This window comes from Aquamicrobium zhengzhouense, from assembly GCF_016124105.1.
In the GTDB taxonomy this organism is placed as follows: Bacteria; Pseudomonadota; Alphaproteobacteria; order Rhizobiales; family Rhizobiaceae; genus Aerobium; species Aerobium zhengzhouense.
Map to the genome: position 1 here is coordinate 1 of NZ_JADGMQ010000005.1, position 113,258 is coordinate 113,258.

Genomic DNA, 113,258 nt, shown 5'->3' on the forward strand with positions numbered 1-113,258 from the left:
GCTTCGCGTCTCCACCGGTTGCTCAACCCGCGCCCTACGGCGTAACAGAAAAGGCCGAGGCTCTAAACGCCGCTGGATGAAAACTCAGTGGCACGTCACATCGACAAGTTCACCTCGGCCGACGTCTACTCTGGGCGCGGCCAGACAATCCTGCTCAAACGTGAGAGTTTTAAACGAACAACATCAAGAAGCGCAGTTTCAACCACAAACCAGCGTGGCCGATCACCCTTAAAGCGGCCTAAAACTCCATTCTTCCAGAGCCAAAAGGTCCGAAATCATTCGGCGACGGAAATTCAGGGCTGTTGCTGCCTCTGACATTTCCAATCTTTCTACAGAAGGTTTTATCAAGTTTCGCATATTATGTTGCTGCCTGGGGGGGGGGGCGCGAGGTGTCCCATGCTAAACTTGTTTGAGACTATTATTCACGAGCACGACCAGCGTTTGGTAGCGCTGGCTCTGGGCATTTGTGCAATCTCAACGCTGACTGGCACCGCCATCGCACAGATGAGCATGAAGGCGGACCTGGTTCACAGACGAGGTTGGCTCATCCTAGCGGGCGTGGTTACGGGACTGGGCGTGTGGACGACCCACTTCACCGCGATGCTTGGCTACCGCAACAACCTCGATATTCATTTCGATCTATCAGTCAGTGCCTACTCCCTAGTACTCGCGATAGGCTTTACGGTCGCCGGAGGTCTGGTCGGCCTCCAAGGCAAGGAACGGGGCATACTCGCGGGCGCCTTCGTCGGTGTCGGCATTGCAGTTGCTCATTTTCTGGACATGCATGCCCTTCGCTTCGCTGGCTCTGTCGTACATGACCCTTTGATCACCTTATTCGCGGGGGCGGTCGGTTTGGTGCTCGCCGCTTGGGCCGGCCACCTGCTGCTGAGGTGGAGGGATCAGATTTTCGCGTGGCCTGCTGCCATTGCCTTGTCTGCTGCGATCCTATCGTTCCATTTCATCGCCATGTCGGGCGTGAGGATTGTTCCTGCGGAAGCAGCCGTAGAGATGAGCGGCTGGACCGCATCGGTTGATGAATTGGCCACGATAATTGTCGTAGCATTTTTGCTAATGCTTGGTGCCGCGGTCACCTACACTTGGCACTCTGAGCGTTTGGCAAGAGCAACTGCACGGCAGCAACGTCGCTTGATCCACACGCTGGAAACACTTCGCGAGACCCAGGACCATCACAGGGCATACATCGAACTGAATCCTCAGATCGCATGGGTCGCTGATCGTTACGGGATGATCACGGAAGTCGCTCCCCTCTGGGGAGAGTTGGTCGGGTTGCCGCGCGAAGCAAGCTACGGTGAGGGGTGGGCGAAGGTAGTCCATCCCGACGATTTGCCGTTGGTGACACGGCACTGGCGTGCGGCGATCGAGGCAGGAGATGGAGACAGCGCCGATGTCCGCTACCGACTCCGGATGAGCGATGGTGCTTTTCGGTGGTATCGCGCAAGAGCACGCCCTCGTCACGATGCCGAAGGCAACGTGGTCGCATGGTATGGCAGTCTGGAAGACATCCACGACCAAGTCCTAGGAGAAGAAGCGCTCCGGAGCAGCGAAGAACGCTATCGCTTGGCATCGCGCGCTACAAGTGATGTCATCTGGGATTGGTCTTTCCAGGATCAACGCGCCACCTGGGCTGGCGCATACAAGAAGGTTCTGGGCTACCCGGAGCTACAGAGTGAAACCGACTTTGACTGGTGGCTGGATCGCATTCACCCCGACGATCGATCTCGAGTACTCACAAGCCAGTCAGCCGCGCTGAAAGGCGGTGCAGAGTATTGGCATGAGGAATACCGGTTCCGCATTGCAACGGGCGAATGGATTGATGTCAAAACGCGGTGCGTCATCGTGCGCGACGGGGACGAAAGACCTATTCGACTCGTCGGATCGATGCTCGATGTTACCCAGCAAAAGACCGTCGAAGCCGAACTAAACTGGGCAGCCCTTCATGACCCACTGACAAAACTGCCCAACCGCACCCTCTACCGGAAGCGAAAGCGGGCCGCGATAGATGACGCGCGCCAAAGCGGTGGCTCTGTCGCCCTGATCGTGCTAGACTTGAACAATTTCAAGGAACTCAATGACACCTTAGGACATGCCGCTGGAGATCGGGTGCTGGAACAGACTGCCCAGCGCCTGTTGGAGAGCTTGCCGCATACTGCGAGCGTGGCCCGATTGGGGGGTGACGAGTTTGCCATTATCCTGCCCGAACTTTCTGAGCCGGATGCTTACGCAGGCCCCATGTCTTACGTTTCAACCGCGATGGAAGAACCGTTTTTGGTCGGGGACACGCGCGTTCCTGTCAACTTCTCAGCTGGCGTTGCGCTATGGCCTCGGGATGGCGAAGATCCCGCCGAGCTTCTGATAGCCGCAGACTTGGCGCTTTATTCGGCAAAGGAGGAGATGCCGGGAACTTTCATGGAGTTCACACCCACTCTGAGAGGCGCGTCCGAGAGGCGTTCACAGATGCTGTTCCTTGCCAGACAGGCGCTCGAACAAGACAGTATCGTACCATTTTATCAGCCCAAGATCGATCTGCGGACCGGACGTGTCATGGGATGGGAGGCTCTGCTACGCATCTGTAGCGCGGACGGCACCATACTTCCGCCATCGGAAATCCAAGCGGCATTCTCCGACAGCGAGGTTGCTGTTCGCTTGACCGAGCGAATGTTTGCCCGCGTGTTCGCCGACCTAGCGAATTGGCGCGCGGTCGGCATAGATCCAGGACGGATAGCGGTAAACCTTTCGGCTGCCGACTTTCGTGGCCCCGATCTAGCTAGTCGGTTGCAGGCCCATGCAGAAGCAACAGAGCAAGGTCTCTCGGCCATCGACATAGAGGTGACTGAGACCGTGCTGATAGGCCAACTCGGTCCGGAAGTCTCACGTATGTTGCAGGAACTGCGTAAGATGGGCGTTATGGTCGCGCTAGATGATTTCGGGACGGGTTATGCATCTCTGACTCACCTCCAGGAATTTCCGGTCGACGTCATCAAGATCGATAAGTCGTTCATCGAGCGTATCGATGAGAACAATCCGAAAGCGACTGCAGTGATTGATGCAGTGCTCGAGATGGCTATGCGGCTGGGCATGCAAACGGTTGCTGAAGGTATCGAGACGATGGAGCAGGCCCGCTACCTGCGCGCCCGCGGCTGTACTATGGGACAAGGCTATTTCTTTGACCGCCCGCTCCCCGCCTGCGAAGTGCCGCGCGCGCTTTCATCTGAAACTAAAGGGCAGTGGGAAGTCGTGCGCTTACGTTCTTTAAAAAGCCGAACAGCACCCTAGGGGACGCGTAGTGGGCGAAGTGCAGCAACCGACTGAACGTCCGCTTTGTTAGCTGCGCTGCAAGAGGCTAACGAGCACGAATTCATCCCACTATCGCCGAACCGGCGTAGCGGTCGGCCTGCTACGTTGATTGCATCCACACCAGGGGGGGTCCGGATAGACGTCTAACTCACATCTCGGTTCCTCTCGGCCAAACCCGCGCGTTCTCCACGTCGAGGCCAGGGCAGTGCAGCGCGTTCTCGATCTTGGACGGAGCAAGCAAGATGCCGGCGCAGTGTAGTGCCTTCAGCCCGACGCCACCCGGTTATCCCCGGACTGCCTGAAATGAGTACGCGGTTACATCGACCACGAGCTGGTCAGGCGGTTATCTTATATCTGCGCAATCTCATATAGTATTCCCGCCAGAAAATAGCAGTGCCAGTGATGCCAATGAGGGCGACGGGACCATCGTATCCGGGCTGCGCAGCGCGGGCCTGTCCGTTCCCATCCCCAAAAAAAACAGCCCCGCTTCGCCTTCGCGCCGAGACCGCCGAAATCTTTCGAGCCGCGCAGCGGCAGCGTGAACTCCGTGTTGACGTGGAGCGCGGAGATCGCGCGACAGAGGATGCTGGACGCCTCGGGGGCGGTATTCAACCAAGATGTCCGAGCGCAGAAGGATGTGGCGGTGCAGCTCCGTCTTGCCGGGGCAGGCACCGCCGATCGCATTGATGTGGTGCAGGTCGTGATGATCTGCGCACCCTGAATCGCCTCTTCCGCGGGGTCAGCCCAAAAGCTGCCCGCAGGCAGTCCTCCGCAATCCAAGGCCATAGAAATGGCACCGGCGCAACTCGCGCGTCACGCGTCTGGGATTAGTTTGTCAGACCCTAACCCTTGGACATGGGGTGTCCTTCAAAGACTCGCGTGCATTTTCATCTAGCGGATGTGTCTCGCACGCGTTTTTCCTGTCGGGGGCTGTAAGCAGACGATATGAGATCGATGTTCGTGTCCTTATTGAAGGTCTCTCTAGAGGAGATCGATAAACGAGAAGTTGTTCTCATGATTACGTTAGGAAGACATCATGCATAACACTGCTTCCTGTACGAGCGACGAGCTAACCGCGAAGGTGCTGACCAGCTTGGATCAGATCCATCGACCGAAGGATGCTAGCCAGAAACCGACTCACATCTTCTCCAGCCCAACCCCTGAAGTTGCCACCGGGACCCCGATGGATCGGATCCTTGGGAGGCAGGTGGGCTCCGAGAAGTTCGAGACGCAGCGACCGCCGGACGAGCGTCAGAAGATCGCAACCACTACTTCAAGCAACGCGATCCCAAGAGCCGCCAGACTGGGAACCATGACCGCGGCCCCAGACAACAGCGCCAATGCCGCGATCCAATCGAAAGGTTGGTCGGATCCTATATTCATGTTTTCCTCCTTAAGTTACTCGGGGCGGACCGCGCGGCCCTCGAGGACTCTTTCCCATCCCGCTTGGAACATTTCGTGCCAAGCTGTGCGTCCATGCTTCCCACGGAAGCGGTGCGTCCTTTGCATCGGGGATTAAGACCCGCTCTGCGGCCCCGTCGAGATCTTCGTACTGTCCGGCCCCCATCGACCAAAGGAACGCTGCGAGGCCGACCAGTCCCATCCCCAATGCTATCGGCACCAGCTATACCAAGTAGTTCATGTCACCTCGGCAAGGCGCGTCGGGGCTTGATCCGGAGAAGGTGCAGCGGCTTTTCCGTGACACGGCATGCGCAGCGAGTTGGCCACTACGATGATGGACGATGTCGACATAGCAATAGCGGCCATGAGCGGTGTCACTTGGCCAAGCATGGCGAGGGGGACGACCAGAATATCATAGACAATCGCCAGACCCAGGTTCTGCCGCACGAGGCGGGCCGCTGAGCGGGCGATCTCGATCGCCTGCGGCACAGCTATCAGGCTGCTTCGGAGAAAGACTAGGTCGGCCGCGTTCCGACCCACATCTGCTGCTGACGAGGGTGCCATGGATACATGTGCGGCAGCCAGCGCCGGCGCATCGTTGAGCCCATCGCCAACCATCAAGACCCGCTGTCCAGCCAAGGTTAGTTCAGTCAGGCGTTCGACCTTGGCCTCGGGGAGGACGCCGTGACGCGCTTCCGAAATCTTCAGGGCGGCCGCCACTTCGGCAACTGCCCCCGAGTGATCTCCCGACAATATCTCCGCCGTCATTCCGATCGCGGACAGCCTCGTCACTGCCTCTATCGCGCCGGACCGCAGCCGGTCATTGATCACAAACGATCCTGCAGGTTTACCATCATTGGAAAGCCAGGTGTATGCCTCGTTCGAGCTTGTCGGCGAGGCGGACGTGTTGATTTGCACTGAGAGCTGACCCGGCATTACGGGAAATTATCACTGAGATTTGACCCATGTTTCAATCATCCCTCGCGAGGTTTCAGCGGGGGCTCTGGAGTGATCGACATGGCGTTACTGAGCGTAATCCGGCGCTGGCATTTTCGAGAGCATCTATCAATCCGGGAGATTTGCCGCAGGACCGGCCTATCCCGGAATACCATCCGCAAATATCTGCGCCTTAACGACGTAGAGCCGAAGTTCAAGGTCCCGGAGCGGCCGAGCAGGCTTGATCCGTTCGCTGATCGGCTGTCGGCCTGGCTGAAGACGGAGTCCCAAAAGGGCCGCAAGCAAAAGCGCACCTTGAAGCAACTCCATGCCGATCTGGTAAGCCTCGGCTACGACGGTTCTTATTGCCGTGTTGCAGCCTTCGCGCGGGAATGGAAGGCAGACCGGCAGAGAGAGTTACAGACGACAGGACGCGGGACATTCGTGCCTCTGGCTTTCGAGCCCGGAGAAGCCTTCCAGTTCGACTGGTCGGAGGACTGGGCGATCATCGGCAATGAGCGCACCAAGCTGCAGGTGGCGCATACGAAGCTTAGCTACAGCCGGGCCTTTATCGTCCGTGCCTATCTCCTCCAGACCCATGAGATGCTGTTCGACGCCCACAATCATGCCTTCCGCGTGTTTGGCGGCATTCCTGGCCGTGGCATCTACGACAACATGCGCACGGCAATCGACAAGGTGGGCCGTGGCAAGGAGCGCGACGTCAACGTCCGCTTCATGGCGATGGCCAGCCACTACCTCTTCGAGCCCGAATTTTGCAATCCCGCGTCCGGCTGGGAGAAGGGCCAAGTCGAGAAGAACGTTCAGGATGCACGTCATCGGTTCTTTCAACCTGTTCCGCGCTTTCCATCCCTTGAGGCCCTGAACGACTGGCTTGAGCTTCGATGCAAGGCCTTCTGGGCAAAGACCCCACACGGCCAGATGCGCGGCACCATCGCCGACATATGGGCTGAGGAAGCGCCAACTCTGATGCCAGTTTCTCGGCCATTCGACGGCTTCGTCGAATATACGAAGCGGGTCACTCCGACCTGCCTCGTCCATCTGGAGCGCAATCGCTACAGCGTGCCGGCCTCTTTCGCCAATCGACCAGTGAGCCTGCGGGTCTATCCGGATCGTATCGTGGTCGCTGCGGAGGGCCAGATCGTCTGTGAGCATCGCCGCGTCATCGACCGCTCCCACGATCGGCCGGGCCAGACGATCTACGACTGGCGGCACTATCTGGCGGTCGTGCAGCGTAAGCCCGGCGCTCTACGCAATGGTGCTCCGTTCATTGAGCTGCCGGATGCATTCAAGAGCTTGCAGCAATATCTCCTGAAGAAGCCAGGCGGAGACCGCGAGATGGTCGATATCCTGGCCCTTGTTGTCCAGCACGATGAACAGGCCGTGCTGTCGGCCGTGGACATGGCGCTGAAGTCCGGCGTTCCGACCAAGACCCACGTGCTGAACCTGCTGCATCGCCTCGTCGACGGCAAATCCTTCACACCGCCCATCATCGACGCGCCACAGGCCCTGACGCTCACCAACGAGCCCAAGGCCAATGTCGAACGCTACGATGCCCTGAGAAAGACGGAGGTTCGCCATGCGTCATAATCCGGCAAGCGGTGCTATCGTCATCATGTTAAGGCAGTTGAAGATGCATGGCATGGCCCACGCCGTAGGTGATCTGACCGAACAGGGATCGCCGGCGTTCGAGGCTGCCATCCCGATCCTGTCGCAGCTCCTCAAGGCGGAGACCGCGGAACGTGAAGTGCGATCGACGGCCTACCAGCTCAAGACGGCACGCTTTCCAGCCTACCGCGATCTGAACGGCTTCGACTTCACCAGCAGCGAGATCAACGAGGCGCTGGTCCGTCAGCTTCATCGCTGCGACTTCCTCGACGAGGCCAACAACATCGTCCTGATCGGAGGTCCCGGCACGGGAAAGACCCATATCGCCACGGCCATCGGTGTCCAGGCCATCGAACATCATCACAAGCGGGTTCGGTTCTTCTCGACCGTGGAATTGGTCAATGCTCTCGAGCAGGAGAAGTCCCAAGGTCGTCCAGGCCAGATCGCTAATCGCCTCGTCCATTCCGATCTCGTGATCCTCGACGAGTTGGGATACCTGCCGTTCAGTGCATCAGGTGGCGCATTGCTCTTCCATCTGCTGAGCAAACTCTACGAGCGCACCAGCGTCATCATTACCACCAACCTGAGCTTCAGCGAATGGGCCAGCGTCTTCGGCGACCCTAAGATGACCACCGCGCTGCTGGACCGGCTCACGCATCATTGCCACATCCTCGAAACCGGAAACGACAGCTTCCGGTTCAAAAACAGCTCAGCGCATGAGCCCAAAACAACGAAGGAGAAACGCAGGAACTTGACCACCACAACCGACACGAACGATACATAAGGCGGGTCACTTCTCGGCGCAAATGCCGGGTCAGTTCTCAATGCAAATCAACAGCCCATACAAAGTCGTCCTCATCGTCGTCACTTCCAAGAACGGATGTCGTCCAGCGTCTGTCGCTGTCACGCTCAATCTCTCGGCGTTTCTCATCACGATCGACGTCGACAAGCAGTTCCTGCGTAATTGCGAATTCGATCGCGTCTGCACGAGCGGCGTGATGGAGCCTCTTCAGGAAGTGGATAGCCAGGCGTTCAGCCACAACGGCTCTTTGAAGCGTGCGGCTCACGGTTGCTTCTCCTTCCGTGAGATCAACCGCAGCGCAAAGCCTTGGCGTTTGGCATTTGGTGGCCGCGTCGACACGATGCTGCGCCGGGCAAGCCAATCCCACACGGTCATCGAGGCAAGATCCCCCGCTTCGACGTATCTGTTGAGGTGTTTTATGATGCTGAGTGGCATTGGCAGGCCGCGCTCGATCCGAATGCGGGCGTAGTGCATCGTCAGCTCGATGATCGCGGCTGGATCATCCGCAGGTCTGCGTGTCTGACAGTTACACCTTGTCAGGATCCCCTGACGAGCGCGCGCCCGACATGCATCATCGTGCCCAATCACCTTGAGCATGACATCGCGGCAGCCGCCCGCCTCGAAGGTCATACCCCTAGACGGCAGATCACTGTCAGGTCGGGCCACGGTCGGCGGTAGCGGCGTCATGCTCGTCTTCTCTCCAATAAAGACCTTGAGAGAAGGTACGTTTTTCTTGCGATCGCTCATTGCATCACCCTCCCGCGTGCAAAGCCCACTCGGGCGGCACCAGCCTGCGCCCTGCCCAGTGCGAGCACATCGTCAACCGAGTCAATCAGGCCCCCCCCCGAGTTGCTGCTGCCCAGAAGTGCCGAGGCACCGGGTTCCATGACAGCCTCCAAGCCAGACAGGCTGGCCGAGGCAGCATCTATGAAACTTTGCTGGACCTCCTTACGGCAGCGCTCTGCCAGCAACGCGCGTACACGCTTACCAAAAAGATCACGCAATACGCCCATAGCAGCGCCCGCGCCTTCGATCTCGAGCAGGACGTCGATCTCCGAAAGACCCCATATACCCCGCTCATGGTCGATCATCTCATCGGAGCCATCGACAATGGCGACGGAGACGTCGACGATCGGTGGCGTCCGGCATTCCAGCGTCAACCAATCGCTGGCAATCATCGCCACCGCCAGCATCTTGGAGCGCAACTCATTGAGGCGTGGCATCTCGTAAGACAGGAGCGAACGCTTGACGTCGAGGATCAGCGCAGCGTGGCGCTTGCGATCCACAATCACCAAATCGGGTGCATAGGTCTCCCGTGAGTGGACCTCTGGACTCAGGCGCAGGCCTCGCAGCACCCCCTCATTGCGCCGCAGCACCTCGCGTGCCGCAGGCACAACGGGCATCGGACGCTCCAGCGGTACGACGCTCAAGTCAGGATTACACGCAGCCAGGCGTGCGATCCCGCGCTCCAGAAGCTTGCCTTCGTGAAATGCGGTCGATCGGATCGCGGCAACGATCTCGGCCCAGACGCCAAAGGTCGCGTCCGGCTTTGCCGTGCATCCGGAAACGGCGTCGATTGCCTGTTCAACGAGGCGTTCAAGATCAGGCCGAAGCGCAGCGATATCCGCGGTGGCGGTCAAGCTCATCGCTTTGCTGGTTGAAGTGTCTGTGGTCATGGAAGTTTCCTCAAAATCGGGAGGCACGTCGCCGCTCCGCCGACGGGGCGCCGGAGGCAAGGTCAGACAAACGCGTGACTAAGGGGCTGGGCACTTGCGCGATGGCGTCAGTCGAGGCTTCGCGCCAGCTGCGGACTTGCTCTCAAGTCCGACAGATCACTCGAGGCAAAGGCTCTCAGCCTCGTTCTCAACGTGAACGCGTTAGACGCGTCAGATCACACCGATGCGATCGACAGCTCTCCCTGTAGACAAACAGATGAAGAAACTTCTAGGCAGTCAAAAAAAAGGGTATCGCTGTTCATAGCCCAATGCCTTCCATTAAAAGGTTGCGGGTCAGGCCCTCGTTCGGTGTTTGCGCACGGACGAGGGCCGTTCTGCTTCAGACCATCTGAAGCGAAAGCATCATCGCAGGATCTCGAACACTCGAGAGCCCGTCATGCGATCGTATGGTTAATTTAGGCAATTGGCAGGAAAGATGTCCGAAAAACGGGGCCAGTCTGCTAGACTACGCGCGTCCAGGCCGCGCCCACTTCCCACGCACTTCAATCCAAACATGCGATAAATGTTCTTCAGCGACTAAGAAACTTGGCGCCGGCTCCAGCTTAAATGATGCAAAGCTGGTCGTTGGAGTGGCGAGTGAGAGATATAAAGTGGAAGAACGACTTCGAGGGTCACCAAGCGGTGGGAAGCGAGACCAGCGAATCCTATCCGGAATTGAGGTTGTGTTTTTCGTCGGCGCCGTCTCAACTTGGGGAGTGTCCTTCATCGGAGACGTCATGGCAGTTTAGTACGCGATGGATGTCAGAAGGGCAACTTCAAGCCTTAGCGAGACGCTCAGCACGCGCCCCGCCTGCGCTCCGGAGCCAATAACTCATGAGAGTGATGCACCGGACCCCATTGCCTACACCTTCCTTAAAACACACTTCTTATTAGATATGACTACACAGCCGCTGCTTCTGTCTCAGAGATAGGATAGAGCGCGTTTCGACGTAGCGATCGGATCGCCATCTCACCGATGGCCAAGTCGCCGTGACTACCTTAAAACATCCAAAAGGTTGCAGGCAGAGATCGATAACACCTTTGAATCTGGTGCTTGACGTCGCACCGGGTAGCTCGCCGAGCAAAGGAGGACACCGAGATTTTGCTAAGGTGCCGTTCCCCTCGCATGGCAATCAGCGGCTCATGCCTGTCAGTTCCCGGCCCAGTGCGCTTGAGAGGTCTTCTGCGGAATCGTAGAGAAGCTGAAGTGCGTAGTGCGGATTGTGGACATGGATACCTCCATCCGCGCCGACGAATTTCCAGTTGTATGCGGCCTTCAGCAGCCGCGGGGTCCAGCTCGTATACGCGACCGGAGCGCCATCCTTCTCGTCGGCACGACCGTCTGAATTGTGGTCGGCGAAGAAGTACGGATAGCGTCCGCCGTCGTATATCATCGGCGTCCCGATGACCTCGCGGGCATAGTCCTGCACGAGACCGAATAAACGCTGCCGATTGGCGACAATGTCGGCGTGAATGCCCTTGCCGAGATCACCGCTGCCGTCGAAGCTTTGCCGCGAGATACGGATCGCCTTGGGATCGCCGGTTTCGTGGCAAGTGGTGCAGACCTCTTCCGCGACGGTGAGATTATGCGGCTCATGGCATGAGACGCAGGTTGCCACGGGCCGCGCATGAAAGAAGCGCGGCTCGTATTCCTTGCCGGCGTAATGGTAGCCGAGCGCTCCGTCACCGCCGAGCAGCGTGGCCCCAGCGATGGCATAGTGCGGATTGACGAAGCCGAGCTCCGGATTGACCTCATCCTCTTGTGAGGCGCCGACCGACTTTTCAATCGTAGCGGTCGAAGCGCGACCCTGATGACAGGTCATGCACGCGCCTTCGAAGCCGGTCACAGGGTGGGGCAAACCTGAAGGCAGCTGGATTTCAGTCAGACTCGGCAGCGCGGGATTATGGCAGGTATCGCAATCAACGACGCCTCCGACGGGAACAGGCGTTTGAGGCAATCCCGGCTCACTGCCGTCAAACCCATAAAGCGAGCGGAAACCGGCACCCGAGTGGCAGGTTGCGCAGACCGGCGGAATCTGGCCCGCGTCATTCCAATGAGCGAAGGATTCGGAATGCACGTTGGCATGTCCACTGCGCGCCCATTGCGTGATTTCTGCGATGTTCGGCATCCGCTCCGGGGTCTGGCTAATCGCCGAGGCAGCAGCGACAAACACCAGCGGCAGAGCTGTTAAAAATACAACATGTCGCATCGGCATCGCTGGTCCCCGCTTGGCTTGCCCGGTGTGATGGTCTTTAGTAGATAGCGCATTGTCAAGCCGATCGGCCAGCCTTTCGGCCGCTCTTTCGGGTTCAGGGGGAGTTTCAGTCTGAGACTGCTAGATAGAGGTCTGGAGGTACTTGTGCCCACGCCTCGGCCTTGGCCGCAGGCGGTGGAGACGGTGATCACCACCGAAGCGGGACTGAACCTCGACCCACTTATCGACATCCGCATGGAGGCGCTGGTCCAGCCGGGCGACACCGTTGCGCTTGGAAGGCCTGTCCTGAAAGACCGCAGACGGCCGGAATTGCTCGTCACCGCCCCAATGGGGGGGCGCGTGGTGCAACTTGAGCTTGGCGCAGGACGGCGGCAGGCCAGTCTGCTGATCCAGCATGACGAGAAGGTACGACCGCACCAGTTCGATGTCCGCGATGCTCGCCGGGAATGCGAGCGAGGAAGTGGTGGCCCCGCCCTTCGCGACCTGCTTCAAGCCTCCGGCATGTGGATGCGATTTCGCTCTCGCCCGTTCGGGCGGGTGCCAGCGGGGTACGCGGTTCCTGCCTTGATCATGGTGATGGCGATCGATACCAAGCCGCTTGCGCCGGACCCCTGTCTTGCGCTTAAGGGCGAGACGTTGGATCATCTCAAGCTTGGCCTGCAGGCGCTTGCGACCTTGTTCGACGGACCGATCCGGTTCTGCCAAGACGACGGTCCGGCCATTGTCGAGGAGAGTGATCGGATCAGGATCGCGCGCGCCGGCCCCCTGCATCCTGCCGGGCTCGCGGGCTCGTTCCTCCGCCGGGAGTTTCGATCCGGACAGAACCTGAATATCTGGGAGATTTCGGCAGAAGACGTAGTCGGCATTGGGCATCTGCTTTCCGAAGGTTTCTTGCCTGCGACACGCCTAGTCTCGGTTGCGGGACCGGGATTGCGTGAGACGCGGCTCGTTCGTTGCCAGCCCGGCGCCGACCTTCGCGAATTGTGTCACGCTCATATGAAGCCCGGTCCCCATACCATCCTGTCAGGGTCCGCACTGGACGGTCGGGAAGCGCGTTGGCTCGGCTGGCGTGCCCGGCAGGTGACCGTGCTCGAACGGCGGGACACCAAGCCGCAACCGCATTGGCTGGAGAGCGCCTTGCGACGGGCTTCGCGACCGGAGCCGGTGATAGCCACATCTGCGGTGGAGCATGCGCTCGGCGGTGCGATGCCAGGCATGGCGCTTTTGCGGGCGCTCGCAATCGGGGACGACGAAACCGCAGCAGAACTGGGCGCGCTGTCGCTGCTGGAGGAGGATCTGGCTCTTGTTGATTATGTCACCGCCGCTTCTCCGCGGTTCGCTGATCTTCTTCGTGCATGCCTCGACAGGATCGAGGCGATGACATGATCCGTGGCATCTGGAACCGCGAAACGGTGGCAATGGTCTGGGTCGCGGCGGCCTTGCCGCTTGCCGTCACCTGGCTGCTGGCCGAGGGAAGCGCAGGGGCAATCAGGCTCCTCTTCGTGCTCATCGTTGGCGGAGTCTGCCAGGCGATGTTCACGGTCATTCGCGCACAGCGGCCGAGCCTCGCAGGGCTGGTGTCCGCGCTCCTGATCGCGATGCTTGCCCCGCAGGTCGGGCCGCTGCAATTCGCGCTCGGTGTCGCGTTCGGTTTCGTGTTCGGAGAACTTGTCTTCGGCGGCTGGGGACGGAGCGTTCTCAGCCCGGCAGTCGTCGCCATCATGTTCCTTGGGTTTGCCTTTCCCGCCGCTGCATGGCCGCACCTTCCCGTTCAGATCGAATGGGCCGTTTTTCCTGCTGTGGTCCTGCTGCTCGCCTTCGGCGTTCTGCCATGGCGAGCTTTGGCCGGCGCGGTGTTGGTGCTCGTCATTGCCGGAGGATTCGCGCTGCCCCCGTTTGGAAGCGCGGTCGCGGTCGTTCTCGTCTTCATCGTCTGCGACCCTGCCATCTGTGCCACTTCACCTCTGGGACGCTGGCTTGCGGGTGCTCTTTTCGGGCTGCTCTTTGCCCTGTTTGGATCTGTCTGGCAGGCATCGGCTGTGCAGATGGCGGTGTGCGCAGCTTTGCTGGTTTCGCTGTCGATCCCCCTTCTCGATGAATTGGCGATCGCTGTTTGGCGTTTAAGCGGGAGGTTCCGCCATGGGTGACTGGAACCCGATCAGGCTGTGGCGCAGTATTCTGGCGCTGCCAAACGAGAGCCGCACAAAGACGATCGCCGTCGCCTTCCTGGTCTCGATCATCTGTGCCGCGATGGTGACCGGAGCGACGGTTATCCTCAGGCCGATTCAGGCGCAGAATCGCGCGATGGAGCAACAGGCAAGGCTTGAGACGCTGCTCGCGGAAATACCCGGACTTAGCGAAATTCTCGCAAACTCCGAGGGCTCAGCACTCTCGACCGTTGTGGTTGATCTGCGGCGCGCAGAAGCCTCGACGGAGGTGACGCCCGCGACGCTCGAAACAGCGATGGCGGATACCGCGAACTGGACAGAGCTTTCGCCGCAGGAGGACATCGCTGGCCTCGGCAGCCGGGCCGATCTCAAGCAGATCTACCTTCTGCGGGGGCCGGACGATGGCGTGAAACTCGCAATCCTGCCCATCAGCGGTACAGGTTACGGCGGCCCGATCGAAGCGATGATCGCCATAGGCGATAACATGACGACCGTGTCTGCACTGGCGATCATGTCCCATTCGGAAACGCCTGGCCTGGGCGCCCGCATCGATGAACCCGCATGGCGTCAGCAATTCGTCGGCAAACCGATTGCCGACGAAACGGGAACGCCACGCCTTTCCGTCGCGCGCGGGCGGGCCACGACAGAGTTCGAGGTGGACGCCATCACGGGTGCGACACGGACCAACAATGCGATCACCAGAATGCTCCAGTTCTGGCTGGGTCCGCGGGGCTACGGTCCTACCCTCGACGCGATAAGGCGGGGGGATTTCTGATGAAGCTCTGGACTACCCTCACCGAACCCATCCTGCGCCAGAACCCGGTGACGCTGCAGATCCTCGGCATCTGCTCGGCGCTGGCGGTTACCACCACCCTTGCGGCGGCGATCACCATGTCCCTTTGCCTCACGGCGGTGCTGGTCGCAGCCTCAGGCATCATCAGCACGATACGCAAGCATCTTCCGTCATCGATCCGGCTGATCGTGCAGATCATCATCGTGGCCTCGCTGGTGATCGTCGTGGACCAGATCCTGCAGGCCTTCTTCTTCGAGATGAGCCAGCGGCTATCGGTCTATGTCAGCCTCATCGCCACCAACTGCGTCGTGCTCGGTCGCACCGAATCTTTCGCCCTCCACAACAAGCCCCTGTCGTCGATGACCGACGCGCTCGGCAACGGGCTGGGCTATTCCCTCATCCTGATCATTATCGGCAGCGTACGGGAACTGTTCGGCCATGGGACCCTGCTGGGCTACAGCGTCCTTCCGACGGTTGAACAAGGCGGCTGGTTCGAGCCTCTGCCTCTCATGCTTCTGGCACCCAGCGCCTTCTTCCTGCTCGGCGGTCTCGTCTGGCTCATCCGCAGCCTGATGCCCAAGCAGGTCGAAACCCCTGAACATAAGCTTGTTCCTGCAGAGGAAGTGCCGGGATGAGCGACCTCGGTTCCCTCTTCATTCGCTCGGCCTTTGTCGAGAACCTGCCGCTGACGCAGTTTCTCGGCCTTTGCACATTCCTTGCGCTGTCGCGCCGACCCGGCACCGCAATCGGCCTTGGATTGGCAGTCATTGCGGTGATGGGCGTGACCGTGCCGCTCAACCACCTGATCTTCCAGTATGTGCTGGCGCCCGGTGCATGGGCCTGGGCGGGCCTGCCGGAAATCGACTTGAGCTATCTGCGGCTTCTCACCTTCATCGGCGTGATCGCCGCTGCCGTCCAGTTGGTCGAAATGATCCTCGACCGCAGCTTCCCCGCGCTGTTTGCCACCTTCGGAGTGTTCCTTTCGCTGCTGGCAGTCCACTGCGCCATTCTCGGTGGCAGCCTGTTCATGGCTGAGCGGAACTACAATCTGGTGGAAAGTACGGTTCTCGGCCTCGGCGGCGGAACGGGCTTCGCGATCGCGGTCGTCATGTTGTCAGCGATCCGGCGCCGTCTGGCCTATGCCGACCTTCCGGATGGGCTGCAGGGTCTCGGCATCGCGTTCATCCTCACAGGCATGCTGTCGCTTGGATTTTCCTCCTTCGCGCAGATGACGCTGCCATGATCGAGGTTCTGCTCGGAAGCGGCTTCATCGTCGCATTGATCCTGGGGCTTGCTCTGGCATTGCTGGCAGCACGAGCCCGCTTGATCCCGGACACAGCGCTGCGCGTACGCGTGAACGATGTCCAGACGATCGAGGCCAGGCGTGGCGCAAAACTTCTCGAGGTTCTGCACGGCGCCAATATTCCGATCCCCGCAGCTTGCGGAGGCAACGGCACCTGCGGGCAATGCCGCGTGGTGGCGACAGGCGAGGGAGCGGGCGAGTTGCGTTCCACCGAGCTCGGGCTTCTTTCCGCACGGGAGCGGCGAAACAATGTCAGGCTTGCCTGCCAGGTCGCGCTGCGCGGTTCCGTCGATGTCACGGTGCCCCCGGAAATCATGTCAGCAGAGACGTTCACGGCCACGGTCGTCAGCAACCGGATGCTCGCGCCGCTCATCCGTGAACTGGTCCTGAAGCTCCCCGAAGAAAAGGAACTGGCATTCAGGGCCGGCGGCTTCATGCTGCTGACGGCACCTCCCTACGACCTCGATTTCTCCAGCCTCGAGATAGACGACGCGCATGAGGAAACCTGGCGTATCTCCGGATGGTCGCAGCTTCGCTCGCAGGTGACGGAGCGCACCGCTCGCGCCTATTCGATCGCCACCCGTCCGGCTGACCGCAATTTGCTGGTGCACAATATCAGGCTGGCCGTCCCCCCGGCGGGCCGCGAAGAGGACATCCCTCCGGGCATCGTCTCATCCTATCTTTTCGGATTGAAGCCTGGCAGCGAGCTCGACGTATCCGGACCGTTCGGTGAATTTCACGTCCAGCCCACAGAAGAGGAGATGGTGTTCATCGGCGGCGGTGTCGGCATGGCACCGTTGCGCGCCATGATCCACGAGCAGCTGGCGCTCGGGACGAAGCGGCGCATCTCCTATTTCTATGGCGCACGCTCGCGCGCCGACCTCTTCTACGCCGAGGAATTTGAGGCGCTCGCATCCGAGCACGGGAATTTCAGCTGGACCGTCGCGCTCTCGGACCCTGCTCCGGGCGAGCGTTGGCAGGGTGAGACCGGGTTCATCCACGAAGTTCTCGCCAGGACGATGCGCAACCACCCGAGGCCGGAGGATTGCGAATACTATCTCTGCGGCCCTCCCGTGATGATTTCCGCGGTGCTGTCCACGCTGGACGATCTCGGCGTGGAGCCCCACTCCATCTTCAACGACGATTTCGGGATTTGAAGACATGAGCCATCACCGTCCCACTCGACGTCAGATCCTGGCCGGCGCAACAGCCGCATCGGCACTGCTTGCCGCGCCGACAATTGCAAGGTCGGCTCCGCCTGTGATCAGGATTGGCGGCCCCGCCTTCGGCACGCGCTGGAACCTCACCATCCAGCCGCACGCCGACACCGAACGCCTCGCTGCGGTCGTCTCCGACATCGTCGGCCACGTGGATCGACTGATGTCACCATGGCGCACCGACAGCGTGATCAGCGATTTCAACCGCCGCCAGGACACAAGCTGGGTCAAGGTCGGCAACGAGATCGCGAGCGTCATGGACAGTTGCCTAACCGTGCATCATCAAAGCGGCGGCGCGTTTGATGCAGCCGTCGGCCCTCTGGTTGCGCGCTACGGTTTCGGACCGATCAGCGCTTCTCCAGCCCCCGCCGAAGCAGTCTTCGACGTTTTAGGGGACGCGCTTGCAAAGTCACACCCTGCGCTTACTGCCGATCTGTGCGGTGTCGCCAAGGGCTATGCCTTGGACCAGATCATCAGCGCCATCTCCGAAGAAGGTGAGAGGAACTTTGTCCTAGATCTCGGAGGGGAGATATCGGCGCGAGGGCTCCATCCCGAGGGTCGCCACTGGCAGGTTGCCCTCGAGGACCCGCGTCCAGGTCGCGATGGAGCGGCGGAAATTGTCGGGCTCGCAGGCCTTTCCATCGCAACGTCAGGCGACAAGCAGAACTCCTACGCCGGCGGCCAACGACGTTTCAGCCACATCATCGATCCGCGAAAGGCTGCGCCTGTCGATGCTGCCACAGCATCGGTGTCCGTCATTGCGGAAAGCGGGATGCTGGCCGACGCCTGGGCGACCGCGCTCATGGCCGCCGGTGCCGCCGGTCCGGCGATCGCCGAACGCAACAACATCGACGCGTTGTTCCTGCTACGAGAGGGCGAAGGGTTGCGCCGGATCGCTGTCGGACGTTTCGACGATCATCTGGCTTGAGGCCGTGCAATGGAATTGATCCTCGCTTTGGCCCTCATGCTACTCGTCACCGTCGCCCTTGCTCTCGGCGTCATGCTACGCGGAGAGCCGCTCAGGAACTCCTGCAGTGGCTTGTCCTGCCTGCCAGATGACGCGCGCTGCGCCGGTTGCCCGAGACGCGTGTCTTCCGAAACTGCGCACCCGGATTCGGTGCCAAGACATGCTAATGGATAACGGCTTAAAGTTGCGAGCAAATCCGAAGGATCGAGAAATGCTTTCCATGGAGCAAGGAGGATAAGGCGCTATGAGCATGGTAATCAGCAGGGTCATGCGCACCGATTTCCTTGCCCTGGACGCGGCAATGACCATCCGCCATGCGGCTGGGCTGCTGCATGCGAAAGGGCAGGAAGCCGCCCCGGTCTTGAACGAGGCGGGACTGCTGATCGGTATCCTGACGCAAAAGGACTGTTTCCGGCCTGCCGTTCAGGCAAGCTACTATCAGCAGTGGCGGGGAACGGTAGGCGAGCAGATGAGCAATCCGGTCAAGACGATCGAAGCCGACGGCGACATCGCCAGCGCCGCCAGGATGTTCCTTGCGGAGCCGCACAGGGCGTTCCCCGTGCTGCAGAACGGGCAGTTGGTAGGCATGCTACAACGCCAAGATGTCCTGGGAAGGCTCCTCGAACTCGGATAATCGAGTTGCGTCTTCTCGCAGCCCTGGAGGAGGTGAAGGCCTTGGTCGCCACCCACTAGGGCGAGATTGTTCGCGTCGCCGAGAACTTGTCATGGTCGGCACTCTCGATCGGCACGGGTTACTCGATCCGGTCGAGGGACAGCCAAGGCTGCGGTTGATCTGAAACGGATTCTAAGAGAACTGAACCAGATTAGCGTAACATATTTTAGGTTGCCAGCAACTTACGAGGAGTTGCGGCAATTCCTTTAGGCGTCCTCATCCGCCTCTTCGACCGCCCGACGCCTCGCAGCCAGTCCTAGGGTTCCGGAAGACATCGGCTTTGGCTTGCCCGCGTGCCAATGCTCGATGGTCCTGTACCAGGGCTGCCATACCTTAAACTCCGGCTTCGCCGGATAGGTCTCTCCCGGAAGCCTTGGCAGGGGGCGCGCGATCCGACCGCCATTCTTCTTCCACTCCTCGTCGCAGGCTTTGAAAAGCAGGTCGCACCATTCCTTCATAGCAATGGCCTTGAGCGCGAGGCGCTGCGAGTGGTCGTAGACGAGGCGCGTGATCTCGGCTCGTGTCGGAGCAGCGGATACTCTAGGCGCATCAATAGAGCCGTCGGCGTGGTCGAGGACCGCCGAGATCGCGTCGCCGCGGACGGCGTTCTCTCCGCAGATCGTCGCGAATGTGCGACGGAGGTCATGCACGGAAAAATGCGGGATGCCGGCGAGAAGGTCCTTGAGGGGGCCGCGCACCTTCTTGTCCTTGTCGTCCTTCGTCTTCTCTTCCTGTCGGTCCCCGTCTTCCTCCTCCTTTACGGCGATCGACAAGTCCGCAGCTCGGCCGCGCAGACGCTCGATCAAAAGCCGCGGCGTCGAACGGGACAGCGGCGCGTCGCCCTGCCCTGCCTGGCGCTGTGCCGGGAAGAGGTATCGTGACTTAGGGTCAGCCGAGATGGCGATGCGCTCCAGCAGGAGAGAGGCCATGGGGGGGATCGGGATCGCGTGGAAGCGCCGACCCTTCATATCTTCCACCGGAAACGTTACTACGCTCCAGCCCGGCTCGGGCGCACCGTCCCATGGCAGGATCGAATCCTTGGTGACCCTGAGGCCTGCCGTCGCGCGCTGCGCCGTAAGGGCCAGCCACCACAGGGAGCAGACTACGACGTCGGACGTCTCTCTCTGTATCAGTCTACCCGGCGCCACGCGAAAAGAGTCCGCGACCCGAAGGACCCGCGCCAGATCGGCGAGTTCAGGGAACCGTGTCTTCGGGACGGGGATGGTTTCCTCGCGCTTCTTAGTATCAATCCACCAGCGGTCAACCTTCTCGAGGCCCGACCGTCCGGCGTGATAGCCACGCGCCCAAGACATGGCGGCTGAGCTATAGGCTACGAACTGGCGCGATGCCGTCTTGCGTCCGTAGTCGTCGTAAAGCTCATCCCGAACCGCCTCGAAATCCGACCGCTGTAGCTCCATCAGGAGGCGACCGCCAAGGTGCTTGATGACGACGGAATCACTGAGGTATCTCCTCGCCTCCTCCGCGCTCTTCAGTGACGGCGGGCGGACGCCGCGAGTAGTCGTCCGAGGCTTGGAAAGGTAGTCTTCGGGGTACTTCGTCGCGAGGTCTTCCCACTTCCATTTGCCGGACGCATGCGCGTCCTGTCTGGCAACGGCTGAGACCGCCTCGCCCGACGTCTTCCCGGCCCGCCTCTGCCTGACGAAGCGCGCAGCCTCGTCGCCGACGCCGCCCCGCATCAGGTCGCGGGTCTCGACCGCTAGCTGCCGCGCCGCCGTCGGAGACCGGATCTCACCTAGTGTTCCAAGCGAACGGGTCTTGCCACGGAATTTTAGGATCCAAGTTACCGTTGAAGCCTGCACCCTGATCGACAGACCTGGCTCCCTGTCGTCGGCAAAAATTAACGGGTCTCTGCTTGTGTACTTTCTAGAAACGGCAGCCTCCTCAGCCTCTTTGAGATGTTCCTTGGACAGGACGGCGCGGACGGTCGGCATGCATAGCTCCCTCTTTTATCGGAGAACCTATACCACGTTTATACCAACCTTGAATGTGGATTTTCAGGGGAGATGGCACGTGGCCAAAAATAACACAAAGGCCGCGTTCCTTGAAAACCTTGAGAATATGGCCCTCACCCATCTCTCAGCTTGGCGCGGCGATTCGAAATTCTTAGTCTCAGAGACTACGAATCTGGGGGTCAGAGGTTCGAATCCTTTCGGGCGCGCCATTCAACTTATTGAAACCTTCCTTTCCCATCAATCTACGCCCGTTAGCATCAAGGTTTGCTTCGCCATTAGTTGGCGCTGGTTTGTTTTTTGATAATCCCCGGTCCGCGACCGTCAATCGGCGGGAACGAGAGCGATTACTTTGATCTCGAAATCAAAGCCGGACAGCCAGTTCACGCCGATGGCCGTCCAGTTGGGAAACGGTGCGTTGACGAAGTTCCGGTTCCTTACCGCCTTGATCGTGTCGAACTGGGATACCGGGTCGGTGTGGAATGTTGTGACATCGATTATGTCATCGAAACCGCATCCCGCAGCTTTGAGCGTTGCCGCAAGATTGTCGAAGGCGAGTTGCACCTGACGCCGGAGGTCAGGTTCCGGCGTTCCATCGTCCAGGCTGCCCACCTGCCCTGACACAAAGACCAGATCGCCGGACCTTATCGCCGCCGAATAATTGTGCATCTCATAGAGGTTGTTCCGGTTGGCCGGAAAAATCGCTTCGCGCTTGGTCATCATCTTATCCTTGTCATGTTGAAGGAGATAGAAGGACGAAAGTGGCGCGCCTCTGCGGCCGCCACCTCGGTGAAATTTAGTGGGCTCCGTAGTAGCCGCCATAATGTTTGACGGGCGACCAGGCGGGGAGAATGTCGGGCAAGGGCGGCCTCAGGGCCTTATATTCTTCTGCCCCGAACACCACCCGGCCATCCATCACTGTCAAAACTGAGGAGATGGATCTGATCTGATCTTCCGGAACCGTGAAATAGTCCCTGTCCAGCAGGGCGAAATCAGCCAGATTACCGGGTGCAACTCTCCCCATCTCAGACTCCGCATTCATGAACCACGCCGCGCCAGCCGTGAACAGGTGCAGGGCCTCGGCGCGGGAAAGACGATTGTCCTCGGCAAGGATGTCGGAGCCGGACACCGATTTCCCTGACACGACCCAGGGGTTGAAGGTTGCGGCTCGATACGCAACGGTGGTCATGGCCAAGGGAACACCACTGTCGACGAGTTGGCGCAGCCGCGGCGTTCGCAACGCGACCTCGCGGCCGTGCGTTTCTATGAAGCCGTCGCCGTGCAGTGCCATTTTCGTGTCCAGAGCGATTCCGCCGCCAAGCTCTTTGACCCTGGAGATGTTTTTCGGGCTGATTGTTTCGGCGTGCTCGATGCTCCACCGCAGGCCATCAAGCGGGGCGGTTTGGTTCAGATCTTCCAATGCGTCGAGGAAAGGCGAGATGTTTTCGTCGTAACTGATGTGCATGCGGAACGGGATTCGCCGTTCAACCAACTTGCGCACATTTTGCTCAACGTGCTGTCGCATTAAACCGGGATCGATGGTGACGGGCGGACGATCAAAGTTCTCGTGATCGTGGACATCGATCTGCAGCACTTCTCCGGCACCACGATACACATGGCCATGCGCCAATGTCGGGTGCAGTTTATGCCCGGGGCTGATCGGTGCGATCTTCGTAATCGCTTCGATCTGGGCCTCCACCATGTTGATTGGACTGCCATCGCCAAACTGCATGTCGACGAACGGCATGCGAACGTTGAGGCGGTTATCCCGGGCCAGCGCCGCCACGTTGGCCTGAGCCGTAGGGTAGCCTCGGTTTCCGGCGTCAATAACTGAGGTAACGCCGAACCGGTTCAGGCCGTGAATGGCATGGACCAGCGCGCTTACCTGTTCCTCGGACGAAGGCTGCGGGACCATGGCCTCCATGGCGATGAAGGTGAATGTGTAGCCCTCGACGACGCCTGTAGGGTTTCCCTGCGCATCGCGCTCGAACTCCGTTCCCGGCAGGTCTGGAAACTGCACGGTCCCCACGCCGAGTGCTTCCATGGCCTGTTCGTTCAGGAAGGCGCGGTTGTAGGCGTACTGAACGATCAAAGGACGATCTGGGACGGCCTCTCGCAGCTCGTCCAGGGTTGGAAAGCGGTTCTCCTCAAACTGAAATGGCGACCAGCCGCCAATCGCCTTCACCCATTGTCCCTCAGGCGTCCGCTCTGCCTGCTCCCGCAGCATGTCTAGTGCCTGGCGCAGCGTCGGGACCCCGTCCCACCTCAAATTATAGGTGTAGCTGCTCTCATTGAGCACATGGGTGTGCGCGTCACTGATGCCGGGGATCAGCCTGCGACGGCCAGCATCGATCATCTGGGTGCCGGAATTTTTAAGACCAAGAACGTCGCCATCGGAACCAACGAAATAGATACGGCCGTCCTTCACCGCGAGAGCGGACGCTTCGGGCTGCGCAAGATTGCCGGTGAAAATCTGGGCATTGAAAACGATGAGATCGGCCCCGGGAGTTTCCAGCAGCGACCCTGCGTGGGCGGAGGAAACGCAAAGAGCGGCAAGGGAGGCAATCAGGAGCTTGCGGGGCATTTTCATCCTCCTTCGAGAAAACACGCGGCCAGATCATCCTTGTGACAAGGAGCCGCCGGTTGGGGTCCGCTTTCGCAGGGGGCCGCTGAAAGCCGGCGCATCTGCTTCGCGGATGAATGACAAATCTAGCGGGTGAGGAGGTGTGGCGCGGCGCGGAAGCTGCTGCTTGCGTGCCGATCTTGCTGATTCAAACTCGCATGTGAAATGGGCGTCGCAGAGGTCATTAGACCGTCTGCGGCTATTGCCTCGCAAGATCGGCACCGTGACAGCAGCATTCGCGCCGCGCCCTTTTTCTCAACAGCTAGATTAGCCGCTTAATAAGCAGGCAAGCCTGTCCAGCGAGCAATGAGTGTGAGCTCGCGATGTCTTGTTGAGGATACTCCGATGTCATTCAGCGAAAATATCCCTACATCCAAGCAACTGTTCCAAGACACTGGTTGTGATTGGACACGGCGCGATCTTTTTCGCGCCTCTGCTCTGATGGGACTGGGGCTTGCGCTGTCTCCCACTCTGGGCCAGGCCGCACCGAGCAGCACCGCGATCCCCGTCCGCCGACAGATGGTGCAAGCAATTGATGGCCCCTTCCATGTGCTGGAGCAGGGAGAAGGTCCGGCGGTGCTGTTCTGTCATGGTTTTCCGGACACGGCAGAAACGTGGCGGAGCCAGATGCAGGCGGTGGCCGAGGCAGGCTATCGCGCTGTGGCACTCGACATGCGAGGCTACGGCCGCAGCTTCGCTCCGGAGAACCCCGACCTTTATACGGCACTTCATATCACTGGCGACCTGATCGCTGTCCTCGACGCGCTTTCCATCGACAACGCGGTCATCGTCGGCCACGACTGGGGCGCCTACAATGCCCAGCATGCCGCGCTGATGCGGCCAGACCGTTTTCGCGCACTTGTGAGCATTAGTATTCCCTTCGCTCCACGCGGCGAAGTCGACCCCTGGCAGATCCTGCGCGATTACGGGTTGAACGAAGCCTACTATGCCTTCGAACTTGCTGAACCGGGCGCCGAAACCCTTTTCGCGGATGCCCAACAGTCCATTCCAAGTATCCTTTATTGGCTGTCAGCGAGCCCCGCACCTGCGCTCAGATGGAACCCGCTTGATCCACACCTTCACATGCTCAGGCCCGCCCCTGTCGCAGTGCCGGAATGGGCCGATCCCGACTATGTCAATCACACGATCAGTGCCTTCCAGCGCACCGGGTTTCGAGGCGGGTTGAATTACTACACTGCCTTCTCCAGGACGTTTGAATTGACGGCTGCCTTCAAAGGCGCGGTCATTCAGCAACCCGCACTTTATATTTGGGGGGCAGCTGACGGACTGAGCCAGATGCTACATCCTGAGACACCGAGCCTGGAAACGTTGCGCGAGGCACAACCCAATCTGGTGGATCAGATCAGGCTCGAGAATGTAGGGCATTGGGTCCAGAACGAAGCCGCTGACCGCGTGAATAACGCCCTGACTTCATTCCTCCTAGAGATCTGAAAGCAGCGGCCGCGCAAGGGCGGGCCGTATCCGAGCAACGCACAGAGAAAGCATGGACCATGAACAATCTCAAAGGCAGGCGCGCACTTGTAACGGGAGGTTCTCGAGGCATCGGCGCAGCCATCGCATTGGCGTTGGCCGAACACGGCGCGGACGTCGCTATCACCTACCAGAGTTCAGCACAGCGTGCGGCTGACGTGGTCTCTTCGATAGAGACGTTTGGCCAGCGTGGATTTGCCGTTCAGGCAGATAGTGCAGACACCGACGCCATCCGTCGTGCGGTGCAGGAGACCGTCGCAACGTTCGGTGGCCTCGATATCCTCGTCAACAGCGCTGCGGTCGGACTGAGTGGAGCGATCGCGGATATTGATCTCGCGGCATTCCAGGAAATGATGGATGTCAACGTGCGCGGACCGCTGGCCTTTGCCCAGGCAGCGATTCCGCATCTTCCCAAAGGCGGCCGCATCATCTCGATCGGATCGGCTTTGGCAGAACGTGTACCGTTCCCCGGCGTGACCCCCTATGCGATGTCGAAATCAGCGCTTCTGTCGTTCACGCGCGGCCTCTCACGCGAACTTGGCTCTCAAGGCATCACGGTAAATCTCGTCCTGCCAGGATCGACCAATACCGAAGCGAACCCGGCGGACGGCGACAGTGCTGATTTCCAGCGAAGCCTCTCCTCGATCGGCCGATACGCTGAGCCGTCAGAGATCGCCGACGCAGTGGTGTTTCTCGCCAGTCCTGCTGCCAACATGGTAACCGGCAGCACCCTGACCGTGGACGGTGGCGCGAACGCCTGACCTCGCGAGAAGACAGGAAACGAACTCACGCGCTGATGTCCGCGCTCGTCGTGCATGCTTGGACGTACATGGAGAGAAACGATGCCCACACTTTACTATGCGGTTGGAGCGTGTTCGCTCGCTCCGCACATCGCTTTGGAGTGGATCGGCGAGCCTTACGAGGCAGTTAAAGTCCACTTTGGCTCGGAAGAGCTTCGTGCGGTGAACCCCGCAGGCGCGGTGCCAACATTTCAAGAGGATGATGGCTGGATACTCACGCAGGCCGGGGCAATCCTTGACTACCTTGCGCAAAAGCATCCGGAAGCTGGGCTTGCCGGCGGCCTTGACCTACGCTCCAGAGCAGAGGCGCATCGCTGGTCCGCTTTCTTTACCTCGGACTTTCACGCAGCCTTCTGGCCGATTTTTCTGCCCTATCGCTATACGGCTGACAAAGGCGATGCGGCAAGAGCCGCCGTGGTCGAAGCTGGGCACAGCTTGGTCGCTAAGCAACTCGCCGTTCTCGACAGCCATCTGGAAGGACGTGAATACATGCTTGACGGTGGGCGATCATTTGTAGACGCGTATTCATTCCCAATGCTCCGATGGGCGATAAAGCTTCTGCCGGGTGCCCTCGAAGAATATCCGAATGTTCAGTCGCTGCTTGACAGATTGGCTGCCGATCCGGCAGTGCAAAAGGTCCTTGCGCGGGAGAACGGCGGTTGATCTTGCGGTCCCGGCTTCATCAGCGCCGGGCAGATCCTGCAGGTGGCGCTTGCTGGGTCGCCATCCGCTCTTGGCGTTGACATTCACGCGCCTCCGCGCTGGTCCACCCTACCCTTCTATGAGGTCTCATTCTCTTGAATGCCAAGGCGACGCTGTTTGCCACCGCGCGCGGCGGTGCCATCCGCGTTCACGGCGCTTTGACAGAACTTCCCGGATCACGAACTGCCCGCCGGTAGTCAGTCGGCGTCATGCGCTGGTTTTTTGTGAAAATCCGGGCGAGTACCTGGTTTGATGAGTAACCGACCTCCAGGGCGATCTCCGTGACTGAAAGGTCCGTTTGTTCGAGGAGTTCGCACGTTTTCTCCATTCTCAGTTGCGTCAGGTAGACTCGCGGCGGAACGCCGACGCTCTGTTTGAACATTCGCGCGAAATGAAACGGCGAGAGCCTTACCTCGGCTGCCAGTTCGTCGAGGCTGATGTCCTCCGACAGCCGAGCCTGCATCAACTCGAGAGATCGACGTTGCGCCCACGGGGCAAGGCCGCCCCTTGCAGGTGTGAAAAGCGCTCCCCCCAAGCGGTAAAGCTCGGCAAGAACCTCGCAACCAGCTGCTTGCGCCAAAAGCCGCGAGGGCGTCCCCTCTTCATCGCAAAGAGCCCAAAGTTTCCGGAGCGCGGACCGGACTGCTGGCGACGCGAAAGTACCGCCGTAAATCCCCAAGCGGTCTAACGAATATCGGCCGCCGGTGGCTTCATCGAGCACACTCTGCCACTGCGCCATCGGGAAGGACAAACTGCGAAGCTGGTGACTTTCATCGACCATGACCGTGTTGGCGAAATTCGGAGCGGCGAGAAAGAAGCCGTCCTTTTCGCTGGTCACACCGAAACGTCCCCCTCCGAGATCGCCGCTGACATGGCTGCCCCCGACCAGATCCTGGTAGAGGATGAGATCCGGCACGGCAGGGTCGGACATGTCGCCGGCCGGCTGCGCTGCCTCAAGGAGGTTGAGCGTGCCACCCGGGGATTTCATCACGCGCACATAGGACGCAAGGCGGCCCTCGCAGTACCACTGGGTGAAAGACGAATAGGCAGACACGTTCATTGCTAGGTCTCCGATGAGATGGCTACTTCCCTCCCGACCCGGTCTGAGCAGGACTGTTCCCCACCCAAGGAAGCCGGGAATTCACATCCCCAGCTCCCACTCTCCCGACGGCTCCAGTCCTTGCGACGATGCCTATGCGGCCGTTTTACTCGAACGGCGTTTGCTTTCGAGGAACGGAGCGATCAGCGCAGCGATTTCTTTCGCATGCGTTTCCAATGCAAAATGTCCTGTATCCAGCAGGTGAACCTCAGCGTCCGGCAGATCACGTCGATATGCGGCCGCACCTGCAGGCACAAAGGCTGGGTCATGACGTCCCCACACAGCCAGCAAGGGCGGACGATGTTTGCGGAAATACGCCTGGAAATCCGGATAGAGCGCAACATTGCTGCGATAGTCTAGGATCAGGTCGAGCTGGATCTCCTCGGCGCCTGGACGGGCCATATAGGCGATGTCCAGCTCGTAGCCGTCCGGGGACAGTAATCTCGGATCGGCTCCCGTGCCATACTGCCAGTTCCGGATTGTTTCGGGCGAAAGCGAAGCTCTGCAGGCCTCTCTATTGGCTGCGCTGGGCTCGCGCCAATAAGCTTCCCACGGTCCCCATTCATCGCTGAACCCGTCAAGATAAGCGTTGCCGTTCTGGGATATGATCGCGGCCACCTTTTCGGGATGACGCATGGCCAAACGCAAACCGACCGGTGCTCCATAGTCGAAGATGTAAAGCGCGTACGTCTCGAGTGACATGGCAGCAACAAAGCCCGCGATCATATCGGCAAGATTGTCGAACGTGTAGTCGAAGGTTCCTCGGGGTGGCGCTTTGGTTTGCCCGAAACCTGGAAGATCAGGCGCAATCAGCCGGTATCGATCCGACAGCAACGGCATCAGGTCACGGAACATGTGACTGGCCGATGGAAAGCCGTGCAGCAGGAGGAGCACCGGCGCGTCGCGCGGCCCTGCCTCCCGGTAAAAAATCTCTACGTCCCCGACCCGCTGGAATCCAAATGATGTTGTCATCGCGCAGTCCTTTCAGCTTTCGGGAAAGGTAAAGCATTCCAGATCACGGCATAATATGCGTAAGCTGCAAGATCAGGTTTCAGAAATGGAGATGATCGTGGATCGGCTCGAAGCAATGTCGATTTTCCTCGCGGTCATCGATTCAGGTTCGCTGGCCGGTGCCGCGCGCCGTCTTGGTCGCTCCCCGGCCTCCGTGACACGAGCCATTGCGCGGCTGGAAGAAATTTCGGGTGAACGTCTGCTGGAGCGTACGCCCAGAAGCTTTTCGGTCAGCGAGGCGGGTGTTCGCCATGCCTCCGTTTACAGGACGATGCTCGCTGAACTGGCGCAGCTTGAAGCGCGCTCGCAGGACGCAGCCGTCAGCGGAAGCGTTGTCATCACGGCGCCGGAACTTTTCGGGCGTCTCAATGTGATGCCTATCGTCGAGAGTTTCCTGATTGCTTATCCGCAAACGGAGGTGCGCACCGTTTTCATGAATCGCATGGTCGATCTTGTCGGAGAGGGTGTGGATGTTGCAGTCCGCCTTGCGACGCTGCCAGACTCATCATTGACCGCCATGAAACTAGGTGAAGTGCGCAAATTGACGTGTGCGGCACCTCGCTATCTTGAAGAGCTTGGCGAACCTGCACGACCGGCGGACTTGGCGCATCACCGGTGCATCGGGTTAAATCATGCGGGAACACAGGAGCTTTGGCCTTACCGCGAGCACCCAGACGGACGCCGCGTGAGATCGGTCAGGGTTGCCTGCCGGCTCACAACGAACAATGCTGAAGCAGCGATTGAGGCTGCTGTACGAGGTTTGGGGATCGTTCGCCCTCTATCTTACCAGGTCGAGAAGCATATTGCGCAAGGGTCTCTGGTTTCTCTTCTTGGTGACCACGAACCGGAACCGGTCCCGGTGAGCCTTGTCCATCGCTCACAGGGTGGAGGCAACAACAGCGCAGTACGTGCCTTTATCGGACACGCTGTCCCTCGACTAAGAGGTCTGTTGAGAGCCTCCTAGCAATGGCTCCCCCCCAGCAAGGCAAGCGCTATTGGGCGACGGTCGCGTACAGGCTGTGATCAACCAGGGCCCCAGGATGGCTCGTCCAGAGCAATATTTTCACGCTGCATCGCTCGGACGACGAAAGGCAGCTCGGACATCTTTCGGGCCAGTGCCCATAGGCGCGGATAGCTCTTCGTCGATCGGTCCAGCCGCAAGCCCCATCGCGCCAAGACGTAAAGATACATGTCGGCAATATCTGGCCCCGTATCGGAGAGATAGCCGCTCGTTCCTATCTCGTTCTCAAGCCTTTCGAAAAGAACCGCTAGTCTGATCTGACACATACGCCGAACAGCCGCACGGCCCTCCGGCGTGTCTGCAAACCGCTCGGACCGCCACAGCATTTGAAAGGCAGGCTGGCCTGCCGTCACCATTACCGACAATAAAGTATGCACGCGGTCGCGTTGGCTGCTGGCGATGGGTGGCGCAAGCCGTGCCTCAGGAAATCGGGCCGCGATATGCAGCAGGACGGCAAAACACTCGACGATCAGCCTTCCATCATCAGTAACAAGCACCGGAACCGTGCCCAACGGATTGATTGCCAGATACGCAGGCAGACGGTTCTCGCTGCGCTCTACCACAATGATCTCGAATGGCAGCTTGTCGGCCGGCAACGTTTGGGCACCGGCCTCCAGTGCCATATGGCTTGCCAACGAACACGCTCCCGGAAGCACATAAAGGCGCATCTGAGTTTCTCCGCCTTTCGGACGTCCGGCTCATCCGCAGCCGTTTCGCTTGTGCCGGTCCGGATCGAGCAGGTGAGCTGCGATTGCTCGCCCGGCATTAGCTTGCCGGTCGTACGCCATCAGACGCCGCACACGAGTCGAAAAGCGGTTCGAAGCGTGGTTGGACAGCAAGATCGGTACCCGCACAGCAAATACCGCGACGCAGCAGAATCTATAATTCCCTAATTATACCAAGATAACCGACCTCAAAGATAAAGGAATACGGAGATGCGTACTACTATTTCTCTTGGCGTTATCTTGCTAGCTGCGATGGGAGCACCGAACGCCTCTGCGTTCACCAGCACTGGAACCCTGGAACGCGTTACCCCATCACGAAACGAGGTACGTTTACGCGATGGCGACGCCTATCGCTTGCCTGCACATATCGATCTTTCCGGATATCGCGCCGGAGAGAAGGTTCATGTGTCATGGGATAGTCAAGATCCCTCAATCCTCAGCGAAGGCAGTGACGAATATATCCGACTGCTTGATGCAACCAGCATTCGTCCGGCTGAACGCTAAACAAACCGTCCACCAACGTTTCGCAGCGGCACTATCAGAGCGGCAGCCCCGCCCTCTCCGCCTGCCTCTGCGGCCCTCTTCCCTCGCCCCGGGGAAGGGGGCATTTCGCCATTCCGGCGCGAAGTCATCAGCAATCGGCGATCAGCGGACTGCACGCCACCTCGCCTCAGCGGCGCAGCGTTTCGCCGCGAAAGAGTTTTTCTCCAGTGAAGCTACGCAGCCGGGAATTCGATAAGGATCTTTCCGCGAACCCCGCCTTTGCGGAGCCTGCTCTGCGCTCGCGCCACGTCCTTGATTGCAAAGACCTCAGAGATAACGACCCTTATCATTCCGCTGTCGATCATATCGACGATGTGACTGAGATGATCGCGATTTGGCACCGTCATGAAGCTAGCTCCGAAGGGACGGTTCGCATCTGCCTCGGCCTGATCCGGAATTTCAAGCGCTGATATCAGGCGACCGCCGGGTCTCAACACAACCCATGAGCGCTCTGATACCTCCCCACCAACGAGATCGAGGACGAGATCAAAACGTCCCCCAATATCTTCGAAGGGCTCACCACGATAGTCGAGCACGGTATCCGCTCCCAGCTCGAGAAGGAATTCCCGGTCGCGTGCCGAGGCGGTCGCCGTCACCGACGCTCCAAGAGCCTTGGCGAACTGGACCGCGAAATGGCCGGTCCCCCCGGCACCTCCATGGATCAAAACGGACTGTCCCGCGCGCAGTTCCCCGTGTTGAGTCAGGCCTTGCCAGGCCGTTAGGGCAGCCAAAGGGATGGCCCCGGCCTGCAACAACGGAATTGTTTTCGGCGCGGAGGTGAGAGAAATCTCCTCGACAAGGCAATATTGGGCGAACGTGCCTTGGTCGAAACCGGGCAGGCCGATCACTGCTTCTCCGATCCTGACGCTCGTTACACCATCGCCGAGCGCCTCCACCCAGCCGGCAGTGTCACGGCCACCCGTATACGGAAGCATCGCCTCGTTCACGAAAGGCACTGTCCCTTCCCTGATCTTGAAATCGACGGGATTGACGCTCGTTCCCGCCAGACGGACGAGCACTTCACCGAACTGCGGAACAGGGATATCTATCTCATCTTCCCGCAGATTTTCCGCGCCGCCGAATTGGTGGAAGCGAATGGCTTTCATGCCAATGTTTCCTTTCGCAAATCAAAGTTTGAGGCGAGTGCGGAGGAGCCGAGCCGTGGCGATATACCGAAGGCTTCAGCAAGACCGATTGGCCCCGGGATCGGAATTATTCAGCTGCCACCCGCGCCAACGGCGCTGTGTTGGACAGGAAATCCATGACGACAGCCAGCGACGCTGCGGACTGATCCTGCGTGTTTGGTTCCAGCTCTTTGGCGGGCGCTCTGTTCAAGTCCATCACATCTCTCCTACTGCTTCGGGTTGAACATCAACTGATCGCCTGTACGGCGCAGCGCACTGGGACACGAGGCGTTTCAGGAGCCAACTTACAGACGGCTTTTGCTGGATGCGGCGCAGGACCGATCGTGAACGTGCCAATCTTGCGGTCTATTGGCGACGTGTGACCTGTTGGCAGCAACAGGAAATCCCGTTTATCGCGGAGGTGAATCAGAACTCAATCTCGTCACTTTCGTTCTGGTCGACCTCCAGACCCGTCCAGTGGGCAGCAATCGCCCACATATCTGCATAGAGCGCGATGACCTTGTCGAGCGGCATGCCTGCTCCGTGGCCCGCCCGCGTTTCAACGCGGACAAGCTTCGGCGTAGACCCGAGGTCAGCAGCCTGCAGCGCGGCGACATACTTGAAGGTATGGCCGGGGACGACGCGGTCATCGGTATCGGCTGTTGTGGCAAGGATTGCGGGATAGTCCAGCCCTGCACGAATGTTGTGGTACGGCGAATAGCTCAGCAGTGCGTGGAAATGCCGTTCCTCGTCCGGACTGCCGAAATCGGACATCCACAAGGCTCCACCGCTGAAGCGATGATATCGAACCATGTCCATGACACCGACGCTCGGAAGTGCTGCCGCAAAAAGGTCCGGGCGCTGGTTGACAACCGCACCGACCAGCAAACCGCCATTGGACTCGCCCTGTATAACGAGCCCGTTAGCGCTCGTTATGCCTTCAGCCTTGAGGAAGTCCCCCGCAGCTGCGAAGTCATCATAAGAGTTCTGCCGTTTCTCGAACTGTCCGGCCATGTGCCACGCCCGACCGTACTCTCCGCCGCCCCTGATATTGGCGATGGCAAGAACTCCCCCCTGCTCGACCCATGCCATCTGCGAGGGATTGTAGTACGGGACCATGCTGATGCCGAAGCCGCCGTAACCGTAGAGGAGCGTCGGCGCAGGACCTGTGACATCGACGTGGCTCACAATGGAGATCGGGATGCTCGTCCCGTCCTTTGATTTGTAGAAGCGCTGACTGACCGATATCTGCCTGAGCATTTGGGGGGCGTTCGGTTCCGCCCAGACTTCGCTGCGGTTCGCTGCCACATCATGGCGAAATACGGTCATGGGCGTATCGAAGCTGGAGAATACGAAGAACGCCTCATTATCGTCTTCACTGCCCTCGAAGCCGCCCGCGCTACCGATACCGGCAAGCGCCACAGTTCCATCTGGCGTCCCGTCTAGGGCAAAGCGGCGGATTTCCGTCTTCGCGTCGACCAGATAGGTCGTCAGCAACCGCTCACCCAGAAGGGCGGCGTTGGTGAGCACCGCATCGTCCTCCGCCACTAACTGCACCGGCTCCGCTTTGCCTAGCGCGAGGTCAAGCGTCACGATCTTGCGCCGCTCGGCGCCTTCATTCGTCTGCAGGTAGAGCAGGTCACCCCTGTTTCCGATGACCGTCCACTCCGCATCAAAGTTCTCAATTAGGTTGCGGGGAGCCCAGGCGTCGCGGGCAAGGTCGATGATGGCGAGCGCATTCACACCGGCACCGGGCGTGGCATAAACAAGGAGGTATCGCCCATCACGGGTTCGATCAACGATATGCAGGACGGCAGGCTTGTCGCGACCGGAATAGACGAGCCGGTCATCCGCTTGCGAAGTCCCCAGCGCATGGAAATAGATGGCATGGTTGGAGACGCTTGCCGTGGCGCGCGTTCCCTCTGCCGGTGCGGGATAGCGGGAATAAAAGAAGCCGGACCCATCCGCCATCCAGACGATCGCGGTGAATCTTGCCCAGTGCACCTGATCATCGAACATTTTGCCTGCATCGACATCCAGTACCCTGATCGTGCGCCAGTCCGTACCACCACTCTGGACGCTAAAAGCCAGCAGTCGCCCGTCATCGGAGGCAGCCCATTCACCAAGCGCGTCGGCGCTGTCGTCTGACCAATCGTTCGGATCAATGACGATACGATCCTTGCCATCGTCATCTCGCATCCAAAGGCTATGCTGGTTGTCACCTCCCTCGTTCTTCGTGAAAAAATAGCGCCCGCCCCGCTTGATCGGCGGAGTGAGCTGCTCGTAGTTCAGGAGGATCGCCAGCCGCTCGCGGAAGATGTCGCGACCCGACAGAGTAGCCAGGTAGCGCTGCGTCAGCGCGTTCTGTGCATCAACCCATTCGGCGACGTCTTCGTCACTGCGTACGTCGTTCTCGAGCCAGCGATAGGGATCGACGATGGTGTGGCCGAAGTGCTCCTCGCTCACGTCAACGCGTTTCGTTTCCGGATAGTTGTTGGACCGCATTTTTGTTTCCAAATACCAGGGAATGAGGGACTCGTTCGCCGTGCTCCAAGGTCTCCTTGAGCGGCGTGATTTCGAACCAGAAGAAGAAGACCAGTACGTCCGGCTGGCCTTTGGATCTAAAGCCTCAACTGCGACAGCCAGCCGGCCAGAAGGTCAGTGCCGGCTTTCCGCAGCTTGCTTGAATGTCGGCTGGCATCGCTGCGCAGGACCGAAGGATTGATGCCGATCGTCGCCAGTTCGCTCGCGTGCCCCACAAGCCAGCGCTCGAACCGCTCGCCATCGACTTCCGGATGAAACTGGAGGGCGAGGACATTCGGCCCCCGCGAGAAGGCCTGGTTCTGGCAAATCGTCGTCGACGCAAGCCGGTTCGTCCCTGCCGGCAGGTCGAAGGTGTCGCCATGCCAGTGAAGAACGGGAACGTCGCGCAATGCGTCGAGAAAATTGCGCCCACCTGTTTCACTGAGGTCTAGGGCGGACCAACCGATCTCTCTTTCTGGAGCCGGATAGACCCGTGCACCAAGGGCTGCCGCCATCATCTGCGCCCCAAGACAGATGCCAAGCGTCGGGAGGTCTGCCCCCAGGCGCACCCTCAGCAGTTCAATTTCGGCCGCTATGAACGGGTAGTCGGCGTGATCGTAGACGCTGATCGGGCCACCGAGGATGAAGAATAAATCGGCATCCAGCGGGTCGAGAGTCGCGGGGTCGCGTTCCGCGATATCGATGTATTCGATCGCATAGCCCGCCTCTTTCAAAGGAATCTCGAAGCTACCGAGATCCTCGAACCCAACATGGCGTAGGGCCAGCGCCAGACGTCGGGTCATGGCGATGCTCGCGGTACCGGGACAGGCCGCACCCTGGCCGCCAGTATATGCTCCAGGTCTTTCAACGCGGCCGCCGCGGTGGAGAGCGGCTCCGTCCCGGAGCCCATTGCGATCGTTTCGCCCATGGCGTCCGTAATGATGCGGATTGCCTTGTTCTTTCCCCTCAGACGGGCGAGAGGGTCGGAGATTGGCAAGGCCCTTATTCCGACACTGGCGCGGAACTTACCCTTCACGTTGGCAAGATGTCCGACAAGCTTGGGCACGAGACCTTCCGAGCGCCACGCAGTGATGCGCTCCTTCGTGACCGACTGAATTCCCTCGACGGACAGATCTTCCATCACTAAGCCTGCGTCGAGGCCAAAATTGGCGATGATCAAGAGCTTGGCTGCAGTGTCCCAGCCTTCGGTGTCGTTCCGCGGGTCGGCTTCGGCGAAGCCCCCTGCCTGCGCGCGTCCCAGAGCCTCGTTGAAGCTCAGCCCCTGACTCATCATCGCGTCCAGCAGGTAGTTGGTGGTCGCATTGAGGATGCCCTCTATTTCGAGCACCTGGCACCCCTTCAAACTGTGCTCGAGAAGATCAATCGTCGGGAGGGCTGCAGCAGCGGCGCCGCTGATTTTCAGCATTGCTCCCGAGGTCTCTGCGAGGGCTCGCAGTTTTACTCCGCTGTGGACCAGCGCACCCTTCGATATAACGATCGTGTCGCGTCCGGCCGCAAGGGATGGTTGGATGTAGGAAAGGCCCGGTCCTCCCGTGCGGAAATCGCTTGGGCCCGCTTCGATGAGAATGTCCGCAGCGCTCGTCTCGATGAATTTCGGGCCCGTCAAACCCTCCTCAAGCGCATCCAGATGCTCAGCTTCAAGGCCATCGGGATCAGCCAGTCCGGAGCGCGATCCGCAGACCGCGACCAGACGAACGTCTGCTCCGTAGACCTGAAGGTAGCGGTCCCGGCGGGTGAGGAGAAGGTCTGCCGCAGCTCGCCCCACGCCGCCGAAACCGGCAATAGCAACCGCTATAGTAACCATTTCTGTGATCCCTTGGCTGCAGGCTTCCTCCGCATCCTGGTGCGGTGACTTTTACCGAGACAGTGTTTTTGTGTTCAATGCGCTCGCGTCTTCCATAAAAAAGATCAAACTCCTCAGCCTTCCCGAATGAACGAAAGGATGTCGGCGTTGATCAAATCCGGATGCGTTGCAAACAGCCCGTGAGAAAGACCGGGGTAAACTTTCAACCGGCCGTTTCGCACCAGTTTGATCGCCTTGTTGGCCGAGTTTTCGATCGGCACGATCTGGTCATCCTCCCCGTGAAGAAACAGCACCGGAACGTTGATCGATTCCAGATCTTTGGTGAAGTTGGTCTCGGAAAAGGCAGCGATACAGTCGTAATGGGCCTTCGCACCACCAGCCATTGCCTGACGCCACCAATTGTGGATCAAACCCTCGCTGATCTCGGCGTCGTCGCGATTGAAGCCATAGAACGGGCCGCTTGGGACTTCCAGGTAGAACTGGGCGCGGTTCCTAGACAGGGCCACGCGAAATCCGTCGAAGACTTCCATCGCTATGCCATCCGGGTTTTTGTCCGACCGGACCATGACAGGCGGTATAGCGCCGATCAGGACGGCCTTGGCTATTCGACCACGCTCCGCTCGGGCAGCATAGCGGGTGACCTCGCCGCCGCCGGTGGAATGGCCAACATGAACCGCATCGCGCAGATCCAGAGCTTCGGCAATCGCTGCCACGTCTGACGCATATGTATCCATGTCGTTGCCGGTGTCCGTCTGATCGGAGCGACCGTGCCCGCGCCGATCATGGGCGATCACGCGAAACCCCTCGGACAAAAAGAACAGCATCTGGCTGTCCCAATCGTCTGCGCTGAGCGGCCAGCCATGGTGAAACATTACCGGCTGTGCGTCTTTTGGTCCCCAATCCTTGTAGAAGAGGTTTGTGCCGTCGGGGGTGGTGATGGTTCCCATCGCGTATCTCCTTCAAACTCGGCCAGAGCAGAGTCGCAGAACAGCAATGCCAGCGCGGCGCCGATATCGCTTCTCAGGACAGAGAGCCGATCTTCCTTCTGTTCCGCGTTGTTTCCACACATAGCGCGGGTGGCTGCGTGTTGGATGATGACCCTAGCAAGCAAGGGCGAAGTTTGCGGTGCAGAATTTGCGGCTTAGGTGCCGATTTTGCTGATCAGTCACGCCCAACCGAAAGCGAAGCGAGAGATGTTCGGGCTGTCCGGTCAATCCGGGCCGCGACGGGTTCGAAGTTCCGATCCCGGAACTCGTTAATGGCCGCAAGATCGGCTTCCCAACAGCAAATCCTGCGCCGCAGATCGTTCTCCGGCTCGCTAAGGTCACCCCCGTTAGCAGTGAGTATGCGTGAGCATCTCTCCTGCTCCCAGAGCAACCCCAATCCAAAAGGTCAGCTACGATGTACCTTTCGCGTCGCAAACTCCTCGCAGGGCTGGGCGCAGTGGCGCTGACAACCGCCTTGTCGGCGAGCTACAGTCACGATGGCACCTCTGCCGAGCTTTCAGGCATGCCGCCCGTGCATTATGTCGAAACCAACGGCATCCGGATGGCCGTTTACGAGGCTGGGACTGGGCCCACTATTGTTCTGCTCCACGGCTTTCCAGAACTCGCCTACTCCTGGCGGAACCAGATATCTGCGCTCGCTGACGCCGGTTACCACGTCATCGCGCCCGACCTTCGCGGCTATGGCCGGACTGATCGCCCCGCTGCGGTGGAAGATTACGATCTGGCCAACCTCACCCGCGACCTCGTCGGGCTTCTTGACGAACTGGACATCGAGAGGGCCGTGTGGATGGGCCATGACTGGGGCGGCATCCTTGCCTGGCAGATGGCGCTGTTCCATGAAGAACGCACGTTGGGCGTGATCAGCATTACCACGCCGTTCATTCCGCACTGGCACTATTGGCTGCACCCGGAGCAGTTGAATGGCTTGGCACCAGCAGGTTTCAGCCCAGACCCCACTATCGATCCAGTCGCGCAAATGCGGCAGATCTACAGCCCGGACATGTACGTCCTCATGATTCAGGATGGAGAAGAAGCCGACCGGCTGCTGTCACATGATCCGGCCCGTAGCTTCCGCACAATGGTCCGCAAGGACGTCATTGCCCCCGCTGATTACTTTGGCTTGCCTGCTGAATATCGCCAGATGGCTTTCTTCACGCCGCTGGGCCAGCCAGAAGCGCAAATGCTGGGTGAGGAAATCCTCAATGCAGATGATCTGTCCTACTTCGCGTCCAGCTTTGAAGAAACCGGCTTCACCCCGGCATTAAATTGGTATCGCAACCTGTCACGTAATTGGAAGGCGGGCCTGAATGTGGACCAGATCGTGCGCGTCCCCTCTCTGATGATCACTGCGGAGAACGACGTCGCCTTTACGCCGGGCATGGCCGAAGGCATGGACGAGCATGTGCCTGATCTGGAGACTGTGCTCATAGAAGGAGCGGGGCATTGGACATTGTATGAGAAGCCGGACGAAGTAAGTGCCGCGGCCATCTCCTGGCTCGACAGGCGCATCGCGCAATAGCTGTCGGCCCATTTCGGCACCATTGCGACGTGCCAGACCTGTTGTGCGGGATGAGGCACGCCGATTGCCTCGGCTCAGTCAGCGGGCGTTGGCTGCTTCAAGGATCTCGATGACTTCGCGATAACCGCTCTCTCGCGCGTGCTGGAGAGACGTTACACCGTCGCGATCGGCAAGGTTCACGTCTGCGCCAGCCTTGACCAGCAGGTCGACGATTTCGGTATGGCGCTTGCCTCCATCGCCGAGGATGACGGCCTCGAGCAGGGCAGTCCAATGCAGATTGTTGACGTGGTCGACGTCAACGCCCGCTTCAATCAGGGTTTTCACCGTTTCAACATGCCCGCGCTCAGCGGCTGGAATCAGAGCCGTGCCGCCGAAGCGGTTCGTGCTTTTCAGGTCGGCACCATGCTTGAGCGTCATCTTGAGGATCTCGAGATGTCCGCGCGCGCCGGCATAAAGGTAGGGGCTGTCGGTGATGTTGTCCTTCGCATTCACATCTGCGCCAGCTTCGATCAGAACCCTGGCCGCGTCGATCGCATTGGCGTGGGTAGCCACAAGCAGCGGGGTGGCACCACTCGCATTTCGTGCATCAATCTCCGCACCCTTGCGCAAGAGCTGGGCAACGGCGGCAACGTCATTTCTTTGGGCGGCATCGTGAAGCGGCGTATTTTTCATGATTTCTCCCGCGAAAAGGTGCGATGTGCCAGCGATCAGCATAACACTGCCACCGATCAGAACTTTGCGACGATGCATGGGCACCCTCCCCTGTCAGTGCATGCGGGCCCGCCGCATGATCTTCTGTCCTGACGAATCCATAGGAAAAGAGAGGTAAAAAACCGAAATCACGATTGGTTCATAGACGCCCATCCCTGCGCCTTTGCGGGATCTGTTTCCTGCAACAAAGATCGTGGCACATCGCAGCATCCGGAGCGGTGGCGATGCGCTACCGCCCCCACCTCAAAGCTCAGGCGTTTGCGGGTGCGTAGCGCTGGACGACCTTGCGCGCAGCCAGGTCGATGATGTAGCCGATCACGCCGATCGCGATCACTGTCGCCATCAGTTCGGGATAAGCAAGGCGGTCGCGCGTATCGAGGATGAAGTAGCCAAGGCCGGCCTGCACGCCCAGCATCTCGCACGGCACCAGCACGATCCAGGTGATGCCGATCGCAAGCCGAAGCCCGGTCAGGACGTTTCCGAGCACCCCCGGGATGACGACCCGAGTGAGGGTTTCGAAGCGTGTCGCCGCAAGGCTCTTCGCCAGAAGCAGCCAATGACGATCAAGCTGACGCACGCCAGCAGCCGTGTTGAGGAGGATCGGCCAGACTGCAGCGGAGGCTAGCAGGAAGTAGATCGGCGCATCGCCGACGCCGAACATCATCACCGCGATTGGCATCCAGGACAGCGGCGATATCATCCGCAGGAACTGGAATGCCGGCGTCGTAGCCGCTTCCGCAAGGCGCGAGGCGCCCACGAGAAGGCCAAGCGGCACGCCGACCGCAAGTGCGGCCGCAAGCCCGATCAGCACCCGCTTGAGGCTGACGGCTATATGCACCCACAGATCCGGACCGCTCAGCAGCGTTACCAGCGCAGGCAAGGCTGACGTCGGCGAGAAACGGCGCGCAAAGCTACGTTCGGCTGCAAGGACATCAGTGCCGAGCCACCAGAGTGCAAGGATGAGAAGAAGGCCAGACAGTCCCAGCGCAGCATGCAGCGCGCGACGCCGCAGTGCCGCCCTGTCGGGTGAAACCACGCTCGTTGTGCTCCCCGTAGACGCCTGGCTCATCTCATCGGCAAAGACACTCACGCCTCGATGACCTCCTGGCGGTCAAAGGAATCCGCAAGACCGAACGCCTGAAGGCCGCCGACTTCCGCGATCGCCTTCTTGACGAAACGATCATCGACGAGGTCGCGCGCGGCAAAGGCCGGGTCGAGCTCATCGAGAAACGCGCGGTCGCCCTCGACATGCGTTTCCTTCAGAAGCTTGACCAGCTCCTCGGTGTAGGTCGGGAACGGGTAAGGCTGGAAGTCGATGCGGCGGTCGCGCCACTCCGGATGCTTGATTGCGCCGGTCTTGACGTATTCGGCCAAATCCTCGTCGGTCGGCGTCAGGACGCGCGACAGGATTTCCGGGCTGTGCGGCGTGTATTTGTTCTCGTTGGCCGACGACAGAAGCTGCGCGGTCTCGGCACGGTTGTCGCGGGTCCAAAGCTGCGCCTTGACCATGGCGTTGACAACCTTCTGCGACCATTCGGGGCGCTCATTGAGGTCTTGTTCGTTCATGAAGACGACGCAGCAGGCGTGATCCTTCCAGACGTCGCCGGTAAAGCGCAACACCTTGCCGACCTGGTTGACCTCGGCGGCCGCATTGAACGGCTCGGCAACGATGTAACCTGCGATCTGACCAGCCGCAAGCGCAGGCACCATGTCGGACGGGGCCATGATGAGGAGATTGACCTCATCTGGCGCGATCTGGCCTGACGATCGGGTCACCGACTTCAGACCGTTTTCGCGCAGCAGTTTCTGGAGGACGACGTTGTGTATCGAGTACCAGAACGGGATGGCGACGGTCTTGCCGCCAAGATCTGCCACCGAGTTAATGTCGTAGGCGACGCTGAGGCCAGACCCGCTGGTGTGGTTCCAGGCAACCGCCTTCGCCGGCGTCTGACTTCCATAGCGCGCCCAGACAGTGATCGGCGACAACAGATGCACGACGTTGACCTGACCGGCGAGGAATGCCTCGACGATCTGCGACCAGCCGCGAAACAGGATCGGCTTTTCAGCCTGCAGCCCCTCAGCCTCGAAGAAGCCCTTGCCGTGCGCCACCAGAAGCGGCGTGGCGTCTGTGATCGGCAGATAGCCGATTTTCACCGGTTCGTCGGCAGCACGCGCCTTGCGCGAAGACAGGAACGGCATCGCGCCTGACGCGGTCAGCAGAGCAGACAGCTTGACGATATCGCGGCGGGAGAACAGGAAATCATCAGTCGGCATCGGTTTAATCCGTGATTAATGGCGGCGAACCGCATTGCGCAGCGTCGAGACGATCTCGACGCGAATTTGGCCAAGTTCTTCGACGAAATCTTCGCGAGGCTTTGGCAGGTCGATCGCCCATTCGCCGATCTGGGAGGCGGGCGATCCGCCCAGCAAGATGATCCGGTCGGACACCAGGAGCGCCTCATCAATGTCGTGCGTCACCATCACGGCTGCGGTCCCGTAATCGCTGACGATCTTGATCAGCAGACGCTGCATGTCAGCACGCGTCACCTCATCGAGGGCGCCAAACGGCTCGTCGAGCAGAAGCACCTGCGGCTCGCGGGCAAGGCAGCGTGCCAATGCCGCGCGTTGCGCCATTCCACCCGACAGGGCAGCCGGGCGCAGCTTTCGCGCCTGCGAAAGGCCAACTTCGTGAATAGCCTGATCGACGCGAGCCTGAAGCTCGGAACGATTGATCTTCGGCTGCTTCTTGAAGTCCAGCCCAAAGGCGACGTTGCTTTCAAGGTCTAACCACGGAAGCAGCGCCGGGTTCTGGAAGGCCATGGCGAGGCGCGGATGAACGCCTGAAACGACGCGGCCACCTGTCTCGACCTGTCCCGCGCTCGGCTGCTGCAGGCCAGCCAGCACCCGCAGCAGGCTCGACTTGCCCACGCCGCTGGAGCCCAGCAGCGAGACAATCTCACCCTTGGAAAGATCAAGGCTGAAGCCGCTCAGGACCGGCTTGTCCGCGCCGTCATAGCGCAGGCCGACATTGCGGGCGCTCAGGGCAGGTGTCGCATCAACACTCATGCTGCGGCTTGCCTTTCAAGCAAGGCCGCCTTGAGCTGAACCAGGCTTGGCGTGATCAGCGGCACGAAAGCCGCCTCACGCCAGCGGCGCGCAAAGGAACGGCCGGGGCCAGCGAGATAGGCCTTGCCGCCAGATGCCTGCAATTCGAGCGAGACGGCTTCGGCGACGATCTCGGCGAGCTCGATGCGAATTTCAAACAGCGGCACGGCATTGGTTTCAAACTCGTGACTACGAAGCCCTTCGTACATGCGTGCTTCGGCGCGATCGAGACGCTGGATCAGATGCGCGGTCGGCTCGCCAAGTACGCTGCGCCCAGCGCCAGCGATCTTGCCAGCTTCGCTCAGCGCACGGCGAGCAAGGCCAATCGACATGCCGCATTGAAGACCCGCAAAGGCCGGGCGCACCTTCGGCAGCCACTGGCCGGCATTGTCGGAGAAGATGCGCTCGCGCGGGATGCGCACATTGGTCAGCGTCAGCGCTGCCGTATCCGACGAGCACATGCCCATCAGTTCGAGATCATCCGAGCGCACGAGGCCTTCATCGTTATGCGAAACGGTGACGACCAGCGCCGGGCCGCCATCGGCCTGATCGACCGCTGCAGCGACGTGGAAACCGTCGCGGCGCAGATTGGTCACCCACGGCATCTTGCCGTTGAGGATCAGGTCATCGCCATCGGCCTCGGCCACGATCTGCAGAGGCTCGAGACCCGCGAGGAACTTCATCGCATTGGAAAGCCCGGTCGCGCCCGCAACCTGGCCGTCGAGAATGTGCCCCAGTTGCTGCGTCTCCAGCACCCCGTTCGGGCTCTGGAGCAGATATTCCACATAGGTCCGCTGGCCCCAGAGGATGAAAGCGGCTGCCAGCGACTCCTCCGCAACCGCGGCAATGGCGGCAATGCCGTCGACGATGTCTCCGCCGGTGCCGCCCTTTTCAACAGGAACGCCCGCGCGAACCAGACCTGCGCTCGCAAGACGCGGCAGGATCTCGGCCGCCGGAACTGCGCCCGTGTCGACATCGCAAGCGACGCCGGCAAGCCATTCGACGAGATCGGCAGGAAGGTTCACGCGCTGGCTCATTCTGCTGCTGCCTGAACGCTTTCCGGCTCCCAGCGATACGCTTCAAGCTGCGGATTGAGCGGCGGCTGGCCAAGATTGTTGGCGAAGTTGCAAAGGGTCGCGAGGCTCACGCCAAGCACCACTTCAAGAGCCTGCTGGTCCGTGTAGCCGGCAGCCTTGAACGTCGTGAGCGCCTCATCGGACACCGCGCCGCGGCTGGCAATGACCTCTTCGGTAAAGCGAGCGACAGCGTTCAGGCGCGCATCGGGAACAGTCGTCTTGTTGCGGAATGCATTGACGACACCCTCGTCCAGGCCCGCCTTCTTGTACGAGATGGCGGTGTGGCCAGCCACGCAGAAGCCGCAGCCATGGGTCACGGCAGCCGTCACCTGCACAGCCTCGCGCTCGGCAAGGGTCAGCGAGGCGCGGCCATTGATACCGCCAACGGTCAGGTAGGTTTCCAACGCCACCGGCGCATTGGCGAGAACGCGCAGCAGGTTCGGCAGGAAGCCGTTGTTCTTTTCTGCGGCAATCAAGCGCTCCCTGGCTTCTTCGGGTGCATCCTCGATGGTGCGAAGTGGCAAACGGGACATCTGATCTTCCTCGGTAACTGAATCCATAAATTGCGCGGAATGTAGCATTGGCCCACTGATGTGCCTTGGCAGCGCGCTCTCATTTCTTCAGTGCGCTCGGAATATTATTCCAACAAAAGTTGCGGTCAGGGCAGGAACGTCTTCCCACCTGGCAGACGACGACTGCCACACCTTGGCTGCGGTTGAAAAAATCGTTTGATCTTAAGGCTCCGCAATAATCCGAAGTAACGTGGGCGAGACTCGATGCAGAAATTTCTTGAAATCGATTTCATTATCCAATTACAATCGATTTCATCAGTTCGCACCAAGGGAGGAACCTGTGAAGAAACTGACCCAGCTTGGACTCGCCGGCGTTGCCGCCGCCGCGATTTCCGCCTCAGCCGCCGCAGCAGCAGACTACAAGATCGGACTCTCCAATGGGTGGGTCGGCTCGGAGTGGCGCACCCAGATGATCGAAGAAGCCCAGGCTGCCGCTGCCGCCTGGACGGAAAAGGGGCATAATGTCGAGGTGGTGGTGCAAAGCGCCAATGTCGACGTGCCGGGTCAGATTGCTCACGTGCGCAACTTCATCAATGAGGGCGTCGACGCGATCATTATAAACCCCAACAGCCCGACCGCATTCGACCCTGTCTTTGCCCAGGCAAAGGAAGCCGGGATCCTGGTGATCTCCACCGACGCTGAAGTTTCTTCTCCTGATGCTCTTTACGTTGGCATCGACCAGACGGCCTGGGGTGCCGCTGGTGCGGAATGGCTGGCCAAGGCGCTGGACGGCAAGGGCAATGTCGTTGCCATTAACGGCGTCGCCGGCCACCCGGCCAATGAGATGCGTGTTGCTGGGTACCGCTCGGTCTTCGAAAAATACCCGGACATCAAGATCGTCAACGAGGTGAACGCGAACTGGGATCAGGCGCAGGGCCAGCAGGCGATGCAGAACCTTCTCGCCACCAACCCGGACATTAACGGCGTCTGGGTGCAGGACGGCATGGCTGCCGGCGCGTGGAAGTCGATCATGGATGCCGGCAAGGCCGGCGACATCGCCGCAACCGGTGAGATCCGCAAGGACTTCATCGATCTCTGGACCGCTGAAAAGCTGAACTCCGGCGCATCGGTAAACCCTCCCGGCGTGATGGCCTCAGCGCTGAACGTCGCCGTCTTCATGCTTGAGGGCCGTGAACTGAAGGAGCCGGCAACGGCGGGCCAGTACAAGAACGCTATGTATCTGCCGATCCCGTTCATTGACTCTGACAATCTTGCCGAAGCGGCAAAGCAGGTCGACGGCAAGCCGGGCTACTACTCCTACACCAGCGCCCTCTCGATCGACGAGGCCGAGGCACTGTTCAAGTAAGTCTTCCTCCACGACCGGAAGCGGGGTCAGCCCCGCTTCCGCCTGAAGGCAGGAGATCCACGACATGGCGAAGCTGAAGATCAGCGGCGTAAGTAAGGCTTACGGCGCAACGGTGGCGCTCAGCCGCGGCGACCTCGAGCTGCAGGCCGGCGAGGTGCACGTTCTCATCGGATCGAACGGGTCCGGCAAGAGCACGCTTTGCAAGATCGTCGCCGGCTCTGTTCGGCCGGACAAGGGCGAAGTGCTGCTCGACGGCAAACCGGTCACCATGAGCGGGCCGCGAGCTTCCAAGGCGCTTGGCATCGGCATTTTCTACCAAGAGCTCAGCCTCGCGGCTCGCCGCACGGTAGAGGAGAATATCTGCCTTCCCGATCTGCCGATGAAGGGTCCGTTTGTCGACCGCAAGACGCTCTCTGAGCGCGCGGCCCGCTACATCGCCCTGTTCGACGGCGTGACGGGCGAAGGTTTTTCCCCCGACGCCACAGTCGACATCCTTCGTGCTGACCAGCGGCAGCTTGTCGAGATCATGAAGACGCTCGCCAGCGAAGCTTCCATCCTCATATTTGACGAGCCCACTTCGGCGCTCGACCGCGCCCAGGTGGATCGGTTCTTTCAAATTCTGACGCGCCTGAAGCAGGAAGGCCGCGCCATCGTCTTCATCTCCCACCGCATGGATGAAATCTTTTCCATTGGCGATCAGGTGACCGTTCTGCGCGATGGCGCAACGATCGGCACCTCGCGCATCGCTGACACCAACGCGCAAGAAATTGTGCGCATGATGGTTGGCGAAGAACCCGCCATCGCTGCTCAGGCGCAGACAAGTTCGGCGGCCTCTGGCCCAGTCGCGCTGCGCCTTGCCAATCTGTCGGGCGCTGGCTTCTCCGATATCGGTTTTGAGGTCAGGCAGGGCGAGATCCTCGGCCTCGGCGGTTTGCACGGTCAGGGCCAGTCTTCGGTGCTGCGCGCACTGTTTGGTGCCGGCGCGGTTACATCCGGCGACGTATCGCTTGAGGGCGCGAGCTATCGGCCGCACGATCCGCGCGCCGCGATCAGAGCCGGTCTTGCCTACGTCTCGGGCGATCGCGGCCGCGACGGCGTCATCCAGGGCCGCCCCATTCTTGAGAACGTGACCCCGATCCATTTCCTCCGAAATCGCCTCAGGCTTGCAAGCCCGGCCTCTTTGAAACGCAAGGCGACGCCCGCGGTTGAAGCGTTGAAGACCAAGTTCGCCAGCTTTGCTCATCCGATAGGCTCGCTGTCTGGCGGGAATCAGCAGAAGATCGTGATCGCGCGCTGGCTGATCGATAGACCCAAGGTGCTGCTGCTCGATGACCCCACCAAAGGCATTGACCTGTCGGCCAAGGCAGATCTGTTTGCGCTGGTGCGCACACTCGCGGCCGAGGGCATGGCGATCGTCCTGTACTCGTCCGAAGACGCAGAACTTCTCAGCAATTCCGACCGCATCCTCGTCTTCAATGGCGGACGCATCACCCGGGAACTCACAGGCGCAGAGCGGACCCGCTTCAACCTCTACGAAGCCGCCTACGAGGCCGCATGATGAGGACTGTTTTGGTCGTTTCGCGGGGCGCGCTGACACCCCTACCCCTCACCCGTCACAGGAGACAGCATGATGGTTGATGCTGTTGCCACACCGCCGCGCAGACCGGGCGGCATCAAACGTTTCATCGAAGCCTATCCGTTTCTGCCGGCGCTGATCATCATGCTGGTGCTGCTTGCGCTCAATGGCATCTGGCAGCCCCGGAGCGTCAGCCTTGTCGGCATCACTGGTCTCATCAAGACCTACATGGCGCTGATGCTGCTCGCCGTCGCGCAAACCTATGTCGTCTATGCCGGCGACATTGACCTTTCCGCCGGAGCCATTGTCTCGCTGGTCAATGTGGTCATCGTCGCGGTGATGGCCTCGCTGGGCGACAGTGGTGTCTCCGTCCTCGCGGCCATGGCCATCGGCCTTGGCGCTGGCCTCGCCTGTGGCATCGTCAATGGCATTGTGGTCGCGGCCTTTCGCCTGCAGGCTATCGTCGCCACTTTTGCCACCTCGATCTTCTTTACCGGTCTTGCGCTTTGGGTGATGCCGGTCGCCGGAACGCCCGCTCCCGCCACCTTCTGGCGGACCTATGGTGGACGCATTCTCGACGTTCCGTTCGTGTTCTGGGCCGCGGCCCTGCTGGCGGTCATTCTCTATCTGCTCGCCCGCACGCGTCACGCACTGCAACTGCTCGCCGTTGGCGACGACGCGCAGGGTGCCTATCAAAGCGGCCTGCCGGTCACGGCGATCCGCATACGCGGCTATGCCATGTGCGGTGTGTTCGCAGCCCTTGCCGCCTTCTGCATCACCGGTGACACCGCCAGTGGCGATCCGCTGGTCGGCGGCAAGATGACCCTCTACTCCATCGCAGCGGTCGTTCTTGGCGGAACCGCGCTTGCCGGGGGCTATGGCACGGTGGTCGGCTCGGTCTTCGGCGCGCTGATCATCGGCCTCATCAACTCCCTCGTTTACTTCGTCGGCACACCGTCAGAGTGGCAGAACCTTGTCCAGGGCCTTGCCATCCTCGTGGCGTTGGTCGCCGGGATCCTGATTGGCCGGAGAGCACGCGCATGACCCGGCTCGTCGACACTTTGAAGACCCCCATCATCGTCGCTCTGGCGCTGATCTTCCTGCTGCTCATCGTTGGAGAAATGCTTTCGCCCGGCTTTGCCTCGCCAACGCAGATCATGCGCCTTTTGATCGTGGCGGCTCTGCTCGGCATCGTCGCGGCAGGCCAAAATCTCGTCATCCTCGGCGGGCGCGAAGGCATTGATCTGTCCGTAGGCGGCGTTGTTTCGCTGTCGGCCATCATCGCTGGAAATCTGATGAACGGCCAGGATGCCGGCATTCCGCTCGCCATCCTCGGATGCGTCGCCACCGGAGCATTGATCGGCCTCATCAACGGCGTCGGCGTCACCTTGATGCGCATTCCGCCTTTGGTGATGACGCTCGGCATGCTCGGCGTCCTGCAAGGCCTTCTTGTTGTCATTCGCCAGGGCATCCCGTCCGGGCGCGCAGCACCCGGCCTCTCCCAATTCGTCACGCAGCCATTCCTATTGGGGCTCCCAGGCATCATCTGGCTCTGGGTGCTGATCGGTCTGTTCCTCGCTTTCCTCTTGTCGCGCACGGTCTACGGTCACCGCATCTATGCGATCGGATCTAATGAGCAGGCGGCGCGCATGGCAGGCGTTCCGGTTGCGGCAATCCGCATCTCGCTCTTCGCGCTTTCCGGTGTCTTCGCCGCCATCGCCGGCATTTGCCTGATCGGCTATTCCGGCTCGTCCTTCGCCAATGTTGGCGAGCAGTACATGCTGCCGTCGATCATCGCGGTGGTGTTTGGCGGAACCTCGCTTGCCGGTGGCAAGGGCGGCTACACCGGCACAATGGCAGGCGCGATGATGCTCACCGTGCTTCAGGGCATTCTGACCACCGTGAATATTGATGAGTCCGGACGCCAGATGATCTTCGGCGCAACGCTGCTGCTCCTGATGTTGTTCTACGGCCGCGGGAAGGCCATGCGCGCATGAACAGCAGGCCCAAGATCAAGGACATTGCCGAGCGGGCGGGCGTTTCACCCGCCACCGTATCGCGCGCGCTTTCAGGCAGTGGCCTTGTCGCCGAACCAACGCTCTCGCGCATTCGCGAGACCGCGAGGGCGATGAACTACCGCCCGAATGTCAGCGCGAGAAATCTTCGCACCCAACGCTCCATGTCGGTGCTTATGGTCGTCCGGGACATCAGCAATCCCTTCTACCTCGAAGTCATGAAAGGGGTCGAGGAAGCAGCCAGCGATGCCGGCTACTCCGTCCTCATGGGAAACACCCAGAACAACCCGCGCCGCGAGACGGAATATTTCGACATGCTGCGGGACGGCCATGCCGACGGAATGATCCTGATGACCGGCAAGCTGCCTCCGAGGCTCGAGTCCGAAGGCAGTGCTTTGTCCCAGCTCCCGCTGGTCGTCGCATTGGAAACAATTGAAGGTTATGGCCTGCCGCATGTGCAGATCGACAATCGCGGCGCTTCTCGTGAAGCGGTCGAGCACCTCATCGGCTTGGGCCATCGCCGCATCGCTCACCTCACCGGTCCCCTCCCGGAACTGATGGCGACGTTGCGCCGAGACGGTTGGCGCGAGGCGATGCAAGCAGCGGGCCTCGACATTCCCGCCGCCTATGAGCAGCGTGGCGACTACCTCCTTCGTACGGGGCAGGAACTGACTGCGAAACTTTGGGAGCTGCCTGAGCCGCCGACGGCCATCTTTTGCGCCAATGACGAAATGGCGTTCGGCGCGATCCATGAATTGCGCAGGCGTGGCCTTGATGTTCCCGCCGACGTCTCGGTCGTGGGTTTCGACGACATTTATCTGAGCCAGGCGCTGTTTCCGCCACTGACGACGGTGAGCCAGCCGCGCGCCGAGATTGGCCGCAAGGCCATGTCCCTGCTTTTGGACGTCATCGGCGAAGCTGATCTGCCACCTGATCCGGTGGTGATGCCAACGATCTTGAAAATACGCGGGACGACCGGTCCCGTCCGCGAGAATTGAGGGAGGACATCAAACATGGCTGAAACCAGAGAGAGATTGCGTGTCGGTTTCGTCGGCTCGGGCTTCATCGCTCACTTCCATCTGAAGTCGATGATTGGCGTTCGCAATGTCGATGTGACCGGCGTCTACAGCCGCAGCGCCGAGAAGCGGCAGACATTCGCCAATGCAGTCACCGAACACGGGCTGGGGAATTGCCGCACGCACGAGACGCTCGAAGCCCTGCTGACCGCCGATGATGTCGACGCCATCTGGATTCTGTCACCAAACGACACGCGTCTTGATGTGATGCGCGAGCTGCACCGTCTCAAGACGGAAGGCCGTAGCAAGATCTTCGCCGTCGCCTGCGAGAAGCCGCTCGCGCGCACCGTCGCCGAAGCGCGCGAAATGGTGCGCCTGGTGGAAGATGCCGGACTGAACCACGGCTACCTCGAAAATCAGGTCTTCTGCACCCCGGTCCTGCGCGGCAAGGAGATCATCTGGCGTCGCGCTGCATCGACAACGGGCCGGCCTTACCTTGCACGCGCTGCGGAAGAGCATGCGGGCCCGCATGAGCCGTGGTTCTGGCAAGGAGACAAGCAGGGCGGCGGCGTTCTGTCTGACATGATGTGCCACTCGGTTGAAGTTGCCCGTCATCTTCTGACCGCCCCTGACGCACCCCGCAACTCGCTGAAGGTCAAGGCCGTCAATGGCACTGTCGCGAATTTGAAATGGACCCGGCCCCATTATGCCGACCAGCTTCGCAGCCGTTTTGGCTCGGAGGTCGATTACCGAAACCGTCCTTCCGAAGATTTTGCGCGCGGGACAATCGAGCTTGAGGACGAGGACGGCAACGAACTGATGATCGAGGCAACGACCTCGTGGGCCTATGTCGGCGCGGGGCTACGCATCCAGCTGGAGCTGCTTGGCCCGGAATACGCCATGGAGTTCAACTCGCTCTCGACAGGCCTCAAGGTGTTCATGTCTCGCGCGGTCAGCGGTGCCGAGGGCGAGGACCTTGTCGAAAAGCAGAATGCCGAGCAGGGTCTGATGCCGGTACTTGAGGATGAAGCCGGCGTCTACGGCTACACGGACGAGAACCGTCATATGGTCGAGTGCTTCCGCAAGGGCGAAACGCCGCTCGAGACTTTCCACGATGGCCTTGCCGTGGTTGAAATCCTGATGGGCCTTTACATGTCAGCTGAGTTGGGCCGCACGGTGCGGTTCCCCGAACCGGAGCTTGAGAATTATGTCCCGGTTGTCGCCCGCCCCCGCTGACGGTCCATCGCAGCGCGAACTCCTGATTGACGAGATGCGTCGGCAAAATGGCGACGCACTCGCAACCCTTGATGAAAATCGCGAGCTGGCCCGCGAGATCGCCTCTCGACTGAGAGCGCGCGACCGTCTGCTGCTGCTGGGCATGGGCGCGTCGCATTGGTCAAACCGAATGGCGGCCGGGTTTTACCGTGCCGCTGGCATCGACGTACGCACCGAACCGATCTCGGAGAACTTGCGTCAACCGCAAGCTTCTGGCGGCCAGGTTGTATTCCTGACGTCTCAATCGGGAAATTCCGGAGAGGTGCGTGTGTGGCTCGGCCATCACACGGACACTCGAGATGTCTATGGCCTGACGCTTCAGGAGGGGAGCCTGCTTGAGCGATCGGTGCCCTGCCTCATCGGGCAAGGCGCGACCGAGCTTCCCTTTGCTGCAACGCGCAGCATCAGCGTTACCCTTGCGCTGCACGGCGCGGTCCTTGAGGCTTTGGGAGTAGACCTAACATCGCTGCGGCAGTTGTGGTCGCAGCCTTATCAGCACCCAGAGCTGCCAGAGGCGGCGATTTCGGCGCTGACCCATTGTCGATCTCTCTTTCTCGCCTCGCGCGCGGAGGCGGTTCCGGCATTGGAATGCTGCGCCCTGACCTTTATGGAGCTTGCACGAACTCCGGCCATCGCGCTTGAACTTGGCCAGCTTATTCACGGTCCACAGGAAGCACTGAGCAACCAGACAGCGTTGCTTCTGGTCCGCAGATCAGGTCCGGACGAAGCCAACATCACCCGCTTTGCGTGGCAGGCAATGGCCTGGGGCGTTCCGCTGGTAATGATCGACATCGGCGAAGGGCTGGTTCAAATCGAAGGTGCCTCAACCATTTCGCTTCCCGCAGCGAACGGTCTCGCGGCACCCGCACAGCTTCTCCCCGTACTCCAGGCTCTGATCATCGATGCCGCCGCCCATCGATTGCTGGACATGGGTGTGCCGCAGCGCTCGTCGAAGGTGACGGACGGCGAAGCATGACCGCTCCACTGCTCGTCCTTGGCAACGTCAATGTCGATCTTGTGCTTGGCCCGGTGGATGGCTGGCCTGAAATCGGCACCGAGATCGAGGTTGATCGGGCCGAAATGCGGGCCGGAGGGTCGGCTGGCAACACGGCACTTGCGCTAACGGGACTGGGCGAACCACATCTCCTCATCGCCTCCACCGGCGACGACCCGAACGGCGTCTGGCTTCGAGGTGAATTTGACGCAAACAATTGTCGCTGGATCGACGATCCGGGGATGACCACGACCACCGTCGGCATCGTGCACCGGGGCGGCGACCGCGCATTCTTTACCACGCCCGGGCACCTACAACGCGCCACTCCTGAAGCGCTGCTTGCGCGTGTCGATCCAGCTCCCTTCAAGGGGGCGGTCGCAATTTTGTCAGGCAATCTCCTGATGCCGAAACTGCGCGATGCGACTGGCGATTTGCTGACCAAGCTTCGCGCACGAGGCTGGCAGACCGCGATCGATCCCGGCTGGCCGCCGCAGGGCTGGACTGATCATTTCCGCCAGACCATGGTCGAGTGGCTCCAGCTTTGCGACCACGTGCTTCTGAATGAAGAGGAAACCAGCGGTTTCGGTGGCGCAGACGCCCTCCTCGGCGCAATCCCCGCCACATCCACGCTGATCATCAAGCGCGGTGCCGAAGGTGCCAATGCGTTTCGAAACGGGCAGAACATTTCTGTCGCCGCGCCACAGGTCGAGGTGGTCGACACGGTCGGTGCAGGCGACACGTTCAACGCGGCGTATCTGGCAAGACATATCGCGGGGGCATCTCTTGAGAATGCCTTGCGGCACGGCGTCGAGATCGCCTCATGCGCGGTCTCAACCTTTCCGCGCCGCTACAAATAAGTGCTGATCTGGTCGAAGAGAAAACGTCCCGACACGAATAGCAGGAAGCAGCCGAACGCGATCTCGAGCTTCCGCTTTGGCAAAGCATGCGCAAGCCTCACGCCGAGCGGTGCCGTCAGAACGCTGGTCGGTGAGATCAGAAGTACGCCGATCAGCGAGACGAAGCCGAGGGCAAGCGGTGGCTGGATGACAGCGACTTCCGGAAAGTCCGCAGCGCGCGGCCAGCCGGCATAGATGTAGCCGAGGGCCCCTGGGATCGAGATGAGCACGCCGAGGCCAGATGAGGTCGAGACCGCCTGATGAATCGGACGGCCATAAAACGTCATAAACAGGCTTGAAAGCTGCCCACCGCCAATCCCCATGAGCGATGACAGCACTCCGATAAGCGCACCGTAAGCCCGCATGACCCACTTGCCGGGCAGCGTATCCGAGATTTTCCAGCTGTCCTTTCCGAACAGAAGCCTGAATGCGGACACACCGGCAACGAGGATGAACACCATCTTGAACAGATCAGCTGGCGCGTAGCGTGCGATAAAGCTGCCCCCCATGACCCCCAGCACAACCGGGATCGCCCAGACCCGGATGATCGAAAGATCGACCGTCCCATGCTTACGGTGCGCATTGAACGAGCGGATGGAGGTCGGAATGATGACCGCGAGCGAGGTGCCGACGGCGAGCGGCATCCGAACTTCATCCGGCACATTCAGCACGCCAAAGAGCTCATAAAGAACAGGGACGATAACCGCGCCGCCACCGACGCCGAAGACGCCAGCAAGAACACCGGTCAGCGCGCCGGCAGCGAGCAGTCCAAAAGCGATGATGACAATGTCGGTGAAGTTTGCGTCCAGCATGCCTGCTCTTTCGTTCCGGGGCCGATGGCGTGGCCGCTCAGAAGGGAAGTGGGCAATCGAGAGCCCATAGGATCGCAACTATCACGCACAGCCGACTTCGCAAACGCGAAACGCAGAAGGCTTCAAGAAAAGGCTGCCTTCGGATCAGCTTAGTCGGGGCGGGTTCTTTATCGCCTGATCATAAACGGGGCAGGTATCTGCTTGCGAGCAAGCCCCCTGCCAGACCCAAATTATATGCGACCACCCTAAAGGCAGCGGCCCAAGCCATTTCGCCGATGTTGGACAGACCGAAGACTGCAGAGCCTGTGACGGCAAGCGCGCCAGCAAACCAGACCCCTAACGAGAATCTCATACCGAGGATAAAGCCCAGCGCCACCGAAATCAGAATGCCCGACATTCTCTCTCTCCCTGGCGGGAAGCGGTTGGCATGTCATGCCTTAGGTGATGGACAGGAAGGTATTTAGAACCCGCGCTGCCACCTCTATTACTCACGCCAACTATCGACGACCGCAGACCCAATACCTTCAGAGATATTACTGGTAGATCTACACTTCGGAACAGGCAACCGCATAAATTATTGTTATAATTATTATTGAATGCTAAAGTACTTCCTTGCGCCATGGGGCTTGGCATGAGGCACAACTTCAGCAACAACTTTTACGAACTGTTGCCTGCGACGGATCAGGCGCCCAGAACGCACACATCTGACCAATCGACGAGAAGCGGTATGGAGCTGCGTCAGCTTGCCGAGCTCCTGCACCGGCATACAAGGCTCATACTGGCGACAGCGGTGCTGGTCACGCTCGCAACCGCGGCTACAACCCTTCTTCTGCCACCGATCTACAACTCGTCGGCTCTCGTTCTATTTGACCCGAACCGCACCAATCTGATGCAACCGGGCAACTCGTCGACCAGCAGTTCCGGCGACAGTGCGCATGTCGACAGTGAAGTCGAAATCCTCCGCTCGGACCAAATTCTCGGCCTGGTCAGCGGGAACGAAAATCTTGCTGAGGACGGAGAATTTGCCGCCGACCGAAGTCTGCGTGCGATTTTCGCCCGGTATCTTCCGTTCATCCCTACGCCGCCAAGCAGCGAGACTGATGTCGAAATGCGGGCGCTGGATATGCTGAAGAAGAGGGTCTCCATCAATCGCCGAGGCACGACATTTGTCATTGCGATAAGCGTGCGCTCGAAAGATCCGGCACGGGCTGCGCAACTCGCCAACGCAATCGCGCAAACCTATGTGGAACGCCAGCTCGAGCAAAAAATTTCAGCTTCGATGGCCGGACGTGACAAGATTGAAAGCCAGCTGAGCGAGGCCCGCGCTTCGGTCATTCGCGCCGAAACGTCTATCTCTTCGACAATGTGGACGCCATTGTAGCCGCAACCGGCGACAGCGAGATCGCAGCTCTGCGCGCACAACTGGAAAGCGTCACGAAACGCTCCGAGGTCACCCTTTCGCGCATCGAAAGAATCGGAGCTCATCTGGCACGCTCAGACTGGTCAGGATTAGCAAAAAGCCTCGAAAGCGCGGAGATACCGGAGCTTGAACGGATGCGCAGCGAGCTTCTGCAGGCGCTGGGCGGCACAGACATTGGGCGCCCGGCCAGCCCTGTTTTGCATGAACGTCTGTCGAATTTGGAAACCAGCCTCGCCCAGATCGCAAATGATGAAATTTTCGGGCTTCGCTCCGAACTCGCTGCAACCAACAAAGAAGTAGCGGCTCTGCGCGGAGCCATGGGATCCGCGATGCTCCACAGCAACCTTCCACCGCACATACTGACCCCGTTCTACGGCCTGCAACAGGCGGCCCAGATCGCAACCTCATCTTATGAGGCAATGCTTTCGCGCCTTCAGGCGCTGGAGACCGAGGCATCCACCCAGCTTGCAGACAGTAGAATCGTGTCAGCGGCAATCCCGCCAATCTCACCGATTTTTCCGAACAAACCGCTGATGCTGGCGCTTGGTGCCGTCGGCGGGCTTGGGCTGGGGATTGCGCTTGCCTTCCTGTTCGAAAACTACATTGGCGGCTTTACCAGCGAACAGCAGATGCAGGCGGTGCTTCGACGCAAGGTGGCGGCAACCGTTCCTCGCAGCGCGGTCACTTACGGGTCGATCTCCGACGCGATCATAGACGCCCCCCTGTCTCGCTATGCCGAAGCAGTGCGCCGCATTCGGGCCATCCTCGATACGGCCTTGCGCAAGGGCGGTCATGCGAACGAAACAGGACGCGGCAGGGTCATCGTCATATCTTCAGCACTTGCCGAGGAAGGAAAGACAACCCTCGCCCTCTCGCTCACCAGAACCTACGCGGTGACCGGAAGAAGGGTGCTGATCGTGGATTGCAACATGCGCGGCCCTCGCCTCAGCCACCACCTAAACGTCGATGCCTCAACCGGCCTGATCGACATCCTGATCCGAAACGATCCTCATCGCGACATTACCAGCCTTCTCGTGCGAGATCCGATGTCACCTGCATTATCCATCGTCGGCGCGCGCAGCGCCGACTTGCCCACCGACCAGCTGGTCGCGAGCGACGCATTCGGCCACATTATCTCGTCGGCACGCCGCAATTTCGACTATGTCATCCTTGACGCGCCATCGCTCAACTCTGCGGTCGATGGCCTTTATCTTGCACAACATGCCGACGCGGTGATCTTCGTCATAAGATGGGCCAAGACGGCTCAGCACGTGGCGGCGAGCGCGCTGGAGCGAATGTCGGAGCTCTTGCCGCACGGCGTCGCGGTGCTTCTCGCACTCAACAACCCTCAGAGTACCAAATCCGGGTGAGCAGGCATCAGCCCGGAGCGCATCCGTCAGCTCATTCTTGCCACCCAGTTCCCAAGGTTACTCTGCGTTTTCCATTTTATGCTTTACTTGCCCCGGATTTGCCGCATCCCACGTCCATGTGCGGGCCCGGTGACAAATTGGCAATAGATGGGCATCTTGATGGTGCCAAACAGGCAACCGAGGAGAAAGAGCTACGATGATGCGGACGAAAGTGAAGGTGCTCGCGGCAGCGCTTCTTTCTGTCGGGCTTTCCACTGGCATTGCGCAAGCCGCCAGCTGCGGAAATGACGGCAACGGCTTCAACGCCTGGAAGAAAGACTATCTGGTCCAGGCACAGGCCCAGGGCTACGGCCAGCGAGCGCTGAACGCCTTGCAGGGCACGAAGTACAACACGGCGACGATCAAGGCCGATCGCGGCCAGAAAAGCTTCAAGCTCTCCCTCGATCAGTTCATGGAACGGCGCGGCGCGGCGACCATTGTCCGCAAGGGCAAGCAGATGAAGCAGGCGAACGCCCAGCTTCTGAACCAGATCGAACGCCAGTATGGCGTGCCTTCAGGCGTCCTGCTTGCGATCTGGGGCATGGAAACAGCCTTTGGCGGCTTCCTCGGCAACCAGAACATCGTCTCGGCCGTGGCAACCCTTGCCTATGATTGCCGCCGTAGCGAATTCTTCACCCGCCAGCTGAACGCAGCGCTCACCCTCGTTGATCGCGGCCATCTCAGCCCCGATGCAATCGGCGCAGCGCACGGCGAAATCGGCCAGACGCAATTCCTGCCCGAAAACGTCATCAAGTACGGCGTCGATGGCGACGGCGATGGCCGTATCGACCTGATCCGCTCGCGTGCCGATGCGCTTGCGTCCACCGCCAACTTCCTTCGCGGCCACGGCTGGCGTCCGGGCGCTGGCTATCAGGAAGGCGAACCAAACTTCGCTGCGATCCAGGGCTGGAACGCTGCCGGCGTCTACCAAAAAGCCATCGCGATCATGGCCCGCCAGATCGACGGCAAATAATTTTTGTAAGATTGGAAAAAGGCCCAGGAGCGAGCGCTTCCGGACTTTTGTTTCTGCACTGAGGAAATTGCGCCGCCCCCTCCACCACCTCCGGTGGTCCCCCTCCCCCATGAATGGGGGAGGATCCTGGGATCGTAGAGCTCGACGTTCAGATCTTCCCCCGCCTGCGGGGGAAGTGTCGCGTAGCCACGGAGGGGGGGGGCCAAAGCCGGTCAAAGAACCCGACAACCGCTTCACATTGCTTCTCCCGAAGCGCCAACCGCCCCTCCTCACTTCCGGCCGCCCCTCCCCATGAAAGGGGGATCAAGGGAGCAATCCTGATAAGCCCCAGACGCCTCAACAAATCCGAACATCCAGCGCGGCATCTCCGGATCCTCCCCCTCGTGAGGGGGAGGTGTCGCAAGGCGGCGGAGGGGGCTTCCAGCGCCCACGCCTCGAAACAAAACGGCCCGGCAGCGCTAGCTACCGGGCCGTTTTCATTAAGTAAGCTATCGCCTAGCGGCTGTTGCGCTTGCGTGCAGCGAGGGTGCGCAGGCGCAGCGCATTCAGGCGGATGAAGCCTTCGGCGTCCTTCTGGTCGTAGGCGCCGCGGTCGTCCTCGAAGGTGACCAGTTCGTCCGAATAGAGCGACTTTGGCGAGCGGCGGCCGGTGACGATGACGTTGCCCTTGTAGAGCGTCAGGCGAACTTCGCCTTCGACGTCTTCCTGGCTCTTGTCGATCAGGGCCTGCAGCATCTCGCGCTCCGGCGAGAACCAGAAGCCGTTATAGATCAGCTCGGCATAACGCGGCATCAGCTCGTCCTTGAGGTGCGCTGCGCCACGGTCGAGCGTGATCGATTCGATCGCACGGTGTGCCTGCAACAGGATCGTGCCGCCCGGGGTCTCGTAGACGCCGCGCGACTTCATGCCGACATAGCGGTTCTCGACGAGGTCGAGGCGGCCGATGCCGTTGTCGCGGCCGAGATCGTTCAGCTTCTTGAACAGGGTTGCCGCCGACAGGGCTTCGCCGTCGATCGCAACCGGATCACCGTTCTTGAAGGTGATGGTGATCTCGGTCGGCTGGTCGGGCGCGTCCATCGGCGAAACGGTGCGCATGTGCACGTATTCCGGCGGAGCCATCCACGGATCTTCGAGCACCTTACCCTCGGATGAGGAGTGCAACAGGTTGGCGTCGACCGAGAACGGTGCTTCACCCTGCTTGTCTTTGGCGACCGGGATCTGGTGCTGTTCGGCAAAATTGATCAGGTCGGTACGGGACTTGAAGGTCCAGTCGCGCCAGGGAGCGATCACCTTGATGTCCGGGTTCAGCGCATAGGCTGAAAGCTCAAAGCGGACCTGGTCATTGCCCTTGCCCGTTGCGCCGTGTGCGATCGCGTCTGCGCCGGTCTCCTCAGCGATCTCAACGAGACGCTTGGAGATCAGCGGACGTGCAATCGAGGTGCCCAGAAGATAGAGGCCCTCATATTGCGCGTTGGCGCGGAACATCGGGAAGACGAAGTCGGAGATGAACTCCTCGCGCACGTCCTCGATGTAGATTTGCTTGATGCCGAGCATCTCGGCCTTCTTGCGAGCCGGCTCCAGCTCTTCGCCCTGACCGAGGTCGGCGGTGAAGGTCACGACCTCCGCACCGACTTCCGTCTGCAGCCATTTCAGAATGATCGAGGTGTCGAGCCCGCCTGAATAGGCCAGCACCACCTTCTTGACGTCTTTCCAACTGGACATGTCGCACCCGGTTCGTTCGCGGGACGATCGGCCCGCCTATAGGTTCGCGGCACTTTTAGCAGGAATGAGCGACCGGGCAAGGCGGCGAAGTCATCAGATCGTGAGGTACGGCGATCTTGTTGCCTCACTTCGCCCCGATAAAGTCGCCTCACACTGATTCCCACACCGACGGAGACATTCTTGCCGGTTCTTTTAAATGCTGGGCCACGCCTGCGCGTTGTCTATTCCCTCCTTGCCTACAGCATGATGAGTGCCGCTGCGCCGGCGCACGCTGCTGATCGATGGATTGCCCACAATCCCGAATCACGCGCGACCTTCTCCATCGGGGATCATGGAGCCGTCGCCTCGGGCGAGTTGTCCTGCAAGGAACAGGCATGGACGATGTCGCTTGCGCTGACGGAGACGCTTGAGGCAGGTGAGGCCGAGGCCGAGTTGCGTATTGATGGCACGCCCTATTCCGCACGTGCCAGGATTGACGAAAAGGGCGTTTCGCTGCGCGTGCAACGCCAGCTTCTTGAGCCGCTGATGGGCGGGCTCAACCTTGCCATCAGCTTCAAGGGCGATCTGCGCGACAAGATCGATGATTTTGACGTCTCGTTGATCGGATCTCGCCGCGCCATTCGTGCGGCGCAGGCTGCGTGCTCGTCGCTCGACATGTCTGACTATGAGGGGATCAAATTCAGATCCGACGCGAAAAGCCTGGCACTTGGACGTGAATTGCGCGGTGCCGACATCGAAGCATTCACCTATGCGACGACCGCGCGACCGAAGGTTGAAACCGCCCGCGTCGATCTTGAAAAGGATCGGGAAATCGTCTTCACGCGCCTGTGCGGATCGCGTTGGTATTATGGCGCTTCGGGCTGCAACATCACCGCCTTCGCGCAGTTTCCTGCCGAAGCTGTCGGAGAAAGCGATCAACAGGAGGCGGTCTGGCGTGCCGTCTATGACAGCGAGAATGCCCAACTCTTCATAGACCCTGAGGCAGGCATCGATGGCTTGCCGGACATCGTCTCCTTCCCCACCAGGATGGACGATGATCCGAAGATCTGGCGTTGGGATGGTGCGCATTACCGGTTCAAAGCGGTCTTTGGCGAACCGGAAGCTGTCGAGCCGGAGCCGCAGGAAACTGACACTCCCGTTTCGGTCGAGACACAGCCTCAATCCGAGCCTGCAGAGGCCAAACCCGCTCCGGCAGCGACGGCAGATCAGCCGGCACCGAAAAGCGACCCTTCCGGTAGCGCGGCTGTCGATAAAGATGACAAAAAATCCGAGCCTGCCGCTGCCGCCGCGAAATCGGACGGAGATGCCTTCCTCGAAAACCCGGCGGAAGAGCTGAAGGAACAGCCAGTACCGGGCGAGACGGCCGCCCCGACAACAGAGCCGGCAGACAAGGCCCGGGGCGATGCCGTGTCTGATCCCGATGCAACCGGCAATCCGGAGCCAAAAGAGGAAGCTGAGCCCTCAGCTTCTGATCCTGTGACACCGCTCCCAGACGCCGAGGTCGAGGTGCCTGAAGAGGCCGAACCTTCTCCTCAATCAACGCAAGGCTGAATCTGGTTCTATCGCGCGGCTTCTGCAATTGCGTTATAGGCAAGCAGCAGCTGCGCGAGACCGAACATGACCTTCTCAAATTTCATTCCAGATCTTTCCGTCATCGCTCCTTTCACGATGGCGGTCCTCATCATCACCATCACCCCGGGACCGGACATGACGTTGTTCGTCGGGAGGGCACTCTCACATGGGCGCACTGCTGGCTTGGCATGCATGGCGGGCGCGATGACCGGGATCGTCTTTCATACGGCCCTTGTCGCACTCGGGCTGTCGGCGCTGATCGTCGCCTCTCCCGAGGCGTTTCTTGGCCTGAAGATATTCGGTGCGGTCTATCTCGTCTGGCTGGCATGGCAGGCCATACGCCACGGATCCGCGTTTTCGCCCCAGGCTGCCAATGACACGGCGCAGCATTCCTTCTTCCGCAATTGGGCGACAGGACTGCTCATCAATCTGATGAACCCGAAGATCCTGCTGTTTTTCATGACCTTCCTTCCGCAATTCGTGTCGGCAACCGACCCGCATGCGCCTGGAAAGCTGTTTTTCCTCGGCCTGATGTTCATCGTCCTGGCGCTGCCACTGACGGTGCCAATGGTTTTGGCAGCAGACGGATTTTCCAAGTTTCTGCGTCGCTCGCCGCGCGTCATGCGGGTCATCGACTATCTGTTCGCCGGGGTCTTTTCAGCGTTCGCGATCAAGATCCTGACCGCTCAGGCGCGCTAGGCGGATTTGGCGATGCGCGCCGAGCGACCGGCGAACAGCCAATAGCACAGACCGCCGGCCATGCCGGCGGCACAGCAACCAAGGATCACTGCCGGCTCGGAGAGGCCTAAATCTCTGTCGATCCCGACATCGCGCAACAATGCCGTTGCGACTCCGACTAGGCCTCCGCCAAGAGCGTAAAACAGCCAGTCGCGGCGCCCCAGGAACTCAGCAGCCGCAATGCAGGCAAGTGCCGGGAAAAAAGATAAATAGCCGATGAAGATCGCGGCGAGCGGGATCGAGACGTAGAACCCGCCGGAGATGAAAGCAACTTCATCGTGGGTCATCTCGAACAGCCCGACCAGCAACAAATGGATGAACGCGCTCGCGCCCAGTGTTGCAGCAAAATAGCCAAGCAGGATCACTGCCAGGCGCAGGATAAAACTGAAAACTTCGTTCAATCTTCGCCGTGGCCCGCGATCATCATCGCTTCGAGCGCCAGGCGCTCTGTCTTGCGCATACGTTCCGAATCCGACTTCAGCTGACCGCAGGCCGCAAGAATGTCACGTCCGCGCGGCGTGCGGATCGGCGACGCGTAGCCTGCCTGGTTCACGTAATCGGCAAACTTCTCGATCGTTTCCCAGTCCGAGCACTGGTAGTTCGTGCCCGGCCACGGGTTGAACGGGATCAGATTGATCTTCGCCGGAATGCCCTTGAGCAGGCGCACGAGTTCCTTGGCGTCCTCGAGCGAGTCGTTAACGTCCTTCAGCATCACATATTCGAAGGTGATGCGGCGGGCATTGGACAGGCCGGGATATTTCCGGCACGCATCCATCAGCTCTTTCAGCGGGTACTTCTTGTTGATCGGCACCAGCATGTCACGCAGATCATCGCGCACGGCGTGCAGCGAGATCGCCAGCATGACGCCGATCTCTTCACCGGTGCGGGCGATTTCAGGCGTCACGCCCGAGGTCGACAGGGTGATGCGGCGCTTCGACAGCGACAGCCCATCGCCGTCCGAGGCGATCAGCAGCGCCTTTTTGACGTTCTCGAAATTGTAGAGCGGCTCACCCATACCCATCATGACGATGTTGGTAATCTTGCGCCCTTCGGCCGGCACAATCGCGCCATCCGGCGTGCCGCGCTCCGGGAAATCCCCCAACCGGTCGCGCGCGGTCATAAGCTGCGTGAGGATCTCTTCGGCGGTGAGGTTACGAACGAGCTTTTGCGTGCCGGTATGGCAGAACGAGCAGGTGAGCGTGCAGCCGACCTGGCTCGAGATGCAGAGCGTGCCGCGCCCCTCTTCGGGAATATAAACGGTTTCGATCTCGACCGGGCGCCCAGCGCCCCGCGGCGGAAAGCGGAACAGCCACTTACGGGTGCCGTCGTTCGAAATCTGCTCTTCGACCACTTCAGGACGTGCGATCGTGAAATGGCGATCGAGCTCGGCGCGCAGATCCTTGGAGATGTTCAACATCTCGGAGAAGTCGGACACACCGCGCACATAGAGCCAGTGCCAAAGCTGCTGGACACGCATCTTGCGCTGGCGCTCGGGAATTCCGATTTCGCCGAGGGCGTCTGCCATCTCCTGGCGCGACAGGCCGATAAGCGACGGTTTTTCAGGCGTGCGTGCGTTTGCAGCCAGCATTGCGCGCGTCTGAGGCGAGGTGAGGTCGAATGATAGGGTCATGGGCCGGAGATATAGGAGCGGCAAATGCCGCGTGCCAGTTTTGCCTGCACATAACAGATCGGGGCCGCTTCGTCACGGCCCCGAATTAAATCTGTCTTGAGACGGATCAGCGGCAGTTCTGAATAGAAGACAGCGCAGCCGAGATACCCTTCAGCGAGAAGGTATAGTTGGTTGCGTTGCCCCGTCGAGAGGTCGCCTGCACCTTCATGTCCGCGCCAGCGCGCATCGAGGCGATCAGGGCCGGCTCTTCGGCAGCGTTTTCCATCCAGGCCGAACGGCCGCGGGTAAACATGTTGTAGCTCTTATCGCCGACAGTCACGCGCACCTTCGAATTCTCCTGGAAGTCGTAGGCGGTGATGAACTGGGGCTCATAGGAGACGTTCTGACCCGGCTTCTGGCTTACGAAGAAGTAGACGTCGCCATGGTCCAGTGAAGTCGGCTGTTTGTCGGTCGGAACGGTCAGCACGTAGCAGACCTTGCCGTTGTTGCCTTGGTAAGAGTACGTGCCCCAGGCGTTATGCTGGCCAATCTTCGTGGCCCCCGCCTGCGCAAAAGCCGGCGCAGAAAAAGCAAGCGCCGCAAGGCAGGAAATCGTCAAAAAGGTTCCGCGCATCTTCGTACCATTATCCTTGTGCGTGGTCGCGTAGGGTCCATCGAACTGGTCCGAAAGGCCCAATACGTGTCAATTTTAAGTTAATGAGGGTTACGAAAGGATGAACTCGATCAACGAGTTTCCCAGCAATTTGCAACCCCCGCCACCGCGCTGACTGATCGAAACAGAAAGCACCGCGGCATGCCACATCCCAACAACTGGTGTTCAAATGGCCAAAAGCGGCGAGAGTTTGACTGAAAGATGAACCCTTTGCCCCGTTTGGAGGCCTTACTTGGCGTCAAGCGCCTCGCGTGCAGCCTGGCGATGCTCCGGCCGGATGTGCCCGCGGATCGCGGCAATCGCCCCGGTCAGGACTGCAATATCGTCCGTAAAACCGAAGGCGGCGATGAAGTCGGGGATCATGTCCAGCGGCATGACGAAATAGGCGAGCGCAGCCAGCAAGGTTCCCCGCACACGCAGCGGCGTGCGGCTGTCGAGCGCTGCGTAATAACTTGCAACCACATCTTCCATAAAGGGGATATGCTTCGCTGCCCGTCGCGCTGTGCGCCAGAAGCCCGCCCGGACGCGCTTTTCTCGGCGCACGTCCTCGCTCGGGCTGACCGGTGCAAGGATTTCGGTGATCTTGGCTTCGTTCATGATTACGTCTCCACGCGCAAGAAGATGGGCAGCAGTTTGCGCGTTTGCAAGATCAGCAACACGAGGAAGAGACCCCGGGCAGGCGACGTTTTACCTATTCCTAATCTTCGCATCCATAAGTATCCGCGCGGAGGGTTCAAATATGGATGCTACCAACGAATGGCATTGGGAAGGTAATATCATAGATGCAGTCATAGATTATCTAGTTGAGCGAGACTGGATAATCGTCAAAATCGCCGACACATACACGAAGGAACGAGGCGAAGACATTCGAGCAGTTAAGGACGGCCAGTGGCTGATTATCGAAGCCAAAGGATATCCATCCCGCCTTTATCGCGATCCTCGGCCGAGAGGCGAGAAAAAACGCACCAATCCGGCGACGCAGGCACCGAAATGGTACTCACACGCGATATTCACGGCAATGTGTCTGCAACATCGCAACTCGGACGCCACGGTTGCAGTCGCCCTGCCCGACATGTCGCGCTACCGAACCATGCACGCCGAGACCGCAGCCTCATTCACCAAGCTGAACGTGACGATGCTGTTTGTCGATGAATATGGCTACGTCGATCGGCTCGGACCGCTTTAATCACCCGACGTCGGCAACAAAACGATCCATCTTCTTAGCAAGGTCGATGTCGAGGGCTGTCACTCCGCCTGCGGAGTGGGTTGTCAGCCTCACGTCGACCTTGTTGTAGACATTGGACCATTCGGGATGATGGTCCATTTTCTCCGCGGCAAGCGCGCTTCGGGTCATGAAGGAGAATGCCTCGCTGAAGTTCTTGAATTTGAACTCCCTGCGAATTGCCTGAGCATCTTTCTCCAGGTTCCAGCCGTCGAGTTGCAACAGCGCGGCCTCGATTTGCGAGCGCTCCAGTTTCGTCCGGCTCATAAAAACCTCCTGCGGGCCTCATCGGCCTGCAAATCGTTTGAGCGCACTGCGACAGTGTCGAGGAGAGGCCATGCCTCTTCGACAATGTAGGGGCCGCCGCCCACGGAATCGCGAGAGGACATCAGCACAAAACGTGTCGCCTTGTAGGGCATCGCGGCGAAATTGCCTCGTGAGGAAAGATATTTGGCAAGGTCGTGCGGTGCGGTATTGCGCAGCCGCGCCAGCGTGACATGCGGAACGAACTTTCGCGGGTCAGCAGGAAGCCCAAGCCTCTGGCATATTCTCTCGATCTCTGCCTGGAGCGCGAGAAGCTCCGATGACGGAGCGACACTCGCATAGACCGAGTGCGGCTTTTTTGATCCGAAGGATCCGACACCTGACAACGTCACGTTGAACGAAGGGCGGCGCACCCTGTCGAGAGCATTGGCAACCTCGTCGGCCACATGCCCTTCAACATCGCCAATGAAGCGCAATGTTATGTGGTAGTTCTCGGTGTCGATCCAACGAGCACCCGGAAGACCACCTCGCAGCAATGACAGGGAAAGAGTTGCATCACGCGGTATCTCGAGGGCAGTGAACAGTCTAGGCATCGCTACCTCCTCGATTCGACTGATACCAGCGAACCACCGAAGACAAGACGGTTCAAGCCCGTTTGTTCCCAGCGGCAACCTTCCGCACCGGAAAGCTCAGTCCGCCTTCCCTGCCGCCAGCACCTCTTCGATTACGGGGAGAAAGCCTTCAACCATCCGCTCAACCCCGTCTGCATTGGGGTGCATCCCATCTTCCAGAAGCAGCTTTCGCTCCGCTACCACGCCTTCCAGAAAGAACGGGTAGAATGGAAGATCGTATTTTTCGGCCAGCGCCGGGAAGAGGGCGTTGAAACGCTCCCCATAGTCGGCTCCGAGATTAGGAGCCGCGATCATGCCCGCCAGGATGATATCGATGCCGCGCGCGCGCAGCCCCTCGATCATCGCCGTCAGGTTTTTCTCGGTAATGTCCGGCGAGATGCCACGCAGCATATCGTTGGCGCCCAGTTCCAGAATGACGAGGTCGGTGTCCTCGGGAACGGACCAGTCGAGGCGCGAAAGACCACCGCTGGTCGTGTCGCCGGATACGCCTGCATTGGCGATAACAACATCGTGTCCGCCTGCCTTAAGGGCAACTTCAAGCTTTTCGGGAAAAGACATACCCGCATCGAGTTGATAGCCAGCCATCAGGCTGTCACCGAAGCCGACGATCCGATAGGGTTCTGCCGCTGCGGCACAGATGGTGAGAAAGACACTGAGTGCTGCAACCGGCACAATGCCTAGAATTCGTTTGAAACCCATATGATCCAACCCATATCTGACCGACGCCCGCAGTTGATATAGGAAATTTGCCTCGTGAAAGAAGCCGCTATCCGCATGAAGGACGTATCGCTGACTTTGGGCGAAGGTGCTTCCTCCGTCCATGTATTGAAAGGGGTCAGCCTTGAGGTAGCAAGCGGCGAGGCGACCGGCATAATCGGCCCCTCCGGCTCGGGAAAATCGACACTGCTGATGGTGCTTGCGGGCCTTGAACACGTTGATTCAGGCGAGGTCTGGATCGCAGGGCAACGGATCGACGGGCGCAGCGAAGATGAGATTGCAGCCTTTCGCGGTCGCAGTGTCGGCATCGTGTTCCAGTCGTTTCACTTGATCCCCAACATGACCGCACTCGAAAACGTCGCAGTGCCGCTTGAGCTTGCCGGCCATCCCGATCCCTTCGGCGTTGCAGCGCGTGAGCTTGCGGCAGTGGGCCTTTCCGAGCGCATCACCCATTATCCGGGCGAATTGTCGGGCGGCGAACAGCAGCGGGTGGCAATCGCCCGCGCGCTTGCGCCGGAGCCCAAGCTTCTGATCGCCGACGAGCCGACCGGAAATCTTGATCAGGCCACGGGCAAGCAGATCGCCGACCTGCTGTTCCACAAGGCCGAGGAGCGCGGCATGACGCTGGTTCTCGTCACCCACGACCCCTCCCTTGCCGCCCGTTGTACCCGCCAGATCGCGATGCGCTCCGGGCGGATCGAATCTGCACCAGAACTGGCAGCCGTGTCTGCATGAGTGCCTCCGCCCCTCTCAACACGCTGCGCCTTGCCATTCGATTTTCGCTGCGGGAGATGCGCGGCGGACTGTCCGGCTTCCTGATTTTCATCACCTGTATTGCGCTGGGCGTCGCCGCGATCGGTGGCGTCAATTCGGTCGCGCGCGCCATCACGACGGGCGTGGCCAATCAGGGCCAGACCCTGCTCGGCGGGGACCTTCGATTTCAGCTAACGCATCGCGAGACGGACGAGCGCGAGCACGCGTTCCTGACGGAACTTGGCGCCGTCTCGCACAGCGCGAACATGCGCTCGATGGCAAGGCTCACCGACGGATCTGACCAGACGCTGGTCGAGGTGAAGGCTGTCGATGACCTCTATCCGCTCTATGGCGAACTCGTCACTGAACCTGTCCTTGCCAAGGACGCGATGTTCGAGGAACGCGAAGGTGTCATGGGCGCAGCAGCAGCAGACATATTGCTACAGCGCCTCGGCATTTCGGTTGGAGATCGCGTCAGTCTTGGAACCGGCGAATTCGAGATCCGATCTGTCATCACAAGTGAGCCCGACGCGGTGTCGGAAGGTTTTGGCCTTGCCCCCCGTCTGCTGGTCTCCCTTGAAGGGCTTCGCGCGTCGGGCCTGATACAGCCGGGCAGCCTTGTCGAGCATGCCTACAAGATCAGGCTTCCCATCGGAGCAACCGAGGCAACCATCGAGGAAGTACGCGAGAAGGCCACCGCTGACTTTCCGGAGTCGGGATGGAGCATCCGCAGCCGAACCAACGCCGCGCCGTCACTCTCGACCAATGTTGAGCGCTTCTCCCAGTTTCTGACACTTGTTGGCCTGACGTCGCTTGTCGTCGGCGGCGTCGGCGTTGCCAACGCGGTGCGGGCCTATCTCGATGCCAAACGTCCGGTGATCGCGACATTCAAGAGCCTCGGCGCATCCGGGCGCTTCGTCTTCACCATCTACCTCGTACAGATCATGATGATCTCGGCGGTCGGCATTGTCATTGGCGTCGTCCTTGGCGCCCTGATGCCGCCAATCGCCGCAAGTTTCCTGTCTTCCGTTCTGCCGGTCCCGCAGGCCGGCGGAATTTTCCCCGGAGCGTTGGCTCTGGGTGCCATGTTCGGCATTCTAGTCACGCTGGCCTTCGCACTGCTTCCACTGGGACGTGCGCGTGACGTTCCGGCCACTGCCCTCTTTCGCGAAATGGGCTTCGACAAGCGTGGCATGCCGAGACTGGTCTATGTCGCATCGGCACTGGCGACCGCGCTACTCATGGCGGCCATCGCCATCTGGACCGCAAGCGACCGGCGCATTGCTGTCATCTTCATCGTCGCCGCGATCTTCGCCTTCCTCATTCTTCGCTTGGTCAGCGTCGGCGTCCAGTGGCTCGCACGCAAGAGCCCGCGCGTGCGCTCTACCGCTCTGCGTCTGGCGATCGGCAACATCCATCGGCCCGGAGCGCTCACGCCGTCCGTGGTCCTGTCGCTTGGGCTGGGGCTGACGCTTCTCGTCACCATTGCCCTGATCGATGGCAATTTGCGGCGACAGATCGCCGGCAATCTTCCGGAGCAGGCTCCGAACTTCTTCTTCGTCGACATCCAGAGCGCCGACGCCGACAATTTTGCGGATCTGCTCGCGCGTGAGGTTCCGGATGGCAAGCTGATCCGCGTCCCTATGCTGCGGGGACGCGTCGTTGCGCTCAACGGCGTTGACGTGCGTGATATCGACGTTCCGCCGGAAGGCCGCTGGGTCCTTCGTGGCGACCGGGGGATCACCTATGCCCGGAACGTTCCGGAGAACTCCACCCTTAGCCAGGGCGAATGGTGGCCGGACGGTTATGATGGCGAGCCGCTGGTCTCCTTTGCCGCGCAAGAGGGACGGGAACTTGGCCTCAAGATCGGCGACGCCGTCACCGTCAACGTCCTCGGGCGCAACATCAGCGCGCGCATTTCCAATTTCCGCGAGGTGCAGTGGGAATCGCTTGCCATCAATTTCGTGATGGTCTTCTCGCCAAACACCTTTGCCGGCGCGCCCCATTCCTGGCTGGCGACCCTCGCCGATCCTTCCGCCGGACCAGCGGAAGAAGCCCGGATCCTCAACACTGTCACGCGCGCCTTCCCAGGCGTGACAAGCGTCCGGGTCAAGGATGCCCTCGAGATTGTCAATGACATTGTCACGCAGCTGGCTGTCGCCATCCGCGCCGCTGCTGCGGTCGCGCTGATCGCGTCGGTGCTGGTGCTGTCAGGTGCACTTGCTGCCGGCAACCGGGCACGTGTTCATGACGCGGTGGTGCTGAAAACGCTTGGCGCAACCCGCGGCACACTCATTCGGGCATTTTCCCTTGAGTACACGATCATAGGTCTCGCCACCGCCATCTTCGCGCTTCTGGCCGGAGGGGTGGCTGCATGGTTTGTCGTGGCGAGAATCATGACGCTTCCGTCCGCCTTCCTTCCCGAAGTTGCGCTGTCGACGATCCTCATCGCGCTCGTATTGACGGTGGGATTTGGCCTGATCGGCACGTGGAGGGTGCTCGGGCACAAGGCTGCGCCAGTATTGCGAAACCTTTAGGTAGGCATAACCCGCATAAACAATGGGCTCACGCGGCATTTCATCCTGATAAAGGTCTTGTTCTAACCACGAAGAATCCTCATATTCCGCGTAGGCATGCTGGAGTTCCGCCAGCGGCGCCTGGGCTCGCGCCCGACACCCGACGGAACACAAGCAAGGAAAGAGGATTCCATGGCTGATTTTCGCAACTACCAGGCTCGCGTCGCGACTGCCGGTGCGCGCGCCGATGCCAGTATCGACCAGGGCCTGCGCGCCTATATGATCAGGGTCTACAACCTGATGGCGCTTGGGCTTGCGATCACCGGCATTGCCGCCCTCGGCACCGTCATGCTTGCGACCACCAATGATCCGTCCGCCGCTGTGGCTCAGCTCGGCAATGGCAAGATGGTCACTGCGCTGGGTGCAGCGCTCTACAGCTCGCCGTTGCGCTGGGTTGTCATGCTCGCTCCGCTGGCGATGGTGTTCTTCCTGTCGTTCCGCGTCGAGAAGATGAGCCTTTCCGCGGCACAGACCACATTCTGGGCTTTCGCGGCCCTGATGGGCGTTTCGCTGTCCTCGGTCTTCCTCGTTTATACGAGCGGATCGATCGTCCAGACGTTCTTTATCACCGCCACCGCCTTCCTCGCGCTGTCGCTTTACGGCTACACGACCAAGCGTGACCTGACCGGCATGGGCTCGTTCCTGATCATGGGCGTGTGGGGTCTTATCCTCGCGTCGATCGTGAACATCTTCCTCGCCTCGTCCGCGCTGCAGTTTGCCATCTCGGCGATCGGCGTCCTGGTTTTCGCAGGCCTCACCGCCTACGACACCCAGAAGATCAAGGAAATGTACTACGTCGGTGACGGAGCTTTGGTCGCTGGTCGCAAGGCGATCATGGGCGCACTGCAGCTCTATCTCGACTTCATCAACATGTTCATGTTCCTGCTGCAGTTCCTGGGCAATCGCGAATAGCATCTGACTGAACGTCAGAATCTCAAAGCCTCTGCGGACCTGTTCGCAGGGGCTTTTTCTTTGCCGCGAGTTTTCTTGTAATCCGCAGCGAATCCGGTCAGAAACGCCGCGCCGAAAAGATTTGAGGCTGGTGTGGTTATTCCAGCCCCCGCATTCGCGGGATGAAGTCGCTCCCTGCGAACCCGCGGCACCTACCATTCAACAATGGGACGGTGCTGTGGTCTTTTGAGCCGTGCGTCTTGCCGGTCGCAGCGCCGTCTCTTCAGGAAAGCACTGACATGGACTTCAAGACCAGAATTGTAACGCAGATCATCATGACCTGCATGATGGCACTGACGATGTCCGGGATCATGGCCACCGTGATCCTCGGGGTCGGAAATGTTTCGCTTTCGATGTGGCTGAACCAATTCATCATCGCCTGGCCGATCGCGTTCGTGATGACGAATATCCTCTTCCCCATCGCGATGATGCTCTGTGGCCTCGTTCTCGGCCGCAACAGGAACTAACGAAAAGGGCGGCTCGATGGCCGCCCTTTCTATTTATGTGAGGCTGATATCAGCCCTCGACAACTTCCTTGGAAGCAATCGTCGAGTCCGCGTTCAGCTTGTAGATGATCGGCACGCCTGTATTCAGCTCGACCTTGATGACGTCTTCGCCCGACAGGCCTTCCAGCGCCATGATCAGCGCGCGCAGCGAATTGCCGTGCGCAGCGACCAGGACGGTCTCGCCGCGCAGGACGTGCGGCTGGATGACGTGCATGTAATAGGGCCAGACGCGGGCGCCCGTATCGCGCAGGCTCTCGCCACCCGGAGGCGGAACGTCGTAGGAGCGGCGCCAGACATGAACCTGCTCCTCGCCCCACTTGGTGCGCGCATCGTCCTTGTTCAGGCCCGACAGGTCGCCATAGTCACGTTCGTTGAGCGCAAGGTTCTTGACCGTGTTGAGGTCCGACTGACCAACGCCGTCGAGAATGTGCTGGCAGGTGACCTGCGCGCGCGTCAGCTCTGAGGTGTATGCGATGTCGAACTTCAGGCCTTTGGCGGCAAGCAGCCCGCCTGCCTTCTTTGCCTCGCCATGGCCCTGCTCGGTCAGCGCCGGGTCGCGCCAGCCGGTGAAGAGGTTCTGCAAATTCCACTCACTCTGACCGTGACGGACAAGCACCAGCGTTCCGGACATGAGGATCTCCCGTAGATTAGATTTGAGAATGACTGCTTAGAGGCCAAGAACGTCGCGCATCGAGTAGAGGCCGGGCTTCTTGCCGTGTGCCCACAGCGCCGCCTTGACCGCCCCATGCGCAAAGAGCTCGCGATCTTCGGCATGGTGGGACAGGACGATGCGCTCGCCGGCGCTGGCCAGAATCACCGAGTGATCACCAATCACCGAGCCGCCCCGCAGGGTGGCAAAGCCGATCGTGCCTTCCTCGCGCGGGCCGGTGTGACCATCGCGAACCCGCACGCTCTGCTCGGCAAGATTGATCTTGCGGCCGCGCGCAACAGCGTCGCCCAGCAGGAGAGCGGTTCCGGACGGCGCGTCCACCTTGTGACGATGATGCATCTCAAGGATTTCAATGTCGAAATCGCTCGCTGCAAGCGCCTGTGCGGCCTGCTCCACCAGGACGGAAAGAAGCGTCACGCCAAGGCTCATATTGCCAGACTTGACGATCGTCGCATGGCGCGCCGCGGCCTGGATCTTGGCATCGTCTTCTTCCGAGCAGCCGGTGGTGCCGACGATGTGAGCAATGCGCGCTTGCGCGGCGTAACCTGCAAACTCAACCGACGCAGCCGGCGTCGTGAAATCGAGCACGCCGTCTGCATTGGCAAACGCCTTCAGCGGGTCATCGGTGATCGCAACGCCAAGGTTGCCGGCGCCGGCCAGTTCACCAGCGTCCTGGCCAATAAAGGGTGATCCCGGACGCTCTACAGCCGCAACCAGTCGCGCCCCGTCCGCAGCTTCAATTGCGCGGATCAACGTACGACCCATACGGCCGGCAGCGCCGACCACAACAAGACCCATGCTCACGTTCAGATACCTTCTCCAACCCCAGCAGCCGCATGATCGACATGCAGCTGGTGGAACCTTGCATAAACGCCTACCGGGCTCCGCAGGAGCTCGGCATGCGTGCCCTGCTCTACCACGCGGCCCTGTTCCATCACCACGATATTGTCAGCCTTGACCACCGTAGACAGTCGGTGGGCGATCACGATCGTGGTGCGGTCCTTCATCACCGTCTCGAGCGCCGCCTGCACCCTGGCTTCTGACTCGGCATCCAGCGCCGATGTCGCCTCATCCAGCAGCAGGATCGCCGCATTGCGGATGATCGCGCGGGCGATCGACAGACGCTGGCGCTGGCCGCCCGAAAGCGTCACGCCGTTCTCGCCAACCGGGGTGTCGTAGCCTTGCGGCATCGTGCGGATGAATTCATCCGCATAGGCAAGCCGCGCCGCTTCCTCCACTTCCGCATCGCTCGCATCGGGGCGGCCATAACGGACGTTGTCGCGGATCGTGCCCTCAAACAGGTACGGATGCTGCGATACGTACGCGATGCTCGTGCGCAGCGAGGCGCGGGTGACGCCGGCAATATCCTGACCATCGACAAGGATCCTGCCGCCGTCGAGATCATGGAATCCTTCGATCAGGGCGACAATGGTCGACTTGCCAGCGCCGGAGCCTCCAACAATGGCTGTCACTTCGCCCGCACGGGCCGTGAAGCTCACCTTGCGCAGGACAGGCTGGCCGGGAACGTAGCCGAAGGAAACCTCTTCAAGCCGGATCTCCCCGCCATCCACGGCCAGAGGCTTCGACCCCGCACGATCACGCTGTCGCGGCGCAAGATCGAGGATTTCATAGATCATCCGCGCGTTGACCAGCGACCGTTCAAGGTTGACCTGAACTCGCGCCAGACGCCGCGCCGGATCATAGGCCAGCAGCAGAGCGGTGATGAAGCCGAAGACGGCGCCGGGAGGCGTTGCGTAAGCCTGAGCGCGCCAGGCAGAATAGGCAAGCACGCCCGCAACCGCGAAACCTGCGAGGATCTCGGTGATCGGGGTGACGCGCTCCGACACCTTGACGATCTTGTTTGCTCGCCCTTCGGCCTCGGCGATCAGGCCAGCCACCTTGCCGGACAGCTGCTCTTCCATCGTGAAGGCTTTGACTACCGCAATGCCCTGGGTGGCCTCCTGCATCGCGCCGACAAGGCGCGAGTTCACCTCGACGGCCTGACGCGCCACACGGCGCAGACGGCGCATGACTGCGTTGACGACGTAGATCAGCGGCGGGCCGATCAGCAGGGCGATGATCGAAAGCGTCGGATCGAGCACGATCATTGCGATGATCAGCGCCAATAGCATGACCGCATCGCCGACAATTGCGCGCAAGGTCATGGAAAGCATGTCGCGAACGCCAAGCACGTTCTCGTTAACGCGTGCTGCAAGCTGGCCGGATCGCTGCTCGGTGTAGAAGTCGAGGCCAAGACGCATCAGATGATCGAAGATGCGCTGCTGGTAGCGGGCGACCAGATTGTTGCCGATCATGCCCAGCACGACCGAGTGGCCATAGGTGGCGAGCCCGCGAACAATGAATACGCCGGCCATCGCCGCACAAAGATATGGCACGAGATCGAAACGCTGGCTGTAGAATACGTCGTCGATCATCGGCTTCATCACCCACGGGATCGCCGCCGTTGCAAGTGCGACCGCGAGAAGGCAGATGATTGCGAGGATGTAGAGGCCGGTATATTCGCGCGCGTTTTCAGCAAGAACACGGCGAAGCACGGGGAGAACTTCTCCACCTGCGGCGCGTGCAGACTTTGCTTGTACGTCCGAGGCCAATTCGTCTTTCCCAGTGCCAGTTCGTTCGAGCCTGCCTAATGCCTGCTCGAGCGCCTATGTGCAATCGTCAAATCAGCTTTTGCGCCAGTGGCGGCCATGTTTCTCGACGCCGTAGCGCTCTGGCGACCCGGCATAGGCCGCCAGACCGACCAAGGCTGCAAGCGGGTGGGTGATGACATAGACGGGCATCTGCAGCAGCATTGCCGAATGGGGAGCCTTGTCTTCGAATGCCGCGCGAAACTGGCCATTCTTCAAGGCCGGCACAATCTTCTGGGCAATCCCGCCGGTCAGAAACACGCCGCCCTTGCCCTTGAAGACCAGAGCGTGGTCGCCGGCAAGACGCCCGAGGCACGTCACGAAAATGGAAAGCGCTTCTTCTGCAATCGGATCTTCGCCAGCGAGCGCCGCGCCCGTCACATAGGCCGGGTCGTTGATTGAACTTGTGCGCCCCTCGGCGGTCGCCACAGCCCGGTAGAGATTGACGAGGCCGCGCCCGCACAGGATTTGCTCGGCCGAAATGCGCCCGTCAATCCGCTCAATAAAGGGAAAGACCTGGAAATCGCGAGCACTGCGTGGCCCGATATCGACGTGACCGCCTTCACCCGGGACCGGGATCCAGATGCCGCGCGCGTGAACAAGTCCGGCGACCCCGAGCCCGGTTCCTGGACCGAGAACCACACGGCTTGCGCCCTCTTCCGGCTCCGCACCGCCGATCTTCTCCAGATGCTCTGGTGCCAGTGCAGTCACCGCAAGCGCCTGCGCTTCGAAGTCGTTGAGGAGAATGACGTCCTCAAGCCCTAGCGCTGCGATCATCTGCCTTGGCCGTACCACCCAATGGCAGTTTGTGAGCGGAACTTCATCACCTTCAACCGGCCCGGCCAGCGCCAGCACCGCCGAACGTGGCTTTGGCGCGTCCTGCCCAATGATTGCCGCCTCTATCGCCTCATCGATCGAAGCAAAGTCCGCGGTTTTCACCGTATGAACGTGTCTTGGCTCAGCCTTTGGATCGGTAAGAACTGCAAAGCGGGCGTTTGTCCCGCCAATGTCACCAATCAGGACCGGGAAGGGAAGCAAGGCTTCAGGACTGGAGCATTTCATCTACGTCGCGTTCCCGGCTCTTCGAGGATCAGCTTTGACTGCGCCCGGCGAGAATGAGATCTGCCGTCGCAACGTTAAGAGCCATCGGAATATCATAGACCACCGCGAGCCGCATCAACGCCTTGACGTCAACATCATGCGGCATCGGCGTCAGCGGATCGACAAAGAAAATGAGGGCGTCAATGTTGCCTTCTGCAATCAGCGCCCCGATTTGCTGGTCGCCGCCAAGCGGACCGCTCTTGACCTTATGAACGCAAAGCGCGGGGTTTGCAGCTTCGATCAGGCTACCTGTCGTTCCGGTCGATGTGATGTCGCACTCCACCAGAAGGTTCGCGTGCGAGGCGCAGAAGGCGACCATGTCGTCCTTCTTGGCGTCATGGGCAACAAGGGCGAGACGAAAGCGCTGAGACAAGTCGATGTTCCTGAGCAGAGAAGCTTAATCGGTTAAAGCTGCCCCGGATCATCAAGTCAATTCTGCGGACGCGGGAATGGGATCGGGATGCTCTGCTCGGGCGTTGCGAAAAACGCGTTGGCAGCGATCGGCGCTGCCGCAGTTCCGGACTGAGCGATCATCCGCGTTCCACTTCCTGTAACCGTGACCGCCGCTTCCGAAACCGGCTCCTGCGCATTTAGCACGGCATGACAAGCCTTGGGTAGCGCCGATAGCCGCATCACATCACGGGCACGAACCGGTGGCGTCTTGGCAGGGCGCCAAGGCTCTTCGGTGAACCACCACGCCAGTGATTGATCGCAGCCGTCACCGCGCGGAACCGCTTCCTGCCGCTTACACCCCGGCGATCCTGCCGGGCATCCAATGCGGATGTGGAAATGCGAATCGTGTCCCCAGATCGGACGAACCTTGCCCAGCCAGGAACGATCTCCGCGCACCGTGTCGCACAGCTTCTTCTTGATCCCGGGATGGACAAGCACACGCTCGACATTCGGGTAGCTGGCTGCACGCTTCAGAAGCGCCGCGTGAGTGGGGGTCCATTTGCGGTCATCGACATGAAGCGAGTTCGGCTTGAGCAGCGAGACGAACTCCATCTTCTCGCGCTCGGCAGCCGTTAGACGCCGGTTCGGCATTGGCAGGAACCAGACGTCGGCATCAAGGCCAAGCTGATGCGAGGCGTGGCCGGAAAGCATGGGTCCGCCACGTGGCTGCGAGATATCTCCCAGCAATAGCCCCGGCCAGCCATCTTTCACCGCATCCCTCGAAAACCGCTCAAGCAGCGAGATCATTTCCGGATGGCCCCAGCGGCGATTGCGGGACAGCCGCATTGCCTGCCAGTTCGGCCCATCAGCCGCGACGGCAAGACCGCCTTCGAAGCACCCTTTCGAATAGGTTCCGTGAACCGCAGGCTTGGTCGCGGCGGGCAGGCGCATGGCGCCGAACATTTCCTTGGCAAGCGGATCGGCTGCGGCGGGCAATGCTGCTGTGATGGCGGCCAGCGCTATTGCGGCGAAGCGTGGAAGATGTGGCAACCGCATGACCCGGCCTTTCGAAAATCCGCGCCCCCACGAATGGCTCAACCATGCGTTGGGATGGTTAAGCAAATCATAACATGAGGCCACACCGTGCCGGAACCGAGCAGGTCAGCTTTTGTCGCCGCGCCAGTCGCCTTGCTGCCAGTGATGGTCGAGAGCTACACGGTAGTTCGGGTAGGATAGAACGCCCCCAGCATCCTTCAACGCTGCATTCTTCACCCGCTTGTTCTCGCTGTAAAACGAGCGCGCCATCGGTGTCATGTCCGCGTCCGAGAACTCTATTTCCGCAGGTGGCTCAATCCTCATCAAATCCGCAGCATAATCAACCACGTCCTGTGGCGGGCATGGCTCGTCATCAGACAGATTGAAGATCCCGCTTCTGGCTGCACCTGCCAGGTGCAGCACGCCCGCTGCGATATCCGCCACATGGATGCGATTGAATACCTGTCCCGGCTTGATGATGCGCCGGGCCGTACCGTTGGCAAGATTGACCAAAGCGTTGCGACCGGGGCCGTAGATGCCGGCAAGGCGCAGGATCGCCACGGGCAGGTTGATCTCGTTGCCAAGGTGCTCCCAAGCGTTTTCCGCGGATAGGCGTTGTACAGACCGCTTCGATACGGGCCGACATGGGGTCGCTTCGTCCACCCAAGCGCCGTCGTGATCGCCGTAGACACCCACCGTCGAAAGATAGCCAACCCAACGAAGATGGCGCATGTCCGAGACTATCGCATCGCGCGCGGCGGCCAGAACTGGATCACTCTCACCGGGTGCAATGCTCACTACGAGATGCGTCGTCTCTGCCAGTGCATCAGCGAGTTCCGCAGTCAGCGTTTTTCCATCGAAGAGATGAGCCTCAATGCCCTCGGCACGAAGTCCGGCGGCCTTGTGCTCAGATCGCGTTGTACCGCCAATTTGCCAGCCTCGCGACTTCGCCTGGCGAGCGATCTCCCGTCCGGAATACCCCACTCCGAAGATGAACATCTTCGAACTCAATGGCTCATCTCCCGAGTTCCCAATGCAGCTGTGATCTCTGCCTGAACATCAGGATCTTGCTCCTGAGGACGTTTCGATAAAAGCTGTGAGAGCCTGCAAGGATCCATTAGCTGGGCGATCGCCCAGATCGCCGCGCCGCGCACCGTTGGTGCCGGATCATCCAGCAAAGGCTCGATCTGCTCCACCAAAGCGGGGTCCTGCGCGTTTCCCGCAGCAATCAGCACATTGCGCACGAAACGATCGCGCCCGATGCGTTTGATGGGAGAACCACTGAACAAGGTGCGGAAGGCCTGATCGTCGAGCAATAAAAGGTCGGCAATCCGCGGTTCCTTGAGATCCTCGCGCGCAATCAGCTTCGCCTCGGAAGCAAGCTTTGCAAACTTGTTCCACGGGCAGGCCGCCAGACAATCATCGCAGCCGTAGATGCGATTTGCCATCACGTGGCGAAATTCGTGCGGGATCGGACCCTTGTGCTCGATCGTGAGGTAGGAAATGCAGCGCCGGGCATCGATCTGATAGGGCGCCGGAAATGCGTTGGTCGGGCAGCTGTCGAGGCAGGCGCGGCACGAGCCGCAATGGTCCCGCTCGGGGCTATCCGCCTGAAGCGCAGCTTTGGTGAAGATCGCACCAAGGAGCAGCCAGGAACCGTACTCCCGACTGACGAGATTGGTGTGCTTTCCCTGCCAGCCAATTCCGGCAGCTTCCGCCAGCGGTTTTTCCATCACCGGGGCGGTGTCAACGAAGACCTTCACGTCCTGCCCGGTCCGCGAAGCGAATTTTTGCGCAAGCTCCTTGAGCTTGCCCTTGATGACGTCGTGGTAATCACGGTGCCGGGCATAGACGGAAATGTTTGCCCGGTCCTTGCGAGCCAGCAATTCGGTCGGATCGCCTTCCGGCCCGTAATTCATCCCGAGCATGATGACAGAGCGCACCTCTGGCCAGAGGATGCGCGGGTCGCTGCGGCGCTCCTGCGTTTCCGGCATCCACTCCATCGTGGCGTGCCGTCCCTTGGCGATAAATTCGTGCAGCCGCTGCGGCGCCAACGGTATGGCATCCGGCGATGCGACGGCTATCGCATCGAAACCAAGCTTTCTTGCTTCGGTGTCGAGGAAAGTCCTAAGCCGGTCTGAGGAGACTGGTTTCAGGACCGCCTCCGTCAAAAATCCAGGTCAGCGTAATGCGAGACTGGAGTCAGCCCGCGCACCCGGTCGGCCAGAAGCGGACGGAAGGACGGGCGCGACTTCATGCGTGCGTACCAGTCGCGTGCAGCCGGATAATCCGACCAGCTCACCTCGCCAAGATAGTCGAGCACCGACAAGGAAGCAGCGGCCGCAAGATCGGCATAGGTCAGGCGCGTGCCTGCCAGCCAGTTGCGGGTTCCTGCCAGCCAGTTAGTGTACTTCATGTGCTGGCGCACATTTGCACGCGCTGCGCGGATCGCCGCCGAATCAGGAGAGCCACCGCCGAACTCCGAACCCATGACAGGTTTCAGCACCCGCTCCCGAACGAGGTGACGCACAACGTCGCTCTCGGTCTTCACCAGATACCAGTCGACCAGACGGCGGATTTCCGCCCGTGCGAGCGGGTCTTCAACGAAAAGTCGGCGCTCGCGCATCAGCACGCCCCGGGTCTCGTCGATATATTCGGAAATGACGGTTGCGCCGACGATCGGCTGGTCGCCCTCGGCCAGCAAGACAGGCAGGGATGCCGCCGGATTCAGCGACAAAAACTCCTTGCGTCGAAGCCAGGGCTTCTCCTCAATCAGGGCTAATTCTTCGCCATATTCGCCGAAAGCGAGGCGGACGAATCGGCATGAGGCAAACAGCGGATGATGGAACAGAGTCAGCATGGCACCGTCGGGAAAGCTCTGGCGTTTTCGAGACCTGGAGGCTAAGTCTCGGTTCCGTTCTGAGAGGGGTCGGTATAGGCGCTCGCGTCGCTGCTGACAAGCAAGTCCCCCATTATGTGAAAGCTGTAACATGAGCGAACAGACGATCGTCGGTGCCGCGCTCTTAGGCATCCTCGAGGGGCTGACGGAATTCATCCCTGTATCTTCTACAGGTCATATTCTGCTGGCTGGCCATTTCATGGGCTTTGAATCAACGGGAAAAGCCTTTGAGGTTCTGATCCAGCTGGGCGCAATTCTCGCGATCCTGACTGTATATTTCGCTCGTCTACGCAATATGCTGGTCACGCTGCCTTCCTCGATAGCAACGCAGAATTTGGTACTTGGCATCCTGATCGCCTTTCTGCCGGCCGCAGTGATCGGCGCCCTTGCCCATTCTTTCATCAAGGAAGTGCTATTCGAATCCCCGATCCTGATCTGCATCATGCTGGTCCTCGGCGGCTTCGTCCTTCTTTGGGTCGACCGTTGGGCGGTCAATCCGAAATATACCGACATCACCCGCTATCCGACCTCAGTCTATTTTGGCATCGGCCTGTTTCAGTGCCTGGCCATGATCCCCGGCACCTCGCGCTCAGGTTCGACCATTGTCGGAGCGCTGCTTCTGGGCGCGGACAAGCGATCGGCTGCAGAGTTTTCCTTCTTCCTCGCCATGCCCACCATGGCTGGCGCCTTCGCCTACGACCTTTACAAGAACAGGGATATCCTCTCGGTTTCCGACCTCCCCATCATTGCGACCGGCTTCATCTGTGCCTTCATCGCGGCGGTTCTGGTCGTGCGCAAATTGCTCGATTTCGTGTCGAAGCGCGGCTACGCGATGTTCGCCTGGTGGCGCATCATCGTCGGTGCACTTGGGCTGATCGGCCTGCTGGTCTGGGGCTAGGCTTTACAGCCCCAGCACACCGCGCCGGATCATCTCCAGCGCCAGCAATGAGATGATGATTCGAAAGCCTGTCTGGAACAAGTGCTCGGGGATCTTGTCGAGCAGCCTGGTGCCATAAACCGTCCCGAGATAACCGGTCGCGATCATCGCAGCGACCAGCGGCAACCAGCTCGCAAACGCAAAGCCAGCGAGGCCGAAGACCACGATTTTGAGGAAATGCTGCACAGTCATGCCGCTCGCAAGCGTTGCGACGAGCTGCTTGCGGTCCTTGACTATCTGACCGAAGAACGTGCCGAGAAGCGGCCCCGTGGCGCCGACGAACATGGAGACGAGTGCAGTCAATCCGCTGCCGATCGCCAGCCCTGCGCCCGAGATCTGCGACAAGCCGGGTATCTTCGTCCACGTGATCATCAGGATGAAGCCGCCGAGTACCATTTTGAGGATCGCGTCAGGCAGTTGCACCACGAAGAACGCGCCGATCAAGGCCCCGATCAGCGATCCAATCAGGAATGGGCGGAAGATATCGAAGCGGACATTCGCACGCTGATACCAGGCTCGGCCCGAATTCGAGCCAAGCTGAACTGCGCCGTGAACCGGAATCAGCGCGGCGACGGGGATGAACATGCCCATCAGCATGAGCATCAGCGAACCGCCGCCAACGCCGGTGGCAGCGGTCAGCGCAGAGGTGAAGAACGAGGCGACGATGAGCAGCCCGGCCACTGCCGGCCCGATACCCTCGGGCAGTAGCGTAGCAATGGCTTCCAAGGCTGGCTCAGGCTGCGTTCGGGTTCGTGAACTGCCCCGCCCGCCTGTACTGCCACAGATAGCCTGGCAAGATTGCATCCATTGCCTGCGGCTGGATACCAGCGGCGGCAAGGGTGCGGTTCTCGGCCTCCGCCTCGGCGGATACGACATTGTCGCTCCGAAGCATGTCGACCTGATCGGCGGTCAGAAGCGGGTTCGGCAAAAGCCCAAGGACACGTCCCTGCAGCTTGGCAATCCCCCAGGGGAGCGAAACCAGCAGACGCTTGCGGCCCGTCACATCGAGCAGCTTTGCGAGGCACTGCTTGAACGTCACGGTCTCTGGACCGCCAAATTCGTAGGTGCGGCCACCTTCGAGCTCACCATCAACGGCGCAGGCGATCGCTTCGGCGACATCGGCGACATAGACCGGTTGCAACTTGGTCTCGCCACCGCCGATCAGCGGAAGCACAGGCGACATCCGGGCGATCTTGGCGAAGCGGTTGAAGAAACCGTCTTCCGGTCCGAAAATGATCGACGGGCGGATGATAACGGCGTCCGGGACAGTCTGAAGGACAGCCTGCTCGCCCCGCGCCTTGGTCCGGGCATAGCCGATCTCGGAGTTGATGTCGGCGCCGATGGCTGAAACATGGGTCAGGGACGCACCCGCGGCACGTGCAGCTTCTGCAACGGCACGGGCACCGAAATCCTGAACCGCGTCGAACGTCTGACGTCCGCTCTCAAACAGTATACCGACGAGATTGACGACGTGGTCGGCGCACTGCACGGCGCGATCAACAGACCAGCGAACGCGCAAATTTGCCTGAACAGCGTGGATCTGGCCGACATTGCCCAGCGGCTGAAGGTGGTGCGCGACGTTGGGATTGCGCACGGCGACCCGGATGCGGTAGCCGCGGCGAGCGAGCGCACGCACTACATGGCGTCCCAGGAAGCCTGAACCTCCAAAAACGGTAACGAGTGGTGGCACCTTTGCGACGGCGGTCATCGATGGCTCTCCGTAAGTATGTACTGCCGCTTCATAATCACTTCTGGCCCAAAGGCAAAGGGTCAAAGGGCGGCGGAAAGGCGCGCCGGTGCAGCAAAGGGCCGATTTTGCTTCCCCGCAGCGTTCATGGCGTCTATGAAACTCGCCAGCACGGGAAGGGAATTAAGTCACATGCATTTCATGCTCCGGTTGTTAGTGGCGCTCATTTGCTTTGCAGTAGCGCCAGAGGTCACGTTTGCTGCCGAAGGCCACGGTCTTCCAGGGGCAAGCATGTCGCTCCTTTGGGCGCTGCCCTTTGCTGGTATCCTGCTCTGTATTGCGACAGGTCCGCTCTTCTTCGCGCATGTTTGGGAACATCATTACGGGAAGATCTCGGCCGCCTGGGCAGCCCTTGTGATACTGCCCATGGTGCTGGGCTACGGCTTTGGCACGGCGCTTTATTCGGTCCTGCACACGATGCTGCTCGAATATATGTCGTTCATCATCCTGCTGTTTGCCCTCTTCACCATCTCGGGCGGCATCCTCGTATCCGGCAACATTCACGGCACACCAATGGTCAATTCGGGGCTGCTCCTGATCGGTGCGATCCTCGCCTCGATCGTCGGCACGACCGGCGCATCCATGATCATGATTCGCCCGATGATCCGGGCAAACGACAATCGTCGTCACAATGTGCATGTGATCGTCTTCTTCATCTTCCTCGTCTCGAATATCGGCGGCTCGCTGACCCCGCTCGGTGATCCCCCGCTTTTCCTCGGCTTCCTGCGCGGCGTGGATTTCTTCTGGACCACCACGCACATGCTGCCGATGGCCGCCTTCATCACGGCAATCGTCCTCGGCGCGTTCTTCCTGCTGGACACCTATCTCTACCGCCGCGAAGGCGCGCAGGCGCCAGTTGTCGACCCGACCCCGGACACGCGTGTGCGCATTCGCGGGCTAGTAAACATTCCCCTGCTTCTCGGCGTTATCGCAGCCATCCTTATGTCCGGCATTTGGAAGCCAGGCATTTCCTTCACGATCCACGGCGTGGAGCTTGAGTTGCAGAACCTCCTGCGCGACGCGATCATTGTCGTCCTCGCATTCGTTTCGCTCGTCGTATCGAAGCAGGAGTTCCGCGAGGCCAACGGCTTCAACTGGGGGCCGATTCTCGAAGTCGCGAAGATCTTTGCCGCGATCTTCGTGTGCATCATCCCGGTCATCGCGATCCTCCAGGCGGGCCTCGACGGTGGATTCGCTCCGCTTGTCGCTCTGGTGACAAATGCTGACGGGACCCCTGACAACCTCGCCTATTTCTGGATGACCGGCATCCTGTCGTCGTTCCTCGACAATGCGCCGACCTATCTGGTGTTCTTCGAGATGGGAGGCGGCGACCCGCAGGTATTGATGACAACGCTGTCGAAGACCCTTCTGGCAATCTCGGCCGGTGCCGTGTTCATGGGGGCGAACACCTATATCGGCAACGCGCCAAACTTCATGGTCTATGCAATTGCCCGTAACGCAGGCGTGAACATGCCAAGCTTTTTTGGCTACATGCTGTGGTCCGGCGCGATTCTCATTCCGACCTTCATCCTCGTCAGCTTCGTCTTCTTCTGACGCAACGCGAGGGGTTTTCGACGATGGATCGGGGGGATAGGTTCCTCCCGATCTTTTTGAAAGGACTCTGCAATGTCTGCCATCCAACCAGTCCTCGACCGCCTCGACGCCGACCTGGATGCCAGCCTCGAAAGGCTGTTTTCCTTTGTGCGAATTCCGTCGATCTCGACGGATCAGGCGTATGCGCCGGACGTGCGCCGCGCTGCTGAATGGCTGGTGGATGACCTGAAGTCGATCGGGTTCGACGCCAGCGTTCGCGACACGAGCGGCCATCCGATGGTCGTCGCCCATCATGAGGGCCCTGAGGGGTCACCGCACGTCCTCTTTTACGGCCACTATGACGTCCAGCCCGTCGATCCGCTTGAGCTTTGGGAAGATGACCCGTTCGATCCGAAGCTGAAGGAGGTCGAACCTGGCCGCAAGATCATCACCGGTCGAGGTTCATCAGACGACAAGGGCCAGTTGATGCTCTTCGTCGAAGCGTGCCGGGCGTGGAAGGCTGTTCACGGCAGCCTGCCCTGCAAGATCACGCTCCTCTTTGAGGGTGAGGAGGAAACCGGCTCGCCTTCGCTGAAGCCATTCCTTGAAGCCAATAAGGAAGAGTTGAAGGCTGACTTCGCACTGGTTTGCGATACCAGCATGTGGGATCGCGATACGCCTGCGATCAGCGTCGGCCTTCGCGGCCTCGTCGGCGAAGAAGTGACGATCCACGCTGCAAATCGCGACCTGCATTCGGGCCATTATGGGGGTGCCGCCGCCAACCCGATCCGTATTCTGGCAAAGATCCTTGCCGACATTCACGACGAGAATGGCCGCGTCACCATTCCAGGCTTCTACGATGGCGTGGAAGAAACTCCATCTCAGGTGAAAGCTTCCTGGGACGCGCTGAACCTCACCCCCGAAAAATTCCTCGGCGAGATCGGTCTGTCGATCCCTTCGGGCGAAAAGGATCGCTCGCTACTTGAGCTTGTCTGGGCACGTCCGACCGCCGAATTCAACGGCATTTCCGGCGGCTATGAAGGCGAAGGGTTCAAGACCGTGATTGCGGCGCAGGCCAGCGCCAAGGTGTCGTTCCGCCTCGTGCACAAGCAGGATCCGGAGCAGATCCGCGCGGCCTTCCGTGCTTTCGTTGAGGAGCGCCTCCCAGCCGACTGCTCGGTGACATTTGAAAAGCATGGCGGCTCGCCCGCTATCCAGCTCTCCTACGATTCGCCGATCGTCACCAGGGCAAAGTCGGCCCTGTCGGATGAGTGGAACAAGCAGGCGCTGACCATCGCCATGGGCGGCTCGATCCCGATCGTCGGAGATTTCCAGAAGCTGCTCGGCATGGAATCACTTCTCGTCGGCTTCGCGCTCGACGACGACCGGATCCATTCGCCGAATGAAAAATACGAGCTGTCCTCCTTCCACAAGGGACAGAGAAGCTGGGCGCGCATCCTTGCCGCGCTCACTGCATAAGGGGTTTTGCGTGACCATCCGTTTCCACAAGAACGACCTGCCAGACCTGGCGAACTACAATGTCGATGCTGTCGCGATCGACACTGAGACGCTGGGCCTCAACCCGCATCGCGACCGCCTGTGCGTGGTCCAGATCTCGCCCGGCGACGGCACTGCCGACGTGATCCAGATCGATGCGGGCCAGAAGGAGGCACCGAACCTCGTCGCGCTGCTTGGCAATCCGGCGATCACCAAGCTGTTCCACTTCGGTCGGTTCGATCTTGCCGTGCTCTACAACGCGTTCGGCGTTATGCCCCAGCCGGTCTTCTGCACCAAGATCGCTTCGCGTCTGGTGCGCACCTACACGGATCGTCACGGCCTCAAAGATATCTGCAACGAGCTTCTGGGTGTCAGCATTTCCAAGCAGCAGCAGTCGTCGGACTGGGCCGCCGAAACCCTCTCACCGGAACAGCTGGAATATGCCGCATCGGACGTGCTCTATCTGCACGCCCTGCGTGATAAACTGCTCTATCGGCTGCAGCGCGATGGTCGGACGGAAGAAGCGGCCAAGTGCTTCGAGTTCCTGCCGACCCGCGCCAAGCTTGACCTGATGGGCTGGGACGAACAGGACATTTTCGCCCACTCGTAAGACCTATCCAGCAGGGCTGGCGGCCAGCTGCGGCTTGGCCGGCGCCCTGTCAATATATGCCCAGTCAGGCCGCTCGAACAGAAAACGCCCCCATCCGGTCATCTGGATCAGCGCGTAGAGCATCACCGGGCCTATCACCCCTGCCATTGTGACCAGAAGCGAGATCGTTCCGACATCCGTGATGATGCCGAGACGGATCAACGCCGTGCGTGCCACGGCCATAGGCAGGAAGAAGGCAAGATAGATCACGATCGAATGCGCGCCGATCCAGTTCAGCCAGCGCGACCAGGAAGCATCTGCGACCAGCGCTGACACCGTTACGATCGCCATCGCTCCCGCTGCCCCAAGTGCCAGCGAGACGTATGGAAGCGCCGCAAGACCCGCCTCCCCTTCGGCTGCGCCAAGCGGCTGCACCGCAAATTCCAAAGACCAGGGGACGGGCGAAAAGACGAGCGCGGCGTTCACCAGCGCCCAAAGCACGAGCAGCAAAATGCTGGCTGTGCGGTTGGCTGCCGCCCAGTCGGCCAGCGCAAATATGCGTGCTGCCAGCGCGTAGCCCGCGAAGAAATAGACATAGCGTGCGCAAAATTCATCGATCAGCATCCAGCCCGTGTGGATCGGCAGGATCTCGAAGATGGCCGCGCAAGTCAGAACAAACCAGACGGGCAAGCTCTTCAGCATTCGTGTCAGCACGAAAAAGATCGGCAGGATGTAGACGAACCAAAGCGTGCCGAATGGCTGGATGAAGGCATGGAGGTACTGAACGAACGGGGCCGCCATGCCATTTTCCATCGCCATCCCCGGTGCCTTTAAAGCAAACTGGATCGTCAGCCAAAGTATGTAGAAATACAGGAAATGAACGACCTTCCGGTCGATATAGCGGATCCAGGGTCGGTCGATGACAAGCCCGAGGAACAGCCCCGATATCAAGAAGAAGTCCGGCATTCGGAAAGGACGCGCAAATGCGACAACGTCGTGCATCCAGCCCGTCTCGCCAAGTGCCTGACCGACGCCCAGCGTCGAGTGCATCATGACAACGAAGACGATGCAGATGCCTTTGGCGGTGTCGACCCAGCCAATCCGCGATGACGTCCCAGCCATGACCCCTGCCTCACATGTGCGTTCGGGCCATAATCTTAAAATTGAAACGAGACTGGACCGTTAAACGACGCGGTTTACGAACATTTACGCACGAACCAGCTTCAGCGCCTTGTCAAATACTGTGAGCACACGATCAAGCTCATGGCCACGCTTGAGAACCAACCCGCTCGCTGCCACAACGGAATAAGCGCCCTGCTTGCGCGCAAGGGCAGGCGTCTTGATGATCTGATACAGGGCCACTTCGCTCGCACGTCGGAAGACCGAGAACACGGCTCTGTCGCGCAAATGGTCAATCGCGTAATCCCGCCATTCGCCAGCGCCCACCATCTCACTGTAAATCTTGAGGATCTGGTCGAGTTCTCGCCGATGGAATGTTATCGGAAGGTCAGCCTTCTCGCGCCTGACCTCACCGAAAGGTATCACTATTGCGGAACCGTCCTGATCCTCCGCTCCCGCATTGTGATTGGTCATAGCCAGCCTTCCGCGACGTTGCTCGACGGGAAGCCTCGCCCCGACGGCGCAGATTTGCAAGCCTCAAAAGCAGCCGGCATTTTCCGTACAGTGGACCTGAGATCACGAACATCACAGCACTGTTTTTATAGGTGATGGAGCGACTTATTTTTGCCACAATTTTTACACATTCAGAACACAATCTGCCCTGAACATACAAACGTTGCCTGAGACGGTTCGGTCCGGCATGGCCCTGTAACCCCAAGCCCCCCGCCCACGGGGTCAGCGTCGGATCGAACCAACTCCGGATATTCCCTTCCGACGCAACCACAATCCATACGAGAATGTTCCACCGGTCGCGAGAAATTGCAGCCGGTTTTTGCTTTTGAAGCCTATAGCGCGTCTGAAGCCTATAGCGCGTCGCGGCTAAACGGGGTCATGCGCCTCGCCGCAGATTCTTGTTTTCACGCGGATTTTTGTCCCGAAACCAACACCTGGCGCCTGGAGACATGGTTGAGACTACCAGCTTTCCTCACGGGGCACGATGGCTGCCCCGAGCACAGCGCCAGGCAACCCGCCCTGCTTCATCGACTGAATCAGGACTGCGCAGCCACCCGGCGCCTTGCGGGAGATCTCGCTCATCGGCAGTTCCAGGCGCGTCGCCTTACCGTGCCATTTACCAGCCGTGTGAAAGGCGTTGACTGAGTTGAGGTAGGTGAAGCGCCGGCCCGAATTCTTGCCGCGCTCAATCTTCACGTCTGTCGCTCTGTCGAAATAAACCAGGACGACGTGAGCATCTCCGCTCCAGCCTTCGACGCCGCTCGTCTCAACGACCAGCGTGTCGCCGCTGTAGGAGACGTCAACATCGACGATCATCCCGTCTATTGTATCGGCCATTTCGTTGATGGCATTGTCGACGAGCGTGCGCTTGGCGCCGTTGACCTCCTGACGGCCATTGATGATCGCCTGAGGCGTGTAGACGCTGCGTGTGCCGAATGCCCGGCTATATTGGTGCTGGCGCTGCGTGTTGTCTGAGGTGGCGAGCGTGTCGCGCCACCCGAGATAGTCCCAGTAATCGACATGGTAGGACAGGGCCACCACGTCGCCTTCCAGCGCAAGTTGCGACAAATATTCATCGGCGGGCGGACAGGAATTGCAACCCTGACTTGTGAAAAGCTCCACAACCCCCTTCGGCCTCTTGCCGGGTTCTGCAGCTTGCGCTGGAGAAATAGCAAAACCAAAGGCCACCGTGAGCACGGTCAGGAGTTTCATGAGCAAAGACTTGTCCGAACAGCTAGCAACGTCAAACGACGATTTTCTCCAGGGAGAGTAGGCATTGGGCGCATCACCGGGAAGTCACGTTGCGGTGAAATTTCCTGCTCGAACGTTCCCGCCGCACCCTTTCGAAGATATCGATCATCTTTGACCGGCATCACGATCGCGTGCGGCTTGATGGCCCGCGCCTGGCTTATGGCAGACTGTAGAATTCCTTCACGATATTCCATGCCTCTTCGGCCGTATCGACGTAGTCGATGATGTTCTCGTCGCCCGGGGACACTGTCCCCTGCTCCACCAGATAATCAATATCGATAGCGCGGCTCCAGAACTCCTTGCCAAACAGGATCACTGGCACGCGTTCCATCCGGCCGGTCTGGATCAGGGTCAACGTCTCGAACAGTTCATCCATCGTCCCGAAGCCGCCCGGGAAAATCGCCACCACCTTCGCGCGCATGATGAAGTGCATCTTGCGGATCGCGAAATAATGGAAGTTGAAGCAAAGTTCGGGCGTAACGAAAAGGTTGGGAGCCTGTTCGTGCGGCAGAACAATGTTGAGCCCGATCGACGGCGCGCCGCAATCATCCGCCCCGCGATTGCCTGCTTCCATGACGCCGGGACCACCACCCGTAACAACAACGAATTCGCGATAATACGACTTTGCGGATTCTTCCGAGCAGAGGCGAGCGAAGCGGCGTGCCTCTTCGTAATATTTCGCGTTCTGGAGAAGATTCTTCTTCTGCGTCTCGTTCTTGGCAGCCCAGGCTTCACCGCCCGGCTCCGGAATGCGCGCTCCGCCGAACAGGACGACCGTCGAGCGAATACCCCGCTCCGCCAGGATAAGATCGGGCTTCAGAAGCTCGAGCTGCAACCGAACGGGGCGCAACTCGCGACGGGTCATGAAATCCTCGTCGTCCCAGGCGAGGCGATAAGCGGGGGCACGCGTCTGCGGCGTATCCGGGACAGCCTTGGCCCGCTCCAGGTCTTCGCCCGAGTGCGGCAGCGGCGTCCAGCCGGATTCTTCTTCCGGAGTCATGTGTTTGCGGTCCTGTTCCTGTTTGTTGTCTTGAACTCGGAGTGTCATTGACCCCTCACCATGCTTCGAATATTTTCCGCGCCGGCCAGAGGGATGCCACCTCCCAATCACTCTCCCTTCAGCCTTAACAGCGCATAATGGACCATTACAATGACCAAACAGGATCTTGCATCCTTGGAAAGGACCATCGCGCAGGCCTTCGATGAGCGGGATGCGATCAACGCATCGACCCGCGGTCAAGTTCGCGACGCAGTGGAAGCAGCACTTGAACTTCTCGACAAAGGAATAGCTCGCGTTGCCGAGCGGCAAGATGACGGCAACTGGAAAGTGAATGAATGGCTGAAGAAAGCTGTCCTTCTTTCCTTCCGTCTCAATCCCATGGAGATCGTCAAGGGCGGTCCGGGCGACGCAGCCTGGTGGGACAAGGTACCCTCGAAATTTGACGGATGGTCGACGAACGAGTTCGAGCAATCCGCCTTTCGCGCGGTTCCAGGCTCAATCGTCCGCCGTTCCGCTTACATCGCGCCGGGGGCCATCCTGATGCCCTCATTCGTCAATCTCGGCGCCTATGTCGGCGAAGGCACCATGGTCGACACCTGGGCCACGGTCGGCTCATGCGCTCAGATCGGCAAGAACGTCCATCTGTCCGGTGGTGTCGGCATCGGTGGCGTACTCGAGCCGCTGCAGGCTGGTCCGGTCGTCATCGAGGACAATTGCTTCATCGGCGCACGCTCGGAAGTCGTCGAAGGTTGCATTGTTCGCGAGGGAGCCGTACTCGGCATGGGTGTCTTCATCGGCAAATCCACGAAGATCGTGGATCGCGAGACAGGCGAGATCCTATACGGCGAGGTTCCGCCCTATTCCGTCGTGGTTGCGGGGTCGATGCCAAGCAAGCCGATGGGCAATGGCGAGCCCGGCCCGAACTTGTACTGTGCGGTCATCGCCAAGAAAGTGGACGAGCGGACCCGCTCTAAAACCTCGATCAACGATTTGCTGCGGGATTGATCCGGTGCGCTGCACCCCCCATCATGTCCCATGATTTAGAGTAGTGGATTCGGCATTTTGGCGACCAATCAGATTTTTTGGCTTTTCTTCAGCTTTTCCGGCCGCATCAATCGTGCGGCCTACTTTCTGGCCGGGATGCTGATGATGATCACAGTGGTGTTCATCACCTACCGGATGATCCTTGCTGAGCAGGCCGGTGCAGGAAGCGCAGGCTGGGAAGCGATACTCAGCATCGTGCTGATCGCATCCCTGTGGGCGCAGGCTGCACTTGGTACCAAGCGGTTTCACGATTTCGGCAAGCCGGGAACGTTCTCGGCCCTGCTGTTCGTGCCGTTTTTCAATTTTCTGGTGTTTATCGCCCTGTGCGTTCTTCCTGGAACACCAGGAGCGAACCAGTACGCCCGCACCACCAACGCGCCAGCGTAGCGGCTCAGCCCTCGGCGGGGCCGAATTCGGCATGATGACATGAAGCCGCGATTGCATTATCCCTCGCGGACCATGACCCTCCCGATCGATCCCGCCCAGAACCTTGCATCGCTCATCCGCTGCCCGTCGGTAACCCCGGCGGAAGGCGGTGCGCTCACCGCCCTTGCCGGAATGCTGCAGCCGCTGGGCTTTACGATCGATCGGCCGACATTTTCCGACATCGACACTCCAGACGTGGAAAATCTCTACGCCCGTTTGTCGGGCAACGGTCCACATTTGATGTTTGCCGGCCATACTGATGTGGTGCCGGTCGGCGATGAAGCTGCCTGGACCCACCCACCCTTTTCCGCCGAAACCTCCGACGGCTTCATGTATGGGCGCGGCGCGGTCGACATGAAGGGCGGCATCGCCTGCTTCGTTGCAGCAATCGCCCGCCATGTCGCGGCGAACGGTCCGCTGAAAGGCTCCGTTTCCCTGCTGATTACGGGCGACGAGGAAGGCCCGGCGATAAACGGCACCGTCAGATTGCTGGAATGGGCCGCCGCGCGGGGCGAGAGCTGGGATGCCTCGATCGTTGGTGAGCCAACGAATCCCGACACGTTGGGCGACATGATCAAGATCGGGCGACGCGGCTCGGTTTCAGGCGACATCAGCGTTTACGGACGCCAGGGCCACGTCGCCTATCCACATCTGGCAGACAATCCCGTCCGTGGCCTGATGACGCTTGTCGATGCCCTTCTCGACCCTGTCTTCGATGAAGGATCGGCAGATTTTCAGCCATCAAACCTGGAAATCACCACCTTCGACGTCGGCAATCGCGCTACCAATGTCATCCCGGCCAGGGCGACAGCGACCTTCAATATCCGCTTCAACGACCTCTGGACCGTCGAAACCGTCAAGGCCGAAATCGAGGCCCGTCTGGCGCGCGCAGCGAGCGACAAACGCTTGCGCAAAGGCGCATCCAGCAGCATCAACTACGAGCTTGCCTGGCGCGGAAACCCGAGCCACGTTTTCCTGACCGGGGATGAGAAGCTGATCAACACGCTCGGCAATTCCATCGAGAGCATCACTGGCAGAAAGCCAGGTCTTTCGACTTCTGGCGGCACATCCGACGCGCGTTTCATCAAGGATTATTGCCCGGTCGTAGAGTTTGGCCTCGTCGGCAAGACGATGCACATGGTCGATGAGCGCGTCGCGCTTGCAGATCTTGAGACCCTGACGCAGATTTACCAGCGTTTCCTTGAAGACTGGTTCCGCTGATCATGCTGCCTTCCGTTGATGTTCACCGTCACCTGCTCGGCGTCTGGCACATGATGACCGGCCGGCGCGAGGGCATAAAACTGCTCGACATCAGCGTCGATGGTTTCTGGAATTCGTTTTACGCAATCATCGTCGCTCTGCCGGTGATGCTCGCCGGCTGGGCCTCGCTGGCGGTGGAGCTTTCCCCAGCTGACAGCAGCGCAGCCGGTCGCTTCGGTCTCGTCCTGCGTATGGCGCTCGTCGATCTGAGCGCATGGATCTTGCCACTTATCGGCCTTGCGCTGGTTGCCAATCTCATCGGCATCCGCGACCGCTTCATCCACTATGTCGTCGCGACAAATTGGGGAACGGCGCTGTTCGCCTGGTTCATGCTGCCTACCAACCTGCTGCGTCTCTTCTGGCCCGGTGGTGAGGACCTGGCTGTTACCCTCGCGCTTATGATTTTTCTTGCGAGCCTTGTCCTGTCATGGCGCTTGACCAACTCGGCCCTCGCCAAGGGACCGGCGGTTGCGAGCGGCGTTTTTGCCGCAATGCTGCTTGCGTCGATGATGGTCCTGTTCGGTTTTCAGGATCTGCTCGGCGTCCCACCCATTCAGTAATCAACGCCGGTCAGGTAAAGACCATCCGGCGGCGCAACCTGACCGCAGCGTGAGCGGTCTGCAGCCTTTAGCGCCGCTTCCAGATCATCAGGGCTCCAGGCGCCTTCGCCAACGCGCTTCAGGGAACCGACCATCGAGCGCACCTGATTGTGCAGGAACGATCGCGCGCTGGCGTGAACTTCTACCAGATCGCCGTTGCGCACGACATCAAGCTGGTCGAGCGTCTTTTCCGAGCTTGCTGCCTGACACTGAACTGAGCGGAAGGTGGTGAAGTCGTGCTTGCCGAGCAGGCGCTGTGCGGCCTCATGCATCGCTTCCGCATCAAGCGGGCGCGGGACATGCCAGACATTGCCGCGCATCAGCGCCGCGGGCGCACGACGGTTCAGGATCGAATAGAGGTAATGGCGGGACTTCGCCGAAAAGCGTGCATCGAAATCATCCGGAACGCGCGTGGCGGACAGGATCGCCACCCGATCACCGGCCATCTTCAGATGCGCGTTGAGTGCGCCCTGAACCTTTTCGATGGCGTAGTCGCGGGGCAGATCGAAATGCGCGACCTGTGCCGTAGCATGCACCCCTGCGTCGGTGCGGCCAGCGCCCCTGATCGTCACGCTTTCACCGCTGAAAGCGAGGATCGCCTGCTCTATCGCACCTTGGATCGACGGCAGATCCGCCTGGCGCTGCCAGCCGGCATAGCCTTGGCCGTCATATTCGATGTCGATACGGTAGCGGGGCATTGGCTGGGTCCGGCTTTCAGAGGAATCGATCTCCCTTAACGAGTTTTGCGCCGCGAAGGAACTCATCGGCGGACATCGGCTTGCCGCCAGCGCGCTGAACTTCGATCAGCTTGATCGCGCCTTGTCCGCAGGCCACGACAAGGCCGTCCGCGATAATCTCACCGGGCTCGCCCGCCCCATCGGCCAGGATGGAGCGCAGCAACTTGACGCGCTCGACCTTCTCTCCAACCTTCATCTCGCACCAGGCTCCCGGAAATGGGGAGAGACCGCGAATGTGCCTGTCCACCTGCGCAGCCGGCAACGACCAGTCAACGCGGGTTTCATCCTTGCCGATCTTCCGGGCGTAGGTTGCGCCGTCTTCTTCCTGCGGCGTCAGCTTAAGCGTTCCTGCTTCAAGAGCTGCGAGAGCCTTGACCATCAACCGGCCGCCGACGTTCATCAGTTCATCGTGGAGTGCACCGGCAGTCGTCTCGCCGTTGATCGGCACCTCTTCGGTCATCGCGACCGGACCGGTGTCTAGGCCTTCGTCCATCTTCATGATCATCATACCGGTTCGCTCATCGCCCGCCATGATGGAACGCTGAATTGGGGCAGCTCCGCGCCAGCGCGGCAGCAGCGAGGCGTGACCGTTAAAGGCACCAAGGCGCGTACCCTCAAGAATCGCCTTCGGCAGCAACAGCCCATAGGCGACAACGATTGCTGCATCTGCTCCCAGCGCCCGGAACGCTTCATGTTCCGTCTCCTGTTTGAGCGAGACCGGGGTTCGGACCTCGATGCCTTCTGCTTCTGCCAGCTGATGTACCGGCGATTTCGTCAACTCCAGGCCCCGACGGCCGGCCGGGCGCGGCGGTTGCGAGTAAACCGCTACGACCTCGTGACCAGCATCGAGAATGGCACGCAGGGTCTGCGCAGAAAACTCGGGCGTTCCCATGAAGATAAGTCGAAGCGGCATGGCGGTCCTGTTCGCTGTTCGTCAGGACCAGTTTCAAACCGCAATCCGCCAGCCGGTCAACCCTCGCACCTGGCGACTGGCCGACGAGAGACCTGCCACCAAGTCTCAACCGCCAAACAACTGGACCCCAGAAGTAGTAAGCGAGCGATTAACTGGAGTTTAATTACGTTGCGTTAGGTTTCGGGTGAGGTGACTGCATGAATGCTGTGCTCAGCGGTGGTTTCTGGCTCGCTTGAGCTTTCCGCTGCCGCACAGAGGAGTGCAGAGGGGGGAACCATTGGCCACCGGAAAACAGGCATCACAAGCGGCGTCGACGCCGCCTCGCGCCAATGAAGCTTCGGGGAATCGGCGAGATCCTGCGGCGACGGTGGTCTACACCATGCGCCAGCTTGCCGTGGCCGGGCTTCCGCGCAACTATGAACTCTTCTACGAGGCCATCACCACATCCAACAAGGAATTGTCAGCCGCCATTTCAGCGCTAGGGTCCCGCCCCTGTCAAAAAGATCTCGACGAGATCGCTCGGAAGTTTCTGCATCGCAATGATGAATGGCAGGTCTGCGAAGCGCGCGATTCCATCATGGACAAGCTCTCCGAGATTCTGAGCCTCCTGAGGAAGGAGCGCTCAACGATGGAGACCTACGGCAAGATACTCTGCGAAACCTCGACCGGGCTCGAGTCGCGGCCACCCCTCAACCGCGAGTTTCTGGAAAAGATCCTCAACGTCACCGCCACGGCAACGCGTTCCACCATCGACAGTCGCAGTGCGATCACCACAACCATCAATGACCGGTCGAACGAACTTCAGGAAATGAAGTCGACCCTGGAAAAGTACAAGCGGCTGGCCGAGACCGATTCGCTGACACAGCTCTACAACCGTCGCGCATTTGATCGGACATTGACGGGCATCTACGACGATGCTCGCGGCGAACTTTTCGGCGCCCTGATCCTCGTCGACATAGACAGGTTCAAGTCCATCAACGACCGCTTCGGTCACCCGGTGGGCGACCGCATCATCCAGTTTGTCGCCAACATCATTCGCTCATCCGCAGGCGAGAACGCATTCGTTGCCCGGACCGGAGGCGAGGAGTTCGCCCTGGTCGTGAACGGATACAATGAAGACAGGACCGCCCGTCTGGCAGAAGATATCCGCGAAGCTGTCCATTCGGCGCCCTTCATCAACTTTTCTACCGGTGCCAATTACGGACCGGTCACGGTCTCGCTCGGGCTTTGCATGTCAAGCCAGGCACAGGGGCCAGACGACCTTTATCGCCGTGCAGACCGGGCGCTCTATGCGTCAAAGGCCGCTGGCCGCAACCGAGTGACGCGCGCATCTCACCTCGAAGAGGGCGGGCTGATGAAGAACTGGCTACTCTATCGCAGCGACTGATACTGGCAGGTCGAAAATCGCCATCTCATATGCAAAACACCTTCCCCGATCCGGGAGAGGTGTTTTGATGTGAAGTCAGGATGCGTCGGCGCCTACTTCGTTCCGTACATACGGTCGCCCGCATCACCCAGCCCCGGCAGGATGTAGCCCTTTTCGTTCAGCTTCTCATCAACTGACGCGGTAAAGACCGGAACGTCCGGATGCGCCGTTGTGAAGCGCTCGATCCCCTCGGGAGCCGCGAGCAGGCAGAGGAACCGAATGTTCGTTGCGCCGCGCTCCTTCAGCTTGTCGACCGCTGCAACCGCCGAATTGGCAGTCGCCAGCATCGGATCGACAACGATGATGAGGCGATCTTCAAGATTGCTCGGCGCCTTGAAGAAATATTCAACTGCTTCCAGCGTATCTTGATCGCGGTAGAGGCCGATATGCGCGACGCGCGCTGCCGGGACCAGATCGAGCATACCATCGAGCAGACCGTTGCCAGCGCGCAGCACCGAAGCGAACACCAGCTTCTTGCCCTCGAGCGTCGGTGCTTCCATCGTGACCATCGGCGTTTCGATGGTGCGCGTCGTCAGTTCCAGATCGCGTGTCACCTCGTAGCAGAGCAACAACGAAATCTCGCGCAGCAGCCGGCGGAAGCTTGCCGTCGACGTATCCTTGTCACGCATGATGGTCAGCTTGTGCTGCACAAGTGGATGATCGACGACCGTTACGCCCTGCATGTGTCTCTCCGGATACTGGTTACTGCGTTCATTCCTAGCTTCTCCTACGCGGTTGGAACACCGTGGCAACCCCGGAACCACAGATTTGTCAGCGCAGCTTCACTGACGCATCGAGCCGCGCGAGCAATTCACGGCGCGTCTGCCGGTCGACAAAGGCGACCTCCAGCGCATTTCGGGTGATCTTCTGCAATTGGCGGGTGGAGAGGCCAAACTGCTTTTCGGCAATTTCATACTCGCGCTTGAGCGAGGTTCGGAAAAACGGCGGATCGTCCGAATTCAGCGTCAGCGTGCAGCCGGCCGCATGCAGCGCAGGAAAAGGATGCTCATCCAGCGATGGATAGACCCGAAGCTCGATGTTCGAGATCGGGCAAACTTCAAGAACCACGCCACTGTCTGCGATCCGCCTGACGAGGTCGGGATTCTCGATTGCTCGAACGCCGTGGCCGATGCGCGAGGGTCGCAGATGGTCGAGCGCGTTGGCAACGCTTTCCCAGCCGCCGAATTCGCCCGCATGCACCGTGATGCCGAGCCCCGCTTCCCGCGCAATCTCAAAGGCGCGGACATAATCCTCGGTCTCGCCAGATCGCTCGTCGCCCGCCATGCCGAAACCGCTGACCAGCGGATGTTTGCACTTGGCGGCGAATCTGGCTGCCGCCTCGACCGATTCGACACCGAAATGGCGAACGCCGGTGACGATCATCCGTCCCTCGATCCCGGTTTTCGCCTTGGCGCGCAGCATGCCTTCGCCCAGCGCATCCGTGTAGGCTTGGGGCGAGAGGCCCGCGCGCACCGCATGATCGGGTGAAGTGAACACTTCTGAATAGATGCAACCATCGCGCGCCAGCGAACTTAGATAGTGCTCGGCGAGCCGGGCGTAGTCATCTTCCGTGCGAAAGAGATCTGCCGCGCGATCATACGCGGCAAGGAAGGTTGTGAAGTCGTGCCAGATAAAGGAATCACCACGAATGAGGTCATCCGTCGGCACATTGTATTTGCGGGCTTGTGCAAGAACGAGCTCGGGAGATGCCGCGCCCTCGATGTGGCAGTGGATCTCGGCCTTCAGCACCATTCACACCTCCGGCATGGCTTCGCGCAAGGCGCGGCTCTTAATCGCGCCATGAACAATAGCGCGCCGGTGCCTGATCGGCTATGGTCCGGCTCAAATTCGAACAGGTGACGCGTATGTCCGAACAGCGTACGACCGCAGCAGGCGGCGGTATGGAAACAGCCTATGGCTTCCGTCAGGTTGGCAAGGGTGAGAAACAGGGCCTCGTAAATGAGGTCTTCCACAAGGTGGCCGGCCGCTACGACCTCATGAACGATTTGATGTCAGCGGGGATGCACCGGGTCTGGAAAGACGCGATGGTCACCTGGCTCAATCCCCCAAAGACGCGCCCTGATTGGCGCCTGCTCGATGTTGCGGGCGGCACCGGCGACATTGCCTTCCGCATCGTCGAGGCGTCCGGGCGGAACGCCCACGCCACCGTTCTCGACATTAACGGATCGATGCTTTCGGTAGGGCGCGACCGCGCCGACAAACGCGGCCTTTCCGCCTACGTCGATTTCGTCGAGGCCAATGCCGAGGAGCTACCCTTCGAAGACAATACCTTCGATGCCTACACGGTCGCGTTCGGAATCCGGAACGTGCCTCGCATCGACGTCGCGCTTCAGGAAGCTTACCGCGTGCTCAAGCCGGGCGGCCGCATCATGGTGCTCGAGTTTTCCGAAGTCACGATGCCAGGCCTCGACAAGTTTTACGACGCATGGTCGTTCAACGCGATCCCGCGGATCGGCGATGCGGTGACCGGCGACGGCGAGCCATACCGCTATCTCGTCGAATCCATCCGCAAATTCCCCAACCAGAAGAATTTTGCGGCGATGATCGAAGGTGCCGGTTTCAAGCGTGTGACCTGGCGCGATTATTCAAGCGGCATCGCAGCTTGCCATTCTGGCTGGAAGCTTTGAGGCTGCAGAGCGCATGAGCACCATCATCGCTTGGTTCCGGCTCGCCCGTGCGGGTTGGGTGATGGCCCGTGAGGGCGTTATCGCCGCCCTGCCCGGAGAACAGCTTTACGGCATGCCAAAGCTTGGCTGGCGCATTGCCAGCTTGCTGGCGCGTCGCAGCTCGACGCGCCGCAGCCGCGATCTTAGCCTGTCGCGCGCCGTGGACCGGCTTGGCCCTTCTTATGTCAAGCTCGGCCAGTTTCTGGCGACGCGCCCGGATGTGGTCGGAGCCGCGATCGCGACGGAGCTTGCAAAGCTCCAAGACAAGATGAGCACCTTCCCGACCGCCGAGGCGGTCAGCGCGATTGAAGGCTCGCTTGGCCGTCCGCTTGACGACCTCTATTCCGACTTCAGCGAACCAATCGCCGCCGCCTCGATCGCGCAGGTCCACCCTGCCCGCATCATGCGAAATAGGGTCGAGCAAGAGGTCGCTGTCAAGGTGATCCGGCCGGGAGTGCGCCAGCGATTCTATGCGGACCTTGAAAGCTTCTTCCTTGCCTCGCGCATGCAGGAGCGTTTCATCCCGTCGAGCCGCCGTCTCAAGCCGGTGGAAGTGACACGCGGCCTTGCCCAGACCACCAAGATCGAGATGGATCTGCGGCTCGAGGCTGCAGCCCTTTCCGAACTTGGCGAGAACACCAAGGCTGATCCGGGCTTCCGCGTTCCGTGGGTGGATTGGGAGCGCACCGGGCGCGACGTCATCACCATGGAGTGGATAGACGGCGTCAAGATGAACGACATCGACGGGCTGATTGCAGCCGGGCACGATTTGCCGAAGCTTGCGGTCACGCTGATCCAGTCGTTCCTGCGCCACACGCTGCGCGACGGCTTTTTCCACGCTGATATGCATCCGGGCAATCTCTTCGTCGAAGCCGATGGCACCATCGTCGCCGTCGATCTCGGCATAGCCGGACGTCTCGGCAAGAAGGAACGCCGCTTCCTCGCCGAAATCCTCTACGGCTTCATCACCCGTGACTATCGTCGCGTCGCCGAAGTGCACTTTGAAGCCGGCTACGTGCCGCGCCTTCATGACGTGAACGCGTTTGCACAAGCCATCCGCGCCATTGGCGAACCGATCCACGGCCAGCCAGCCGAGACGATTTCGATGGCGCGTCTTTTGACGCTGCTCTTTGAAGTCACAGAGCTCTTCGACATGGAAACGCGCACCGAGCTCGTTCTCCTGCAAAAGACGATGGTTGTCGTTGAAGGCGTCGCGCGCACGCTCGACCCCGCGTTCAACATGTGGCGCGCGGCTGAACCTGTCGTCGGCAGCTGGATACGCGACAATCTTGGCCCCAAGGGCATGCTAGACGATGCCCGAGAAGGCGTTCACGCCATCGTTGCCCTCGCCCGCCAAGCTCCGGAAATCGCTGCCCGCACGGAGCGCCTGTCGCGTGAGATCGACGCCATGGCCGAACACGGCCTGCGCTTCGACGACGAGACTGCCCACAAGATCGGCCGCGCCGAAGCCCGCCACACCCGCTCCGGCCGCGTCGCCCTCTGGGTCATCGCCGCCCTCCTCGCCTGGATCGGCTGGCAGATCAGCTAGCTTGTCTGAAATGCTGGTAATGCATACATTGTCAGCATTCCTGCCCTCCACCGAGGAGCCAGCAAATGGGCACATTGACGATCCGCAATGTAGACGAGAGCCTCGAGACCAAGCTGCGCCAGCGCGCGGCTGAACAAGGCGTGTCGGTCGAGCAGCAGGTGCGCGATGTGCTGGCGGACAGCGTCAAAGCCCCACGCCGCCGGGAATCGATCCTTGCCGATCTTCAAAAGCTCGGCGTCCGTCCTAAAGAGCCGTTCGATCTGAAAAAGATCTCCGACGAAATGTGGGACGAAAGCCTGCGTTGAGCTTCGTGATCGACACGTCAGCGGTCATGGCAATCTTGCTCGACGAGAGCGATTCCGAACTGTTTCGGCACCATCTGGACGAGCATCTGAACCCGGTCATCAGTGTTGCGACGCTTCACGAACTCTATTGCGTCGTGAACCGCGGCAACCTCACGCATGGCACAGAACAGACCAATACGTTGCTGTCATTGATCGAACCGGAGCTTGTCCCCTTCGGCATTGATCAACTTACCGTTGCCCGAGACGCTTACACCGCCTATGGCCGAGGGTCGGGTCACGCGGCTAACCTCAACATGGGCGATTGCTTTGCCTATGCTTGGGCGAAATCGCGTAACCTGCCGCTGCTTTTCAAGGGCGATGATTTCGTCCACACCGACATCAAACCCGCATTGGGGCGGCCATGAGCCTTTCTGGAAAACGCATTTTGCTCATCATCGGCGGCGGCATTGCTGCCTACAAGTGCTTGGACCTCATCCGGCGCTTGCGCGAGCGCGGGGCAAAGGTCCGCTGCGTCATGACGAAGGGCGCGCAGGAATTTGTCACGCCTCTGTCGATCGGTGCGCTCTCGGCTGACCATGTCTTCACCGAACTTTTCGACCGGCAGGACGAGCACGATGTCGGCCATATCCGCCTGTCACGCGAGGCTGACCTCGTGGTCGTCGCACCGGCGACGGCGGATCTGATGGCCAAGATGGCCAATGGCCATGCCGATGATCTTGCCTCGACTGTGCTGATGGCAACGAACAAGCCGGTTCTGATCGCGCCGGCGATGAATCCTGCGATGTGGAACCACGCCGCCACGCGCCGCAACCGCGCAACACTCACCAGCGACGGCATTCATTTCGTCGGCCCCGGTCGTGGAGAAATGGCGGAAAGCGGCGAAGCCGGCGAAGGCCGCATGGCCGAACCGCTGGAGATCGTGGCAGCCGTCGGAGCCTTGCTCGACACCGCACGAAAGCCGCTTGCCGGCAAGACCATCATCGTCACCTCCGGCCCGACCCACGAACCGATCGACCCCGTGCGCTACATCGCCAACCGCTCGTCCGGCAAGCAGGGCCACGCGATTGCAGCAGCCCTTGCCAAGCTTGGCGCAGCGGTGCGTCTCATCTCGGGTCCGGTGACCATCGCCGATCCAGCCGGCGTGATGGTCACGCGCGTCGAGACAGCGCGGCAGATGCTCGCTGCGGTCGAAGCTTCGCTTCCGGCAGATGCCGGCGTTTTCGTTGCCGCTGTAGCCGACTGGCGCACCGAGGGCGAGAGCGGTCAGAAGATCAAGAAGGAGCCCGGCCAAGGCGCGCCGGCGCTGCAGATGGTCGAAAACCCCGACATCCTCGCCACCATCGGCCACCACGCGAAGCGGCCAAAAGTCGTCGTCGGTTTTGCTGCTGAGACGCAAAACGTCGTCGAAAACGCGCGCAAGAAACTCGACAAGAAGGGTGCCGACCTCATCGTCGCCAACGACGTCTCCCACGACAGCGGCATCAACCCCAGCGGCGTCATGGGCGGCGACCGCAACGCCGTACGCATCGTGACGCGCGAAGGCGTCGAGGACTGGCCGGAACTGTCAAAGGACGAAACGGCGACAAGGTTGGCTGAGATGATTGCGGCGAGGTTGGGCTAAGTAGCTGCCCCCTCCACCACCTCCGGTGGTCCCCCTCCCCCGTAAACGGGGGAGGATCCGAACGTCGCGTACTACGATCTTCGGGATATCCCCTATAATTGAGGATGAGAGCGTCGCGCACAGCCTCTCCGGGATCTTCCCCCGCCTGTGGGGGAAGTGTCGCGAAGCGATGAAGGGGGCGGCTTGGCGCTACACCGCTGTCACCCTACGCAAGATCACCTTCGGCGTCCGAGGCCGCGCCTCACCAATCCCGTACGCGTCCAGCACCGCGCGCTCTGCCACCTCAGCACCATCCTCACTGCGCGCATGCACCAGCGCCAATCGATCCCCGACACGCACCTCTGCGCCAATCGGCAGAAGTTCCGAAAAACCCACCGCGTGGTCGATCTTCTGCTCGGGCTTGGTTCGCCCACCGCCGAGCCCCACACCCGCCAATCCGATGTCGCGGGATTGGATGCTGGTGACAAAGCCAGACCTAACCGCCTTAACTTCACGGATCACCGGCGCAATTGGGAGATAGCTCTGGTAACGCGCGAGAAAGTCGGTTGGGCCGCCGAGTGCAGCGATCATGTGTGCGAAGGTCTCAGCGGCACGGCCGCTTTCGAGCGCCGCAGTGGCCGTTCGCTCCGCCTGTGCAAATGTTGACGCAATGCCGGCGGCGAGAAGCATTTCCGAAGCCAGCGCGATCGTCACTTCGATCAGGCGCGTGTCCCGGCGTTTGCCGGTCAGCACTTCCACCGCGTTGACGACTTCGAGCGCGTTACCCGCAGCGCTGGCGAGCGGCTGGTTCATGTCGGTGATCAGCGCTGTCGTCGGCAACCCAGCGCCGTTGGCGACCTCGACGAGGCTTTGCGCCAGCGTCGCGGCGTGCTTGGTCGTTGCCATGAACGAGCCGTTGCCGGCCTTGACGTCCAGCACCAGCGATTTCAGGCCCGCGGCAAGCTTCTTTGACAGGATCGAGCCGGTGATGAGCGGAACTGATTCCACCGTCGCGGTCACGTCGCGGATGGCATAGAGGCGTTTGTCGGCGGGGGCGAGGTTTTCGGTCTGGCCGATGATAGCGCAGCCGACCTCGCGCACCACCTTGCGAAACCGAAGATTGTCCGGCGCGCTCGTATAGCCGGGGATCGCGTCCATCTTGTCGAGCGTGCCGCCGGTATGGCCAAGGCCACGGCCCGAGATCATCGGCACATAGGCGCCGCAGGCGGCAACCAGCGGCGCAAGCAAAAGGGAAACGTTGTCGCCAACGCCTCCCGTGGAATGCTTGTCAGTCACCGGCCCCGGCAGGTCCGTCCAATCGAGGACGGTGCCGGAATCCCGCATGGCGAGGGTCAGCGCAACCGCCTCGTCCCTTGCCAGGCCGTTGAAGAAGACCGCCATGGCGAATGCCGCCACCTGGCCTTCCGAAAAGCCTCCCGAAACGAGACCGTCGACAAAGGCGGCGATCTCTTCCCGGTTCAAATTCCCGCCATCACGCTTCTTGCGAATGATTTCCTGCGGGAACATGGGGCTTTCCTCTTTTCAATCAGGCCGCGCGATCCTTGGCCTTCAGCTCGAGGCGGCGTGCATGCAGCACCGGCTCGGTGTAGCCCGACGGCTGTTCGCGACCCTTGAAGACGAGGTCGCATGCCGCAAGGAACGCAATCGAATCTTCGAAGTTCGGCGCCATCGGACGATAGAACGGATCGCTCTCGTTCTGACGGTCAACGACGCTTGCCATGCGTTTCATGGTCTCCATCACCTGATCGCGCGAAACGACACCGTGATGCAGCCAGTTCGCCATGTGCTGCGCCGAAATACGCAGCGTTGCGCGGTCTTCCATCAGGCCGACATCGTTGATGTCCGGCACCTTGGAGCAGCCGACACCCTGGTCGATCCATCGCACGACGTAACCCAGGATACCCTGCGCATTGTTGTCGAGCTCGTGCTGGATCTCTTCCGGGGTCCAGTTCGGACGCGGCGCGACCGGCACCGACAGGATGTCGGAGAGTTTGGCGCGCGAACGGCTCTTCAGTTCGGCCTGTACAGCCTGCACATCAACCTTGTGGTAGTGGGTCGCGTGAAGGGTTGCTGCGGTCGGCGAGGGAACCCATGCGGTGTTTGCGCCAGCCTTCGGATGCCCGATCTTCTGCTCGAGCATGTCTGCCATCAGGTCCGGCATGGCCCACATGCCTTTGCCGATCTGGGCATGGCCCGAAAGACCGCATTCGAGACCGATATCGACGTTCCACTGCTCGTAAGCACCGATCCACGATGCCTGCTTCATGTCGCCCTTGCGGATCATCGGGCCTGCTTCCATCGAGGTGTGCATCTCGTCGCCGGTGCGATCAAGGAAGCCGGTATTGATGAAGACGACGCGTTCCCTGGCAGCGCGAATGCACTCCTTGAGGTTCACCGTCGTGCGGCGCTCCTCGTCCATGATGCCCATCTTCATCGTGTTCGGCTGCATGCCGACCAACTTTTCAACGCGGGTGAAGAGGTCGACCGCGAAGGCGACTTCTTCCGGGCCGTGCATCTTCGGCTTGACGACATACATCGAGCCTGCGCGACTGTTGGCGCGGCGTCCATTCGAACCAACGTCATGCAACGCGATCAGCGCGGTGATCGCGGCATCCATGATGCCTTCCGGAATTTCCGACCCATCTGCCAAGAGGATCGCGGGGTTGGTCATCAGGTGGCCGACATTGCGAACCAGCATCAGCGAGCGACCCGGCAGGACAAGCTTCGAGCCGTCCGCAGCGACATATTCGCGGTCCGGATTGAGGCGGCGGGTGAAGGTCTTGCCGCCCTTCTCGATCTCTTCAGCGAGCTTGCCATTCATCAGGCCGAGCCAGTTGCGATAGACGGCAACCTTGTCTTCGGCGTCGACGGCAGCAACCGAATCTTCGCAGTCCTGAATGGTTGTCAGGGCCGATTCCACGATCACGTCGGCAATCGCAGCCTTGTCGGTCTTGCCGATCGGGCTTTCACCATTGATGACGATTTCGAGGTGCAGGCCGTTCTTCTTCAGAAGGATCGAGGACGGAGCTGCTGCATCGCCGAGATAGCCGGCAAGCTGCGCACCGTCGACGAGACCTGCAACCTGGCCATTCTCCAGCGTGATGACAAGGCGGCCTTCAGCGATGACGAACGATTTGACATCAGTCCAGCTTGCGCCATCGATCGGCGCACTTTCATTGAGGAAATTGCGGGCCCAGGCGATGACCTTGTCGCCGCGAATCGGATTGTAGCCCTTGCTCTTTTCAGCGCCGCCCTCTTCCGAAATGGCGTCGGTGCCGTAAAGCGCGTCGTAGAGCGAGCCCCACCGCGCATTGGCAGCGTTCAGCGCGTAGCGTGCATTCATCACCGGCACGACGAGCTGCGGCCCTGCAATGGTAGCGATTTCCGGATCGACATTGTCGGTAGACACGCTGAAGGCGTCGCCTTCCGGAACGAGATAGCCGATGTCGCGCAGGAACTGCTCGTAAATCGCCATGTCGGATGGCGCCCCGTTCGCGCGGTGCCATTCGTCGATCTTGGCCTGCAGATCATCGCGCTTGGCAAGCAGCGCGCGGTTCTTCGGGGCGAGTTCGTTGGCAATCGCGCCAAAGCCTGCCCAGAACGCCTCCGCGTCTACTCCGGTCCCGGGGAGCGCCTCGTCTGCAACAAAGCGGTAGAGCTCCGCTGCGATTTCAAGGCCGTGTGCATTGACGCGGTCCAACATGAATACCTCCAGTACATGTGAATTGCGTAAGCCTTTCACCATGCCCGCCGCGCCGGGTCAATTCGCGCCAACGTTGAAAGACTATCTTCAACGGAGCGTGTTCGCGCATAAATGCTACGGCTGGTTGCACCCCGACACGATTTGGACGAATACTGCCCGGATCGGCTGTCGTGGTGGGGGCAGGCTTGGGGGGAGTCACGGGAACCGAGCAGTACAGTCTCAAGCCCTGGAGAGGGACACAAGATGGAATGGCTCACCGGTTTCTTTTCCCTGATTGATAGTTTGACCTGGGGCTGGGCGTTGATCCCGCTTCTCGTCGTGTTCGGCGCATTCTTCACGCTGCTCAGCGGTTTCGTGCAGATCGAATACTTCGGCCGCATGTTCCGCGTCCTGCGTGGCAACGATGACGGTGCTGATCCGAATGCGGTGAGCGCACGTCAGGCGCTGCTGGTCTCGGTCGGCGGTCGTGTTGGCGGTGGCAACATTGCAGGCGTTGCCGTCGCGATCACGCTCGGCGGCCCCGGCGCAGTGTTCTGGATGTGGGCGATCGCGCTTGTCGGCATGGCGACCAGCCTTGTCGAGTGTACGCTCGCTCAGCTCTACAAGCGCAGCGTCGGCGACGGCACCTATCGTGGTGGCCCGGCTTCCTACATCATCCACGGCATCGGCCCGCGCTATCGCTGGCTGGCAGTCGTCTACGCGATCTGCCTGATGGCCGCGTTTGCCTTCGGCTTCAATGCGTTCCAGGGCAACACCTTTGCCGGCGCAGTCAACGAGAGCCTTGGCATCGATCGTGTCTATCCGGGCATTCTTCTGGCGATCCTCACCGCCTTCATCGTCTATGGCGGCATCAAGCGTATCGCCAAGGCATCTGACGTGATCATCCCGGTCATGGCCTTCGGCTATATCGCGCTGGCGCTGATCACGATCATCGTCAACATCGCCGACGTGCCGGGCGTTCTCTACAGCATCGTCGCCAACGCGTTTGGCATCGAGGAAGCTGTCGGTGGCGGCGTTGGTGCGGCTCTGGCGCAGGGTCTGCGTCGCGGTCTGTTCTCGAATGAGGCAGGCCTGGGCTCGGCTCCGAACGTTGCAGCTACAGCGCTCGTGCGTCACCCAATGAGTCAGGGCATCACGCAGTCATTCTCGGTCTTTATCGACACGATGATCATCTGCACCTGCACCGCCTTCATCGTGCTCCTGTCGCCGGTCTACCAGCCGGGTGCAGAGGGCGTCGACGGCATCGTGCTGACGCAGCAGTCTCTGGCGAGCCAGTTCGGCGATTGGGCGCTCTACTACCTGACGCTGATGATCCTGCTCTTCTCGTTCTCGACGATCATCTACAACTACTATCTCGGCGAGACGGCGCTGTCGGTGATGACAACGCATCCGATGGCTATCCATGTTCTGCGCATTGCAGTCGTGGCGATGACCTTCCTCGGCGCGATTGCTCCGGGTGCAACGGCGGTGTTCTTCTTCTCCGATCCGCTGATGGGCCTGCTCGCCGTCGTCAACCTCATCGCGATCATGATGCTGTTCCCGATCGCGCTGCGCGTGCTCAACGATTACCGCGACCAGCTACGGTCCGGCATCGACAAGCCAGTCTTCCATCCGAGCAAGTTCGCGGATCTTGATATCGATCCGACCGCGTGGCCGCTCGCGCATGAAGGTACGGAAAAGGCACAGCCGCATCATCGCGGCGAAGCCATCGCCTGATCCGCATCAGGCGTCCAACAACGGGTCAGGCCGCGATACGCGGCCTGCCCGATGCCGAGGCCGTAATGATCGCCTCGATAAAGGTGCGCTGGCCTTCGACGGTCGCGGCGCGAATGTCGTGGTCGAGTGAAACTTGCGCGTCTTCTGCGCCCGCCTCTGCGGCGCGAACCGAAACGGCTTCCCCTGCAAGCCGCACCGCTTCGGCGAGCGCTGCATCCTCGTCGGGGAAATCGACAAGCCCCACCGCGGAAGATACGCGGAAGATGCCCGGCTCAGGCTGGCTCACCTGAACTTCCGCCGACACCCGCACCTGCCCCACCACGGCACCCAGTGCGTTCGCCACATCCGTGTCTTCCGGAACGACGCATTCGCTTCCGACCAGCGGCGACAGCTTTTCGTAGTGCAGGCGCGCCGAAGCGCCCAGCCCGATAACCTTCCTGTCGAGCGCGATCGACATCAGCGCAAATCCTGGCTGGCGATCCAGCGCCCGCTGAACGAGCGGATGGCGAACGGTCTCCCCGCCGTCAAAACCGTCTTCCGACCAGGCGGTCTGCAAGATCACCTCTGCTGACCGGCGCGTCAGCGCGGCCAGAACCTGTTCCGACATTTCCTCCGGGCTTTGAGCGATGAATTCGCCCCTGCCATCCTTGCGCCGCGCAAACAGCGCCGCTCCAAGACGAGCCGCCTCGGCACTCCAATTGTCCTGCTTTCCAAGGACATGCGCGGCATCAGAGGGCGTGAAGCCGGCAATGTGCACAAGCCCCCTCGCCACGAGCCGGTTCAGCGTCGCCACCTGAGAGGTTGATGAAACAAGCCCTTCCAGCGGCTGCGCCATATCGGTTACAGCCTTATAGAGCCGTTCCTCTGCCGAGGTCAGGCCCGCTGCGTGCTGCTCCGGTATGCCGGTTCGAAACGCGAAACGGCCATCAAGACGTCCGGGGATTGTTCCCCGCAGCTGCCGCTCCAGCAACTCAACGATTTTTGGATGTCGCGTGGCAGCGAGCGCGAGCGGCACGAGACGCCGGGGGCCCAGCAGGATGCGTGGGCGCAGTCCGCCTTCTTCCAGCAAAACTTCCGAATCTCCCCCAAGGCCGAACGTGTGCATCGCCACTGCCTCCACCATGGTGCGGAATCCGCCCACACTTGCCCCTTCAGGGTCTAGCCTTGGCCTGCCGTGATGGAGGATCGCCACATCCGTTGTCGTCCCGCCAATGTCCGAAACCAGCGCATCGTCGAGCCCGGTGAGGTGACGCGCACCCACAAGACTTGCTGCCGGGCCGGACAAGATCGTCTCGATCGGGCGGCGGCGCGCGAAGGCTGCCGACACCAGTGCGCCGTCGCCCCTGACGACCATTAGCGGCGCAGTAATGCCGCGCGCGGCGAGAAAGCCTTCGGTTGCTGCGATCAGCCGGTCGATCATTGAAATCAGGCGCGCATTGAGCAGCGTCGTCAGCGCGCGTCGGGGACCGCCAAGCTTGGCCGAGAGCTCATGGCTTGCCGTTACCGGAAGTTCGGTCCGCTCACGAATGAGGTCGGATACGGCCACCTCATGCTCGGGATTGCGGACGGCGAAATACGCACATACAGCAAAGCCGGTCACGCTCCTGGCCAGTTCTGGCAACGCGGCCTCAAGCGGCGCCACATCCAGCGGCTGGGCGTTGCCATGCACGTCATGGCCGCCCGGAATAAAAATCACAGGGTCGGAACCTAGCGCCGAGCGAAGCCCTGCGCGATCAAGGTCGTCTTCTCCAAAGCCGATCATTACAAGCGCGACGCGCCCGCCCTGCCCTTCAACCAGCGCATTGGTCGCAAGCGTCGTCGACATGGAAACGAGGCGGATATCAGAGCCGGCAACATCTGCGTGCCGCAGAACACGGTCAACCGCGCCGGCGATGCCTTCAGCAAGGTCATGCCGCGTTGTCAGCGACTTGGCTTTGGCGAGAACGGCGCCCTTTGGTCCGGCGGCTTCATCCCACAGCACCGCATCTGTGTAGGTGCCGCCGGTATCGATGCCGAGGAACAGACTGGATGAAGACTTAGCAGAACGAGACATGCATCCGCTTTAGCGGAAGCGCTGGTTCAAAGCATCTGTCATTTGCGACGAAAAAGCGTTAGAGACGCGCCATGGAACTGAACAATACGATCACCCGCAGCGAAGAAACCGGCGAGACGTCACGTCCTGCGCCGACCAAGAAGGTCTTCATCAAGACCTATGGCTGCCAGATGAACGTCTACGACTCGCAGCGCATGACCGATGCGCTGACTACGGATGGCTATGCGCAGACCGAGGCAATCGAAGATGCCGACCTGATCCTTTTCAACACCTGCCACATTCGTGAGCGGGCCGCGGAAAAGGTCTATTCCGAACTTGGTCGACTGAATAAGCTCAAGGCCGAGCGCGCCAGCAACGGTCGCGAGATGCTGGTCGGCGTGACGGGTTGCGTGGCCCAGGCTGAAGGCAACGAGATCCTTCGCCGCTCGCCGGTCGTTGATCTGGTCGTTGGTCCGCAGACCTACCACCGCCTGCCTCAGGTCGTGAAGAAGGCTCGCGCGGGCGAAAAGATCGTCGAGACCGAATACGCTATCGAAGACAAGTTTGAGCATTTGCCCAAGCTTGAAAAGGCAGCGGTTCGCAGTCGAGGCGTCACCGCCTTTCTGACCGTTCAGGAAGGCTGCGACAAGTTTTGCACCTTCTGCGTCGTGCCTTACACGCGCGGCTCCGAAGTCTCGCGCCCGGTGTCACAGATCGTGGCCGAGGCCGAGCGTCTGACGGAAGCTGGCGTGCGCGAAATCACGCTGCTAGGGCAGAACGTCAATGCCTGGCATGGCGAGGGTCCGGACGGCAAGGAGTGGGGTCTTGCCCAGCTTCTCTACCGGCTCGCTGAAGTTCCGGGCCTTGCACGTCTGCGCTATACCACCAGCCATCCGCGCGACATGGACGTGGATCTGATCGCAGCCCACCGCGATCTGGCATCCTTGATGCCATACCTGCACCTGCCGGTGCAGTCCGGCTCGGACCGTATCCTCAAGGCGATGAACCGCAAGCACACAGCGGACGAATATCTGCGTCTCATCGAACGAATCCGCGAGGCGCGCCTCGACATTGCGATGTCCGGCGACTTCATTGTCGGCTTCCCGGGTGAGACCGATGAAGACTTTGAAGCGACGATGCGCCTGATCCGTGAGGTCAATTACGCCCAGGCCTTCTCCTTCAAATATTCGCAGCGTCCGGGAACACCCGGAGCGGATATGAAGTTTCAGGTGGAAGAGCACGTCAAGGATGAAAGGCTGCAGCAATTGCAGGCGCTACTCATGCAGCAGCAGCACGCCTTCACAGCGTCCCGCATCGGGATGGAAATGAATGCGCTGATCGAGAAGCCGGGGCGCAAGCCGGGCCAGATCGTCGGACGCTCTCCTTGGCTGCAGCCAGTTATTATTGATGAAAATGTCGCGCAGATAGGTGACATTATCAAAGTAAGAATCATGAGTGCGGGTCCCAACAGCCTCTACGCCGAGCCGGCTTGAGGCACATCCTAGGAGAGATGTTATTTGAGCGCCGCCACCGACCTTAAAGCACTGCCCGCCGGGGCATCCGACATGGCGCACATCGTTCTGACCTTTGACAACAACAGGCTTGCGAGTGCCCTTTTTGGGCAGTTCGACGAGAACCTGGCCCGGTTGGAACAAAAACTAGGGATCGAGATCAGCTCCAAGGGCAACCTGCTCACCATCAAGGGCGAGCAGACAGCTGCGGAGCAGGCGCGCCGCGCGCTCGACTACCTTTATGAGCTTTTGCAGAAAGGCGCGGACCTCTCCCCATCAGACGTTGATGGCGCGGTGCGGATCGCAGTTGCCACTGAAGACCAGCTGACACTTCCAACCCTCGAACGGAAGGGCAAGATGAACGCAGCGCAGATCTCCACGCGCAAGCGGACTATCTACGCGCGCTCGGCCAACCAGGACGCCTATATGCGGGCGCTGGAACGCTCTGAGCTTGTTTTCGGGGTTGGCCCCGCAGGCACAGGCAAGACCTACCTCGCGGTCGCCCATGCAGCGATGCTTCTGGAGCGGGGACTGGTCGAGCGCATCATCCTGTCGCGTCCTGCTGTCGAGGCAGGCGAGCGGCTCGGCTTC

At 60.3% G+C, this 113,258-nt stretch carries 109 protein-coding genes and 1 pseudogene (1 of these 110 running past the window's edge); 52 read left to right on the forward strand and 58 right to left on the reverse strand.

The window, feature by feature from the left end; genetic code table 11:
• Positions 1-405 precede the first annotated feature (405 nt).
• Positions 406-3,294, forward strand: coding sequence for a bifunctional diguanylate cyclase/phosphodiesterase (locus tag IOD40_RS09055; RefSeq protein ID WP_198476225.1), 2,889 nt, complete (start codon positions 406-408; stop codon positions 3,292-3,294).
• A 616-nt stretch (positions 3,295-3,910) separates the two neighbouring features.
• Here the strand turns inward: IOD40_RS09055 and IOD40_RS20350 are convergent.
• The 4 genes and pseudogenes from IOD40_RS20350 to IOD40_RS09070 all read right to left on the reverse strand — a co-directional run.
• A pseudogene (locus tag IOD40_RS20350) lies at positions 3,911-4,006 on the reverse strand (hypothetical protein); the annotation flags it as partial.
• Positions 4,007-4,566: 560 nt separating this feature from the next.
• The gene (locus tag IOD40_RS20205; RefSeq protein ID WP_267905071.1) at positions 4,567-4,698 is read right to left on the reverse strand and encodes a hypothetical protein; all 132 of its coding nucleotides are present in this window, start codon (positions 4,696-4,698) and stop codon (positions 4,567-4,569) included.
• A gap of 10 nt (positions 4,699-4,708) precedes the next feature.
• Positions 4,709-4,936 (reverse strand): cbb3-type cytochrome oxidase assembly protein CcoS, encoded by a 228-nt coding sequence (gene ccoS / locus IOD40_RS09065; protein ID WP_325099696.1) that lies wholly within the window; start codon positions 4,934-4,936, stop codon positions 4,709-4,711.
• A gap of 17 nt (positions 4,937-4,953) precedes the next feature.
• Positions 4,954-5,652 carry an HAD-IC family P-type ATPase gene (locus IOD40_RS09070; RefSeq protein ID WP_198476226.1) on the reverse strand — a complete coding sequence of 233 codons (699 nt, stop codon included), beginning with the start codon at positions 5,650-5,652 and terminating at the stop codon, positions 4,954-4,956.
• A gap of 81 nt (positions 5,653-5,733) precedes the next feature.
• On the opposite strand from IOD40_RS09070, the gene istA reads away from it, so the two are divergent.
• Together istA and istB are read left to right on the forward strand one after the other, a co-directional pair.
• Positions 5,734-7,260, forward strand: a complete 1,527-nt coding sequence (gene istA, locus IOD40_RS09075; protein WP_198476227.1) for an IS21 family transposase — start codon at positions 5,734-5,736, stop codon at positions 7,258-7,260.
• Positions 7,250-8,062 carry an IS21-like element helper ATPase IstB gene (gene istB / locus IOD40_RS09080; RefSeq protein WP_198476228.1) on the forward strand — a complete coding sequence of 271 codons (813 nt, stop codon included), beginning with the start codon at positions 7,250-7,252 and terminating at the stop codon, positions 8,060-8,062. Before istA ends, istB begins: the two co-directional genes overlap by 11 nt.
• A 37-nt stretch (positions 8,063-8,099) precedes the next feature.
• Here the strand turns inward: istB and IOD40_RS09085 are convergent, their stop codons facing one another.
• The 4 genes from IOD40_RS09085 to IOD40_RS09100 form a co-directional block, all read right to left on the reverse strand.
• Positions 8,100-8,345: a hypothetical protein gene (locus tag IOD40_RS09085; protein WP_198476229.1), complete on the reverse strand. Its 246-nt coding sequence runs from the start codon at positions 8,343-8,345 to the stop codon at positions 8,100-8,102.
• Positions 8,342-8,827, reverse strand: coding sequence for a hypothetical protein (locus IOD40_RS09090; RefSeq protein ID WP_198476230.1), 486 nt, complete (start codon positions 8,825-8,827; stop codon positions 8,342-8,344). Before IOD40_RS09090 ends, IOD40_RS09085 begins: the two co-directional genes overlap by 4 nt.
• On the reverse strand, positions 8,824-9,756 hold the full coding sequence (locus IOD40_RS09095) for a hypothetical protein (RefSeq protein ID WP_198476231.1): 933 nt from the start codon (positions 9,754-9,756) through the stop codon (positions 8,824-8,826). Before IOD40_RS09095 ends, IOD40_RS09090 begins: the two co-directional genes overlap by 4 nt.
• A 1,172-nt stretch (positions 9,757-10,928) precedes the next feature.
• The gene (locus IOD40_RS09100; RefSeq protein WP_198476232.1) at positions 10,929-12,011 is read right to left on the reverse strand and encodes a cytochrome C; all 1,083 of its coding nucleotides are present in this window, start codon (positions 12,009-12,011) and stop codon (positions 10,929-10,931) included.
• A 144-nt stretch (positions 12,012-12,155) separates the two neighbouring features.
• Between IOD40_RS09100 and IOD40_RS09105 the strand changes: the two genes are divergently transcribed.
• The 8 genes from IOD40_RS09105 to IOD40_RS09140 all read left to right on the forward strand — a co-directional run bounded on the left by IOD40_RS09105 (position 12,156) and on the right by IOD40_RS09140 (position 19,093).
• Positions 12,156-13,397: a Na(+)-translocating NADH-quinone reductase subunit A gene (locus tag IOD40_RS09105; protein WP_198476233.1), complete on the forward strand. Its 1,242-nt coding sequence runs from the start codon at positions 12,156-12,158 to the stop codon at positions 13,395-13,397.
• A complete protein-coding gene (locus IOD40_RS09110) occupies positions 13,394-14,158 on the forward strand; it encodes an RnfABCDGE type electron transport complex subunit D (RefSeq protein WP_198476234.1) in 765 nt (254 codons plus the stop codon). Before IOD40_RS09105 ends, IOD40_RS09110 begins: the two co-directional genes overlap by 4 nt.
• Positions 14,151-14,954 carry an FMN-binding protein gene (locus IOD40_RS09115; RefSeq protein ID WP_198476235.1) on the forward strand — a complete coding sequence of 268 codons (804 nt, stop codon included), beginning with the start codon at positions 14,151-14,153 and terminating at the stop codon, positions 14,952-14,954. The genes IOD40_RS09110 and IOD40_RS09115 overlap by 8 nt, the downstream gene beginning before the upstream one ends.
• Positions 14,954-15,607, forward strand: coding sequence for an NADH:ubiquinone reductase (Na(+)-transporting) subunit D (locus tag IOD40_RS09120; protein ID WP_198476236.1), 654 nt, complete (start codon positions 14,954-14,956; stop codon positions 15,605-15,607). The genes IOD40_RS09115 and IOD40_RS09120 overlap by 1 nt, the downstream gene beginning before the upstream one ends.
• Positions 15,604-16,215, forward strand: a complete 612-nt coding sequence (nqrE, locus tag IOD40_RS09125; protein ID WP_198476237.1) for an NADH:ubiquinone reductase (Na(+)-transporting) subunit E — start codon at positions 15,604-15,606, stop codon at positions 16,213-16,215. Before IOD40_RS09120 ends, nqrE begins: the two co-directional genes overlap by 4 nt.
• The gene (gene nqrF, locus IOD40_RS09130) at positions 16,212-17,432 is read left to right on the forward strand and encodes an NADH:ubiquinone reductase (Na(+)-transporting) subunit F (protein WP_198476238.1); all 1,221 of its coding nucleotides are present in this window, start codon (positions 16,212-16,214) and stop codon (positions 17,430-17,432) included. Before nqrE ends, nqrF begins: the two co-directional genes overlap by 4 nt.
• Positions 17,433-17,436: 4 nt before the next feature.
• A complete protein-coding gene (locus tag IOD40_RS09135; protein WP_198476239.1) occupies positions 17,437-18,420 on the forward strand; it encodes an FAD:protein FMN transferase in 984 nt (327 codons plus the stop codon).
• A 283-nt stretch (positions 18,421-18,703) separates the two neighbouring features.
• Positions 18,704-19,093, forward strand: a complete 390-nt coding sequence (locus IOD40_RS09140) for a CBS domain-containing protein (RefSeq protein WP_198476240.1) — start codon at positions 18,704-18,706, stop codon at positions 19,091-19,093.
• A gap of 245 nt (positions 19,094-19,338) precedes the next feature.
• Here IOD40_RS09140 and IOD40_RS09145 read toward each other — a convergent pair whose 3' ends face one another.
• From IOD40_RS09145 to IOD40_RS09155, 3 genes are all read right to left on the reverse strand, one after another.
• Positions 19,339-21,084 carry a tyrosine-type recombinase/integrase gene (locus IOD40_RS09145; RefSeq protein ID WP_198476241.1) on the reverse strand — a complete coding sequence of 582 codons (1,746 nt, stop codon included), beginning with the start codon at positions 21,082-21,084 and terminating at the stop codon, positions 19,339-19,341.
• 342 nt (positions 21,085-21,426) lie between these two features.
• Positions 21,427-21,822: a RidA family protein gene (locus IOD40_RS09150; RefSeq protein ID WP_198476242.1), complete on the reverse strand. Its 396-nt coding sequence runs from the start codon at positions 21,820-21,822 to the stop codon at positions 21,427-21,429.
• A gap of 76 nt (positions 21,823-21,898) precedes the next feature.
• Positions 21,899-23,686, reverse strand: a complete 1,788-nt coding sequence (locus IOD40_RS09155) for an amidohydrolase (RefSeq protein WP_198476243.1) — start codon at positions 23,684-23,686, stop codon at positions 21,899-21,901.
• Positions 23,687-24,070: 384 nt separating this feature from the next.
• Here IOD40_RS09155 and IOD40_RS09160 point away from each other — a divergent pair, with 384 nt between their 5' ends.
• The 3 genes from IOD40_RS09160 (at position 24,071) to IOD40_RS09170 (ending at position 26,679) form a co-directional block, all read left to right on the forward strand.
• Positions 24,071-25,177, forward strand: coding sequence for an alpha/beta fold hydrolase (locus IOD40_RS09160; RefSeq protein WP_198476244.1), 1,107 nt, complete (start codon positions 24,071-24,073; stop codon positions 25,175-25,177).
• A 59-nt stretch (positions 25,178-25,236) separates the two neighbouring features.
• A complete protein-coding gene (locus tag IOD40_RS09165; protein WP_198476245.1) occupies positions 25,237-25,977 on the forward strand; it encodes an SDR family NAD(P)-dependent oxidoreductase in 741 nt (246 codons plus the stop codon).
• 81 nt (positions 25,978-26,058) lie between these two features.
• Positions 26,059-26,679, forward strand: coding sequence for a glutathione S-transferase family protein (locus IOD40_RS09170; RefSeq protein ID WP_198476246.1), 621 nt, complete (start codon positions 26,059-26,061; stop codon positions 26,677-26,679).
• A 187-nt stretch (positions 26,680-26,866) separates the two neighbouring features.
• Here IOD40_RS09170 and IOD40_RS09175 read toward each other — a convergent pair whose 3' ends face one another.
• Both IOD40_RS09175 and IOD40_RS09180 read right to left on the reverse strand, forming a co-directional pair.
• Complete coding sequence (locus IOD40_RS09175) at positions 26,867-27,778, reverse strand: AraC family transcriptional regulator (RefSeq protein ID WP_198476247.1); 912 nt, start codon at positions 27,776-27,778, stop codon at positions 26,867-26,869.
• A gap of 132 nt (positions 27,779-27,910) precedes the next feature.
• A complete protein-coding gene (locus tag IOD40_RS09180) occupies positions 27,911-28,789 on the reverse strand; it encodes an alpha/beta fold hydrolase (protein ID WP_198476248.1) in 879 nt (292 codons plus the stop codon).
• Positions 28,790-28,844: 55 nt separating this feature from the next.
• On the opposite strand from IOD40_RS09180, the gene IOD40_RS09185 reads away from it, so the two are divergent.
• Positions 28,845-29,792, forward strand: a complete 948-nt coding sequence (locus IOD40_RS09185; protein WP_198476249.1) for a LysR family transcriptional regulator — start codon at positions 28,845-28,847, stop codon at positions 29,790-29,792.
• Between the two features lie 59 nt (positions 29,793-29,851).
• Here the strand turns inward: IOD40_RS09185 and IOD40_RS09190 are convergent, their stop codons facing one another.
• A complete protein-coding gene (locus IOD40_RS09190; RefSeq protein ID WP_210336846.1) occupies positions 29,852-30,517 on the reverse strand; it encodes a glutathione S-transferase family protein in 666 nt (221 codons plus the stop codon).
• 267 nt (positions 30,518-30,784) lie between these two features.
• Here IOD40_RS09190 and IOD40_RS09195 point away from each other — a divergent pair, with 267 nt between their 5' ends.
• Positions 30,785-31,078 carry a DUF1344 domain-containing protein gene (locus tag IOD40_RS09195; protein ID WP_198476251.1) on the forward strand — a complete coding sequence of 98 codons (294 nt, stop codon included), beginning with the start codon at positions 30,785-30,787 and terminating at the stop codon, positions 31,076-31,078.
• A 212-nt stretch (positions 31,079-31,290) separates the two neighbouring features.
• Here IOD40_RS09195 and IOD40_RS09200 read toward each other — a convergent pair whose 3' ends face one another.
• The 6 genes from IOD40_RS09200 to IOD40_RS09220 form a co-directional block, all read right to left on the reverse strand.
• Positions 31,291-32,223 (reverse strand): NADP-dependent oxidoreductase, encoded by a 933-nt coding sequence (locus IOD40_RS09200; protein WP_198476252.1) that lies wholly within the window; start codon positions 32,221-32,223, stop codon positions 31,291-31,293.
• A 106-nt stretch (positions 32,224-32,329) separates the two neighbouring features.
• Positions 32,330-32,458 carry a hypothetical protein gene (locus tag IOD40_RS20210; protein ID WP_267905073.1) on the reverse strand — a complete coding sequence of 43 codons (129 nt, stop codon included), beginning with the start codon at positions 32,456-32,458 and terminating at the stop codon, positions 32,330-32,332.
• Positions 32,459-32,667: 209 nt separating this feature from the next.
• Positions 32,668-34,746 (reverse strand): prolyl oligopeptidase family serine peptidase, encoded by a 2,079-nt coding sequence (locus IOD40_RS09205; protein ID WP_198476253.1) that lies wholly within the window; start codon positions 34,744-34,746, stop codon positions 32,668-32,670.
• A gap of 116 nt (positions 34,747-34,862) precedes the next feature.
• Positions 34,863-35,567 carry a glutamine amidotransferase gene (locus IOD40_RS09210; protein WP_198476254.1) on the reverse strand — a complete coding sequence of 235 codons (705 nt, stop codon included), beginning with the start codon at positions 35,565-35,567 and terminating at the stop codon, positions 34,863-34,865.
• Positions 35,564-36,589, reverse strand: a complete 1,026-nt coding sequence (locus tag IOD40_RS09215) for a homoserine dehydrogenase (protein WP_198476255.1) — start codon at positions 36,587-36,589, stop codon at positions 35,564-35,566. The genes IOD40_RS09210 and IOD40_RS09215 overlap by 4 nt, the downstream gene beginning before the upstream one ends.
• A 113-nt stretch (positions 36,590-36,702) precedes the next feature.
• Positions 36,703-37,536, reverse strand: a complete 834-nt coding sequence (locus IOD40_RS09220; protein WP_198476256.1) for an alpha/beta fold hydrolase — start codon at positions 37,534-37,536, stop codon at positions 36,703-36,705.
• A 454-nt stretch (positions 37,537-37,990) separates the two neighbouring features.
• On the opposite strand from IOD40_RS09220, the gene IOD40_RS09225 reads away from it, so the two are divergent.
• Positions 37,991-39,115 (forward strand): alpha/beta fold hydrolase, encoded by a 1,125-nt coding sequence (locus IOD40_RS09225; protein ID WP_233713913.1) that lies wholly within the window; start codon positions 37,991-37,993, stop codon positions 39,113-39,115.
• Positions 39,116-39,193: 78 nt separating this feature from the next.
• Here the strand turns inward: IOD40_RS09225 and IOD40_RS09230 are convergent, their stop codons facing one another.
• The 6 genes from IOD40_RS09230 to IOD40_RS09255 form a co-directional block, all read right to left on the reverse strand.
• Positions 39,194-39,865, reverse strand: coding sequence for an ankyrin repeat domain-containing protein (locus IOD40_RS09230; RefSeq protein ID WP_198476257.1), 672 nt, complete (start codon positions 39,863-39,865; stop codon positions 39,194-39,196).
• Positions 39,866-40,076: 211 nt separating this feature from the next.
• The gene (locus IOD40_RS09235) at positions 40,077-40,916 is read right to left on the reverse strand and encodes an ABC transporter permease (protein WP_325099697.1); all 840 of its coding nucleotides are present in this window, start codon (positions 40,914-40,916) and stop codon (positions 40,077-40,079) included.
• Entirely contained in the window at positions 40,913-42,100 is a 1,188-nt protein-coding gene (locus tag IOD40_RS09240; RefSeq protein WP_198476258.1) for an ABC transporter substrate-binding protein, read from the reverse strand. Before IOD40_RS09240 ends, IOD40_RS09235 begins: the two co-directional genes overlap by 4 nt.
• A 15-nt stretch (positions 42,101-42,115) precedes the next feature.
• Positions 42,116-42,892: an ABC transporter ATP-binding protein gene (locus tag IOD40_RS09245; protein ID WP_198476259.1), complete on the reverse strand. Its 777-nt coding sequence runs from the start codon at positions 42,890-42,892 to the stop codon at positions 42,116-42,118.
• Positions 42,889-43,968, reverse strand: coding sequence for an acyl-CoA dehydrogenase family protein (locus IOD40_RS09250; RefSeq protein WP_198476260.1), 1,080 nt, complete (start codon positions 43,966-43,968; stop codon positions 42,889-42,891). Before IOD40_RS09250 ends, IOD40_RS09245 begins: the two co-directional genes overlap by 4 nt.
• Positions 43,965-44,540 (reverse strand): carboxymuconolactone decarboxylase family protein, encoded by a 576-nt coding sequence (locus IOD40_RS09255; RefSeq protein WP_198476261.1) that lies wholly within the window; start codon positions 44,538-44,540, stop codon positions 43,965-43,967. The genes IOD40_RS09250 and IOD40_RS09255 overlap by 4 nt, the downstream gene beginning before the upstream one ends.
• Positions 44,541-44,859: 319 nt before the next feature.
• Between IOD40_RS09255 and IOD40_RS09260 the strand changes: the two genes are divergently transcribed.
• The 8 genes from IOD40_RS09260 to IOD40_RS09295 all read left to right on the forward strand — a co-directional run bounded on the left by IOD40_RS09260 (position 44,860) and on the right by IOD40_RS09295 (position 53,618).
• A complete protein-coding gene (locus IOD40_RS09260) occupies positions 44,860-45,885 on the forward strand; it encodes an ABC transporter substrate-binding protein (protein WP_198476262.1) in 1,026 nt (341 codons plus the stop codon).
• Between the two features lie 64 nt (positions 45,886-45,949).
• Positions 45,950-47,443 (forward strand): sugar ABC transporter ATP-binding protein, encoded by a 1,494-nt coding sequence (locus tag IOD40_RS09265; RefSeq protein ID WP_198476263.1) that lies wholly within the window; start codon positions 45,950-45,952, stop codon positions 47,441-47,443.
• A gap of 69 nt (positions 47,444-47,512) precedes the next feature.
• Positions 47,513-48,505, forward strand: coding sequence for an ABC transporter permease (locus IOD40_RS09270; protein WP_198476264.1), 993 nt, complete (start codon positions 47,513-47,515; stop codon positions 48,503-48,505).
• Positions 48,502-49,458, forward strand: coding sequence for an ABC transporter permease (locus tag IOD40_RS09275; protein ID WP_198476265.1), 957 nt, complete (start codon positions 48,502-48,504; stop codon positions 49,456-49,458). The genes IOD40_RS09270 and IOD40_RS09275 overlap by 4 nt, the downstream gene beginning before the upstream one ends.
• Positions 49,455-50,474: a LacI family DNA-binding transcriptional regulator gene (locus tag IOD40_RS09280; RefSeq protein ID WP_198476266.1), complete on the forward strand. Its 1,020-nt coding sequence runs from the start codon at positions 49,455-49,457 to the stop codon at positions 50,472-50,474. The genes IOD40_RS09275 and IOD40_RS09280 overlap by 4 nt, the downstream gene beginning before the upstream one ends.
• Before the next feature lie 15 nt (positions 50,475-50,489).
• Entirely contained in the window at positions 50,490-51,728 is a 1,239-nt protein-coding gene (locus IOD40_RS09285; protein WP_198476267.1) for a Gfo/Idh/MocA family protein, read from the forward strand.
• A complete protein-coding gene (locus IOD40_RS09290; RefSeq protein WP_198476268.1) occupies positions 51,700-52,743 on the forward strand; it encodes an SIS domain-containing protein in 1,044 nt (347 codons plus the stop codon). The genes IOD40_RS09285 and IOD40_RS09290 overlap by 29 nt, the downstream gene beginning before the upstream one ends.
• Positions 52,740-53,618 (forward strand): carbohydrate kinase family protein, encoded by an 879-nt coding sequence (locus IOD40_RS09295; RefSeq protein WP_198476269.1) that lies wholly within the window; start codon positions 52,740-52,742, stop codon positions 53,616-53,618. Before IOD40_RS09290 ends, IOD40_RS09295 begins: the two co-directional genes overlap by 4 nt.
• Here IOD40_RS09295 and IOD40_RS09300 read toward each other — a convergent pair.
• A complete protein-coding gene (locus IOD40_RS09300; RefSeq protein ID WP_198476270.1) occupies positions 53,609-54,469 on the reverse strand; it encodes a sulfite exporter TauE/SafE family protein in 861 nt (286 codons plus the stop codon). The two genes, IOD40_RS09295 and IOD40_RS09300, sit on opposite strands and share 10 nt — an antisense overlap.
• A 178-nt stretch (positions 54,470-54,647) precedes the next feature.
• A complete protein-coding gene (locus IOD40_RS09305; protein ID WP_198476271.1) occupies positions 54,648-54,866 on the reverse strand; it encodes a hypothetical protein in 219 nt (72 codons plus the stop codon).
• A gap of 330 nt (positions 54,867-55,196) precedes the next feature.
• On the opposite strand from IOD40_RS09305, the gene IOD40_RS09310 reads away from it, so the two are divergent.
• From IOD40_RS09310 to IOD40_RS09320, 3 genes are all read left to right on the forward strand, one after another.
• On the forward strand, positions 55,197-55,850 hold the full coding sequence (locus IOD40_RS09310) for a Wzz/FepE/Etk N-terminal domain-containing protein (protein ID WP_198476272.1): 654 nt from the start codon (positions 55,197-55,199) through the stop codon (positions 55,848-55,850).
• Positions 55,835-57,259 (forward strand): polysaccharide biosynthesis tyrosine autokinase, encoded by a 1,425-nt coding sequence (locus IOD40_RS09315; RefSeq protein WP_198476273.1) that lies wholly within the window; start codon positions 55,835-55,837, stop codon positions 57,257-57,259. Before IOD40_RS09310 ends, IOD40_RS09315 begins: the two co-directional genes overlap by 16 nt.
• Before the next feature lie 196 nt (positions 57,260-57,455).
• Positions 57,456-58,271 carry a lytic murein transglycosylase gene (locus IOD40_RS09320; RefSeq protein ID WP_198476274.1) on the forward strand — a complete coding sequence of 272 codons (816 nt, stop codon included), beginning with the start codon at positions 57,456-57,458 and terminating at the stop codon, positions 58,269-58,271.
• Between the two features lie 495 nt (positions 58,272-58,766).
• On the opposite strand, the gene IOD40_RS09325 is transcribed toward IOD40_RS09320, so the two are convergent.
• Entirely contained in the window at positions 58,767-59,993 is a 1,227-nt protein-coding gene (locus tag IOD40_RS09325; RefSeq protein WP_198476275.1) for an argininosuccinate synthase, read from the reverse strand.
• A 180-nt stretch (positions 59,994-60,173) separates the two neighbouring features.
• Between IOD40_RS09325 and IOD40_RS09330 the strand changes: the two genes are divergently transcribed.
• Entirely contained in the window at positions 60,174-61,544 is a 1,371-nt protein-coding gene (locus tag IOD40_RS09330) for a hypothetical protein (RefSeq protein WP_198476276.1), read from the forward strand.
• 66 nt (positions 61,545-61,610) lie between these two features.
• Positions 61,611-62,264, forward strand: coding sequence for a LysE family translocator (locus IOD40_RS09335; RefSeq protein WP_198476277.1), 654 nt, complete (start codon positions 61,611-61,613; stop codon positions 62,262-62,264).
• Here the strand turns inward: IOD40_RS09335 and IOD40_RS09340 are convergent.
• The 4 genes from IOD40_RS09340 to IOD40_RS09355 form a co-directional block, all read right to left on the reverse strand.
• The gene (locus tag IOD40_RS09340; protein ID WP_198476278.1) at positions 62,261-62,704 is read right to left on the reverse strand and encodes a hypothetical protein; all 444 of its coding nucleotides are present in this window, start codon (positions 62,702-62,704) and stop codon (positions 62,261-62,263) included. The genes IOD40_RS09335 and IOD40_RS09340 overlap by 4 nt on opposite strands.
• A complete protein-coding gene (gene rlmN, locus IOD40_RS09345) occupies positions 62,701-63,933 on the reverse strand; it encodes a 23S rRNA (adenine(2503)-C(2))-methyltransferase RlmN (RefSeq protein ID WP_198476279.1) in 1,233 nt (410 codons plus the stop codon). The genes IOD40_RS09340 and rlmN overlap by 4 nt, the downstream gene beginning before the upstream one ends.
• 106 nt (positions 63,934-64,039) lie before the next feature.
• Positions 64,040-64,546 carry an invasion associated locus B family protein gene (locus IOD40_RS09350; RefSeq protein ID WP_198476280.1) on the reverse strand — a complete coding sequence of 169 codons (507 nt, stop codon included), beginning with the start codon at positions 64,544-64,546 and terminating at the stop codon, positions 64,040-64,042.
• Positions 64,547-64,813: 267 nt separating this feature from the next.
• Positions 64,814-65,182: a YkvA family protein gene (locus IOD40_RS09355; protein WP_198476281.1), complete on the reverse strand. Its 369-nt coding sequence runs from the start codon at positions 65,180-65,182 to the stop codon at positions 64,814-64,816.
• 142 nt (positions 65,183-65,324) lie between these two features.
• On the opposite strand from IOD40_RS09355, the gene IOD40_RS09360 reads away from it, so the two are divergent.
• Positions 65,325-65,771 carry a hypothetical protein gene (locus tag IOD40_RS09360; protein ID WP_198476282.1) on the forward strand — a complete coding sequence of 149 codons (447 nt, stop codon included), beginning with the start codon at positions 65,325-65,327 and terminating at the stop codon, positions 65,769-65,771.
• Here the strand turns inward: IOD40_RS09360 and IOD40_RS09365 are convergent, their stop codons facing one another.
• The 3 genes from IOD40_RS09365 to IOD40_RS09375 all read right to left on the reverse strand — a co-directional run bounded on the left by IOD40_RS09365 (position 65,772) and on the right by IOD40_RS09375 (position 67,402).
• A complete protein-coding gene (locus IOD40_RS09365; protein WP_198476283.1) occupies positions 65,772-66,074 on the reverse strand; it encodes a 4a-hydroxytetrahydrobiopterin dehydratase in 303 nt (100 codons plus the stop codon).
• Entirely contained in the window at positions 66,071-66,664 is a 594-nt protein-coding gene (gene thpR / locus IOD40_RS09370; RefSeq protein WP_198476284.1) for an RNA 2',3'-cyclic phosphodiesterase, read from the reverse strand. The genes IOD40_RS09365 and thpR overlap by 4 nt, the downstream gene beginning before the upstream one ends.
• 96 nt (positions 66,665-66,760) lie before the next feature.
• Positions 66,761-67,402 carry an arylesterase gene (locus IOD40_RS09375; protein ID WP_198476285.1) on the reverse strand — a complete coding sequence of 214 codons (642 nt, stop codon included), beginning with the start codon at positions 67,400-67,402 and terminating at the stop codon, positions 66,761-66,763.
• Positions 67,403-67,456: 54 nt separating this feature from the next.
• On the opposite strand from IOD40_RS09375, the gene IOD40_RS09380 reads away from it, so the two are divergent.
• The 4 genes from IOD40_RS09380 to IOD40_RS09395 all read left to right on the forward strand — a co-directional run bounded on the left by IOD40_RS09380 (position 67,457) and on the right by IOD40_RS09395 (position 72,167).
• A complete protein-coding gene (locus IOD40_RS09380; RefSeq protein ID WP_198476286.1) occupies positions 67,457-68,155 on the forward strand; it encodes an ABC transporter ATP-binding protein in 699 nt (232 codons plus the stop codon).
• Positions 68,152-70,710: an ABC transporter permease gene (locus IOD40_RS09385; RefSeq protein ID WP_198476287.1), complete on the forward strand. Its 2,559-nt coding sequence runs from the start codon at positions 68,152-68,154 to the stop codon at positions 70,708-70,710. The genes IOD40_RS09380 and IOD40_RS09385 overlap by 4 nt, the downstream gene beginning before the upstream one ends.
• A 171-nt stretch (positions 70,711-70,881) precedes the next feature.
• Entirely contained in the window at positions 70,882-71,661 is a 780-nt protein-coding gene (locus tag IOD40_RS09390; RefSeq protein WP_198476288.1) for a Bax inhibitor-1/YccA family protein, read from the forward strand.
• A gap of 278 nt (positions 71,662-71,939) precedes the next feature.
• Positions 71,940-72,167 (forward strand): DUF2798 domain-containing protein, encoded by a 228-nt coding sequence (locus IOD40_RS09395; protein WP_198476289.1) that lies wholly within the window; start codon positions 71,940-71,942, stop codon positions 72,165-72,167.
• A 49-nt stretch (positions 72,168-72,216) separates the two neighbouring features.
• Here IOD40_RS09395 and IOD40_RS09400 read toward each other — a convergent pair whose 3' ends face one another.
• The 9 genes from IOD40_RS09400 to IOD40_RS09440 all read right to left on the reverse strand — a co-directional run bounded on the left by IOD40_RS09400 (position 72,217) and on the right by IOD40_RS09440 (position 80,913).
• Positions 72,217-72,837 carry a 2,3-bisphosphoglycerate-dependent phosphoglycerate mutase gene (locus tag IOD40_RS09400; RefSeq protein WP_198476290.1) on the reverse strand — a complete coding sequence of 207 codons (621 nt, stop codon included), beginning with the start codon at positions 72,835-72,837 and terminating at the stop codon, positions 72,217-72,219.
• 36 nt (positions 72,838-72,873) lie between these two features.
• Complete coding sequence (dapB, locus tag IOD40_RS09405) at positions 72,874-73,674, reverse strand: 4-hydroxy-tetrahydrodipicolinate reductase (protein ID WP_198476411.1); 801 nt, start codon at positions 73,672-73,674, stop codon at positions 72,874-72,876.
• An 8-nt stretch (positions 73,675-73,682) separates the two neighbouring features.
• A complete protein-coding gene (locus IOD40_RS09410; protein ID WP_325099698.1) occupies positions 73,683-75,431 on the reverse strand; it encodes an ABC transporter ATP-binding protein in 1,749 nt (582 codons plus the stop codon).
• 129 nt (positions 75,432-75,560) lie between these two features.
• Positions 75,561-76,586, reverse strand: a complete 1,026-nt coding sequence (locus IOD40_RS09415; RefSeq protein ID WP_198476292.1) for a glucokinase — start codon at positions 76,584-76,586, stop codon at positions 75,561-75,563.
• Positions 76,587-76,614: 28 nt separating this feature from the next.
• Positions 76,615-76,998: a methylglyoxal synthase gene (locus IOD40_RS09420; RefSeq protein WP_198476293.1), complete on the reverse strand. Its 384-nt coding sequence runs from the start codon at positions 76,996-76,998 to the stop codon at positions 76,615-76,617.
• A 56-nt stretch (positions 76,999-77,054) separates the two neighbouring features.
• Positions 77,055-78,074, reverse strand: a complete 1,020-nt coding sequence (gene mepA / locus IOD40_RS09425) for a penicillin-insensitive murein endopeptidase (RefSeq protein WP_198476294.1) — start codon at positions 78,072-78,074, stop codon at positions 77,055-77,057.
• Between the two features lie 105 nt (positions 78,075-78,179).
• Positions 78,180-79,064 carry an SDR family oxidoreductase gene (locus IOD40_RS09430; protein WP_233713914.1) on the reverse strand — a complete coding sequence of 295 codons (885 nt, stop codon included), beginning with the start codon at positions 79,062-79,064 and terminating at the stop codon, positions 78,180-78,182.
• Positions 79,061-80,224, reverse strand: a complete 1,164-nt coding sequence (queG, locus tag IOD40_RS09435; RefSeq protein WP_233713915.1) for a tRNA epoxyqueuosine(34) reductase QueG — start codon at positions 80,222-80,224, stop codon at positions 79,061-79,063. The genes IOD40_RS09430 and queG overlap by 4 nt, the downstream gene beginning before the upstream one ends.
• Positions 80,221-80,913, reverse strand: coding sequence for a glutathione S-transferase family protein (locus tag IOD40_RS09440; protein WP_198476295.1), 693 nt, complete (start codon positions 80,911-80,913; stop codon positions 80,221-80,223). Before IOD40_RS09440 ends, queG begins: the two co-directional genes overlap by 4 nt.
• A gap of 130 nt (positions 80,914-81,043) precedes the next feature.
• Between IOD40_RS09440 and IOD40_RS09445 the strand changes: the two genes are divergently transcribed.
• Complete coding sequence (locus tag IOD40_RS09445) at positions 81,044-81,850, forward strand: undecaprenyl-diphosphate phosphatase (RefSeq protein ID WP_198476296.1); 807 nt, start codon at positions 81,044-81,046, stop codon at positions 81,848-81,850.
• Between the two features lie 3 nt (positions 81,851-81,853).
• Here IOD40_RS09445 and IOD40_RS09450 read toward each other — a convergent pair whose 3' ends face one another.
• Positions 81,854-82,615, reverse strand: a complete 762-nt coding sequence (locus tag IOD40_RS09450) for a sulfite exporter TauE/SafE family protein (protein WP_198476297.1) — start codon at positions 82,613-82,615, stop codon at positions 81,854-81,856.
• Between the two features lie 7 nt (positions 82,616-82,622).
• Positions 82,623-83,597, reverse strand: coding sequence for a complex I NDUFA9 subunit family protein (locus IOD40_RS09455; RefSeq protein ID WP_198476298.1), 975 nt, complete (start codon positions 83,595-83,597; stop codon positions 82,623-82,625).
• Positions 83,598-83,777: 180 nt separating this feature from the next.
• Between IOD40_RS09455 and IOD40_RS09460 the strand changes: the two genes are divergently transcribed.
• The 3 genes from IOD40_RS09460 to IOD40_RS09470 all read left to right on the forward strand — a co-directional run bounded on the left by IOD40_RS09460 (position 83,778) and on the right by IOD40_RS09470 (position 87,276).
• Entirely contained in the window at positions 83,778-85,190 is a 1,413-nt protein-coding gene (locus IOD40_RS09460) for a sodium:proton antiporter (protein WP_233713924.1), read from the forward strand.
• 72 nt (positions 85,191-85,262) lie between these two features.
• A complete protein-coding gene (locus IOD40_RS09465; RefSeq protein WP_198476300.1) occupies positions 85,263-86,648 on the forward strand; it encodes a dipeptidase in 1,386 nt (461 codons plus the stop codon).
• Positions 86,649-86,658: 10 nt separating this feature from the next.
• On the forward strand, positions 86,659-87,276 hold the full coding sequence (locus IOD40_RS09470) for a ribonuclease D (RefSeq protein WP_198476301.1): 618 nt from the start codon (positions 86,659-86,661) through the stop codon (positions 87,274-87,276).
• A 3-nt stretch (positions 87,277-87,279) separates the two neighbouring features.
• Here IOD40_RS09470 and IOD40_RS09475 read toward each other — a convergent pair whose 3' ends face one another.
• The 4 genes from IOD40_RS09475 to IOD40_RS09490 form a co-directional block, all read right to left on the reverse strand.
• Positions 87,280-88,377: an acyltransferase family protein gene (locus IOD40_RS09475; protein WP_198476302.1), complete on the reverse strand. Its 1,098-nt coding sequence runs from the start codon at positions 88,375-88,377 to the stop codon at positions 87,280-87,282.
• A gap of 84 nt (positions 88,378-88,461) precedes the next feature.
• On the reverse strand, positions 88,462-88,848 hold the full coding sequence (locus IOD40_RS09480) for a DUF2794 domain-containing protein (RefSeq protein ID WP_198476303.1): 387 nt from the start codon (positions 88,846-88,848) through the stop codon (positions 88,462-88,464).
• Positions 88,849-89,346: 498 nt separating this feature from the next.
• On the reverse strand, positions 89,347-90,099 hold the full coding sequence (locus tag IOD40_RS09485; protein ID WP_198476304.1) for a DUF1223 domain-containing protein: 753 nt from the start codon (positions 90,097-90,099) through the stop codon (positions 89,347-89,349).
• Positions 90,100-90,295: 196 nt separating this feature from the next.
• On the reverse strand, positions 90,296-91,138 hold the full coding sequence (locus tag IOD40_RS09490; RefSeq protein ID WP_198476414.1) for an LOG family protein: 843 nt from the start codon (positions 91,136-91,138) through the stop codon (positions 90,296-90,298).
• 150 nt (positions 91,139-91,288) lie between these two features.
• Between IOD40_RS09490 and dapD the strand changes: the two genes are divergently transcribed.
• The 4 genes from dapD to IOD40_RS09510 all read left to right on the forward strand — a co-directional run bounded on the left by dapD (position 91,289) and on the right by IOD40_RS09510 (position 94,428).
• Positions 91,289-92,143, forward strand: a complete 855-nt coding sequence (gene dapD / locus IOD40_RS09495) for a 2,3,4,5-tetrahydropyridine-2,6-dicarboxylate N-succinyltransferase (RefSeq protein WP_198476305.1) — start codon at positions 91,289-91,291, stop codon at positions 92,141-92,143.
• 57 nt (positions 92,144-92,200) lie between these two features.
• Positions 92,201-92,569 carry a DUF805 domain-containing protein gene (locus IOD40_RS09500; RefSeq protein WP_198476306.1) on the forward strand — a complete coding sequence of 123 codons (369 nt, stop codon included), beginning with the start codon at positions 92,201-92,203 and terminating at the stop codon, positions 92,567-92,569.
• Positions 92,570-92,641: 72 nt separating this feature from the next.
• Complete coding sequence (gene dapE / locus IOD40_RS09505; protein WP_198476307.1) at positions 92,642-93,829, forward strand: succinyl-diaminopimelate desuccinylase; 1,188 nt, start codon at positions 92,642-92,644, stop codon at positions 93,827-93,829.
• A 2-nt stretch (positions 93,830-93,831) separates the two neighbouring features.
• Positions 93,832-94,428: a transporter gene (locus IOD40_RS09510; RefSeq protein WP_198476308.1), complete on the forward strand. Its 597-nt coding sequence runs from the start codon at positions 93,832-93,834 to the stop codon at positions 94,426-94,428.
• On the opposite strand, the gene truA is transcribed toward IOD40_RS09510, so the two are convergent.
• Together truA and fmt are read right to left on the reverse strand one after the other, a co-directional pair.
• The gene (truA, locus tag IOD40_RS09515; RefSeq protein ID WP_198476309.1) at positions 94,422-95,165 is read right to left on the reverse strand and encodes a tRNA pseudouridine(38-40) synthase TruA; all 744 of its coding nucleotides are present in this window, start codon (positions 95,163-95,165) and stop codon (positions 94,422-94,424) included. The genes IOD40_RS09510 and truA overlap by 7 nt on opposite strands.
• A gap of 16 nt (positions 95,166-95,181) precedes the next feature.
• A complete protein-coding gene (gene fmt / locus IOD40_RS09520; protein ID WP_198476310.1) occupies positions 95,182-96,117 on the reverse strand; it encodes a methionyl-tRNA formyltransferase in 936 nt (311 codons plus the stop codon).
• A gap of 277 nt (positions 96,118-96,394) precedes the next feature.
• Here fmt and IOD40_RS09525 point away from each other — a divergent pair, with 277 nt between their 5' ends.
• Positions 96,395-97,504, forward strand: a complete 1,110-nt coding sequence (locus tag IOD40_RS09525; protein ID WP_233713916.1) for a GGDEF domain-containing protein — start codon at positions 96,395-96,397, stop codon at positions 97,502-97,504.
• Positions 97,505-97,596: 92 nt separating this feature from the next.
• Here the strand turns inward: IOD40_RS09525 and upp are convergent, their stop codons facing one another.
• Positions 97,597-98,226, reverse strand: a complete 630-nt coding sequence (upp, locus tag IOD40_RS09530; protein ID WP_198476311.1) for a uracil phosphoribosyltransferase — start codon at positions 98,224-98,226, stop codon at positions 97,597-97,599.
• 88 nt (positions 98,227-98,314) lie between these two features.
• Positions 98,315-99,295 (reverse strand): adenosine deaminase, encoded by a 981-nt coding sequence (locus tag IOD40_RS09535; RefSeq protein ID WP_198476312.1) that lies wholly within the window; start codon positions 99,293-99,295, stop codon positions 98,315-98,317.
• 113 nt (positions 99,296-99,408) lie between these two features.
• Between IOD40_RS09535 and ubiE the strand changes: the two genes are divergently transcribed.
• From ubiE to coaBC, 5 genes are read left to right on the forward strand one after another with little or no spacing between them, the layout of a single operon-like run.
• Positions 99,409-100,191: a bifunctional demethylmenaquinone methyltransferase/2-methoxy-6-polyprenyl-1,4-benzoquinol methylase UbiE gene (gene ubiE, locus IOD40_RS09540; RefSeq protein ID WP_198476313.1), complete on the forward strand. Its 783-nt coding sequence runs from the start codon at positions 99,409-99,411 to the stop codon at positions 100,189-100,191.
• Between the two features lie 13 nt (positions 100,192-100,204).
• On the forward strand, positions 100,205-101,779 hold the full coding sequence (gene ubiB, locus IOD40_RS09545; protein ID WP_198476314.1) for a 2-polyprenylphenol 6-hydroxylase: 1,575 nt from the start codon (positions 100,205-100,207) through the stop codon (positions 101,777-101,779).
• Between the two features lie 23 nt (positions 101,780-101,802).
• Positions 101,803-102,084 (forward strand): FitA-like ribbon-helix-helix domain-containing protein, encoded by a 282-nt coding sequence (locus tag IOD40_RS09550; RefSeq protein ID WP_325099703.1) that lies wholly within the window; start codon positions 101,803-101,805, stop codon positions 102,082-102,084.
• A 5-nt stretch (positions 102,085-102,089) separates the two neighbouring features.
• Entirely contained in the window at positions 102,090-102,488 is a 399-nt protein-coding gene (locus tag IOD40_RS09555) for a type II toxin-antitoxin system VapC family toxin (protein WP_325099704.1), read from the forward strand.
• Positions 102,485-103,705, forward strand: coding sequence for a bifunctional phosphopantothenoylcysteine decarboxylase/phosphopantothenate--cysteine ligase CoaBC (coaBC, locus tag IOD40_RS09560; protein WP_198476316.1), 1,221 nt, complete (start codon positions 102,485-102,487; stop codon positions 103,703-103,705). Before IOD40_RS09555 ends, coaBC begins: the two co-directional genes overlap by 4 nt.
• Before the next feature lie 189 nt (positions 103,706-103,894).
• Here the strand turns inward: coaBC and deoA are convergent, their stop codons facing one another.
• Both deoA and IOD40_RS09570 read right to left on the reverse strand, forming a co-directional pair.
• Positions 103,895-105,211, reverse strand: coding sequence for a thymidine phosphorylase (gene deoA / locus IOD40_RS09565; RefSeq protein ID WP_198476317.1), 1,317 nt, complete (start codon positions 105,209-105,211; stop codon positions 103,895-103,897).
• 19 nt (positions 105,212-105,230) lie between these two features.
• Entirely contained in the window at positions 105,231-107,408 is a 2,178-nt protein-coding gene (locus IOD40_RS09570) for a malate synthase G (RefSeq protein ID WP_198476318.1), read from the reverse strand.
• 243 nt (positions 107,409-107,651) lie between these two features.
• Here IOD40_RS09570 and IOD40_RS09575 point away from each other — a divergent pair, with 243 nt between their 5' ends.
• The gene (locus IOD40_RS09575) at positions 107,652-109,124 is read left to right on the forward strand and encodes an alanine/glycine:cation symporter family protein (protein WP_198476319.1); all 1,473 of its coding nucleotides are present in this window, start codon (positions 107,652-107,654) and stop codon (positions 109,122-109,124) included.
• Between the two features lie 25 nt (positions 109,125-109,149).
• On the opposite strand, the gene IOD40_RS09580 is transcribed toward IOD40_RS09575, so the two are convergent.
• Positions 109,150-111,177, reverse strand: a complete 2,028-nt coding sequence (locus IOD40_RS09580) for a hydantoinase/oxoprolinase N-terminal domain-containing protein (protein WP_198476320.1) — start codon at positions 111,175-111,177, stop codon at positions 109,150-109,152.
• A gap of 71 nt (positions 111,178-111,248) precedes the next feature.
• Here IOD40_RS09580 and miaB point away from each other — a divergent pair, with 71 nt between their 5' ends.
• Positions 111,249-112,649, forward strand: coding sequence for a tRNA (N6-isopentenyl adenosine(37)-C2)-methylthiotransferase MiaB (miaB, locus tag IOD40_RS09585; RefSeq protein WP_198476321.1), 1,401 nt, complete (start codon positions 111,249-111,251; stop codon positions 112,647-112,649).
• 72 nt (positions 112,650-112,721) lie between these two features.
• Positions 112,722-113,258, forward strand: partial view of a PhoH family protein gene (locus tag IOD40_RS09590; protein ID WP_198476417.1) — the 5' portion only. 459 nt of this gene lie beyond the right edge of the window; 537 of the gene's 996 nt are visible here — the first part of the coding sequence; the start codon lies at positions 112,722-112,724; the stop codon falls past the right edge of the window.

What these genes read in the sequence shown, in the direction of transcription:
- IOD40_RS20205 (WP_267905071.1), bottom strand. Translation starts at nt 4,698, where the DNA reads ATGAATATAGGATCCGACCAACCTTTCGATTGGATCGCGGCATTGGCG.
- IOD40_RS09070 (WP_198476226.1), bottom strand. Translation starts at nt 5,652, where the DNA reads ATGCCGGGTCAGCTCTCAGTGCAAATCAACACGTCCGCCTCGCCGACA.
- istA (WP_198476227.1), top strand. Translation starts at nt 5,734, where the DNA reads ATGGCGTTACTGAGCGTAATCCGGCGCTGGCATTTTCGAGAGCATCTA.
- istB (WP_198476228.1), top strand. Translation starts at nt 7,250, where the DNA reads ATGCGTCATAATCCGGCAAGCGGTGCTATCGTCATCATGTTAAGGCAG.
- IOD40_RS09090 (WP_198476230.1), bottom strand. Translation starts at nt 8,827, where the DNA reads ATGAGCGATCGCAAGAAAAACGTACCTTCTCTCAAGGTCTTTATTGGA.
- IOD40_RS09095 (WP_198476231.1), bottom strand. Translation starts at nt 9,756, where the DNA reads ATGACCACAGACACTTCAACCAGCAAAGCGATGAGCTTGACCGCCACC.
- IOD40_RS09100 (WP_198476232.1), bottom strand. Translation starts at nt 12,011, where the DNA reads ATGCCGATGCGACATGTTGTATTTTTAACAGCTCTGCCGCTGGTGTTT.
- IOD40_RS09110 (WP_198476234.1), top strand. Translation starts at nt 13,394, where the DNA reads ATGATCCGTGGCATCTGGAACCGCGAAACGGTGGCAATGGTCTGGGTC.
- IOD40_RS09115 (WP_198476235.1), top strand. Translation starts at nt 14,151, where the DNA reads ATGGGTGACTGGAACCCGATCAGGCTGTGGCGCAGTATTCTGGCGCTG.
- IOD40_RS09120 (WP_198476236.1), top strand. Translation starts at nt 14,954, where the DNA reads ATGAAGCTCTGGACTACCCTCACCGAACCCATCCTGCGCCAGAACCCG.
- nqrE (WP_198476237.1), top strand. Translation starts at nt 15,604, where the DNA reads ATGAGCGACCTCGGTTCCCTCTTCATTCGCTCGGCCTTTGTCGAGAAC.
- nqrF (WP_198476238.1), top strand. Translation starts at nt 16,212, where the DNA reads ATGATCGAGGTTCTGCTCGGAAGCGGCTTCATCGTCGCATTGATCCTG.
- IOD40_RS09135 (WP_198476239.1), top strand. Translation starts at nt 17,437, where the DNA reads ATGAGCCATCACCGTCCCACTCGACGTCAGATCCTGGCCGGCGCAACA.
- IOD40_RS09140 (WP_198476240.1), top strand. Translation starts at nt 18,704, where the DNA reads ATGAGCATGGTAATCAGCAGGGTCATGCGCACCGATTTCCTTGCCCTG.
- IOD40_RS09145 (WP_198476241.1), bottom strand. Translation starts at nt 21,084, where the DNA reads ATGCCGACCGTCCGCGCCGTCCTGTCCAAGGAACATCTCAAAGAGGCT.
- IOD40_RS09150 (WP_198476242.1), bottom strand. Translation starts at nt 21,822, where the DNA reads ATGACCAAGCGCGAAGCGATTTTTCCGGCCAACCGGAACAACCTCTAT.
- IOD40_RS09155 (WP_198476243.1), bottom strand. Translation starts at nt 23,686, where the DNA reads ATGCCCCGCAAGCTCCTGATTGCCTCCCTTGCCGCTCTTTGCGTTTCC.
- IOD40_RS09160 (WP_198476244.1), top strand. Translation starts at nt 24,071, where the DNA reads ATGTCATTCAGCGAAAATATCCCTACATCCAAGCAACTGTTCCAAGAC.
- IOD40_RS09165 (WP_198476245.1), top strand. Translation starts at nt 25,237, where the DNA reads ATGAACAATCTCAAAGGCAGGCGCGCACTTGTAACGGGAGGTTCTCGA.
- IOD40_RS09170 (WP_198476246.1), top strand. Translation starts at nt 26,059, where the DNA reads ATGCCCACACTTTACTATGCGGTTGGAGCGTGTTCGCTCGCTCCGCAC.
- IOD40_RS09175 (WP_198476247.1), bottom strand. Translation starts at nt 27,778, where the DNA reads ATGAACGTGTCTGCCTATTCGTCTTTCACCCAGTGGTACTGCGAGGGC.
- IOD40_RS09180 (WP_198476248.1), bottom strand. Translation starts at nt 28,789, where the DNA reads ATGACAACATCATTTGGATTCCAGCGGGTCGGGGACGTAGAGATTTTT.
- IOD40_RS09185 (WP_198476249.1), top strand. Translation starts at nt 28,845, where the DNA reads ATGCGTAAGCTGCAAGATCAGGTTTCAGAAATGGAGATGATCGTGGAT.
- IOD40_RS09190 (WP_210336846.1), bottom strand. Translation starts at nt 30,517, where the DNA reads ATGCGCCTTTATGTGCTTCCGGGAGCGTGTTCGTTGGCAAGCCATATG.
- IOD40_RS09195 (WP_198476251.1), top strand. Translation starts at nt 30,785, where the DNA reads ATGCGTACTACTATTTCTCTTGGCGTTATCTTGCTAGCTGCGATGGGA.
- IOD40_RS09200 (WP_198476252.1), bottom strand. Translation starts at nt 32,223, where the DNA reads ATGAAAGCCATTCGCTTCCACCAATTCGGCGGCGCGGAAAATCTGCGG.
- IOD40_RS20210 (WP_267905073.1), bottom strand. Translation starts at nt 32,458, where the DNA reads ATGGACTTGAACAGAGCGCCCGCCAAAGAGCTGGAACCAAACACGCAG.
- IOD40_RS09205 (WP_198476253.1), bottom strand. Translation starts at nt 34,746, where the DNA reads ATGCGGTCCAACAACTATCCGGAAACGAAACGCGTTGACGTGAGCGAG.
- IOD40_RS09210 (WP_198476254.1), bottom strand. Translation starts at nt 35,567, where the DNA reads ATGACCCGACGTCTGGCGCTGGCCCTACGCCATGTTGGGTTCGAGGAT.
- IOD40_RS09215 (WP_198476255.1), bottom strand. Translation starts at nt 36,589, where the DNA reads ATGGTTACTATAGCGGTTGCTATTGCCGGTTTCGGCGGCGTGGGGCGA.
- IOD40_RS09220 (WP_198476256.1), bottom strand. Translation starts at nt 37,536, where the DNA reads ATGGGAACCATCACCACCCCCGACGGCACAAACCTCTTCTACAAGGAT.
- IOD40_RS09225 (WP_233713913.1), top strand. Translation starts at nt 37,991, where the DNA reads ATGTACCTTTCGCGTCGCAAACTCCTCGCAGGGCTGGGCGCAGTGGCG.
- IOD40_RS09230 (WP_198476257.1), bottom strand. Translation starts at nt 39,865, where the DNA reads ATGCATCGTCGCAAAGTTCTGATCGGTGGCAGTGTTATGCTGATCGCT.
- IOD40_RS09240 (WP_198476258.1), bottom strand. Translation starts at nt 42,100, where the DNA reads ATGCCGACTGATGATTTCCTGTTCTCCCGCCGCGATATCGTCAAGCTG.
- IOD40_RS09245 (WP_198476259.1), bottom strand. Translation starts at nt 42,892, where the DNA reads ATGAGTGTTGATGCGACACCTGCCCTGAGCGCCCGCAATGTCGGCCTG.
- IOD40_RS09250 (WP_198476260.1), bottom strand. Translation starts at nt 43,968, where the DNA reads ATGAGCCAGCGCGTGAACCTTCCTGCCGATCTCGTCGAATGGCTTGCC.
- IOD40_RS09255 (WP_198476261.1), bottom strand. Translation starts at nt 44,540, where the DNA reads ATGTCCCGTTTGCCACTTCGCACCATCGAGGATGCACCCGAAGAAGCC.
- IOD40_RS09265 (WP_198476263.1), top strand. Translation starts at nt 45,950, where the DNA reads ATGGCGAAGCTGAAGATCAGCGGCGTAAGTAAGGCTTACGGCGCAACG.
- IOD40_RS09270 (WP_198476264.1), top strand. Translation starts at nt 47,513, where the DNA reads ATGATGGTTGATGCTGTTGCCACACCGCCGCGCAGACCGGGCGGCATC.
- IOD40_RS09275 (WP_198476265.1), top strand. Translation starts at nt 48,502, where the DNA reads ATGACCCGGCTCGTCGACACTTTGAAGACCCCCATCATCGTCGCTCTG.
- IOD40_RS09280 (WP_198476266.1), top strand. Translation starts at nt 49,455, where the DNA reads ATGAACAGCAGGCCCAAGATCAAGGACATTGCCGAGCGGGCGGGCGTT.
- IOD40_RS09285 (WP_198476267.1), top strand. Translation starts at nt 50,490, where the DNA reads ATGGCTGAAACCAGAGAGAGATTGCGTGTCGGTTTCGTCGGCTCGGGC.
- IOD40_RS09290 (WP_198476268.1), top strand. Translation starts at nt 51,700, where the DNA reads ATGTCCCGGTTGTCGCCCGCCCCCGCTGACGGTCCATCGCAGCGCGAA.
- IOD40_RS09295 (WP_198476269.1), top strand. Translation starts at nt 52,740, where the DNA reads ATGACCGCTCCACTGCTCGTCCTTGGCAACGTCAATGTCGATCTTGTG.
- IOD40_RS09300 (WP_198476270.1), bottom strand. Translation starts at nt 54,469, where the DNA reads ATGCTGGACGCAAACTTCACCGACATTGTCATCATCGCTTTTGGACTG.
- IOD40_RS09305 (WP_198476271.1), bottom strand. Translation starts at nt 54,866, where the DNA reads ATGTCGGGCATTCTGATTTCGGTGGCGCTGGGCTTTATCCTCGGTATG.
- IOD40_RS09310 (WP_198476272.1), top strand. Translation starts at nt 55,197, where the DNA reads ATGGAGCTGCGTCAGCTTGCCGAGCTCCTGCACCGGCATACAAGGCTC.
- IOD40_RS09320 (WP_198476274.1), top strand. Translation starts at nt 57,456, where the DNA reads ATGATGCGGACGAAAGTGAAGGTGCTCGCGGCAGCGCTTCTTTCTGTC.
- IOD40_RS09325 (WP_198476275.1), bottom strand. Translation starts at nt 59,993, where the DNA reads ATGTCCAGTTGGAAAGACGTCAAGAAGGTGGTGCTGGCCTATTCAGGC.
- IOD40_RS09335 (WP_198476277.1), top strand. Translation starts at nt 61,611, where the DNA reads ATGACCTTCTCAAATTTCATTCCAGATCTTTCCGTCATCGCTCCTTTC.
- rlmN (WP_198476279.1), bottom strand. Translation starts at nt 63,933, where the DNA reads ATGACCCTATCATTCGACCTCACCTCGCCTCAGACGCGCGCAATGCTG.
- IOD40_RS09350 (WP_198476280.1), bottom strand. Translation starts at nt 64,546, where the DNA reads ATGCGCGGAACCTTTTTGACGATTTCCTGCCTTGCGGCGCTTGCTTTT.
- IOD40_RS09355 (WP_198476281.1), bottom strand. Translation starts at nt 65,182, where the DNA reads ATGAACGAAGCCAAGATCACCGAAATCCTTGCACCGGTCAGCCCGAGC.
- IOD40_RS09360 (WP_198476282.1), top strand. Translation starts at nt 65,325, where the DNA reads ATGGATGCTACCAACGAATGGCATTGGGAAGGTAATATCATAGATGCA.
- IOD40_RS09365 (WP_198476283.1), bottom strand. Translation starts at nt 66,074, where the DNA reads ATGAGCCGGACGAAACTGGAGCGCTCGCAAATCGAGGCCGCGCTGTTG.
- thpR (WP_198476284.1), bottom strand. Translation starts at nt 66,664, where the DNA reads ATGCCTAGACTGTTCACTGCCCTCGAGATACCGCGTGATGCAACTCTT.
- IOD40_RS09375 (WP_198476285.1), bottom strand. Translation starts at nt 67,402, where the DNA reads ATGGGTTTCAAACGAATTCTAGGCATTGTGCCGGTTGCAGCACTCAGT.
- IOD40_RS09385 (WP_198476287.1), top strand. Translation starts at nt 68,152, where the DNA reads ATGAGTGCCTCCGCCCCTCTCAACACGCTGCGCCTTGCCATTCGATTT.
- IOD40_RS09390 (WP_198476288.1), top strand. Translation starts at nt 70,882, where the DNA reads ATGGCTGATTTTCGCAACTACCAGGCTCGCGTCGCGACTGCCGGTGCG.
- IOD40_RS09395 (WP_198476289.1), top strand. Translation starts at nt 71,940, where the DNA reads ATGGACTTCAAGACCAGAATTGTAACGCAGATCATCATGACCTGCATG.
- IOD40_RS09400 (WP_198476290.1), bottom strand. Translation starts at nt 72,837, where the DNA reads ATGTCCGGAACGCTGGTGCTTGTCCGTCACGGTCAGAGTGAGTGGAAT.
- dapB (WP_198476411.1), bottom strand. Translation starts at nt 73,674, where the DNA reads ATGGGTCTTGTTGTGGTCGGCGCTGCCGGCCGTATGGGTCGTACGTTG.
- IOD40_RS09415 (WP_198476292.1), bottom strand. Translation starts at nt 76,586, where the DNA reads ATGAAATGCTCCAGTCCTGAAGCCTTGCTTCCCTTCCCGGTCCTGATT.
- mepA (WP_198476294.1), bottom strand. Translation starts at nt 78,074, where the DNA reads ATGCGGTTGCCACATCTTCCACGCTTCGCCGCAATAGCGCTGGCCGCC.
- IOD40_RS09440 (WP_198476295.1), bottom strand. Translation starts at nt 80,913, where the DNA reads ATGCTGACTCTGTTCCATCATCCGCTGTTTGCCTCATGCCGATTCGTC.
- IOD40_RS09445 (WP_198476296.1), top strand. Translation starts at nt 81,044, where the DNA reads ATGAGCGAACAGACGATCGTCGGTGCCGCGCTCTTAGGCATCCTCGAG.
- IOD40_RS09455 (WP_198476298.1), bottom strand. Translation starts at nt 83,597, where the DNA reads ATGACCGCCGTCGCAAAGGTGCCACCACTCGTTACCGTTTTTGGAGGT.
- IOD40_RS09460 (WP_233713924.1), top strand. Translation starts at nt 83,778, where the DNA reads ATGCTCCGGTTGTTAGTGGCGCTCATTTGCTTTGCAGTAGCGCCAGAG.
- IOD40_RS09465 (WP_198476300.1), top strand. Translation starts at nt 85,263, where the DNA reads ATGTCTGCCATCCAACCAGTCCTCGACCGCCTCGACGCCGACCTGGAT.
- IOD40_RS09475 (WP_198476302.1), bottom strand. Translation starts at nt 88,377, where the DNA reads ATGGCTGGGACGTCATCGCGGATTGGCTGGGTCGACACCGCCAAAGGC.
- IOD40_RS09480 (WP_198476303.1), bottom strand. Translation starts at nt 88,848, where the DNA reads ATGACCAATCACAATGCGGGAGCGGAGGATCAGGACGGTTCCGCAATA.
- IOD40_RS09485 (WP_198476304.1), bottom strand. Translation starts at nt 90,099, where the DNA reads ATGAAACTCCTGACCGTGCTCACGGTGGCCTTTGGTTTTGCTATTTCT.
- IOD40_RS09490 (WP_198476414.1), bottom strand. Translation starts at nt 91,138, where the DNA reads ATGACTCCGGAAGAAGAATCCGGCTGGACGCCGCTGCCGCACTCGGGC.
- dapD (WP_198476305.1), top strand. Translation starts at nt 91,289, where the DNA reads ATGACCAAACAGGATCTTGCATCCTTGGAAAGGACCATCGCGCAGGCC.
- dapE (WP_198476307.1), top strand. Translation starts at nt 92,642, where the DNA reads ATGACCCTCCCGATCGATCCCGCCCAGAACCTTGCATCGCTCATCCGC.
- IOD40_RS09510 (WP_198476308.1), top strand. Translation starts at nt 93,832, where the DNA reads ATGCTGCCTTCCGTTGATGTTCACCGTCACCTGCTCGGCGTCTGGCAC.
- truA (WP_198476309.1), bottom strand. Translation starts at nt 95,165, where the DNA reads ATGCCCCGCTACCGTATCGACATCGAATATGACGGCCAAGGCTATGCC.
- fmt (WP_198476310.1), bottom strand. Translation starts at nt 96,117, where the DNA reads ATGCCGCTTCGACTTATCTTCATGGGAACGCCCGAGTTTTCTGCGCAG.
- upp (WP_198476311.1), bottom strand. Translation starts at nt 98,226, where the DNA reads ATGCAGGGCGTAACGGTCGTCGATCATCCACTTGTGCAGCACAAGCTG.
- IOD40_RS09535 (WP_198476312.1), bottom strand. Translation starts at nt 99,295, where the DNA reads ATGGTGCTGAAGGCCGAGATCCACTGCCACATCGAGGGCGCGGCATCT.
- ubiE (WP_198476313.1), top strand. Translation starts at nt 99,409, where the DNA reads ATGTCCGAACAGCGTACGACCGCAGCAGGCGGCGGTATGGAAACAGCC.
- ubiB (WP_198476314.1), top strand. Translation starts at nt 100,205, where the DNA reads ATGAGCACCATCATCGCTTGGTTCCGGCTCGCCCGTGCGGGTTGGGTG.
- coaBC (WP_198476316.1), top strand. Translation starts at nt 102,485, where the DNA reads ATGAGCCTTTCTGGAAAACGCATTTTGCTCATCATCGGCGGCGGCATT.
- deoA (WP_198476317.1), bottom strand. Translation starts at nt 105,211, where the DNA reads ATGTTCCCGCAGGAAATCATTCGCAAGAAGCGTGATGGCGGGAATTTG.
- IOD40_RS09570 (WP_198476318.1), bottom strand. Translation starts at nt 107,408, where the DNA reads ATGTTGGACCGCGTCAATGCACACGGCCTTGAAATCGCAGCGGAGCTC.
- IOD40_RS09575 (WP_198476319.1), top strand. Translation starts at nt 107,652, where the DNA reads ATGGAATGGCTCACCGGTTTCTTTTCCCTGATTGATAGTTTGACCTGG.
- IOD40_RS09580 (WP_198476320.1), bottom strand. Translation starts at nt 111,177, where the DNA reads ATGTCTCGTTCTGCTAAGTCTTCATCCAGTCTGTTCCTCGGCATCGAT.
- miaB (WP_198476321.1), top strand. Translation starts at nt 111,249, where the DNA reads ATGGAACTGAACAATACGATCACCCGCAGCGAAGAAACCGGCGAGACG.